Source organism: Prauserella endophytica, assembly GCF_005146945.1.
GTDB classification, from domain to species: domain Bacteria; phylum Actinomycetota; class Actinomycetes; order Mycobacteriales; family Pseudonocardiaceae; genus Prauserella_A; species Prauserella_A endophytica.
In genome coordinates, this window is the sequence record NZ_SWMS01000005.1 from 112876 (window position 1) to 226333 (window position 113458).

Consider the following 113458-nt stretch of genomic DNA (forward strand, 5'->3'; position numbering starts at 1 on the left):
GTCGGAGTACGGCGACGCCTTGTTCCGGCTCAAGGACCGCAAGGGCGCCGACTATCTCCTTGGTCCTACGCACGAGGAGCTGTTCGCGCTCACCGTGAAGGGCGAGTACAGCTCGTACAAGGACTACCCGGTCATCCTGTACCAGGTGCAGACGAAGTACCGGGACGAGGCGCGGCCCCGCGCCGGCATCCTGCGCGGCCGCGAGTTCGTGATGAAGGACTCCTACTCGTTCGACCTCGACGACGAGGGCCTCGCGCGCTCGTACCAGCTGCACCGCGACGCCTACATCCGGATCTTCGACCGGCTCGGCCTCGAGTACGTCATCGTCAAGGCCACGTCCGGCGCGATGGGCGGCTCGGCGTCGGAGGAGTTCCTCGCGGTCGCCGAGACGGGCGAGGACACCTACGTCCGCAGCACCGAGTCCGGCTACGCCGCCAACGTCGAGGCCGTGGTCACCCCGCCGCCCGCCGAGCAGCCCGTCGAGGGCAGGCCCGAGGCGCAGGTGCACTACACGCCCAACACGCCGACCATCGAGACACTGGTCGACTTCCTCAACAAGGCCGGCCTCGGCCGCACGTTCACCGCCGCGGACACGCTGAAGAACGTGCTCGTGAAGACCCGCCAGCCGGGGGAGAAGAACTGGGAGCTGCTGGCCGTCGGCGTCCCCGGCGACCGGGAAGTGGACCTGAAGCGGCTCGAGGCGTCGCTCGAGCCCGCCGAGGTCGCCCTGCTCGAGGAGACCGACTTCGCCGCCAACCCGTTCCTGGTGAAGGGCTACATCGGTCCAGGGGCGCTCCAGGCCAACGGGGTTCGGTACCTGGTGGACCCGCGCATCGTCCGCGGCACCGCGTGGGTCACCGGCGCGGACAAGGCCGACCACCACGTCGTCGACCTCCTCTGCGGCCGCGACTTCACCCCGGACGGCACGATCGAGGCCGCCGAGGTGCGAGAGGGCGACGCCTCGCCCGACGGGCACGGCACCCTGGTCGCCGCGCGCGGCATCGAGATCGGCCACATCTTCCAGCTCGGCCGCAAGTACACCGACGCGTTCGAGGTCGACGCGCTCGGACCGGACTCCAAGCCGGTGCGCATCACGATGGGTTCCTACGGCGTCGGCGTCTCGCGCCTCGTCGCCGTGCTCGCCGAGCAGCACCACGACGAGCTCGGGCTGGTGTGGCCGCGCGGGATCGGTCCCGCCGACGTGCACGTGGTCGTGGCAGGCAAGGACGAGGCCGTGGCCGAGGGCGGCGAGCGCATCGCGGCGCAGCTCTCCGAGCGCGGCGTACGGGTGCTGCTCGACGACCGCAAGGCCACACCGGGAGTGAAGTTCGCCGATGCCGAGCTGATCGGCGTGCCGACGATCCTCGTCGTCGGCCGCGGGCTGGCGAAGGGCGTCGTCGAGGTGAAGGACCGCGCGACCGGGGAGCGTTCCGAGATCGCCGTCGACGAGGTCGTCGAGCAGTTGGTGGCCCTCAGCGCCCGGTAGAGTCCTCGCCCATGGGGTGGTGGCGTCGTAAGCCGGACGATCTTTCGGCCCGGTACGGCTACGAGGACCGCGCGGCGCTCAAGGGGATCGGCGGGTACGAGCCCGCCGATTCCGCCGACGCGACACCGGACTTCGTCCGGAGAAGCCCGCAGGCGCCGCCTCCTCCCGAACCGCCGAAACCGCGCCCGAAGCGGACGAAGGCTCCGTTGGCGGTGGTGTTGCTGCTGACGCTCCTCGGCGGCGTCATCAGCCTGGCCAGGGGCATCGCCGGCAACCTCGAGGACGACGAAGCCTCCTCGTCCGCGCCGCCCGTCACCGAGGCGGCCCCGTACACCCCGGAACCCGACGTGATCGTGCCTGCCGTGGTCGAGGGCTGGCAGTCCGTCGCGGGTGGCGACGGCGTGTACGCCTACGACGTGCCACCGTCGTGGACGCCCGAACCGAGCGTCGTCCACGGCTGGGAGGCCGACGACGTCCGCCCCGGCATCACGCTCGCGGCCAGCGCGTTCACCGGCGGCGAGGTGTGTGACCACCGGGACCGTGGGGGCGCCGGGGTGACCCCGGTCGAGAGCGCGGACCCGGCGTCGGCCGCGAGGGAGACCGCCGAGAACCTCGCCGGCCACGCTTACACGGAGGAGGGCGGCCCCGCACCCACGCTCGACACCGGTGCTCCCGAGCAGGCGACCGTGTCGTTCGGCGGCGATGCCACGCAGCCCGCGAGCATCACTGTCGTCGAGGTGACCACGGAGGGCGGCGGCTGCCTGCCGGACCGCGCGCTGGTGGCGGCGATCGCGGTGGAACCCGCCGGTGGCTCGGGCCGCATCCCGGTGCTGGTCGCCTACGCCGACCAGGACTACGCGGGCGCGCCGACCCGCGACGAGCTGCTGCGCATTCTGCAGAGCCTGCGGTCGGTGCCTGAGGAGGACCGCACGACGGTCCCGGCCACGCCGACGTCCTGACCGTCCTAACGCAACAGTGCCGCCAGCACGGCGGCAGTGTCGGACAGGTCGCCGAACACGACGTGCGCGCCGCTGGCCCGCAGCTCGTCCTCTCCGTACCAGCCGGTGGCGACGCCGACCGCGATGGCGCCGTGGCGCAGCGCCGACTCGACGTCGTGCGGGGTGTCGCCGACCACCGCGACGGAGCCGGGGACGAACGTCGTGTCGTGCTTGGCCGAGGCCAGCGCGACGGCGCGCTCGACGAGGTCGGGGCGGTGCGCCGAGAGCGAGCCGTAGCCGCCGATCCCGAAGTCGATGTGGGTGTGCAGGCCGAACGCGCTCAGCTTGTGCTCGGCGATCTCCGGCAGGTTGCCCGTGACCAGCGACTGCACCACGCCGTGCCCGGCGAGCGCGGCGAGCGCGTCCTCGGCGCCGGGCAGTGCACGGCCCCGGCCGGTCAGCGTCGGCAGTGACCGCGTCGAGAGGGCCACCAGCTCCCGCCACACGCGCTTGACCAGTTTGTCGTGCGGCTCGATCCCGTGTGCCGTCAGCAGCTCGGTGGTGATGGCGAGTTCGGTGCGGCCCGCGAACCTGGGCATCGCCTCCAGGGCGATGCCTGCGACGGACGCGAGGGCCTCGGTGTACCAGCTGCCGCCGAGCCCGCGCAGGTCGACGAGGGTCAGGTCGATGTCCCAGAGCACGAGGCGGGTCGGCGAAGCGGTCACCCGGTTCACGCTACCGGCAGCCTTTTTCAACGGACGTTGACATCTGGGTCGCGGCGGTCGTACCTTGGTCGTTGAATTCAACGGACGAAGAATTGGGAGGGGATCAGCATGGCTGGTCCGACGTCACGCGGAGGTGGACGGCTCGCGGTGCTGACGGCGCTCGTGGGCGGCCTTGCCGTCGTGGTGCTGGGGTTCCTCACCTTCGGCGCACAGACCACGGCCGAGCCCAAGGACGTGCCGGTGGCGGTCGCGGCACCGGCGAGCGGGCCGCTGCACCAGGCGGCCCAGCGGGTCGCCGGGCAGGGCGGCGAGGTGCTCGACTGGCGCGTCACCACTCCCGCCGAGGGCAGGCAGCTGCTCGAGGACAAGGAGGTCTACGGGGTTCTCGAGCTCACCGCGGCACAGGGCGGCCCCTCGGCGAAGGTCGTGGTCTCCGGTGCGGTGAACCCCACCGGGACGCAGCTCGCGCAGCAGGCGCTGACCGGTGCGGGCCAGGCCGTGACGGCCGCGCTCGCCCAGGGTGGGACGGCGGCTCCCGTCGTGGTGGAGACAGTGCACGAAACCGGGGCGGCGGGCCGGTTCGCCCCGCTCGGCATCAGCGCGCTCGCGTGGGTCGGCGGGCTCGCGGCGGGTGCGGCGCTGACGCTGCTCTCGGAGCGCAGGGACGTGAAGCCGTCGCCGCTCGCCCGGTTCACGCAGGTGCTCGGCACCAGCGTGCTGGTGACCGGTGCGCTCGTCGGTTTCCTCGCGCTGTGGGACTCCTCGCTGCACCTCGGCTGGGAGACGGTCGGCTTCGTGTTCCTGACGGTGACGGCGTTCGCCTCACTGCAGGCCGGGCTGCTGCGTCTGCTCGGGGTGCGGGCGATGGCGATTCTCGGCCCGCTCTACCTGCTCGCCCCGTCGGTGGCGAGCCAGGTGCCGGAGATGCTCAACCCGGCGTACGCGAACCTGCTGTGGTCGTGGACGCCGTTCCGGTTCTCGACCGAGGGCCTGCGAAGCCTGCTCGTGGGCACGTCCGGCGCCCCCGATGTCGCCACGGGCGTCTGGGTGCTCGGCGGGATGCTCGTGGCCGGGCTGCTCGTGGTGCTCTGGCCGCGGCGCGGCTCAGCCGGCGAGGAAGCTGAATCGCAGGCGCCGCACGGAGTTGTCGATGTTGGTGTCGACCAGGCAGATCGACTGCCACGTGCCGAGGGCGAGCACGCCGCCGAGCACGGGCACACTCGCGTACGGCGGTAGGAACGCGGGCAGCACGTGGTCACGACCGTGGCCACGGCTGCCGTGCCGGTGCCGCCAGCGGTCGTCGCGGGGGAGCAGCTCGCCGATCGCGGTCAGCAGGTCGTCGTCGCTGCCGGCGCCGGTCTCCAGGATCGCCAGGCCCGCTGTCGCGTGCGGGACCCAGACGTGCAGGAGGCCGTCGCCCGCGTCGGCCTCGGCGAGAAACCGTTCCGCTTCCTTGGTCAGATCCTGTACCACGGCGTTTGCGCCGGTACGCAGCTCGATCTCGGTGGAGTACATACCACAACCGTATCGCTCACCATAGTGCATACTGTATGCGAAATTGTGGTGATTGCGACACTCGTCACGTGAGCTGGATAACGTTGTCGTCCAGTATGGTCACCACGCCGGACCGCAGGCCCGAGAGGACGCCAAGGTGACCGAGACTGAATCGCCGACTGGATCGACGTTGACGATCGGCGTGGTCAAGGAGACCAAGCCGGGTGAGCGCAGAGTCGCGCTGGTGCCGAAACTCATCGAACGACTGACCAAACGCGGGCTCCGGGTGGTCGTGGAGCAGGGCGCCGGAGCGGGCGCCCAACTCGCCGACGAGGTGTTCACGGAAGCGGGCGCCACCATGGGCGACGCGTGGAGCGCCGACATCGTGCTCACCGTGGTGCCGCCCAGCGTGGCCGACATCGAGCGGCTCAAGCCTGGGACCGTGCTGATCGGTTTCCTCGCCCCGCTCACCAACACCGACGAGGTGGCCGCCATGAAGAAGGCGGGCATCACCGCCTTCGCCGTCGAGTCCATTCCCCGCATCTCCCGGGCGCAGGCCATGGACGCGCTTTCGTCGCAGGCCAACGTCGCGGGGTACCGGGCGGTGCTGCTGGCGGCGCAGCGGCTGCCGAAGTTCTTCCCGATGCTCACCACCGCGGCGGGCACCGTGCCGCCGGCGAAGGCGCTCGTGCTCGGCGTCGGCGTCGCGGGGCTGCAGGCGCTGGCCACCGCGAAACGGCTCGGCGCGCAGGCGACCGGGTACGACGTGCGGCCCGAGGTCGCCGAGCAGGTGCGCTCGGTGGGTGCCCAGTGGCTGGACCTCGGCATCGAGGCCGCGGGAGAGGGCGGCTACGCGCGCGAGCTGACCGAGGAGGAGCGGGCGGAGCAACAACGGCGGCTCACGGAGGCGATCGGTGGCTTCGACGTCGTGATCACCACGGCGCTCGTGCCCGGCCGCAAGGCGCCGACGCTCGTCACCGCGGAGGCCGTGCGCGGTATGAAGGCGGGCAGCGTGATCGTCGACATGGCCGGGGAGACCGGCGGCAACTGCGAGCTCACCGAACCGGGCAAGGACATCGTCGCCCACGACGTGACGATCTGCTCCCCGCTCAACCTGCCCGCGGAGATGCCCGTGCACGCGAGCGAGCTGTACGCGCGCAACCTCACCGAGCTGCTGGAGCTGATCGTCGACACCGACGGCAAGCTCGCGATCGACTTCTCCGACGAGGTGGTGGCGGGCGCATGTGTCGCCGGCCGCGACGAGGAGGTGAACTGATGCTGGTCGAAAGCCTCGCCGTGCTGGTGCTCGCCGGGTTCGTCGGCTTCGCCGTGATCTCCAAGGTGCCCAACACACTCCACACACCACTGATGTCCGGCACCAACGCCATCCACGGCATCGTGCTGCTCGGTGGCCTGATCGTGCTCGGCATGGGCGCCGACGGGGTGCTCAACAAGATCCTGCTCGTGATCGCCATCGCCTTCGGCACGATCAACGTCGTCGGCGGCTTCCTGGTCACCGACCGCATGCTCGGGATGTTCAAGGAGAAACCCAAGGAGCAGCAGGACGCCGCTAAGGAGGCGAAGAAGTGACCACCTTCGTCTCGATTCTCTACATCATCGCGTTCGCGCTCTTCATCTACGGCCTCATGGGTCTCACCGGCCCGCGTACCGCGGTGCGCGGCAACTGGATCGCCGCGGTCGGCATGGCGATCGCCGTCATCGCGACGTTCTTGCTGCCCGGCATGGGCAACTGGTGGCTCATCGCACTCGGCATCGTGCTGGGCACCGTGGTCGGCGTTCCCGCCGCGCGCCAGGTGAAGATGACCGCGATGCCGCAGATGGTGGCGCTGTTCAACGGCGTCGGCGGCGGTGCGGTCGCGCTGATCGCGTGGGTCGAGTTCCGTACCACGGACGGCTTCGCGCACGAGCCCCTGTACGTCGCGATCGCCTCGCTCTTCGCCGCGGTGGTGGGGTCGGTGTCCTTCTGGGGCTCCAACATCGCGTTCGGCAAGCTGCAGGAGCTGATCTCCGGGCGACCCATCAGCATCGGCAGGCTCCAGCAGCCGCTCAACGTGCTCCTCGTGGTGGCCGCGCTCGCGTGTGCCGTCGTGATCGCGGCGGGCGGCGGCTCGGAATGGCTGATCATCGGGGTGCTCGTCGCGTCGGCGGTCCTCGGCGTGATGGTGGTGCTGCCCATCGGCGGCGCCGACATGCCCGTGGTGATCTCCCTGCTCAACGCGTTCACTGGGCTCTCGGCCGCGGCGATGGGTCTCGCGCTCGACAACACCGCGCTCATCGTGGCCGGCATGATCGTCGGCGCGTCCGGTTCGATCCTCACCAACCTCATGGCGAAGGCGATGAACCGGTCGATCCCGGCGATCGTGGCCGGCGGGTTCGGTGGCGGCACGGCGGTCGCGGCGGCGGGCGGCTCTGGTGAGCAGCGGCCGGTGCGCAGCACCAGCGCGGGCGACGCCGCGATCCAGATGGCCTACGCGAGCAAGGTCATGGTGGTGCCCGGCTACGGCATGGCGGTGGCCCAGGCACAGCACGCCGTGCGCGAGATGGCCGATCTGCTGGAGAGCAAGGGCATCGAGGTGCTCTACGCCATCCACCCGGTGGCGGGCCGGATGCCCGGCCACATGAACGTGCTCCTGGCCGAGGCGGACGTTCCGTACGAAAGCCTCAAGGAGATGGACGAGAGCAACTCGCAGTTCCCGCAGACCGACGTGGCGCTGGTGATCGGTGCGAACGACGTGACCAATCCGGCCGCGCAGTCCGATCCGAGCTCGCCGATCTACGGGATGCCGATTCTCAGTGTGAACTCGAGCCGTTCCGTGATCGTGCTGAAGCGGTCGATGAGCTCCGGGTTCGCGGGAATCGACAACGAGCTGTTCTACGACCCGAAGACGGCCATGCTCTTCGGCGACGCCAAATCGTCTGTGGGCGAGATCGTGGAGGAGCTCAAGGCGTTGTGACGCCGCGGCGGCTCACTGGGCCGCCGCCGAGAAGGTGACCTGCGGGACCTTGGCTGCGGCCGAGGTCCCGCGGGCGTTCCTGGCGCCGGTCTTCTTCGCGGCCGACGACTTCGGTGCGGCGGCCTTCGGAGCCTTCTTCGCGGTCACCGCTTTCGCGCTCGTCTTCTTGGCGCTCGTCTTCTTGGCGGTCGTGTTCTTCGCCGGAGCGCTCTTGGCGGTGGTGCGCTTGGCCGGGGCGGTTTTGGCCGTTGTCGCCTTCGCGGCGGTGGCCTTCGCCTTGGTGGTTTTCGCGGCCGCCGTTGTCGTGGTCTTCGCTGCCGCGCTCTTGGTGTTCTTGGCGGTGGTGCCGCGCGTGCTCTTCGCCGTGGTGGTCGAGGCCTTCGCGGTACGGCCGCGCGAGGCGGGCTTCGCGGTGGTGGGAGCCGCGGTCTTCCTCGGGGTGGCAGTCCTCTTCGCGGCGGTCTTGGGGGCGGACTTCGTGGTCGAGGCGGATTTCCTCGCGGTCGTGCCCTCGGTGCTCCGCGCGGTGGTGCTCCTGCGGGTGCCGCGCCGCTTCGCGGTGCCGATGATCCGGGGTGCGCGCTTGCGGCCGCCGGTGCGGCGCCCGCCACGCACGTAACGGTCCAGTGCCTCGCGAAGGCCTTCCGCGTTCTCACCGGAGAGGTCGATGTCGTACTCGACGCCGTCCAACGCGAACCGGACCGTCTCCTCGGCGGGTTCACCGTTGATGTCGTCGAGCAGCTCGACCGCTGTGCTCCTGGCCATGAATGACCTCCCCGTACTGAAACCGTGTGCGCGGCAAGGATAGCGGCAGCGTGCTTTCCCTTGTGGGGCGGCCAGGTTGCGGGACCAGCGCGAGTGGTGTGCGCTCGACGCATGGCTGAGCGGACTTTCGACGTGGTGGTGATCGGCGGCGGAGCGGTTGGCGAGAACGTCGCCGCGCGTGCGGTGCAGGGCGGGCTCACGGCCGCGCTGGTGGAACACGAGCGCTTCGGCGGGGAGTGCTCGTACTGGGCGTGCATGCCGAGCAAAGCTTTGCTGAGACCGGGAAATCTCCTCGCGGCGGTGCGCAGGATGCCGGGCGTCGCGGATGGCGCCCGGCTCGACCCGGCCGAGGTGTTCGCGCGCCGCGACGCGTTCGTGTCGAACTGGGACGACGGCAGTCAGGTGGACTGGGCGCGCGACGCGGACGTCGAGGCGGTGCGCGGTCGCGCCCGGATCACCGGTGAGCGAGAGGTCACGCTCGGCGATGGCTCGGTGCTGAGGGCCAAGCACGGAGTGGTCGTGTGCACGGGAAGTGTGCCCAAGAAGCCGCCGGTGGAAGGGCTCGACGACGTGCGCGTGTGGACCTCCCGCGAGGCGACGTCGGCCTCGGAGGTGCCGGGCACTCTCGCCGTGCTGGGCGCAGGCGTGGTCGGGGTGGAGATGGCACAGGCGTGGGCTCGCCTCGGCGCGCGGGTGGAGCTGATCGCGACGGGTCCACGCCCGTTGCCGCGCTACCCGGACTTTGCCGGCGACGCCGTCGCGGAAGGCCTTCGCGAGGACGGCGTGCGCCTGCACACCGAGACGCGCGCGGAGAGGGTGTCCACAGTGGACGGCAAAGTGCGCGTCGAGCTGTCCGGCGGCACCGCGCTGGACGCCGACGAGCTGCTCGTCGCGACGGGTCGCCGCCCGGCGACCGACGACCTCGGCCTCGACGCGATCGGCCTGAAACCCGGTGAGCCGCTCGAGGTCGACGATACCGGCCTGGTGTCGGGAGTGGACGGTGGGTGGCTGTACGCCGCCGGGGACGTCACCGGCCGGGCTTTGTTGACCCACCAGGGAAAGTACGCGGCCAGGGCAGTGGGCGACGTGCTGGCCGCGAAGGCCGCCGGGCAGCGCGTCGACACCACGCCGTGGAGCCGCTACACGGCGACCGCCGACCACCACGCGGTGCCACAGGTGATCTTCACCGACCCCGAGGTGGCGTCGGTCGGCCTGACCGAGGCGGGCGACGACCGGCACCGGTTGCTCGACCTCGACATCGCGGTGGCCGGTTCGGCGCTGCACGCCGACGGCTACGCGGGCAAGGCGCGCATCGTCGTCGACACCGGACGCGAGGTGCTGCTCGGGGTCACGTTCGTCGGCCAGGACGTGGCGGAGATGCTGCACGCGGCGACGATCGCGGTGGTGGGCGAGGTGCCGCTTCGGCGGCTTTGGCACGCGGTGCCCGCGTTCCCGACCATCAGCGAGGTCTGGCTGCGGTTGCTGGAGGAGTACGGCCTGTAGCCGCTCAGAGCGGCAGTTTCAGTGCCGCCTTGGCGGTGTCGGTGAGGCGGGGGTCGTCCGGCCGCGAGGCACCGTCGAGCAGGCACGTCAGCACGAACCGCACGGTGCTGCCGTCGAGCGCGCCCGCGTAGGCGGCGTTCGCGAACGCGGGGACGTCGCCGGGCCAGCGTTCCGTCTCCGTCGCGAGGTCGGTGATCGTCCCGCTGCCGGGGGTGTCGGCGAGTCGCAGGAACTCCTGCGCGCTCGCCTCGTCGGGGAACGCGAGCGCGGCGACGGACACCGCCACCGTCGCCCCGTCCACGGTGGTGTCGAAGCTGGCCCTGCGCACGCCGGTGCAGCCGGATTCCTCCAGTGCGACCTGGAGGTCGCCCGTCGCGTGTGGGGCGCAGTCGTCGTCGGCGCCCGCGGCGCGCTCGGTGAACTCCACCCCTCCCGCGGTCGTCACGGCCGCCGGTGTGCCCGCCGGAGCCTCGTCCTCGCCTCCCCGCGTGAGCACGATCGCGAGCACCGCGCCGATCACGGCGACGAAAGCCCCCGCCGCGGCGAGCGGCTGCCAGCGCGGGCGCCGGGGCCGCGGCGCGGGGACCGGTGGTGTGGCGGGAGCGGGGGCCGGTGCCGGGAGCGGGCTGGGCAGGGGAGCGGGCCGTGGAGGGCGAGGCCGTTCCGGGTTCACGGCGACGGTGACGGGAACGGGTGTGGCGGCCGGCTTGGTCGGATGCTCGATCGGCACCGTCTCGGGCGCGAGCGCGAGCGGGTTCTCCTCGGTGGTGAACCCCTCGGCCGCGAGCGTCTCGTCGTCCTGCTCCGGCGCCGTCGGCTCCATTGCCCGGACGAGTGCGCGGACCTGCTGCGCCGTGAACGGCCGCTCCGCCGAGGCGAGCGAGACGGCGGCCGCGAGCATGCTCGTCGGCGTCGGGTGGACGACGCGGACGGGGCCTGCGAGGTCGGCGGGCGGCTGCTCGACGGTCTCGACGAACGGGCCGACCGCGATCACCGTGCCCAGCGTGGCGTCCGGTTCGACGGCGCGGACGCGCTCGGCGACCGTGGCGGCGAGCGCGAGTGCCTCGATGCCGGGGTTCACCGCCTCGTCGGTGCTGACCAGCGGCCAGCCGTCGGTCCGCCACTGCCCGTCGAGTGGTGCGTCGAGCCGCATCGCGGGGTCGGGCAGGTCGACACCGACCACGACGAGCACGCCGCCCGGCACGATCAGCACTGCGTCGACCGCCCTGGGCGCGCCCGCGGGCCGCACCCCGGCGAGCGCGACGCCGCCGACGACGTTGCGGCCCCGGCCGAGCGACGCGAGCGCGGCGCGGATGTCCTCGGAGACACGGGTGGGTTGCCGAGGAAACCGGACGAGTCGCACGCGAACCTCCCCTGAAGCCGTGCCTCGCGCTCACACGCTAGCGCGACAAGGTACCTGACCGTGCGCGAGTGCCCGATACGGAAGGTAGTCATTGACAGCGATCACCGTCACCTAGTTGAGTACTTACTCGTTGGTAGGTCACTGTCGATCTCTCCGTTTTGGAGGACGAGATGCGTTCACGGTCCTCGACCCGCTCTCTCCGGCCACTGTGGATCGCCGCGTCCGCCGCGGTGCTCGCGTTGTCGGGTGTCACTCCGGCCCAGGCCGGGCAGCCGCTCGCGCCCGTGTCGGACACCCTTTCCGCACTGCTGTCCTCGGCCTCGGGCACAGCACCGGTGACCGCGCTCGTGCACGGAGCCGACCTCGCCTCGGCGGAGAGCGCGGTGCGCTCGGCCGGGCTCGCCAAGATCACGAGCTTCGAGCGCATCGGCGTGGTCGCCGCGTCCGGCACGGCCGACCAGGTGCGCGCCGTGCGCTCGGCGCAGGGCGTCACGTACGTCGAGAACAACGACCCGGTGCGCATGTACGCCAGCACGGGCACCACGGCGACCCGCGCACTGGAGGCCAGGGAGACGCTGACCGGAGCCGACGGCCGCCCGCTCGACGGCAGCGGCGTGAGCGTGGCGGTGATCGACACCGGCGTGGACCCGACGCATCCCGCGTTCCGGGGGCCCGACGGCGGGAGCCGGGTGGTCGCGAATCTAAAGAGCCTGTGCGTGCAGGGCACGGCGACCGGCTGCATCACGCGGCTGCCGAACACTGTGGACACGGACACGCTCTCACTCGGTGGCCACGGCACGCACGTCACCGGCATCGCGGCTGGTAATGACCTCACCCTGTCGGGTGGCACCCGAGTGGGTGGATCTGCGCCGGGTTCGAAGATCGTGTCGATCTCCACCGGCGCGGCGCTGGTGGTGCTCGGTGCCGACGCGGCACTGAACTGGGTGCTGGAGAACCACCGGGCGCCGTGCGGCGCGGGCGTGTCCGCGCAGGCGTGCCCGCCGATCAAGGTGATCAACAACTCCTACGGGCCCAGCGGCGGCGGGGAGTTCGACCCGCAGTCGGCGACGGTGAAGCTACAGCGGGCGCTGGCCGCCGAGGGCGTGGTGACGGTCTGGGCCAACGGCAACGACGGCGGCGACGGCAGCGAGAACCTGTCCAACCCGGCCGGTCAGGATCCGACGCCGGGCATCGTGTCGGTCGCGTCGTTCAACGACCAGGGCACGGGCACGCGTGACGGCACGGTGTCGGACTACTCGTCGCGGGGCGCGGCGGACGTGCGGCAGAGCTGGCCGGACATCTCGGCGCCGGGCGAGAACATCCTGTCCGCGTGCAGGCCCTACCTGGTCATCTGCTCCACGGGCCTGCAGGCCGTCAACGGCCCTGGCCCTCTCGACCTGGGCACGTACAACGTGATCAGCGGGACGTCGATGGCAGCGCCGCAGATCACGGGCATCGTGGCGCAACTCTTCCAGGCGAAGCCGGGCGCCACGCCGGGCGAGATCGAGCACGCGCTCAAGTCGACGGCGTACAAGTACCGGGACGGGGCTCCGTACCAGCAGGACGGGCCCTACACGTCCAGCTTCGACAAGGGCACCGGGCTCGTCGACGTGGTCGCCGCCGCGACCGCACTCGGCGCCGGACCCGCCTGATTCACCCACCGGTGTGGTCTCCGGGTGAGCAAGGGAGCTTTGCTCTCGTTTGACGGGAGTAAAGCTCCCTTGCTCCCTGAAAATGCTCACTGGCCGGTGTGATTTCTGGTGCTCATGTGGCCAAATGGGTGAGCTGCGTGCAGAATGGCCCATGAAGTGTCACAGCGCTTTCGGATCTTCGTGGTTCGCGAGGTCGTAGGGGAAGACGCCCCTCGTCGAGCAGCGGAGGTCAGCAGTGAGCACTCGTGGCGTGGTGTACGTCCACTCGTCGCCGTCTGCGGTTTGTCCGCACGTCGAGTGGGCGATCTCGGGCACTCTGGGTGTCCGCGTGGAGTTGCAGTGGACGGCGCAGCCTGCCGCCCCGGGACAGCTCCGCGCCGAGTGTGACTGGCGCGCGCCCGCAGGCATGGCAGGCAAACTCGCCGGGGCACTCAAGGCGTGGCCCATGATCCGGTTCGAGGTCACCGAGGAGCCCAGCCCCGGCGTTGACGGGCAGCGCATCTGTTACGCGCCCGGCCTCGGCCTCTGGCACGCGCGCACTAGCGCGAACGGCGACATCGTGGTGGGCGAGGACCAGCTGCGGAGCCTCGTGTCGCGCAGCAGGGCCGGCGAGCAGCTCGCGCACAAGCTCGACGAGTTGCTGGGCGCGAGCTGGGACGAGGCACTCGAGCCGTTCCGCCACGCGGGCGACGGCGCGCCCGTCACCTGGTTGCACCAGGTGGGCTGAACCACCTGGTTACCCTTGCGGCGTGCCCCCAGGTCCGCCTCGCCCGCGCTGGCTCGTGCCAGTGCTCATCGTGGTGGTGTCGCTGACGGTCGGTGGCGGTCTGCTGGCGCGTGAGATCTACCAGCCTCCCGACGACGAGGACGTGGCGGCGAGCCAGCCGACCACGCCATCGCTCGCTCCCGAGCAGCAGCCCGGGCCAGGGACTGTGCAACTCACCGCGGACGCCGCGGCGCACCCCGAGGCGGAGCCCGTGCGTCAGCTGCTGCAGGCCCACTTCGACGCCATCAACGGGGGCGACTACGACCTCTGGTCCACCACCGTGGTCGCCGAACGGGTGCAGGCGCAGCCGCGCCGGGAATGGCTGGCGAACTACCGCAGCACCAAGGACGGCAGCATCCGTGTGCACCGGATCGAGGTGGCGCCGGAGCAGCGGCTCACGGTCCTGGTGGGCTTCACGAGCACACAGGACGTGACCGACGCCCCGCCGGACCTGCCCGAGCCGTGCATCCGGTGGCGCCTCGCCTTCCCGCTGGCGCACGAGGACGGCGAGTGGAAGCTGGACACCGTCCCGGCCGGCACGATCCCCGAACGCGCCGCCTGCTGAGGGCGCCCCAAAGCCCCCCAAGGCCACCTTTGTTGCGTTCAACGCAACAAAGGTGGCCTTGGGGGCAGTCAGGAGGGCCTGCAGTCGTGGGGACTCAGGCGGCTGTGAACAGCAGGGCAGTGTTGTGGCCGCCGAAGCCGAAGGAGTTGCTGATCGCGGCGGTCAGCTCCACCTTGCGGGCCTCGCCGGAGACGACGTCGAGGTCGACCTTCGGGTCCAGGTTCTCCAGGTTCAGCGTGGCCGGCACGAGCCCGTGGTAGATCGACAGGATCGCGATGATGCCCTCCACCGCGCCCGCGCCGCCCACCAGGTGGCCGAGCGCGCTCTTCGGCGCGGTGACCACCGCGTGTTCGCCGATGGCCTTGCGGATGGCCGCCGCCTCTCCCACGTCGCCGACGACCGTGGAGGTCGCGTGCGCGTTGACGTGCCCGACATCGCTCGCCGTCAGTCCCGCCATCCGGATCGCGTGGTGCATCGCCGCGATCTGGCCGATGCCGTCCGGGTGGTTGCCCGTGATGTGGTGGGCGTCCGAGGTGATGCCGAAGCCGCTCAGCCGCGCGTACACCCGCGCGCCGCGGGCCGCGGCCCGGTCGGCGCGCTCCAGCACGACCGCACCGGCACCCTCGCCGAGCACGAAGCCGTCCCGGCCCGTGTCGAACGGGCGCGACGCGTGCGCGGGGTCGTCGTTGCGTGTCGAGACGGTCCGCGCCTGCGCGAAGCCGGCGATGGTGATCGGGGCGATGCAGGCTTCCGCACCGCCCGCGACCACGACGTCGGCCCGGCCGGACTGGATCATCTGGAACCCGGTCGCGATGCCTTCCGCACCGGAAGCACACGCCGAGGCGGGCGAGTGCACTCCAGCGCGGGCCTTGAGGTCGATCCCGACGTGCGCGGCAGGCCCGTTGGGCATCAGCATCGGCACGGTCAGCGGCGACACCTTGCGGATGCCGTGCTCCTCGAGCAGGTCGTCCTGGTCGAGCAGCGTGACCGGGCCGCCGATGCCGGAGCCGATGGACACGCCGAGCCGCTCCGGCTCCACGTCCGTGTGCTCGTCGGTCTGCTCGGCGAACCCGGCGTCCGCCCAGGCCTGCCGTGCCGCGATGAGCGCGACCTGCTCGCACCGGTCCAGCCTGCGAGCCTGAACGCGCGGGATGGTTTCCGTCGGCTCCTCGGCGAGACTCGCGCCGATCTTCACCGGGAGGTCGAAGCGTTCGACCCAGTCCGCCTCGATGGTGCGGACGCCACTGCGGCCCGCGATGAGGCCGTCCCAGGTGGACGTGACGTCCCCGCCGAGCGGCGTGGTGGCGCCGAGTCCGGTGATCACCACGTCGATGTTGCTCATTGCAGTCTCCCCGAGGTAGCCAACCGAGTTGTTACTTGGAGTTCGCCGCGACGTAGTCGACGGCGTCCCCGACGGTCTTGAGGTTCGCGAGCTCGTCGTCCGGGATCTTGACCCCGAACTTGTCCTCGGCCTGCACGGCGATCTCCACCATGGACAGCGAGTCGATGTCGAGGTCGTCCACGAACGACTTCTCCGTGCTCACGTCGTCCTGTGCCACACCGGCGACCTCCTCGACGATCTCGGCGAGGCCGGACAGGATCTCTTCTTTGTCTGCCACTTGGCGGTTTCCTTCCTAATCGAAGCGCTTGCGCTTGCGACGGACCTTAACGCGTCCGCCGCGGGCCGGGAGTATCACGGGCAGATGATGACCTGGCCCGCGTAGGAGAGGCCGGCGCCGAAGCCGACCAGCAGCACCACGTCGCCGGTCTTCACGGTGCCCGCCGCGCGCATGTGGTCCAGGGCGAGCGGGATCGAGGCCGACGAGGTGTTGCCGGAGTAGCGGATGTCGTCGGCGACCACCAGGTCCTCCCTGGCGCCCTTCGCCCGCAGCCGCTTGGCGATCGCCTCGACGATCCGCAGGTTCGCCTGGTGCGGGATGAGCACGTCCACATCGGACAGTTCCAGCCCCGCGAGCTCAACGGCGCGCATCGCGATCGGCGCGATCTGCGTGGTGGCCCAGCGGAAGACCGCCTGACCCTCCTGGTAGAGGTAGCGGTGCTCCCGCATGTAGATCATGTCGACGAGGTCGCCCGCGCTGCCCCACGCCACCGGGCCGATGCCCGGTTCGTCGGAGGGACCGACCAGCGCGGCACCGGCGCCGTCGGCGAAGATGATGGCCGTGGAGCGGTCCTGCGGGTCCACCACGTCGGTGAGCTTCTCGGCGCCGATCACCAGCACCTTGCCCGCAGAACCGGAGCGGATGAGATCGGAGGCCACGCCGAGGCCGTAGCAGAAGCCCGCGCACGCGGCGTTGAGGTCGAACGCGCCGGCCGCCTTGATCCCGATGCGCTCGGCCACCTGACCCGCGGCGTTCGGAATGGGCGAGGGCATCGTGCAGTTGGGCACGATCACGGTGTCTACTTCGGACGGATCGGTGCCCGCGTCGGCGAGCGCCTTCGCTCCTGCGGCGACGGCCATGTCGACCAGCAGCTCGTCCTTCTCGGCGAACCGGCGCTCGACGATGCCGACGCGCTCACGGATCCACTGGTCGTTGGTTTCCATGACCTGCGAGAGGTCGTCGTTGGTGACGATCTTGTCCGGCTGCGTGCTGCCCACGCCGAGAATGCGCGTCGCCGCAGGCCCCTGCCGGAGCTTCATGGCCGGTCGGCCACCCGTCATCGGACATCCTCCAGGTTCGCGGGGGTCTTGAGCGCGACGAGCGTGGTGACGGTGCCCTTGACCTCGCGCTTCACCAGGCCGGTCAGGGTGCCGGCGGGCGGCAGCTCCACGGTGCTCGTGACACCGAGAGCGGCGAGCTCACGCATCGTCAGGTCCCAGCGCACCGGCCGGGTCACCTGCTTCACCAGTCGCTCGAGGTACTCGCCGCCGCTGGTCACCACGGAGCCGTCGGCGTTCGACAGCAGCGGGCGCACCGGGTCGGAGGGGGTGATCTCCGCGGCGAGGGCCCGCAGCGCCTCCTCGGCGGGGGCCATGTACTTGGTGTGGAATGCGCCCGCCACCTTCAGGGGACGCACCTTGGTGCCCTCCAGCGGCTCGGCGACGATCTTCTCGATCTGCGCTGCCGATCCGGAGGCGACGATCTGGCCGGCGCCGTTCTGGTTGGCGGCCTCCAGCCCGTTCTCGTGCAGCCACGCGACCACCCGCTCGGGCTCTCCGAGCATCACCGCGGCCATGCTGGTGGGCTCGATCGCGCACGCCTTGGCCATCTCGGCGCCGCGGACGGCGGCCAGCGCGACGGCGTCGTCGGGCGAGAACACCCCGGCGATGGCGGCGGCGGCGAGCTCACCGACCGAGTGCCCGGCGACGGGGGCGTCCGAGGGCACGCTCTCGGGCAGGTGCTCGGCGGCCAGCAGGGACAGCGCCACGATCAGCGGCTGCGTGATGGCGGTGTCCTGGATCTCCTCGGCGTCGCCCTCGGTGCCGAGGCGCAGCAGGTCGAGGCCGGCGCGATCGGACCACTGCTGTACCCGCTCGCGGGCGCCGTCGAGCTCGAGCCAGGGGGTGAGCATTCCGGGAGCCTGCGACCCCTGTCCGGGGCAGAGAAGTGCCATCACCCCTTCAGGGAACACGTCCGGCCCGGTCGCGGGGGATGCCGACGGGTCACGAAGTCCGTCGCGTGACGTTGTGGGGAGCCTACAAACGCCAGGTGACGTGACCCCTCGCCGACGTGGCCCTATTGTCGGGTTCGAGCAGTTCATTTGTGACTGACGTCACCAAAGGCCGCGCGACCTGGCGAGCCTGCCGACCGTGAGCGCGGTGCGAAGCACGAGCGCGTCCCGCGGGTCGCCCGCGTTGCGGCCGGTGAGCTCGGCGGCCTTGCGCAGCCGGTAGCGCACCGTGTTCGGGTGGACGAAGAGCTGCCGCGCGCACGTCTCCAGCACACCGCCGCTCTCGAGGTAGGTCTCGATGGTCTCCAGCAGCGCGGGGCCCGCGTCCTCCAGCGGCCGCGCGATGCTCTCGATCAGCTGGCGTTCGGCCTCGGCGTCGCCCGCGAGCGCGCGCTCGGGCAGCAGGTCGACCGAGCGGGTCGGCCTCGGCGCCGAGGGCCAGCCGACCACCGCGCGCAACCCGGACAGGGCCTCCACGGCGCTGTGATGCGCCTCGGCGAGGCTGTCCACCGTGGGGCCCGCGACCACGGGTCCCTCGGCGAACGCCGTCGACAGCGTCGGCAGGATCGGGCGGTCCTTCGGGCCGCCGTCGGTCGGCCCGGCCACCACCACGACGAGCCGGGAGCCCTGCACGCCGAGCAGCACCGGACGGCCCGCCCGCGCGGCCCGGCTGCGGACCTCGAACACGACGGTCGGCGGGTCGTCCGACGGCGGGTTGCCCACGAGCACGGTGGCGGCGGCCGCCGGGTCCCAGCCCAGCGCCGCGGCCCTGGACAACACCGACTCCTCGGCGTCGCCACGCACGATGCCGTCCACCACGAGCGCCTCCAGGCGGGCGTCCCACGCGCCCCGTGCCTCGGCGGCCGCGGCGTAGGAGTTGGCCGCGGCGAAGGCGACCTCGCGGCCGTAGCGCAGGATGCCCTCGATGAGCGCGGCCCGCTCCTCCTCGCTGGCGGCGAACTCGGGCAGCTGCTCCTCGAAGACCTCGATGGCCAGCCGCACGAGGCCCACGGTCTGGCGCAGGCTGATCCAGCGCGACAGCTCGCGGGGCGCGGCGCGGAACGCCTCGGTGGTGAGCTTGAGCGCCTCCTTGGAGTCGCGCAGCCACCTGACGAACCCGGCCGCGCCGGTCTGGGTGATCAACAGGACACTGGCTCGCTGGTCCGCGGGCATCCGGCCGAACCACGGCAGACGTTCCTCCATGGCCGCGACGCTTGCCTTCGCAAGGCGGCCGGAGGCTCGTTCGAGTTCGCGCAGGGTCTTGGCGGACAGGCGCTGCCGCTTGGGGGGTGACATCGTGCCTGCGATACTACGTCTCTGGCAGGCCAGGCCCTAAATTACGAGACCGCCCGACGCGCTGCGGTTCTCGCTGCGTCGGGCGGTCTCGTCTCCCCGGTCCCCACCGGTGATTCCACTATGGACCTTGTGGATCACCGGACGGAAGGGTTCTCACCCTTTCGTGGTCCCCTTTCCCCGGGTCAGCGGAGTACGGCATGGCCGGTGTTCAGCGCCCCGACGGTGCGCACGCCCAGCAACTGCATGGTGCGCACGATCTCGCCGCGCAGGATGTCCACGGCCCGCTGCACGCCGCGCTCGCCGCCGGCCATGAGGCCGTACAGGTAGGCCCTGCCGACGAGGCAGAGATCGGCTCCCATCGCGAGCGCGGCGACGATGTCCCCGCCGGAGAGGATGCCCGTGTCGATCCACACCTCGGCGTCTCCGCCCACGGCGTCCAGTGCCGGGGGTAGCAGCTCCAGTGGTGTCGGCGCGCGGTCGAGCTGGCGCCCGCCGTGGTTGGAGAGCACCACGGCCTCCGCGCCCGCCTTCACCACGTCCTTCGCGTCGGCTGGATTCTGTATGCCCTTCACCACGAGCTTGCCGGGCCAGCTTTCCCGCACCCACACGAGATCGTCGTAGCCGAGCGTGGGGTCGAACATCTCGTCGATGAGCTCGGCGGCGGTGCCACCCCAGCTCGTCAGCGAGGCGAACAGCAGCGGCTCGGTGGTGAGCAGGTTGAACCACCACGCCGGGTGCATCGCGCCGTCGACGAAGGTCCGCAGTGTCAGCGCGGGCGGGATCGTGAGCCCGTTTCGCATGTCTCGCAGGCGGGCTCCGCCGACCGGGGTGTCGACGGTGAGCATCAGCGTGTCGTAGCCCGCGTCCCACGCCCTGCGCATGAGCTCGGCGCCGGCGCCGTGATCGCGCCACACGTAGAGCTGGAACCATTTCCGGGCCTCGGGCGCCACGGCGGCGACGTCCTCGATCGAGGTCGTGCCCATGGTCGACAGCGCGTACGGAACACCGTTGCGCTGGGCGACGCGCGCGACCGCGGACTCGCCCTCGTGGTGCATCATCCGCGTGAACCCGGTGGGGGCGAATGCGAACGGCAGCGCCGAGCGCGCGCCCAGCACCTCGACGCTGGTGTCCACATCGGACACGCCGCGCAGCACGTTCGGACGGAACTCGACGCCCCGGAACGCCTGCCGAGCGCGGCGCAGGCTGTCCTCCAGCTCCGCGGCCCCGTCGGTGTAGTCGAAAACGGCCCTCGGCGTGCGCCTGCGCGCGATCGTGCGCAGGTCGGCGATCGTGTGGGCGGCGGCGAGCCGCCGGTCGGTCGGATTGGCCACGAACGGCTTCGGCCGCAGGATCTCGGCGAGCTCGGCGGGCCTCGGCAGCCTGCGCCTGGTCACAATGGGCTCCTTTGCGTTCCACTGACGGGACGACCCGCCGCCGGGCGGGGCCGGCGGCGGGTCGTGAGGTGCCGATACTGACTCAGGCGACGCCCGAGTCCGACGTCTGCGGGCCCGCCGCGGCGACGTCGTGGATCCGGTACTTCTCTGTCGCCTCGACGACCTTCGCCTGGTCGAACTCGCCACGGCGGGCGAGCATCGTCAGCACGCCGACCGTGATCGACTCCGCGTCGACGAGGAAGTGCCGCCGCGCGGCGGGACGGGTGTCGGAGAAGCCGAACCCGTCGGTGCCCAGCGTGAGCATGTCGGTCGGCACCCACGGCCGGATGAGGTCCGGCACCGCGCGCATCCAGTCCGACACGGCCACGACGGGCCCGTTCGCGTCCTTGAGCGCGGAGGTGACGTAGGGCACGCGCGGGGTGTCGCCGGGGTACAGGAAGTTGTCCCGGTCGACCTCGACGGCCTCGCGGCGCAGCTCCGTCCACGACGTCGCCGACCACACCGCGGCACGGACGCCCCACTCCTCCCGGAGCATCTCCTGCGCCTTGAGCGCGTCCGGCATCGTGACGCCCGAGACGAGGATCTGGGCCTCGGGGCCGTCTCCCTCGGGTGCCTCCGCGTAGCGGTAGAGACCCTTGAGCAGGCCGTCGACGTCGAGGTTCTCCGGCTCGGCAGGCTGCTGGTACGGCTCGTTGTAGACGGTCAGGTAGTAGAAGACGTTCTCGCCGTTGCCGTCGGGCCCGGTCTCGCCGTACATGCGGCGCAGGCCGTCCCGCACGATGTGCGCGATCTCGAACGACCACGCCGGGTCGTACGTCACCGCGGCCGGATTGGTGGCCGACAGCAGGATCGAGTGCCCGTCCGCGTGCTGCAGGCCCTCGCCGGTCAGCGTCGTGCGGCCCGCCGTGGCGCCGAGGACGAAGCCGCGGGCCATCTGGTCGGCCGCCGCGTACAGGCCGTCGCCGGTGCGCTGGAACCCGAACATCGAGTAGAAGATGTAGATCGGGATCATCGGCTCGCCGTGCGTGGCGTAGGACGTGCCGACCGCCGTGAACGACGCCGTCGAGCCCGCCTCGTTGATGCCCTCGTGCAGCAGCTGGCCCTGCTCGGACTCCTTGTAGGCCAGCATCAGCTGCGCGTCGACCGAGGTGTAGGTCTGCCCGTGCGGGTTGTAGATCTTGGCCGTCGGGAACATCGAGTCGAGGCCGAACGTGCGCGCCTCGTCCGGGATGATCGGGACGATCCGGTTGCCGATCTCGGCGTCCTTGGCCAGCTCGCGGACCAGGCGGACGAACGCCATCGTGGTGGCGACCTCCTGCTTGCCCGAGCCCTTGCGGATGGCCTCGTACACCTTGTCGCCCGGCAGCACGAGCGGCTTGGCCTTCGTCGCGCGCCGCTCCGGCAGGTAACCGCCGAGCGCCTTGCGGCGGCCCAGCATGTACTGGATCTCCTCGGAGTCCTTGCCGGGGTGGTAGTACGGCGGCAGCTTCGGGTCCTGTTCCAGCTGCTCGTCGCTGACCGGGATGCGCTGGGCGTCGCGGAACAGCTTGAGGTCGTCCAGCGTGAGCTTCTTCATCTGGTGCGTGGCGTTGCGGCCCTCGAACGCCGGGCCGAGCCCGTAGCCCTTGATGGTGTGGGCAAGGATCACGGTCGGCTGGCCGTGGTGCTCCAGCGCGGCCTTGTAGGCGGCGTACACCTTGCGGTAGTCGTGGCCGCCGCGCTTGAGGTTCCAGATGTCCGCGTCGGAGAGGTCCTTGACGAGGTCCTTCGTGCGCGGGTCACGGCCGAAGAAGTGCTCGCGGACGTACGCGCCGTCGTTGGCCTTGTAGGTCTGGAAGTCGCCGTCGGGCGTGGTGTTCATCAGGTTGACCAGCGCGCCGTCGCGGTCCCCGTGCAGCAGCGCGTCCCACTCGCGGCCCCAGATGACCTTGATCACGTTCCAGCCCGCGCCCCTGAAGTAGGCCTCGAGCTCCTGGATGATCTTGCCGTTGCCGCGCACCGGCCCGTCGAGCCGCTGCAGGTTGCAGTTGATGACGAACGTGAGGTTGTCCAGGCCCTCGCCGGAGGCGACGTGGATCAGCCCTCGCGACTCCGGCTCGTCCATCTCGCCATCGCCGAGGAAGGCCCACACGTGCTGGTCGCTCGTGTCCTTGATGCCGCGGGCATGGAGGTACCGGTTGAACCGCGCCTGGTAGACGGCGTTCATCGGGCCGATGCCCATGGAGACCGTGGGGAACTCCCAGAAGTCCTGCATGAGCCTCGGGTGCGGGTACGACGGCAGCCCGCCGCCCTCGCCCGCGTGCGAGTACTCCTGGCGGAAGCCGTCCAGCTGATCAGCGCTGAGCCGTCCTTCCAGGAAGGCGCGCGCGTAGATGCCGGGGGAGGCGTGGCCCTGGATGAAGATCTGGTCGCCGCCGCCGGAGTGGTCCTTGCCGCGGAAGAAGTGGTTGAAGCCGACCTCGTACAGCGCGGCCGACGAGGCGTAGGTGGAGATGTGCCCTCCGACCCCGACGCCGGGACGCTGCGCGCGGTGCACCATGATCGCCGCGTTCCACCGGATGTAGGCGCGGTAGCGCCGCTCGATCTCCTCGTCACCGGGGAACCACGGCTCGTTCTCCGTGGGAATCGTGTTGACGTAGTCCGTCGCGGTGAGTGGCGGCACGCCCACGTTGCGTTCCCGGGCGCGTTCCAGCACCCGCAACATCAGGTACCTCGCGCGCTGCTGGCCACCCCTCGCCAGTGCCGCGTCGAAGGAGTCGAGCCATTCGGCCGTCTCCTCGGGGTCGATGTCCGGTAGGTGCGCCGCCAGTCCGTCACGGATGACGCGGACGCGCGCCGGGGCTCCCTGACCGGGTGCGCCGGTGGTGGCGCCTTGCCCGGCCTTGTCGTTCTGGGGGGCCAAGGGATCTCCTCGCCGTTTGTCGCTTCGTTGTGTGCTTCTTCCAGCCCATCGTCGTCGCATTCGCGGCTTACGTCACCATTACTGCGCGGTAACGTTCGGCATGCGCTCTGCGCGGTGTTTGGCCTGCTGAAGCCCCAGGTGGAGCTTCTCTCCCACCCTAGTTGAGTGCCCTCGGAAGGGGGACGCCGCGGCGGTCCGAACGACCCCGTTTCACCTCGCGTCCGGGCCGTCCTGCCCGTAGCCTGCGGGACACGAGTTGCCTGTGATCCGGTGTGGACGGTTGCGCCGTGCGCCGCGCCAGTGTTCGCTAAGCCCATCCGTGTACGAAGCGTGCGGGTCGTCGGCGAATCCGGGTGACGCCCCGCACCGAGTTGTAGTTGGAGGAGTGAGGTCGTGGTCGCCGCGGGAGACGCTGATCAGCACAGCGTCGCCGAGAGGCTTGGGATCAAGCCGGACATGGTGGTCCAGGAGGTCGGCTGGGACGAGGACGTCGACGAAGACGTCCGGGCGGCCATCGAGGAGCACACCGGTGCTGACCTGCTCGACGAGGACGCCGACGAGGTCATCGACGTGGTGCTGCTGTGGTGGCGCGACGGCGACGGTGACCTCGGCGACGCGCTCGTCGACGCCAGGGCACCGCTCGACGAGAACGGCGTCATCTGGGTCCTGACTCCGAAGACCGGCCAGCCCGGTCACGTGGAACCGAGCGAGATCGCGGAGGCCGTGCCGACCGTGGGGCTGTCGCAGACGTCGAACCTGAGCCTCGGCGAGGCCTGGGCGGCGACGCGCCTGGTGCCGAGGTCGAAATCACGCCGCTAGGCACGAGACTGGCCCATGTGGCGGCCCGTTGCCCGCGATAGGGTTGTCCGGCACACGCGGTTTTCATAGGCCGGACGACCTACGGGAGAGGAAATACTCGGTATGGCGGTCGAGGTCGGTTCGCAAGCCCCGGACTTCACGCTCAACGACTACAACAAGCAGGAAGTCACGCTGTCGTCGTTCCGGGGGGACAAGCCTGTGCTGCTTGTCTTCTACCCGTTCGCGTTCAGCGGTATCTGCCAGGGCGAGCTGTGCCAGCTCAGGGACGAGTTCGCCGAGTACGACAACGAGGGCGTCCAGGTCCTCGGTGTCTCGGTCGACACCCCGTTCTCGCTCAAGGCGTGGGCCGAGCAGCAGGGCTACCAGTTCCCGCTGCTGTCGGACTTCTGGCCGCACGGTGAGGTCGCCAAGGCATACGGCGTCTTCAACGACAAGGCCGGCCTGGCCGTGCGCGGCACCTTCCTGATCGACAAGGAGGGCGTCGTCCGCTTCGCCGAGGTCAACCAGCCCGGCGAGGCGCGCGACCAGCAGGCGTGGAAGAAGGCCGTCGCGGAGCTCGGCTGATCCACCCCGGCGGCACCGCAGGGTGCCGCCACCAGGGCGCATAGCTCAGCGGAAGAGCACCTGCCTTACAAGCAGGGGGTCGCAGGTTCGAACCCTGCTGCGCCCACCCTCAAAGGTTCACCGAGCCTTCGTCACGCGTTCCGCACGAATCGGGCTGAAGTGACGTATTCGCTGGTTAGCGTCCTCCCGTTCCCCAGGACGGGAGGAAATCCGTGACTGACACCGCCCCCACCGGTGGCCTCGACCGGCGAGGCTTCTTCCGCGCGGGCGTGGCCGCGACCGCCACGCTCGCCGCACTCGGTCCCCTCGAAGCGCTCAGTGCCCGCACCGCCGGTGCGGCTCCGCTCACCAAGCGTAACTCCAGTCCCGACTACGGCCCGCTGTCCCCGGTCAGGGACCAGACGACCGGGCTGCCGCTACTGGCCCTGCCCAGGGGCTTCGAGTACCTCAGCTACGGCTGGACCGGCGACGCCATGTCCGACGGCACACCGACGCCCGGCATGCACGACGGGATGGCGGCGTTCCACCGTCGCGACGGCAAGATCGCGCTGGTCCGCAACCACGAGCAGGGCGGCTACACCGGCGCGTTCACCGAACCCGCCTACAACCCCGCCGCCACCGGCGGCACCACCAACCTCGTGTTCGATCCCGAGAAGGGCGAGTTCACGGAGTCGTGGGCCAGCCTGTCCGGCACGATCCGCAACTGCGCGGGCGGCCCCACGCCGTGGGGCACCTGGCTGACGTGCGAGGAGACCACGGAGATCGCGCCGGACGGCACCCGGCACGGCTACGTCTTCGAGGTGCCCTTCGACGGCAAGGCCGACCCGTCCCCGCTGAAGGGCATGGGCCGGTTCAGCCATGAAGCCGTCGCGGTCGACCCCGGCACCGGCATCGTCTACCTCACCGAGGACGCCACCCCGTCGGGCTTCTACCGGTACCTGCCGCGCAAGCGGGGGAAGCTCGATGCGGGCGGCACGCTGCAGATGCTCGTCGTGGAGACCCCGGAGGGCGGCTCGTACTCGACCTACACCGACGGCACGGGCACGCGGTACCGGACGTCGTGGGTCACCGTGCCCAACCCGGACTACGCACCGGGCGAGACCCGGCCCGCCGAGCAGGGCGCCGCACTTGGCGCAGCGGTGTTCCGCAGGCTGGAGGGAGCGTGGTGGGGCAACGACCGCGTCTACATCGTCTCCACCAGCGGCGGGCCGAAGGGTCAGGGCCAGGTCTTCGAGTACGACCCGAGGACCGAGCGGATGCGCGTGCTGTTCGCCTCGCCCGACGCGACGGTGCTGAACAACCCCGACAACATCTGCGTCAGCCCGCGCGGCGGGATCGTGCTGTGCGAGGACGGCAGCGAGGGTGAGTACCTGCACGGTCTCACCACCGATGGCGAGATATTCCCGTTCGCCCTCAACCGCGTCGTGATCCCCGAGGGCGGGGTGCCGGGCAAGAAGGTGGCGCCCGGCGACTACTCGGGTTCGGAGTGGTGCGGCTCGACGTTCGAGCCGAAGCGAGGCAACTGGCTCTTCGTGAACGCGCAGACGCCGGGGATCACCTTCGCGATCACCGGGCCCTGGCGCCGCGGCTCCCTGTAGCGCCGCCGAAGGCGACCGAGATCACGTTACGACAACGTTCCGTGACCTTGGTCGCCTTCTCCGGCGATTATTCTCCTTCCAGGTTGTCGGATACCGAGCAGAGGTCTGTCGTGGGCGTTGCTGGTGACGATTCCGGGCGTCCCACCGAGGATCGCGCCGCACCGCGGCCCTTCATCGAGGACCTGCCGGCATCGATGTGGGACCACCCCGGGCCGGGGGAGGAGCTTCCGAGTGCTCGGCCGCCCCGGTGGCGGCGCCGGGCCCTGCCGGTGGCGGTGTGCGCGCTGCTCGCCGGGGTGCTCGTGTTCGTCATCGCCGGCCTGCACGGTGGCTCCGGCGGCACGGTGCGGGCGGCCGACCAGGCGCCCCGGGCTCCCCGCGACGGCGCCGCGGCCCCGGGGGTGCGCGACAACCCCCTGCTCACCTCCAGGACCGTGCTCGCGCCGGTCGCCTGCGACCTGCCCGTCTTCAGCGGCGACCTTCCGCGGCTGCGGGCGTACTACCACGCCGAGATCCGATGTCTCGCCGCCGCGTGGCGGCCCGTACTCGACAGCGTCGGCGCGAGGTTCTCCCCGGTCACGGTGTCGCTGGCCGACGACCCCGTGACCCGGTGCGGCGCGCTGCCGCCCGCCGCCGAGGCCACCGGCCTCTACTGCGACCTCGACCGGACGATCTACCTGCCGTACGGGCGGGTGCTCGACTCGCTCGGCGTCACCACCGAGGCGCACCTGGCGACGCTGGCACACGAGTACGGGCACCACATTCAGCAGCTGAGCGGCATCCTCGGCATGGCCAACCGCGAGCTCGACGCCTACGCGCCGGGCAGCCCACAGGACCACGAGCTGCACCGCAGGGTCGAGCTGCAGGCGAACTGCTTCGCCGGGCTGTTTCTCGCGAGCGCGGCGGGCCGGGGCTCGATCAGCGCCGCCGACGCCGAGGCGGCGGTCCAGGACTTCCGGAACTGGGTCGACAGCGAGACCCACGGCGACAGCGAGACGCAGCTGCGCTGGGCGCGGGCCGGGTTCGACGGCGGCACCGTCGCCACGTGCGACACGTGGAACGCGCCTCCGGCCGAGGTGCGTTAGACCCTCGCGCGGGGCGGTCCGGCCGAGGATCCTGGCCCCATGGACACGCAGCTCTCCGCCCTCAGCCTTCCCGGCAGGCTCGCCGGCGAGGGCGAACAGATCACGATGGACGAGCTCGCGCTCGCCGCGCGCAACCACGGGATGCCGCTGGAGGCGCTCCACCACGACCTCACCCCGCAGGGCCTGCACTACCTGCTGATCCACTTCGACATCCCGGTGATCGACGCGCGGACGTGGCGGCTGACCGTCAACGGGCATTCCGGCACGCCGCTGTCTCTGTCGCTGGCCGACCTGCGGGCCCGGCCGTCGCGAACGGTGCGGGTGACGATGGAGTGCGCGGGCAACGGCCGCGCTTCGCTGCGGCCACGGCCGATCAGCCAGCCATGGCTGGTCGAAGCCGTCGGCACCGCCGAGTGGACCGGGGTACCACTGCGCGATGTGCTCGCGGAGGCCGGGCTCGGCGAGGTCTCCGTCGACGTTGTCTTCACCGGCGCCGACCACGGGGTGGAGCGCGGTATCGAGCAGGACTACCGGCGCGGACTCGCGCTCGCGGACGCGCTCGGCGAGGACGTGCTGCTCGCCTACGAGATGAACGGGCTTCCCTTGCCGCCGCAGCACGGTTTCCCGCTGCGGCTCGTGGTGCCGGGGTGGTACGGGATGGCCCACGTGAAGTGGCTGACCTCGATCGACGTCACCGAGACACCGTTCACGGGCTACCAGAACACAGTGGCCTACCGCGTCAAGCACGCCGGCGGCGAGGACGGCGAGCCGGTGACGCGCATCGTGCCGAGGTCGCTGCTGGTGCCGCCCGGCTTCCCGGATTTCCAGACCCGGCACCGGATCGTGCGGCCCGGGCCGGTGGAGCTGACGGGCCGCGCGTGGTCGGGACTGGCGCCGTTGGCGCGCGTCGAGGTGAGCACCGACGGCGGCGCGTCGTGGTCGCCCGCGGAGCTGGAACCGCCGACGGGGCACCGGTGGGCGTGGCGGCGGTTCACCGCGACGTGGCACGCGGAGCCGGGCACGTACACGCTCGCGGTGCGGGCCACGGACGCCGACGGCAACACGCAGCCCCACCGGGAGCCGTGGAACCGCGGTGGCTACGCGAACAACGCCGTGCACCGCGTGCCGGTGACCTGTCTGACCTAGCCAGCCTCCGCAGTGAAGGCCACCTTCCCTGCGTTCAACGCAGGGAAGGTGGCCTTCACTGCGGGTGGGCGGGTCGGTGGGGTGGGCCGGTGCTGTCGCTCAGGGCACGTTCCGCAAGGGCCACAGCTCGCCCGTGGCGCTGTCGATCAGCGCGGCTCGCGTGGCGCGCACCGTCAGCGGCAGCACGTCGTAGACCGCCGAGGCGACCTGTGGCAGCCGCTCGGTCTGCGCCCGTGTCGCGAGTGACGAGTGCGGTAGCCACCGGCCGGTCTCGTAGTGCTTGTGCACGAGCGCGCCAGTGGCCCGCGTCGCCTGCACCACGGCCTGCTGGCGCGACACGAGGTCGGCGGGCACGGCCGGAACGAGCGAGACCCGGCCACGCCGGAACGTCGCGACCGCGTCGAAGGAGAGGTCGAACGGGCCGTGATCGGGCAGCGCCTCCACGGCCGCGCGCACGGCGCCGAGGTCCCACGCCAGCAGCACGACGTAGGAAAGGTGCGGGTGGTGGCTGCCGTGCGTGTGCGAGGCGAGGGTGGGGACGCCGAGCTCCTCGATCCGCAGCCAGAGCTTGCGCAGCGCGCGCTCGGACCGGCCGTCGAACAGCACGCACACCGCCAGAGCCACGCGCCCGACGGTAGCCCGAAAGGGGGAGCCCTGTCCGGTTTCGCCGTTCGTACTGGCGGGTACCCACCACGAAGCGTGACGTCCGTCACAGGAATCAGGGAGTCGATCATGGATCCTCGCGCGGATGCCCGGGTCGGGGTAGCCGGTGTCCAGCCGGCGCAGGTGCTGGCCGCGATCGTGGGCCTGGTGTACCTGGCGATCGGGATCATCGGGTTCGTGCTCACCGGCTTCGGCGGGTTCACCCACGCCGAGCACAGCACGCTGTGGTTGTTCTCGATCAACCCGCTGCACAACGTGGTCCACGTCGTCATCGGCGTGCTCGGCCTGCTGATGGCGCTCAACGCGGGGCTGGCGCGCACGTTCGGGTGGCTCTTGTTCATCGGCTACGGCGTGGTGTTCGTCTGGGGCCTCGCGATCACGGGTGTCTTCTCGAGCAACCCCGTGTCGGGCCTCGGCAACCCGCTCGCCCTCAACACCGCCGACAACTGGCTGCACCTCGGCAGCGCGCTGGTCGGTCTGCTGATCGCGATCATGCCCGCCCGCAAGAAGGTCGTGACGTCCGCGGAGCCCGTGGGCTCGCCCGCGGGTGGGCCGGCCGAGGGTGGGTCGACCGCGATGGGCGAGAACCCCGCCGCGACCACGCAGCCGCGGCACCGGCCGCGCCGCCGCCCCTGGCGCCGCGGCGCCCACACCTGACGGGAGCCGGCCGCCCCCGGGGAGCATCAGCAGTCGACGTAGGCCACGACGCACGTGATGTTGTCGGGGCCGCCGCCCTCGTTGGCGATGTCGATGAGCCTGCCGACGGCGTCCTCGGGGGTGGCGGCCGACGACAGCACCTCGTGGATCTCCTCCGGCGTCGTGACGTCGGTGAGCCCGTCCGAGCAGAGCAGGTACCGGTCACCGGGCTCCGCGGTGTGGGTGGAGAGGTCCGGCTCGGCAGGCGAGCCTGCCATGAGCGCCCTGATCAGCACCGAGCGGCCGGGGTGCCGGGCCGCGAGCTCTGGCGGCATCTTGCCCTCGTCGACGAGTGACTGGACCATCGTGTGGTCGCGCGTCAGCTGGCTCAGCTCGCCTGCCCTGAGCAGGTAGCCGCGTGAGTCGCCGATGTGGGCCAGCCCGAACGTGTCGCCGTCCCACAGCATCGCGGTCAGCGTGGTGCCCATGCCTTCCAGCTCGGGGTCGTCCGCCACGCGTTCGTTGAGCCGGGCTGAGGCGTCGGCGACCCCCTCGCCCAGCACCTCCAGGAGGTCGGCGGGCTCGTGCTCGGCCTCCGCCAGCCGGTTGTCGAGGTCGGCCATCGCCTCGATCGCGAGCGCGCTGGCCACCTCACCCGCGGCGTGGCCACCCATCCCGTCCGCGACGGCGAGCAGGCGTGGGGTCGCGTAGGCGGAGTCCTCGTTCGCGCTGCGCCGTTGGCCGACGTCCGAGCCGACGGCGTAGCTGAGCCCGAGCGCCTCGTCACGTGTCATGCGAGCAGTGAACCACTGGCCGCCTCAGTTGATGAAGTCCGATAGGTCGTAACCGGTGGTACCCGGCGCGGTGGTGGATCGCCGGGCTCGGGTCGGGCGACGGCGGGGTGACTCTTGTGGGCGGCCTCGTGGCCGCCGTGTGCGCTACGGTGACGTTGCTGAGCGCTTGCTCACCGGGGAGGGCGAGGAGATCCGGCGTGGACACTGACGACTTCGCGGCGATCCTTGGTGCGGTCAGGGATTTCGTGCGCAAGGAGGTCCTCCCGAGGGAGACCGAGATCGAGGAGCGCGACGAGATCCCCTCCGACCTCAGGGAGAAGGCGGCCGGGCTCGGCCTCTTCGGCTGGGCGCTGCCCGCGGAGTACGGCGGCCTCGGGCTGACGACGAGCGAGGACGTGCGGCTCGCGATCGAGCTCGGCTACACCACGCCCGCCTTCCGGTCGCTCTTCGGCACCAACAACGGCATCGCCGGGCAGGCCATCGTCAACCACGGCACGCCCGCCCAGCGCGCCGAGTGGTTGCCGAGGCTGGCGGCGGGGGAGGCGATCGCGTCGTTCGCGCTCACCGAGTCCGAGGCCGGCTCCGACCCCAGCGGCCTGCGGACCGTCGCCGTGCGCGACGGTGACCAGTACGTGCTCACGGGCACCAAGCGCTTCATCACCAATGCCCCGCTGGCCGACGCGTTCGTCGTGTTCGCCCGAACCGGACCTGAGCGGGAGGGGCGGCGGGGCATCTCGGCGCTGCTCGTGCCGGCCGGGCTGGCCGGACTCACGGTCGGGCAGCGCGACGCGAAGATGGGCCAGTCCGGGGCATGGACGGCGGAGGTCCACCTCGACGACGTGCGCGTGCCGGTCTCGGCCCTGATCGGCGAGGAGGGCCAGGGTTTCCGGATCGCGATGGCCTCGCTGTCCAGGGGCAGGCTGCACATCGCGGGCGTCAGCGTCGGCATGGCCGAGCGGGCGCTGGCGGAGGCGGTGGAGCACGCGCGCGCCACCCGCCAGGGCGGGACCCCGATCGGAGAGCACCAGCTCGTGCAGGCGCTGCTCGCCGAGTCGCACGCCGAGCTGGCCGCGGGCAGGGCGCTCGTGCTCGAAGCCGCCGCGCGCTTCGACACCGGCGAGGACCGCAGGCTCGGCCCGTCCAGCGCGAAGCTGTTCTGCACGGAGATGCTCGGCCGGGTCGCCGACAGAGCCGTACAGGTGCACGGTGGGCTCGGCTACATGAGAGGTGTGCCGGTGGAGCGCATCTACCGAGACGCCCGGCTCCTGCGCATCTACGAGGGCACCAGCGAGATCCAGAAGCTGGTCATCGGCAGGCAGCTGCTCGGGTAGCCACTCGCGAGAGCGTGGCGGTGCGGTCACGGTCGTTTCGCGGTGGAGGTGGCTCCGTCGCGCCCCCCTTTAACCCATGCGATCGGCTGCTCGCGCGGCACGCCTGCCCCGTTCTGTCGGGGGTGCGGTCTAGGGTGGAGCCCTGGAGTTCGCGGCGCGTCTGACGGTCTCGTCAAGGGGAGGTTTTCGCTGGTGTCGAACGATTCCTTCGTCCACCTGCATGTGCACACCGAGTATTCGATGCTCGATGGTGCGGCGAAGATCGCTCCGCTGTTCGCGGAGGCGTCCCGGTTGGAGATGCCGGCGGTGGGGATGACCGACCACGGCAACATGTACGGGGCGGATGAGTTCTACCAGCAGGCGAAGAAGGCCGGGATCAAGCCGATCATCGGGATCGAGGCGTACATCGCGCCGGAGTCGCGGTTTCACAAAAAGCCGGTGTTCTGGGGGCAGTCGAGCCAGCGGGGCGCGGACGAGTTCGGTGAGGGCGGCGACGTCTCCGGTGGTGGTGCGTACACGCACATGACGATGCTGGCGGCCAACGCCACGGGGCTGCGGAATCTGTTCAAGCTGTCGTCGCTGGCCTCGATCCAGGGCTACTACCGCAAGCCGCGGATGGACCGGGAGCTGATCGCGGAGAACGCGGAGGGGATCATCGCCACGACGGGGTGCCCGTCGGGCGAGGTGCAGACGCGGTTGCGGCTGGGGCAGAAGGCCGAGGCGCTGCAGGCGGCGTCGGATTACAAGGACATCTTCGGGGCGGAGAACTTCTTCCTGGAGTTGATGGATCACGGGTTGCCGATCGAGCGGTCGGTGCGGGAGGGGTTGCTGGAGATCGGCAGGCAGCTGAATCTGCGGCCGCTGGCGACCAACGACTCCCACTATGTGACCAAGGATCAGGCGGACTCGCATTCGGCGTTGCTGTGTGTGCAGTCGGGCAAGACGCTCAACGACCCGAACCGGTTCAAGTTCGACGGTGATGGTTACTACCTGAAGTCGGCGCAGGAGATGCGCGAGTACTGGGACAAGGAGGTCCCGGGGGCGGCGGATTCCACCTTGCTGATCGCCGAGCGGGTGGAGTCGTACGAGGACGTCTACACCCACAAGGACCGGATGCCGGTCTTCACGGTGCCCGAGGGCCATGACGAGGCGTCCTGGCTGCGGCACAAGGTCCAGGAGGGCCTGCACTGGCGCTTTCCGGACGGGATCCCCGACGGGTACGAGGAGCGCGCGAAGTACGAGCTCGACGTCATCGTGCAGAAGGGCTTCCCGGCCTACTTCCTGATCGTCGCCGACCTCATCCAGCACGCCCGCGACGTGGGCATCCTGGTGGGGCCCGGCCGGGGGTCGGCCGCGGGCGCGCTCGTGGCCTACGCGCTGGGTATCACCAACCTGGACCCGATCCCGCAGAAGCTGCTGTTCGAGCGGTTCCTCAACCCCGAGCGCACCTCGATGCCGGATATCGACATCGACTTCGACGACCGCCGTCGCGGCGAGATGATCCGCTACGCGACGGAGAAGTACGGCGCCGACAAGGTCGCCCAGGTGATCACCTTCGGCACCATCAAGACCAAGGCCGCCATCAAGGACTCGGCGCGAGTGCACTACGGCCAGCCGGGCTACTCGATCGCCGACAAGATCTCCAAGGCGCTCCCCCCGCCGATCATGGCCAAGGACATCCCGCTGTCCGGGATCGTCGACCCCGAGCACGAGCGCTACGGCGAGGCCGCCGAGGTCCGCACGCTGATCGAGACCGACGAAGAGGTCTCGACGATCTTCAACACCGCGCGCGGCCTGGAGGGCCTGATCCGCAACGCGGGCGTGCACGCCTGCGCGGTCATCATGTCCAGTGAGCCGCTGGCCAACGCGATCCCGTTGTGGCAGCGCGACGACGGCTCGATCATCACGGGCTGGGACTACCCGTCGTGTGAGGCCATCGGCCTGTTGAAGATGGACTTCCTCGGGCTGCGCAACCTCACCGTCATCGGCGACGCGCTCGACAACATCAAGTCCAACCGCGGCGAGGAGATCGACCTCGACCGCCTCGGTCTCGACGACGTCGAGGCGTACAAGCTGCTGGGCCGCGGTGACACGCTCGGCGTGTTCCAGCTCGACGGTGGCGCCATGCGCGACCTGCTGCGCCGCATGCAGCCCACCGGCTTCGAGGACATCGTCGCCGTCCTCGCGCTGTACCGCCCCGGCCCGATGGGCATGAACGCCCACAACGACTACGCCGACCGCAAGAACAACCGGCAGCAGATCAAGCCCATCCATCCGCAACTGGAAGAGCCCCTGAAGGAGATCCTGGCCGAGACCTACGGCCTGATCGTCTATCAGGAGCAGATCATGCAGATCGCGCAGAAGGTCGCCGGCTACTCCATGGGCCGCGCGGACGTGCTGCGCCGCGCGATGGGCAAGAAGAAGAAGGAAGTGCTCGAGAAGGAGTTCGAGGGCTTCCACGCCGGCATGAAGGCCAGCGAGATCGTGCCCGGCGGGTTCTCCGACGAGGCCATCCAGGCGCTGTGGGACACGATCCTCCCCTTCGCCGGTTACGCGTTCAACAAGAGTCACGCCGCCGCCTACGGCCTGATCGCGTACTGGACCGCGTACCTCAAGGCGAACTATCCGGCTGAGTACATGGCGGCGTTGCTGACGTCGGTGGGGGACAACAAGGACAAGTCGGCGGTGTATCTGTCGGAGTGCCGCCGGCTGGGGATCAAGGTGCTGCCGCCGGATGTGAACGAGTCGGGGATGCGGTTCGCCGCGGTCGGCGACGACATCCGGTTCGGTTTGGGCGCGGTGCGCAACGTGGGCGCCAACGTGGTGGAGTCGATCATCAAGACCCGCGAGGAGAAGGGCAAGTACTCCAGCTTCACCGACTTTCTGGACAAGTCGGAGCTGGTGGTGTGCAACAAGCGGGTGCTGGAGTCGCTGATCAAGGCGGGTGGGTTCGACTCGCTGGGCAACACCCGGTTGTCGATGGTGCAGTTGCACGAGGACGCGGTCGAGGCGGTGGTGCCGCTCAAGCGGCAGGAGGCGATGGGCCAGTTCGACCTGTTCGGGGGCGGGGACGACACGGCGCCGGTGGCGGCGTCCTCGCCGTTGGCGCATCTGAAGTTCGACGAGCAGGAGTACCCGCGCAAGCAGCTGCTGGGCTACGAGCGGGAGATGCTGGGCCTGTACGTGTCGGCGCATCCGCTGGACGGGGCGGAGCGGGTGCTGCGCAAGCACGCGAAGCGGCCGATCGCGGCGATACTGGCGGATCCTCCGAAGGAGGGGGAGATCGAGATCGCCGGGTTGATCACCTCGCTGGAGCGGCGGGTGAACAAGAAGGGCGAGCCGTGGGCGATCTGCACGGTGGAGGACATGGACGCCTCGCTGGAGGTGTTGTTCTTCCCGAAGTCCTACGCGCTGTTCGCCGCCGATCTGGTGGAGGACAACGCGGTGGTGGTCAAGGGCCGGGTCAACTGGCGCGAGGACAAGATGTCGGTCTTCGGCGGCGGGCTGATCCCGCTCGACCTCTCCGACATCGGCCCCGGTGACGACGAGCCGCCGCTGATGCTGCTGGCCTCGGCGGAGAAGCTCAACCAGAGCGTGGTCACCGAGCTCAAGCAGACGCTGCAGGCCCACCGCGGCGACACTCCCGTGCGGCTCAAGCTGATGGGCAAGCAGCGCGAGACCGTGTTCGCGCTCTACGACTACCCGGTGAAGGTCAGCTCGATGCTCATGGGCGAGCTCAAGGGCATCCCCGGCATCACGGCGAGCTCCTGACACCGCCTCCGGCTCCCGCGGCCGGGCCGGGGCAATGGTCATAACGTGGCCAGGATGAGTCCAGTCGACAGCCAAGAGCCCGATCCGCGCCGCTGGCGGGCGCTCGCCGTCACCCTCGCCGCGGGGTTCATGTCCCTGCTCGACGTCAGCATCGTCAACGTCGCGCTGCCGTCGATCCAGAGCGGGCTCGGTGCGTCGGTCGCGGGCGTGCAGTGGGTGGTGTCGGGCTACGCGCTCGCGTTCGGCCTGGTGCTCGTCACCGGCGGGCGGCTGGGCGACGCGTTCGGCAGGCGCCGGATGTTCCTCATCGCCCTCTCGGCGTTCATCGCCACGAGCGCGCTCGCGGGCGCGAGCGTCAACGAGGGGATGCTCGTGGTCGCACGGCTGCTACAGGGCGTCGCCGCCGGGATGCTCACGCCGCAGAACAGCGGCCTGATCCAGGAGCTTTTCCACGGCGCCGAGCGGGGCAGGGCGTTCGGCATGTTCGGCGCCACGGTGGGCATCTCGACCGCCGTGGGACCCGTGCTGGGCGGACTGATCATCGCCGCATTCGGGGCGGGGACGGGCTGGCGGTGGGTCTTCTACGTCAACGTGCCGATCGGGCTCGTCGCGCTCGTCCTCGCCGCCCGGTTGCTGCCGAAGGCGCCCCGCGGCGACACGCCCGTACGCTCCCGGCTCGACTTCACCGGCATGGTGCTGCTCGGTCTGGCCGTGCTGGGCGTCCTGCTTCCGCTCGTGCAGTCGGAACAGGGCGGCATCAGCCGCCTGTGGTGGCTGTTCCCGCTCGCCGTCGGGCTCGGGTACCTGTTCGTGCGGTGGGAGAAACGGTTGGTGCGCACGGACCGCGCGCCGCTGCTGGACCCGCGGCTCTACACCGAGACCCCCGGGTACGCGATCGGCGCGGCCATCGGCGCCACGTACTTCTGCGGCTTCGCCGGCATGTGGCTGGTGTTCGCGATGTTCTTCCAGCAGGGCCTCGGCTACTCGCCGCTGGAGTCCGGGCTGCTGGTGACGCCGTTCGCGCTCGGCTCCGCCGTCTCGGCCGCGATCGCGGGCAGGCTCGTGCAGAGGTGGGGCAGGCGCCTCACGGTCACCGGGCTGAGTCTGGTCGCGGCCGGCCTCGGCGTCGTCGCGGTGCTCGTCCCGCTCGTGCCGGAACAGGCGATCGGCTACGCGGTGGCCGCTCCACTGCTCGTCGCGGGCCTGGGCGGGGGCATGGTGATCTCGCCGAACACCACGCTAACGCTCGACCGCGTGCCGACCCGCATGGCGGGTGTCGCGGGCGGCGCGCTGCAGACCGGGCAGCGGCTCGGCACCGCACTCGGCGTCGCCGTGCTCGGTTCGGTCTTCCACACCGGCATCACCGGCGCGGGGGAGAACTACCCTGCCGCGCTCGGCTACGCGATGGCGTGCTCGGTGGCGTTCACGGCCGCCGCGCTCCTGCTCGCGATCGTGGATGCCCGGCGGCATCCTCACCGTCGTCTATCCGAAAAAGCACCCAGTGTGACGAACGCTGGTCCATTGGAGTGACGTTGGCGCGCGCGATCTGGTGTTACGGAGAGCAACCGGGTAGACGTTTACCTGTGCCTTCCGTGAGGGTTTCGGCTACCTAGCGTGGCAAATCGGTGGATGATCCGGGGATGGGACTGTAAACCGAGTAAGAACGCTGGGCCGTTCGAGAATGCGTGACTCGAACACCCAGAGTCACCCTCATCGACCAACGCTGACCGACGGCCGCGGGGGGCCGTTGGCGAGTACGAAGGCACCGCCCGGGTGGGCCCTGGATGGTAGGGGCCGGGCCCGCCCGGGACTGCGCTCGCGCCGTATGGCCAGACGTGCTGGGATGTGGCCGCCGGGATCGTGGCGGCGCTCGTCGCCGCGGTGGTGATCGCGACCCACGGCGAGCGCGAGCCGTCACACCAGGGCGGGTAGCACCTCGCCGAGCGGGCCGCGCAGCACCGCCGCCGCGTGGGCGTCGTAGGGCGTCTCCGAGGCGTTGCACACGATCACCGTCGCCCCCGCGCTCGCCGCGAGCCCGACGAGGCCAGCGGCGGGGTGCACGGTGAGCGACGTGCCCGCCGCGAGCATCAGGTCGCACGACACGGCCTCGACGCGGGCTCGCTCCAGCACGTCGGCGTCCAGCGCCTGACCGAACGAGATCGTGGCCGACTTCAGGATGCCGCCGCAGAGTTCGCACGGCGGATCGGTCTCGCCCGCGCGCACGCGCGCGAGCGTCTCCCGCATGTCACGCCGGTCCGAGCAGCCGAGGCACTCCGTCTCGAACATCGTCCCGTGCAGCTCGATGACCTTGCCGGGCGCGGAGCCCGCCTTCTGGTGCAGCCCGTCGATGTTCTGCGTGATGATCGCGGAAAGGCGTCCCTGGCGTTCGAGGTCGACGAACGCCAGGTGCGCCGCGTTCGGCTTCGCCTCCCAGCCCGGGTGCCGAGTGCGGGCCTGCCAGCTCTGCTCGCGAACCTCCTTGCTGCCCACGTACGACCGCAGGTTCGACAGCTTCTCGGCAGCGGGATCCTTCGTCCACACGCCGTTCGGCCCCCGGAAGTCGGGGATGCCGGAGTCGGTGGAGATGCCGGCGCCGGTCATGGCGACGATGCGGCCGGCGCTCGCCACCAGTTCCCGGGCATGGCGCAGCTCCTCGGCGGTGTCCATGCACCCCATGATGCCCTGAGGAGGGCCCGGTGCAGGGCGGGCCCGGGGTGACCGGGCTGGCGGCCTGCGGGCCTTCGCCGCCGATGGCCACGGTCGCGGGAGTCTGCCGGGGTTTCGGATCCGCTACCGATGAGTAACACTGGTCACATGTGATTGACAGACTCGCGCCGACCCACGAGGAGGGCCGATGGTCGACCAACCGAAGGTGACGGAGAAGGAAGCCAGGGCCGTTGCCGAGGAGGCGAGGGAGAGCGGCTGGCAGAAGCCGTCCTTCGCCAAGGAGCTGTACCTCGGGCGCTTCCGGCTCGACCTCGTGCATCCCCATCCGCGGCCCACCGCCGAGGACTCCGCGAAGGCCGAGAAGTTCCTGACCCGGCTGCGCGACTACTGCCGGACCCTCGACCCCGCCGTGATCGAACGCGAGGCGCGCATACCCGACGAGTACGTGAAGGGGCTGGCCGAGCTCGGCTGCTTCGGCATCAAGATCCCCGAGTCGTACGGCGGGCTCGGGCTCACGCAGGTCGCCTACAACCAGGCCCTCATGCTGGTCGGGTCCGTCCACTCCACACTCAGCGTGCTGCTCTCGGCCCACCAGTCCATCGGCGTGCCCGAACCGCTCAAGCTGGCAGGCACTTCCGAGCAGAAGGAGCGATTCCTGCCGAGGTGCGCGAAGGGCGCGGTGTCGGCGTTCCTGCTCACCGAGCCCGACGTCGGCTCCGACCCGGCGCGGCTGGCGACCTCGGCCGTGCCCACTGAGGACGGCGAGGCGTACCTGCTCGACGGCGTGAAGCTGTGGACCACCAACGGCGTCGTCGCCGAGCTGCTCGTCGTGATGGCGCGCGTGCCCAAGAGCGAGGGCCACCGCGGCGGGGTCACGGCGTTCGTCGTGGAGGCCGACTCGCCGGGCATCACGGTCGAGCGGCGCAACAGGTTCATGGGCCTGCGCGGCATCGAGAACGGCGTGACGCGTTTCCACCAGGTGCGCGTGCCGAAGGAGAACGTGATCGGCGGCGAGGGCAAGGGACTCAAGATCGCACTCGCCACGCTCAACACGGGCAGGCTGTCTGTGCCCGCGTCGTGTGCGGGCGCGGCGAAGTGGGCGCTCAAGATCGCGCGGGAGTGGTCGGCCGAGCGGGTCCAGTGGGGCAAGCCGGTCGGCGAGCACGAGGCGGTGGCCAACAAGATCTCGTTCGTGGCGGCCACGGCGTACGCACTGGAGGCCGTGGTGGAGCTGTCGGCGCACATGGCCGACGAGGGCCGCAACGACATCCGCATCGAGGCCGCGCTCGCGAAGCTGTGGGCCAGCGAGATGTCGTGCGTGGTCGCCGACGAGCTGATGCAGATCCGGGGCGGCCGCGGCTACGAGACGGCCGAGTCGCTCGCCGCGCGGGGCGAGCGGGCCGTGCCGGTGGAGCAGCTGGTCCGCGACCTGCGGATCAACCGCATCTTCGAGGGCTCCTCGGAGATCATGCGCCTGCTCATCGCGCGCGAGGCCGTCGACGCGCACCTGGCCGCGGCCGGTGACCTCGCCGACGCCGAGGCCGATCTCAAGAGCAAGGCGAGCGCCGCGGCGAAGGCGAGCGGCTTCTACGCGAAGTGGCTGCCGCAGCTCGTGACCGGCAAGGGCCAGGTGCCGACGTCGTTCACCGAGTTCGGCAGGCTGGCGGGGCACCTGCGGTTCGTGGAGCGCACGGCAAGGAAGCTGGCCCGATCGACGTTCTACGGCATGGCGCGCTGGCAGGCGGGGCTCGAGCAGCGGCAGGGCTTCCTGGCGCGGATCGTCGACATCGGGGCCGAGCTGTTCGCCATGGCGGCGACGTGCGTGCGTGCGGAGATGCAGCGCGCGGACGACGTCGAGCGGGGCGAGGCGGCCCACGCGCTGGCGGACGTTTTCTGCCGCCAGTCACGGCTGCGCATCGAGCGGCTGTTCCATGCGCTGTGGGCCAACACCGACGCGGCCGACCGGGTGCTGACGAGGTCGGTGCTCGCCGGCGGTTACACGTGGCTGGAAGAGGGCGTTCTCGACCCGAGCGAGGGCACCGGCCCGTGGATCTCCGACTGGCGAGCGGGCGCCTCGACCGCCGAGAACGTGGCCCGCCGCCATCTGCCACCCACGAAGTAGCCCGACCGCGAACGGAGCCCTCACCGCCTGTCCATCCGCCCCCAAGGCCACCTTTGTTGCGTTCAGCGCAACAAAGGTGGCCTTGGGGGACAGTCGGGTTACTTGTCTTCGGCGGGCTCCGGGGTCGCCGGGGCGAGGGCCTTCTTCTTCTTGTAGCGGATCAGGAAGAAGACGCCCACCACCGCGAGCACGCCGACCACGATCATGCCGCCCGTGCTCAGCATCCCCTCGACGCGCTTGGCCGCCTCACCGAGCGCGGCGCCGATGCCGATGTGCAGCGCCGACCAGCAGAGCGCGCCCGACGCCGCGGCTGGCGCGAACTTGCGGTACGGCAGACCCGACGTGCCCGCTGCCGCGGGCGTGAGGGTGCGCACCACCGGCAGGAACCGCGCGAAGAACACCGCCCAGGCGCCCCGCCGCTGGAGGATGCCGGTCGCCTTGTCCCACGCGTCGGTGCCGTAGCGCCGGATGAGCTTGGTGTCACGCAACCGTGGCCCGAACCGCCGCCCGATCGCGTAGCCGATCGAGTCGCCGATCGCCGCGCACACGGTGACCACCGCCCACAGGACCAGGAACCTCGGCACGGTGTTGGCCGTGGTGGCCGCGATCAGCAGCCCTGACTCGCCGGGGGCGATGAACCCGAGTCCGATGGTGCACTCGAGGAGCACGAGCAGGCCGGTCGCGCCCACGAGGGCGGGCTGCGGCAGGCTCTGCAGCCATTCGAGCAGGTCGGTAACCACGTGCGTTCCCCTTGTGTGTCGTCCCCGTCAACCCCTGAGACGACAGTAGCGTCTGTCCGGTCCACCCGGGGTCGGGGATCTCCCCGATTTCCAGGTGACTCAGGACTGGCGAGCGAGGACGCTGCTGGCTTCCTGCGCGGCCGGCTGGGCGGTGGCGAGGTGCTCCAGGTTCGCGGGCAGCTCCTCGCCGCGGTGGGCCTTGGTCTGCGCGTACAGCTTGCCCGCGCGGTACGACGAGCGCACCAGCGGACCGGCCATCACGCCGGCGAACCCGAGCGACTCGGCGACGGCGGTGTGCTCGACGAACTCCTCGGGCTTGACCCAGCGGTCCACCGGGTGGTGCCGGGGCGAGGGCCGCAGGTACTGGGTGATCGTGAGGATCTCGCAGCCCGCCTCGACGAGATCGCGCATCGCGTCCACGACCTCCTCCGGCGTCTCACCCATGCCGAGGATCAGGTTGGACTTGGTGACCAGCCCGGCCTCCCGCGCGCGGGTGATGACCTCCAGCGACCGCTCGTAGCGGAAGCCGGGACGGATGCGCTTGAAGATCCGCGGCACGGTCTCCAGGTTGTGCGCGAGCACCTCGGGCCGAGAGCCGAACACCTCGGCCAGCTGGCCGGGCTCGGCATTGAAGTCGGGAATCAGCAGCTCGACGCCGGTGCCGGGGTTGAGCGCGTGGATCTGACGGACGGTCTCGGCGTAGAGCCACGCGCCGCCGTCCTCGAGGTCGTCTCGGGCGACGCCGGTGACCGTGGAGTAGCGCAGGCCCATCGCCTGCACGCTCTCGGCGACCCTGCGCGGCTCGTCGCGGTCGAACTCGGCGGGCTTGCCGGTGTCGATCTGGCAGAAGTCACACCGCCGGGTGCACTGCTCGCCACCGATCAGGAACGTGGCCTCGCGGTCCTCCCAGCACTCGTAGATGTTGGGACAGCCGGCCTCCTCGCACACGGTGTGCAGGCCCTCGCGGCGGACCAGACCCTTCAGCTCGGTGAACTCCGGGCCCATGCGCGCACGGGTCTTGATCCACGACGGCTTCTTCTCGATCGGCGTCTGGCTGTTGCGAACCTCGAGCCGCAGCAGCTTCCGACCTTCCGGCACAACAGTCACGGCCCCCACACTACGCCCCGGAAACGGGCGATCAACCTAAGCCGGATCAGGGGTGACGCCCGTCAACTTCGCCGTGAGCTCCCACAGTCCCGTGCCCAATGCCGGGTCCAGCGCCGACCGCAGCGGCCGGACCCGCACGGGGTGGCCTCGCAGGCCGCCGGGGCCGCGCGGGCCGAAGTAGTCGCCGCCGTTCACGTCGGGCGCGGTGGCCGCCCGCAGCTGCGGCAGCGCGCCCATGCGCACGTCCTGCGCGATCAGCAGCTCGCCGAGCCGGATGCCGGTGCCGAGTACCCGCCTGACCACGGCGTTGCCCTGTGACCTGGCCATGGTGGAGCCGAGCTCGCTGCGGCTGTAGCCCGGGTGGGCGGCCACGCTCAGCACCGGTTCGCCCGCCGCCCGCAGGCGCCGGTCGAGCTCGAGCGCGAAGACCTGGTTGGCGAGCTTGGCCTGTGAGTAGGCCTTCGCCGGGTTGTAGCGGCGCCGTTCGAAGTTGGGGTCGGCGAGGTCGATCCCGCCGCCGGTGGCCGCGAGGCTCGACACGGTGACCACCCTGGCCGCGTCGGCGCCGCGCAGCGCCGGCATGAGCAGCCAGGTGAGCGCGGTGTGGCCGAGGTGGTTGGTGCCGAACTGGGTTTCGAAGCCGTCGCGCGTGAGCCCTCTGGGGGCGCCCATCAGGCCCGCGTTGTTCACGAGCACGTCGAGCGAGTCGCGGGTGAGCTCCCTGACCGTCGCCGCGGCGTCCCGCACGGAGGCGAGGTCGGCGAGGTCGAGCGAGACGAGCACGGGCTTCGTGGCCGACCGCGCGGCGACGTCCCGCAGCGCTTTCGCGCCACGTTCCGGCGACCGGCACGCCAGCAGCACCTTCGCGCCGTGCTCGGCCAGCACCTGCGCGGTCCGCAGCCCCAGGCCCGAGTTGGCCCCGGTGACCAGCACCGTGCGGCCGGTCTGGTCCCCGATGTCGGCCTCGCTCCACTGCCCAGCCTCGGTAGCCATGGCGACAGCTAACCACCCGTGCTGGCGCGCTGCCAACACGGCTACGCGGTGGGGGCCAGCTTGCGCAGCAGTTGTCCCATCGGGTTGGCGCGCCTGCCCGCCGTGAGGTGGTCGGTGCGCGCTCGCAGCAGCGAGACGAAGGCCTCGCCGACCCGCGTCACCTCGTCGCGCGGCTCGTGCGGCTCCGCCAGCGCGGCCGTGACCGCGAGCATGCGCAGCTCGGCCTCGTACGCCTTGCGCAGCGCCGGATAACGGTCGACGCCCGCGTCGAGCACGGCCCGCAGCGCGGCGTTCTCCCTGGCGGCGGTGCGCCACGCGCGAGCCACGGCGTCGACGTGGTCGGGCTCGCCGCCGGGGACGTCGTAGGCGTCCTCGGGGCCCGCGACCTCGGCGCGCAGCTTGCCCGTGAGCACCTGCGTCCATTTGTACTGCAGGGCGAGCAGCAGCTGTTCCTCGCTGCCGAACGCCTCCCGCGCGCCGGCGATCTCCGCGAACGGCAGCTCGGCCCGAGGGTTGCGCGCCGCCTGCTTCAGCACGGCGTCGATGATGTCGCGCCTGCGATAGAAGTCGTTCCAGCTCATGGCCTGTCCCCTCCCGTGACGCGGGTCATACGACGGTTTGCGGCATACTCCCGGTACGGACCTGACACGCACAACATACCACCGGTATGGGCGCTGGAAACGCGCGTAGAGTTGTGAGGGTGGTGACAACGAGGTCCAGGCGAGAAGACTATTCGGAGTCCACCCGCGGTGCCCTCGTCGACAGCGCCATCGAGCTGTTCACCAAGCGCGGCTACGCAGGCACCTCCCTCGACGAGATCGCCAGGCGGGCCAGGGTGACCAAGGGCGCGCTCTACCACCATTTCAGTGGTAAGCAGGCGGTGTTCGAGGCCGCGTTCGACGCGGTGGAGACCGAGGTGAAGGGCCGCCTGGAGAAGATCATGACCGGCCCGGAACGGCCCTGGGAGCGCGCGCTGAAGGGCCTGCGTGAGTTCATCGCCAGCTGCCTGGACCCCGCGTACCAGCGCATCGCCATCCACGAGGCTCCCGTCGTGATGGGCTGGCAGCGCTGGCGCGAGGCGGAGGACCGCTACAGCTTCGGGCTCATCCGGTCGGCGCTGCAGGACCTCATCGACGCGGGCGAGGTGGTCCAGGTGCCCGTGGAGATCACCTCCCGGCTGCTGTTCGGCGCGCTCTCCAGCGCCGCCACCGAGATCGCGAGCTCGCCGGAGCCCGAGAAGGTCGGCGCCGAAGTGGAACAGGTGATCGTGAGCTTGCTGGAGCAAGTACGCCGTTAGGCTCGTTGGCGTGGAACTGAGGATCTTCACCGAGCCCCAGCAGGGCGCTTCCTACGACGATTTGCTCCGGGTCGCCAAGGCGACCGAGGACGCTGGATTCGATGCCTTCTTCCGGTCCGACCACTACCTCAAGATGGGGTCGGTCTCCGGTCTGCCGGGCCCCACCGACGCGTGGGTCACGCTCGGCGGGCTGGCCAGGGAGACCAGCCGCATCCGGCTCGGCACGCTGGTCACCGCCGCGACCTTCCGGCACCCGTCGGCGCTGGCGATCTCCGTGGCGCAGGTCGACCAGATGTCGGGCGGCCGGGTCGAGTTCGGCCTCGGCTCCGGCTGGTTCGCCGACGAGCACACCGCCTACGGCTTCGAGCTGCCGGACATGAAGACGCGCTTCGACCGCTACGCCGAGCAGCTGGCGATCATCACCGGGCTGTGGGAGACGCCGGAGGGTGAGACGTTCTCCTTCCGCGGCGAGCACTACACCCTCGACGGCGCGCCCGCGCTGCCCAAGCCCGCACAGCGGCCAAGGCCGCCCGTGGTGCTCGGCGGCACCGGCAAGAAGCGCACGCCGGAGCTCGCCGCGCGCTACGCCGACGAGTTCAACATCCCGTTCAACAGCCCCGAGGTCGCGCTCGCCCAGTTCGACCGGGTGGAACAGGCCGCGGCGGCGGAGGGCCGCGATCCCAAGGAGATCGTGCGCTCGGCGGCGCTCGTGGTGGCCGTCGGCCGCGACGACGCCGAGGTGTCACGCCGCGCCGACGCCATCGGCCGCCGGGTTCCCGAGCTGCGCGAGAACGGCGTCGCGGGCACCCCGGCACAGGCCGTGGAGACCATTGGCGCCTGGCGGGAGAAGACCGGCATCACGCGCCTGTACCTGCAGGTTCTGGACCTCTCCGACCTGGACCACCTCGAGCTGATCGCGTCCGAGGTCGCGCGCCAGCTCGACTAGTTCCGCTAGTTCTGGAGCGCGAATGTGACTCCGGGGGCGCTGGGGGTCTGCGGGCGCGGCAGCCAGCGGTCGTCGCTGACGGCCAGCTCGCCCTCCAGCGCCGCGAGCACCGCCTCGCGGGCCAGCGGCAGCGCCTCGGCCACGGTCACGTCGCGGCCCAGCTCCGCCGACAGCGAGGTCGTGCCCGCGTCGCTGATGCCGCAGGGCACGATCTTGTCGAAGGCGCTCATGTCGGCGTTGCAGTTGAGCTCGAAGCCGTGCATGGTGACGCCGCGCTGCACGCGGATGCCGATCGCGGCGATCTTGCGCTCCGGGCCCCGGTCGTCGGCCGGCAGCCACACGCCGCTGCGGCCCTCGACCCGTCCGGTGTGGACACCGAGCCGCTCGCACACGTGGATGAGCGCCTCCTCCAGGCGGCGCACGTACTGCACCACGTCGATCGGGTCGGCGAGCTTGACGATGGGATAGCCGACGAGCTGGCCGGGCCCGTGCCAGGTGATCCGGCCGCCGCGGTCGACGTCGATCACGGGCGTGCCGTCCTTGGGCCGGTCCTCGGGCTGGGTTCGCTTGCCCGCCGTGTAGACCGAGGGGTGCTCCAGCAGCAGCATCGTGTCGGGGCCCTCGCCGTCCGCGCGGGCGTTGACGCACTCCCGCTGCAGGTCCCACGCCTTCAGGTAGTCGATCGTGCCGATCTCGCGGACGTCGACGGGGTCGGTGGTGGCGCGGCAGGACCTGATCGCATTCGCAGTCACGCTGACGAGGCTACGCCGCGCCTCACCGGCGGCAACAGCCGAAGTGCCACGGCCGACAGCAGGCCGACGCCGCTCACCGCGAGCACCGCGCCGACCGTGTCGGTCAGCCAGTGCACGTCCAGCACCACCCTGCTCGCGGCGCACAGCAGCGTCGACACCACCGCCACCCGGGTCACCACGGTGACCAGGTGGGCGGCCAGCAGCGTGCACAGCACCACGGCGGCCACGCCCGTGCTCGCCACCGACACGACGTGCCCGCTCGGGTAGCTGAAGTCGGGGTACACGCGGGGCCGTTCCCGCTCGAAGACCGGCTTCGCGAGCCAGCTCGTCGCCCGGCACAGCACGAGCAGCACCAGCACCCGCAGCACGGTCCCCGCGCTGTCCCTTTCGCCGCGCCGCCACAGCACGAGGGCTCCGATCGCGAGCGCCACCGCGAACAGCACGGGCAGCACCGGGCCGAGCACCGCGCTCACCGCCTCGGCGAGGACTCCCGCGGGCCCGCGCCACCGGTCGTGGAGCAGGTCGCCGAGCAGGGAGTCGAGCCCGCCGGGCGAGCCGCTCACGAACACGCCGAGCGCGACGAAGGCCGCCAGCAGCAGCACGCCGAGGACGAGGGAACGCCGGACCGTCACAGCACCGCCGCGAGCGCCTCGCCGAGGTCGGAGTGCCGGAAGCCGAAGCCCGCGTCGACGAGCTTGCGGGGCACCGCCCTCGGACCGGTCAGGATCATCTCCTCTGCCGCCTCACCGAGCGCGACGCGCAGCGCCGGGCCAGGCACCCACCACGGCGCGGGCCGGTTCACGGCGCGGCCGAGCGCCTTGGTGAACTCCGCGTTGGTCACCACCCCCGGCGCCGCCATGTTGACGGGACCGGCCACGTCGTCGTGCTCCAGCACGAAGCGGATCGCGGCGACCTGATCGGGCAGGGCGATCCACGGGAAGTACTGCCTGCCGTCGCCGAGCCGGGCGCCGAGGCCGAGCCGGAACAACGGCTTCAACGGGCCAAGCAGCCCGCCCTCGCCGGCGAGCACGGGCGCGTTGCGCAGCAGCACCACGCGGGCGCCGGCCTCGACGGCGGGCGCGGTCGCCGCCTCCCAGGCCACGCACAGCTCGGGCAGGAACCCTCGGCCCGCCGGGCGCGACTCGTCGGCCTCGCGCTCGCCGGTGTCGCCGTAGTAGTGGGCTCCTGATGAGTTCACCAGCAGCGGGATCCCGTGCTCGGCGACGGCCTCGGCGAGCACCTCGGTCGGCTCGACCCTGCTGTCGGTGAGCAGCTGCTTGCGGGCCCCGCTCCAGCGGCCGGAGATCAGCGGGGCTCCACACAGGTTCACCACGGCGTCCACGCCGTCGAACGTGCCGGGGTCGATGCGGCCCGCGGGCGGATCCCAGCTGCGCTCGTCGCCGGAGCGGGTGTCGCGGCGCACCAGCCGCAGCACGTCGTGCCCCGCCTCACGCAGGCGCGGCACGAGCGCGCTTCCGATCAGACCGCTGGAACCGGCGACGACGACTCGCATGAACCCACCTTAAAGACACAAAGTGAAGGGGCGCCCACCGAAAGGTGGACGCCCCTCACCTGGGACTCACGTGCTACAGGCCCAGCTCGTCCTCGAAGTTGCCCTCTTCGAGGCGCTGCTTGATCGTCGTGAGGAACCGGCCCGCGTCGGCGCCGTCGATCAGGCGGTGGTCGTAGGTGAGCGGCAGGTAGGCCATCGACCGGATGGCGATGGTGTCGTTGCCGTCCGCGTCGGTGACCACGACCGGGCGCCGCACGACCGCGCCGGTGCCGAGCATGCCGGACTGCGGCTGCACGATGATCGGCGTGTCGAACAGGGCGCCGTTGCTGCCGATGTTGGTGATCGTGAACGTGCCGCCGGTCAGCTCGTCGGGGGTGACCTTGTTGCTGCGCGCCCGCGCCGCCAGGTCGGCGATGCGGTGCGCGAGGCCTGCCAGGCTCAGCTCGCCCGCGTCGTGGATCACCACCGAGAGCAGGCCGCGCTCGGTGTCCACGGCGATCCCGAGGTTGATCGCGCCGTGGTAGGTGATCTCCTTCGTCTCCTCGTTGTAGGAGGCGTTGACGTTCGGGTGCTGCTTGAGCGCCTCGACGGTGGCCTTGGCGAAGAACGGCAGGAACGTGAGGTTCACGCCCTCGCGCTCGCGGAACGCCGCCTTGGCCCGCTGCCGCAGCTTGGCGATCTTGGTGACGTCGACCTCGTGCACCTGCGTGAGCTGCGCCGAGACCTGGAGCGACTCCCTGGTCTTGGTGGCCGTGATCTGCCGGATGCGGCTGGCCTTCTGCACGGTGCCGCGCAGTGCCGCCTTCTCCGAGTCCGACACCGGGGCGGCCGGCTTGGCCGGTGCCTGCGCGGCCGGGGCCGCGGCGGCGGGCTGCGCGGCGGCGGGAGCGGGAGCGGGCTGCTGCCGCTGCTTCTCCTCGACGGCGGCGAGCACGTCCTGCTTGCGGATGCGCCCACCGACGCCGGTGCCCGTGAGGCTGCCCAGGTCGATGTCGTGCTCTGCGGCCAGCTTGCGCACCAGCGGCGTGACGTACGGCGACGCGGCGCCGTCCCGGCTCGGAGCGGTCTCCTGCGCGGGCTGGGCCTGCGGTGCGGGCTGCGCGGCCGGTGCGGGCTGGGCTTGCTGAGCCGGAGCCGGGGTGGGTGCGGGCTGTGCCTGCTGAGCCGGGGCCGGGGTCTCCTGCTTCGGCGGCTCAGGGGCCGCCTGCGGCTCCGGCTGCTTCGGCTCGGCCGGGGCGGACGGGGCGGCGTTCGCGTCACCGATCACGGCGAGCTGACCGCCCACCTCGACGGTCTCGTCCTCGCTCACCGAGATCTCGAGCACGGTGCCCGCGACCGGCGACGGAACCTCGGTGTCGACCTTGTCGGTGGAGATCTCGAGCAGCGGCTCGTCCACCTCGACCGTGTCACCGACCTGCTTGAGCCACCGCGTGACCGTGCCCTCGGTGACGCTCTCGCCCAGCTCGGGCAGGGTCACCGGGGTGCCGGAGGCCGCGCCGCCCGACGAGGCGGGGGCGGACTGCGCGGGCTGGGCCTGCTCCTGGGCCGGCTCGGGCTGGGAAGGCTCCGGCTCGGCCTGTGCCTGCGGCTCCGCCTGTGCCTGCGGCTCGGGCTGCGCTGGCGCCTCCTCGGCCTGCGGCGCGGGCGCCGCGGCACCGCCGCCGGAACCGTCGTCGATCACCGCCAGCTCACCGCCGACCTCGACCGTCTCGTCCTCGCGGGCGACGATCTTCTGCACCGTGCCGGCGACGGGGGAGGGGACCTCGGTGTCGACCTTGTCGGTGGAGATCTCGAGCAGCGGCTCGTCCACCTCGACCGTGTCACCCTCCTGCTTCAACCACCGGGTGACGGTGCCCTCCGTGACGCTTTCACCCAGCTCCGGCAATGTGACGGAGTACGCCATCGTTCGCTGACTCCCTTGACTGTTTCTGGTGTGGTCTGGTTCTGAGGCGACTGACGTCAGCCGTGCGTGTGCAGCGGCTTGCCCGCGAGGGCGAGGTGCGCTTCGCCGAGTGCCTCGGTCTGGGTCGGGTGGGCGTGGATGAGCGGGGCGACGTCCTCGGGGAAAGCCTCCCAGTTGTAGATCAGCTGTGCCTCGCCGATCAGCTCGCCGACGCGGTCGCCGACCAGGTGCAGGCCCACGACGGGGCCGTCCGGGGCCTTGACCAGCTTCACAGCGCCGGAGGTCTTGAGGATCTGGCTCTTGCCGTTGCCGGCCAGGTCGTAGGTCAGCGTCGTGACGTCCGAGCCGTACTTCTCCTTGGCGGTGGCCTCGGTGAGGCCGACGGACGCGACCTCGGGGTGCGAGTAGGTGACGCGGGGGATGCCGGCCTCGTCGATGGGCTTCGGGTCCAGTCCCGCGATGTGCTCGGCGACGAGGATGCCCTGCTGGAAGCCGCGGTGGGCGAGCTGCAGGCCGGGCACGATGTCGCCGACGGCGTAGACGTTCGGCAGGTTGGTACGCAGCAGGTCGTCGGTGAGCACGAAGCCGCGGTCCATCTGGACGCCGGCCTCGTCGTAGCCGTGGCCCGCGGTGTTGGGGCCGCGGCCGACGGCGACCAGCAGCAGGTCCGCCTCCAGCGTCTCGCCGGACTCGAGCGACACGCTCACGCCGTTGTCGTCCTGCTTGGCGCCGGTGAACTTCACGCCGGTCTTGAAGGCGATCTTGCGGCGGCGGAACGCGCGCTCGAGCTGCTTGGAAGCGAACTCGTCCTCGTTCGGCACCAGCCGGGGCAGCGCCTCGACGATGGTCACCTCCGTGCCGAAGGACGCCCACACGCTGGCGAACTCGACGCCGATGACGCCGCCGCCCAGCACCACGGCCTTCTTGGGCACGTGGTCGAGCTTCAGCGCGTCCTCGCTGGCCATGATCCGGCCGCCGAGTTCGAGGCCGGGCAGCGACTTGGAGTACGAACCGGTGGCCAGCACCACGTTCTTGCCCGTGTAGCGGGTACCGTCGACGGTCACCGTGGTGCCGCCGGAGAAGGTGCCCGTGCCCTCCACGTAGTTGATCTTGTGCGCCTTGGCGAGGCCCTGAAGGCCCTTGTACAGGCGGGTGACGACCCCGTCCTTGTACTTGTGGACGCCGGCCATGTCGACGCCCTCGAAGACGGACTTGACACCGAACTGCTCGCCGTCGCGGGCCGAGTCGGCGACCTCGGCGGCGTGCAGCAGCGCCTTGGTCGGGATGCATCCGCGGTGCAGGCAGGTGCCGCCCAGCTTGTCCTTCTCGATCAACGTGACGGAAAGGCCCAGCTCGGCGGCGCGGAACGCCGCGGCGTAGCCACCCGATCCGCCACCCAGGATCACCAGGTCGGCTTCAGCGTCGGTCACTTCTCAAACTCCTCGGCAGGCAGTGTCGATGGGGTACACGGGCGCCGTGGTGCGCTCATCACACCTCATCTTGTCACCTCGCCTGACAGGCTTGCGAGCTAGTGCTGCCCATGCGGCGGACACGTCGTCCCCGTCCCCGGAATAATGATCGTTGGGGACACCGGAAGAGAGGTGGTCGATGTGGGGCTGTTCGACTCACTGCGGAGAAGGAACAAGGGGCCGTCGAAGCCGGGAACGTTGCGAAAGGCCAGCTCGGCCGACACCCGGCACCTGGAGGAATGGGCCGCGTCGCGGCGTGGAGTGGAGGCGTATGTCGAGCCCCGCACCACTGTCACCGACACCACTGTGGTGCTGGTCGCACATGACGGGGAGTGGACGCGGCGCCGGATCGGCAGCCTCGGCGCGGCCCAGGAGTTCGGCCGCAAGCGCTCGATCCCCGTCTACGAGGTCGCCCGCACGGGCTACCCGAAGCGCATGCGCGAGTACACCGAGCGGCAGAAGATCCTCGAGCGCCGCCGAGAGCAACCCTGACCTCGCCGACTGCAGTGAAGGCCACCTTCACTGCGTTCAACGCAGTGAAGGTGGCCTTCACTGCGGTTGAGCACGGTGGCTAGGCCGACGCTTCCAGCAGTCGTAGGTGCTCCTCGAGCAGGGCGCGGATCCCAGGGTGGACGGTGACGCCGAACACCGGGTCCCACTCGACGACCTCTCCGGTGTCCGGGCGCAGAGTGATCCCCTCGGGCTCGCTGATCGTGATCCCCTCGGCGGCCGGAGCCAGCTCGGCGACACCGAGCAGGCGGGGGAACACCACGTCGGCGCGCAGCCCGTCGCACGTCAGCAGGAACTCGCGGTAGCCGGCGGGCAGCGGGCGGCCGAGCCTGCGTTCCACGTCCGCGATCGCCGCCGGGCTCGCAGGCGGCGGCAACGCGCCCGGCTCGCCCCGCAGGCGCATGATCTCGGCGACCAGCTCCCGCCAGCCGCCGCGCTCGCGCTGCGGCCGGTAGCGGACGCCCAGCGCGGCGACGAGCGCCCCCGCGTAGTCCCGTGCCCACTCCTGCGGCACCGTCAGCACGCCGTCGACGAGCAACGGCGCGACGTCGCGGCACGCGGCGAGCGTGGCCACGTCCGGCCGCTTCGTCTCGCCGGCGCGTCCGGCCCACCTGCCCAGCGCCTCGGTGGCGGCCTCGACGTCTCCCCGCTCGGCGGCGGCCTGTGCCTCGGCGGCGAGCGCCCGCAGCGGGTCCCGGCTCTCCTTGGCGAGGTGGGCGCGGTGCGCCTCGGCCTCGGCGTCGAGGTCGAGCGGCGTCAGCTCGGCTGCCCAGTCCGGCGTCTCGCCGCGCGCGGCGAACAGCATCGCCCACGCACGCGCGGCCAGTGGCTCCGCCGCGAGCCTGCTCGCCTCACGGCCGGTCGCGGCCAGCCAGTGCCGCACCAGCCGGTCGGACTCGGCGCTCGCCCCGGCGCAAGCCAGCAGCAGGGCCGCGGTCGAGATCACCGCGTCGACGCCCTCGTCCGACGCCGTGAGCACCTTGCGCACGGCGTCGTCCGCGTAGCCGCCCGCCTCGGTCACCCGTTGTCGGCGATGTCCGCCAGCACCGCGGCGATCGTGCGCACCGGCACGCCCGTGCCACCCTTGCCGGTGTAGCCCCACGGGCCACCCGTGTTGAAGGCCGGGCCCGCGATGTCGATGTGTGCCCACGGCAGGCCCTCGGCGACGAACTCGCGCAGGAAGATCCCGGCGGCGAGCATGCCGCCCCAGCGGGAGCCGGTGACGTTGGCGAGGTCGGCGAGCTTGGAGTCGAGGTCGCCGCGCAGCTCCTCCGGCAGCGGCATCGGCCAGCCGTTCTCGCCCGTGGCCTGCGCGATCGCGGCCACGCGGTCGCGGAACTCGTCGGAGCCCATGATGCCGGGGGTGCGGTTGCCCAGCGCCACCATCTGCGCGCCCGTGAGCGTGGACGTCTCGATCAGGTAGTCCGGCTCGTCCTCGGCCGCCCGCACGATCGCGTCGGCCAGCACGAGCCTGCCCTCGGCGTCGGTGTTGAGCACCTCGACGGTCTTGCCGCCGTACATCGTCAGCACGTCACCGGGCCGGTACGACGTTCCCGACGGCATGTTCTCCGCGAGCGGCAGGTAACCGGTGACCTCGAGCGGGTACTTGAGCTTCGCGGCGAGCACCACGGACGCGAGCACCGCCGCGGCCCCGGACATGTCCGAGGTCATGTGGTCCATGTTCGCGGCGGGCTTGAGCGAGATGCCGCCGGTGTCGAACGTGATGCCCTTGCCGACCAGCGCGACCTTCTTCTTCGCCTTCGGGCCCTTGTAGGAGAGGCGGACCAGGCGCGGCGGGCGCGACGAGCCACCGCCGACGCCAAGGATGCCGCCGTAGCCCTTGCGCTTGAGCTGCTTCTCGTCGAGCACCTCGATGTCGAGGCCGGTCTGCTCGGCGAGCTTCTTCGCGCGGTCGGCGAACGAGCCGGGGAAGAGGTCGTTGGGCGGGGTGTTCACCAGATCGCGCGCGGTGAGCACCGACTCGGCGATGGCGGTTGCGGCCTTGAGCGTGGCGCGATGCTCGCGCGAGGAGCCCTCGGCGGGCGTCGCGACGTCCACCGTGGACACCGGGGCGTCACCGGGCTCGGACTTGTACTCGGTGAAGGTGTACGCGCCGAGGATCGTGCCCTCGACCGCGGCCTGCAGGTCCACAACGGACAGCGTGGTGAGCGCCCGCGCGGTGCCGGCCAGCGCGCGGCCGGAGGCCCCGGCGGCACGCCGCACCTGCTCCTGCGTCGGCTCCGGCCTGCCGAGGCCGACGGCGAGCACGACGCCCGCGGGCAGCTTGCCCAGCGTCGGCACCTTCACCACCTCCTCGGCCTTGCCCGTGGCGCCGAGCGTCCGCAGCACGTCGACGAGGGTGCCGCCGAGCGCGGCGTCCACGGCGTCGGCGCCGGGCGCCAGCTCCAGCCCGTTGGCTCCCTGCACGGTGCCGACCACGACGGCCTCGGCGCGGGTCTTGCCCAGCGCGGCCTCGGTGATCTCGGACAGGGCAAGCTTCGGCACGCTCACGTCAGGCTCCTCGTCGGGTCTCGAATCTTGTCCGCCATGCTATTGACGGCGTCCTGACCGGTGAGAGGTAGGTACGAGCGTGCAGGTCGGTGCTGGCATCCTCGGCGCGCTCGCGGTGGCCGCATCCGCTGCCGGATGGTGGCTGCTCGGCGGGGCCGTGCTCGCGGCGGCACTGGCCTTCTGTGCTCAGTGGACGGTGCCGGAGCCGGAGGGCCGCGGCGCCACGATCCACCGGGGACTGCGCTCGGGCGCCAGGATCGCGAGTGTCGCGTTCTACGCCTCGGTGTTCGCCGCCTATTCGGTGCCCGGCTCGGCATGGCTAGGGGCCTGCGTGTTCGTGCTGCTCGTCGCGGCCGCCGACGCCGCGGGCGTGGGCATCGGCGACTACTGGCGGCGCTGGATCGCCGGGCTGCTCGTGGTCGCCGGCGTCGCGTTCGTGGCGGTGAGCGTCGCGATCGCCCCGGCGGGACCCACCGGCGAGCCGTCGTGGCCCGGCGTGCCCGGGCTGCTGCTCGCCGGTGCCGTGCTGTTCCCGCTGCTCACCGGGCTCGACTCCAGGCGCCTCGCGACCGGCGCCGTGCTGGTCGTCGCGGTCGCCGCGGCGGCGCTCTACCAGCTGGGCCCCGTGCGCCTTGGCCTTTCGGTGAGCTCGCTGCGCGACGCGCTCGCCGCCGCCGACGCCGAGGCGCTGCAACCGCTGCTGGGCGGCGTCGTGGTACTGGCGATCATGCCGGCCGCGCTGCTCGCGCTCACCGAGGCGCGGCAGGACCTGCGGCCGCACCGGCGGCTCGTCGGGACCGCGGCCTGCGGGCTGGCCTCGGCGGTGCTCGCGGTGGTGCTGACGCCCGTGGGTGCCCTGTTCGTGGCCGCCGCGTTCGCGCTGGCGCAGGCGTTCGCGGCGGCGTTGCTCACCCGCGAGCGCACCGCGCCCGTCGTGGCGACCGCGGTGCTCGCCGTGGCCCTGTTCGCCGGGCTGGTGTTCGGCGCGTGACGCCGATGAGATGGGATCCAGGAGAGACGGCGGTGCTGACGTTCCTGCGGCCCGACGCGAGCATCGGTCAGCAGCACCCGCTGCGCGTGCTCTCCGACGACGGCACCCGGCTGCTCGGCTGGCTGCCCTCCGGCACCCGGATAGTCGGCAGCAGGCTCTCCGATGGCAGGCACCAGCGGGACGCGCCGCTGGCCGAGCGGTTCGTCGCCCCGCGCAGGCGCGTCCACGACAGGTGGCACGGCACGTCGACGCTGCGGCTCGTGTGCGAGGACGCGTGGTCGTCGGTGTGGTGGTTCTTCGACGAGGCCGGGGAGTTCACCGGCTGGTACGTCAACCTGGAGATCCCGCGCGGGCGGGACGCGCACGGGCCGAGGCGTATCGACGGCGTGCTCGACGTCGACGTGGCCCCTGACCTGAGCTGGGAGTGGAAGGACGAGGACGAGGCGGAGGCGGCACTGCGGGCAGGGCGGCTCACCGAGCGCGAGCTGGCGTTGCTGCGGGAGGAGGGGCTGCGCGTCGCCGCGCTGGCCGAGGCCGGGGCGTTCCCCTTCGACGGCACGTTCACCGACTTCCGGCCCGACCCGGAGTGGCCGGAGCCCGAGCTGCCGGACGAGCTGTTGCGCGACCTGTGAGCGTCAGGCCATCACGTAGGAGAGCCCGAACAGCGCCGCGGCCGTGACGAGCAGGCCGACCAGGGACTTCGCGGGCAGGTCGCGGGGGAAGACCTTGCCGTGCAGGTTCTTCCACCACACGACGCCGAACACGGCTCCGATGATGCCGAGGAAGCCACCGAAGCCGCCGGCCATGATGTAGCCGATCAGCACGATCATGCCCGCCGCGAAGGTGAGCAGCGCGGCGGCCGCGAGGGTCTTGGCGTCGGATGCGGCGCCCGCGGACACGCTGGTGCCACCATGGGGGCGCTGGGGCTGGATGCTCACGTCCGCCATCGTAGAGGTCGGCGAATCCTCTGACTTCCTACTAACGAGATATGCTCTTCGGCATGACTACGACGATCCCGTTCAGCCGTACCCTCAGCACGTCTCCCGCCTCGGCGGAGCGCGTAGCCGAGGTACTGGCCGCTCCGGGATTCGGCACCCACTTCACCGACCACATGGTGACGGTCGAGTGGGACACCGAGCGTGGCTGGCACGACCCGAGGGTGCGCCCGTACGAGGGGCTCTCGCTCGACCCGGCCACGGCCGTGCTGCACTACGGGCAGGCGATCTTCGAGGGGCTCAAGGCGTACCGGCAGCCGGACGGCACGATCAGCGCGTTCCGGCCCGAGCAGAACGCCGCCCGGTTCCGTCGCTCCGCCGCGCGGCTCGCGATGCCGGAGCTGCCCGACGAGCTGTTCGTCGGCTCGATCCACGAGCTGATCGCCGTCGACGAGCGGTGGGTGCCGACGCGGCAGGGCGACACGCTGTACCTGCGGCCGTTCATGATCGCCACCGAGGCGGGTCTCGGCGTCAACCGGCCGTCGGGCTCCTACCTCTACTCGCTCATCGCCTCGCCCGCGGGCTCCTACTTCGCCGGTGGCGTGAAGCCGGTGAGCGTGTGGCTGTCGACGGAGTACGTGCGGGCGGCCCCCGGCGGCACCGGGTTCGCCAAGTGCGCCGGTAACTACGCGGCGTCCTTCGTGGCGCAGGCGCAGGCCGTGGAGCAGGGCTGCGACCAGGTGGTGTGGCTCGACGCGGTCGAGCGGCGCTGGGTCGAGGAGATGGGCGGGATGAACCTGTTCTTCGTCTTCGGCTCCGGTGAGGACGCCCGGGTGGTGACACCCGAACTGAGCGGTTCGCTGCTGCCCGGCGTCACCCGCGACACCCTGCTGAAGCTGGCCTCCGACTTCGGCCACCGCGTCGAGGAGCGCAAGATCTCCACCGACGAGTGGGAGAAGGCGGCCGCCTCCGGCGAGCTGACCGAGGTGTTCGCGTGCGGCACGGCCGCCGTGATCACGCCGGTGGGCCGCGTCAAGCACGGCGGCGGCGAGTTCACCATCTCGGGCGGCAAGCCCGGTGAGCTGACCATGCGCCTGCGCGAGGAGCTGACCGGCATCCAGGAGGGCACCCGCCCCGACCCGCACGGCTGGATGCACAAGCTCGCCTGACGCCCCGCGAGTCCCCCGTTCCGGCCGGCGAGTCCCCCGTTCCGGCCGGCGAGTTGCCCGTTCCCGACGGCGAGTCGTGCGCTCGCGGCCTACTCGGCCTGCGGCACCTGGTCGAACGTCGCGATCTCCGTCAGCAGCCGCGCCGACGCCGTGAGCAGCGGTAGCACCGCTGTCGCGCCGACGCCGTTGCCGAGCCGGATCCCGAGGTCGACCACGGGCTCCAGGTCGAGGTGGTCGAGCGCGAGCCCCTGCGCGGGCTCGGTGGACCGGTGCGTGGCGAGCCACCACGAGCGCGAGCCGGGCGCGAGCTCCTCGGCGACCATTGCGGCGGCGGCCGACGCGAGTCCGTCGAGCAGCACGGGCGTGCGGCGCACGGCGGCCTGGGCGAGGAAGCCGGCCATCGCGGCGAGGTCCGCGCCACCGGCGGTGCGCAGCAGCTCCATCGGGTCGGACAGGGCGGGCCGGGCGCGCCGCAGGGCGTCGCGCACCGCGACGGCCTTGCGCATCCACCCGTTGTCGTCGATGCCCGAGCCCCTGCCGATCACGGCCACCGGCTCCGTCCCGGTGAGCGCCGCGACGAGCGTGGACGCCGGGGTGGTCACGCCGACGCCGAGGTCGGCGGGCACGAGCAGGTCGGCGCCCGCGTCCACCTCGGCGTCGGCGAGGCGCATGCCCGCCCGCACGGCCGCCTCGGCCTCATCGGCGGTGAGCGCGTCCTCGACGTCGATGGAGCCGGAACCCCTGCGGACCTTGAACTCGCCGTCCTCGGCCGAGTCCACGGCGATGTCCTCCACGCGCAGGCCGGCGCCCGCGACGTCGGCGAGGACGTTCAGCGCGCCGCCACCGGACCGGGCGGCGGCGAGCAGCTGCCGTGTCACCTCCGGTTTGTAGGCGGAGACGCCCTTGGCGGCGATCCCGTGGTCACCCGCCAACACGACGACCCGCGTGCGCTTGAGCGGTCGCGGCGGCGACTGACCCTGGCACGCGGCGATCCACGCGCCGAGGTCCTCGAGCCTGCCGAGCGAGCCCGCCGGTTTGAGCAGCAGGCCGTGACGCCGCAGGGCGTCGGCACGGGCGATCTCGTCGGGATGGGGGACGGTGGCGAACTCGATGGGCACGGGGCCAAGTTACCGCGCGTCGCGCGTGAGCAGGGCCCTGGCCAGGGAGCTGTCGCACACGAGCACGTCGAGCACGCCGGTGCGCAGCGCGCCGAGCACGCCGCCGGCCTTCTCGGGGCCCGCCGCCACGCCCGCGACCGTCGGGATCGCGGCGAGGTCGGCGAGCGACACGGCCAGCACGTGGTCGTCGGAGGGGCCTGCCAGCGGCGTGCCCTCCGCGTCGAAGAACCGGGCGCAGACGTCGCCCACGGGCCGGGCCGCGTCGAAGCGGGCCTGCTCCTCGGCGCTGAGGTTCATGGCCTTCACGAGCGCGGCCGAGGAGCCCTGCCCGACGCTGCCGATGCCGACGATCGCCACCTGAACCCGGCGCGCGGCGTCGAGGGTGGCCTGCACACTCGGCTCGGCGAGCAGCACGTCCCGGCCCGCCTTGGAAGTGAGCAGCGCGGGAGCGTGCAGCCGCTGGTACCGGCCACCGACCCGGCCCGCGAGGTCGCGCACGAGCTCCTCGCCGCTGATCGCCGAGTCCACTGCGGACAGTCCACCCACGAGCGGGAGCACCTCGACGTCGAGCCCGCCCTCGTCGGGGATGTGCTGCACGACGGACTGTAGCCCGTGTCCCCATGAGACGCCGATCTGCTGCCCGGCTTGCAGGTTCTCCAGCAGCCACCGGGCGCCGAGGTCGCCGACCCTCGACAGTGGACGGTCGCCGCTGTGGATCTCGGCGACCCGGCAGTCGCGGAGGCCGAACCGCGCGGTGAGCTCCGCCTCGAGATCCATGTCCCGGCCCGTGGGGTCGTTGATCTGGATCCGGACGATGCCTCGCTCGCGCGCAGCGGTGAGCATGCGCGAGACGCTCGAGCGGCTCACCTGCAGGGTGGTCGCGATCTCGTTCTGGGAACGGCCTTCCTCGTAGTAGAGGCGGGCCGCCTTGACGAGCAGTTGCTGGTCGCGCGGCGGTGGCATGGGTTCACGCGTCCAGATCGGTCACCAGCAGCCGGGACAGCTCGGTGAGCGCGGCGTCGGCGTTCTCGCCGTCGGTGCGCAGCACCACCTCCTCGCCGTGTCCGATCGCGAGGCTCAGCACCGAGAGCATGCTGCGCGCGTCCACGGGCTCCGTGCCGGGCCTGCCGATGAGGACCTCGCCGGAGTGCTTGGCGGCGGCCTTGACGAAAACGCTGGCGGGCCTGGCGTGCAGGCCGACGCTGGAGGCGATCTTCACGCGGATCTCCGGCATGCGTGCTCCTTCGCAATCGGGTCTTGTCGACGCTTGAGCGGCATGTTACACACATCACTGGCAAACGTGAAGAACGTACGCACATAAGTGCAAATGCCGGATTGTGGGGGCCGAGAAGGAGGCCAGGAATGCAAGTGCTTGCTGTAATGGCGCAGCAGCAGCCGGCACAGCCGGAGCCGGAGACGAGCGGCGGTGTGCTCGGCGTCTTCGAATGGCTGGGCACACATTTCATCGGGCTGTTCAACGAGTCGGGCGAGCAGTTCGTGGGGTTGGTGACCGGCATCCTGCCGACCCTGATCGTCCTGCTCACGTTCATGTACGCGCTGACGACCTTCATCGGCGAGCAGCGCGTGACCAGAGCGGTGCAGTGGTCGGCACGGTGGTGGATCACGCGGTACACGATCATGCCGATCATCGCGGTGCTGATGCTCACCAACCCGATGTGCTACTCGTTCGGCCGGTTCCTGCCCGAGCGGCACAAGCCGGCGTTCTACGACTCCGCGGTGTCCTTCGTGCACCCGGTGACCACGTTCTTCCCGTACGCCAACGCCGGTGAGCTGTTCGTCTGGCTCGGCATCGCAAACGGCATCACGCAGCTCGGCGAGTCGACGGTTCCGCTGGCACTGCGGTACTTCCTCGTCGGCATCGTGGTGATCTTCATCCGCGGCATCGTCACCGAGAAGCTCACCGCGTTCATGATCAAGCGGACCGGGCGCACCGAGGTCTTCGCCGACTTCGACCGCGAGTTCGAGGCCGCCAGGGCCGGAGGTGTGAAGGCATGAGCGAGATCGAGACCACCCACACCGCCCGTGCGGTGTTCGTGCGCGCTGGCGCGGGCGGCTGGGGGCCGGGTCTGCTGCTGCGCGCCGAAGGCAAGCGCAACAAGGTGCTCTCGGTGACCGGGGGCGGCATCCACGAGGTGGCCGCGAGGATCGCCGAGCTGACCGGGGCGGAGCCGGTGGACGGCTTCACCACCACCGTGCCCGACGACGAGGTGGTGGCCGCGGTCATCAACTGCGGCGGCACGGCGCGCATCGGGGTGTACCCGCGCAAGGGCATCCCGACCGTCGACGTCTATCCCGGCGCGCCCGGCGGGCCGCTCGCGAAGTTCATCACCGAGGAGCTGTTCGTCTCCGCGGTCGGCGTCGAGCAGGTCCAACCTTCCACAGTGGAGGGTTCGGAGGAGCCGGCAGAGCAACCCGCCGTGCCGCCGCGTTCGGAACGGCCCTCGTCGCGGGAGGTCGCCGCGACCGTGACCGGGGACGGGAAGTTCGGGCAGGCGTTCAACTCGGTCACGGGCGTGTTCGTCAGGTTCGGTTCCGGCGTCGGCTCGTTCGTCAACACGATGCTCGCCGCGGGCAGGCAGACGATCGAGCTGACGCTCAAGACCATCCTGCCGTTCATGGCCTACGTGAGCCTGCTGCTCGGCATCGTCATCTACACCGGTGTCGCGCAGTGGATGGGCCAGGTGCTCTCGCCGATCGCGAGCAACCCCATCGGGCTCGTGGCGATCAGCCTCGTCGTGGCGCTGCCGTTCCTGTCGCCGATTCTCGGGCCCGGTGCGGCGATCGCGCAGGTGATCGGCACGTTGATGGGCAGCCAGATCGCGATCGGCGCGCTGCCGGTGCAGTACGCGCTGCCGACGCTGTTCGCGATCAACGGCCAGGTGGGCTGCGATTTCGTGCCGGTGGGTCTCGCGCTGGGCGAGGCGAAGCCGGAGACCGTGGCGGTCGGGACGCCCGCGGTGCTGATCAGCCGCATGATCACCTCGCCGGTGGCCGTGCTGATCGCGTGGGCCGCGAGCTTCGGCCTGTAGGAGAGTGGAGGAATGAGCGTGTACTACGAGAGCACCGTCCTGCGGGCGGGCGACGAGGCCGGCGACATGGTCGAGGGCGGCGTCGTGATCCTGTACGCCGACCCGATCCCGGACGCGCTGGAGAGCGTGAGCGTCGTGCACGGCCCCGCGAAGGGCCCCGAGCGGGAGATCCGTCCCGGCGACGTGTTCCTGCTCGGTGACGAGCGCGTCGAGCTGGTCGCCGTGGGGGAGCGGGCGCACGAGAACCTGCGCACCCTCGGGCACATCGTCGTCTACCTCAACCCCGACGAGGGCACGTCGCTGTTGCCGGGTGCCGTGCACGGCAAGGGCAGCGTGACGCTGCCGAAGGCCGGCGCCCGGCTCGCACTGAGCGGGGGGACGACGTGACCTGGCAGGCGGTGCTCGTGCTGGTCGGCGGCTTCGTCGCCGCGGGGCTGCTGAGCTACCGCCAGCACCTCGGCTACCAGCGCGCCGTCAACGAACTCGCCACCGACGAGAACCGCAGCGGGATGCTGCTCGTCAGCGGGCGAGCGAAGGGGCGGCTGCGCGGCGCGATCGTGCTGCTGGTGATCGATCGTCGTCGAGGCGAGGTGACCAGGGCACAGGTGATGGAGGGCGTGTCGGTGTTCGCGAAGTTCACCGAACGCCCTGATCTGGCGGGGCCTGTGGAGGGCGCGGAGGAGCGCGCGGGCTCGAAGGCGCTCGCGAAGGCCGTCGCCGAGGCGCTGAAGATGGCGGCCCGCCTCAACGCCGGAACCGTGAGGTCCCAGGCCGCCTGACCCAACTGCAGTGAAGGCCACCATGCCTGCGTTCAACGCAGGCATGGTGGCCTTCACTGCGTTTGCACCTATGTGCAGAGCTGGTGGGCTTGTGTGCTTTTCCATCTGCGTGCTACCAAAGAAGCACCACGGTGCACACGATGTGCACATACGTGCAAATAAGGTGGAGGAGCCTCGGGATGAGTTATGTCGATCGGCTGCGAGTCCGCGAGCGGGAGCTGGGCCGTCCGGTGCGCGTCGGGCTCGTCGGCGCAGGGCAGATGGGCCTCGGCTTCGTGGTGCAGGCGAGCCGGATCGCGGGCATGGAGGTCGCGGCCATCGCCGACATCGCGCCGGAACGCGGGCGGCAGGCGTTCGCGCAGGCCGGTCACGACCGCGTGGTGGCACAGGGGTCCCGCGCCGAGCTGGCCGCCGCGATCGAGGCGGGCACGCCGGTGGTCACCGCGGACGCGACGGCGCTGCCCGGCCTTCCGCTCGACGTGCTCGTCGACGCCAGCGGCGTGCCCGAGGTCGGCGCCCGCATCGCGTTCGCCGGCCTGCTCGCGGGCAAGGACGTCGCCATGCTCAACGTCGAGTGCGACGTGACGGTCGGCCTCCTGCTCGCGCGCCTGGCCGCCGGGCTCGGCCGCGTCTACACCGTGTGCCGCGGCGACGAGCCCGTGGAGTGCAAGGCGCTGGTCGACTACGTGCGCGACATCGGCTTCGAGGTCGTGTGCGCGGGCAAAGGCAAGAACAACCCGCTCGATCCAACGGCGACGCCGGACTCGGTGGCCGACCAGGCCGCCGCGAAGGGTATGAACCCGCACATGCTCGCGAGCTTCGTCGACGGCTCCAAGACCATGATCGAGATGGCTGCCCTCGCCAACGGAGCCGACCTGCGCGTGCCCGCGCGCGGGATGAGCGGCCCGCACTGCACCGTCGAGGCGCTCGCGGAGACGTTCCGGCCCGCCGCCGACGGCGGGGTGCTGCCGGGGCCCGGCGTCGTGGACTACTGCACGGGGCCGGTGGCGCCCGGCGTGTTCGTGATCGGCCGCAGTGAGCACCCCGTGGTCGTCGAGGAGATGGCCTATCTGAGCATGGGCAAGGGCCCGTACTACGCGTTCTACCGGCCCTACCACCTCGCGAGCGTCGAGGCGCCGCTCTCGGTCGCGCAGGCCGTGCTGGACCGCACTCCGAGCCTCGCGCCCACGGCGTGGAACGCCGAGGTGCTCGCCGTCGCCAAGCGTGACCTGCACGAGGGGGAGACGCTCGACGGCATCGGCGGGGAGACCGTCTACGGCGTCACCGACAGCGCCGAGAACGCGCGTGCGGGCGACCATGTGCCGCTCGGTCTGGCGCAGGGCGCGCGGGTGCTGCGGGAGGTCGCCGCCGGGACCGCGCTGACCACCGCCGACGTCGCCGTCGACGAGACCACGACCATCGCCACGCTGCGCAGGCTGCAGGACCGGCTGGCCGACGGCGAGGAGGTGCTGGGCACATGGATCTGACCAAGGACGCCGCCGTGGCGCGGGAAACGCTGCGGACGATGTGGACGATCCGCCGGTTCGAGGAGGCCGTGGACGACCTCTTCGCACGCGGCCTCATGCACGGCACCATGCACCTGTCGATCGGGCAGGAGGCCGTGCCGGCCGGGGCGTGCCTCGCGCTGCGCGAGGGCGACTACATCACCTCCACCCACCGGGGCCACGGGCATTGCATCGCGAGGGGAGCCGAGCTCGACGCGATGATGGCCGAGCTGCTCGCCAAGGAGACCGGCTACTGCCGGGGCCGCGGCGGTTCGATGCACATCGCCGATGTCGCGACCGGGAACCTCGGCGCCAACGGCATCGTCGCGGGCGGCGTGCCGATCGCCGCGGGCGCCGGGCTCGCCGTCAAGCTCCGCCGGGGCGAGCAGGTGGTGGTGAGCTTCTTCGGCGACGGTGCGGTGAACGAGGGCGCGTGGCACGAGGGCGTCAACCTCGCCGCCATCTGGGACCTGCCGGTGGTGTTCGTGTGCGAGAACAACCACTACGGCATGTCGATGTCGGTGGGCAAGGCGTTCAAGGTCCAGCGGCTCGCCGAGCGCGCGGCCGCCTACGGCATCCCGGGCGTGACCGTGGACGGCAACGACCCGCAGGCCGTGCACGACGCCGTCTCCGACGCCGTGCACAGGGCGAGGGCGGGGCAGGGGCCGACGCTGGTCGAGGCCGTCACCTACCGCTGGAAGGGGCATTCGAAGAGCGACAAGAACCTCTACCGCACGCGCGAGGAGATCGAGAGCTGGCGCGAGCAGGACCCCATCGCGCGCTTCGAGCGCGCGGTGGCGGGCACTCTGTCCGAAGTGGACATCGCGGCCTGTCGCGACGAGGCGCGCGAACGCGTGCGCGAAGCCATCCGGACCGCGAATGCCGCACCCGACGCCAGTGCCGACTCACTGACCGACGCCGTCTACGCCAGGAGTGACCGATGACCGCTGTGCTGGACGCGACGAGCACCCGCACGCTGACCTACGCCGAGGCCGTGCGTGAGGCGCTCGGGCAGGCGATGGAGGACGACGAGCGCGTGTTCCTGCTGGGGGAGGACGTCGGCACCTACGGCGGTGCGTTCGGCGTCACCGGCGACCTGGTGCACCGCTTCGGTGAGGAGCGGGTGCGCGACACTCCGATCAGCGAGCTGGGCATAGTCGGCGCGGCGGTGGGGGCCGCGCTGGCCGGGATGCGGCCGATCGTGGAGATCCAGTTCTCCGACTTCACCGCGCAGGCGATGGATCAGATCGTCAACCAGGCCGCGAAGATCCACTTCATGCTGGGCGGCGCGGCGACCGTGCCGATGGTGCTGCGCGCGCCCGGCGGGTCGGGCACCGGTGCGGCCGCCCAGCACTCGCAGAGCCTGGAGGCGTGGTTCGCCCACGTGCCCGGACTCAAGGTCGTGATGCCTGCGACGCCCGCCGACGCGAAGGGGTTGCTGCTCGCGGCGATCGACGACCCGAACCCGGTGATCGTGCTGGAGCACAAGCTGCTCTACAAGCAGAGCGGGCCGGTGCCAGAGGTCCCCGAGCGGGTCCGGCTCGGGGAGACGGCGGTGCGCCGCACCGGTGGGGACCTGACGATCGTGGCCACCGGTGTGATGGTGTCGCGGGCGCTGGAGGCGGCGGAAACGCTGGCGGCGCAGGGCATCCAGGCGAGCGTGCTCGACCCGCGCACGCTCCGGCCGCTCGACGATCGGACCATTGTGGACAGCGTGACGGCGACGGGCCGGGCGTTGCTCGTGCAGGAGGCGCCCAAGACGGGCGGCTTCATGGGCGAGATCGCCGCGCGGATCGTGGAGTCGAGCGCGTTCGGCCACCTGCGTGCGCCGGTGGCGCGGCTGTGCGGGCTCGACGTGCCGATCCCGTATGCGCCCCAGCTGGAGCGGGCCGCCGTGCCGCAGGTGGAGGACATCGTCCGCGAGGCGAGTGAGCTGGTGAAACGGTGGTAGCCAAGGAAGTCGCGCTGGTCATGCCGAAGATGTCCATGACCATGACCGAGGGCGTGCTCGTCGGGTGGCGCAAGGCCGAGGGGGACCAGGTGCGCCAGGGCGAGGTCGTGTGCGAGGTGACCACCGACAAGGTGGACATGGAGGTGGAGTCGAACGTCGACGGCGTGCTCACGCGCCTGGTGGCCGAGCCGGAGGACGTGATCGGGGTCGGGGAGCCCATCGCCTTCGTCGCCTCGGAGGCGGACGACCTGCTGGAGGGCCTCTTCGACGGTCCGCCGGAACCGGCACCGGAGCCATCGCCGGAAGCCGAGCCCCCTGCGGCGGTGGCCGTGGAGACGCGGCCCCGCAACGGTGTCGCGGCGGTACCGGCCGCGCGCCGGCGCGCGGCCGACCTCGGCGTCGACCTCGCCACGGTGCCGCCAACGGGCCCCTGGCACACGATCCGCCTATCCGATGTCGAGCATTTCGGCAGGGAGCAAGGGAGCTTTACTACCGCGAAACGAGAGCAAAGCTCCCTTGCTCCCGTCTCGCGGCGGCGGAAGGGGGCGCGAACGGCGATCGCGCGACGGATGGCGGCGAGCGCTCAGGTGCCCCAGTTCGTGCTGTACCGCGACATCGATCTCCAGCGTGCCGGGGAGAACCGCAGGCATGGCTGGACGGCCGTGTTCACCCACGTACTCGCCGGCGCGCTGCGCGAGCACCCCGAGCTCAACGCGAGCTGGGTCGACGGCGAGGTGCGGGCACACGAGCACGTCGGCGTCGCGCTCGCGGTCGACACCGGGCGCGGGCTGCTCGCACCCGTGCTCACCGATCCGGACCAGCTGAGCCTCGACGCGCTCGCGGCGCGGATCACCGACGTCGTGGATCGGGCGAGGGCGGGCAGGCTCGGCCTCGCCGAGCTCTCCGCACCCGCCACCACCACGGTGTCCAACCTCGGCGGCCTCGGCGTGGGCGCGTTCCAGGCACTGCTCACCCCGCCGCAGGCGACGGCGCTCGCGCTGGGCGCGATCGAGCCGAAGGTGGTGCCCGTGCCCGGCGGCATCGGCGTGAGCCTCCGCTGCACGGTTGGCCTGAGCGTCGACCACCGCGTCGGCGACGGAGCCGACGGCGCCCGTCTGCTCACGACGGTGCAGCGGCTGCTGGACGGGGAGCTCGTATGATCCCGGCGTGGCGGAACGGAAGGCGCGGCGCGCGCGGCGGGTCAGGCGCGTGCCGTACGCGGCGGGCGTCGTGCTCGCCAGCGGCGCAGGCACCCGCGTCGGAGCCGCCATGAACAAGGTCTACCTCCCGCTCGCGGGCCGCCGCCTCGTGTCGTGGTCGCTCGGCGCGTTCGCCCGCGTCCCCGACATCGGCGCGCTGGTGCTGGTCGCCCGCCCACAGGACGGCGAGCTCGTGGACTGGGTGCTCGACCGCGAGGTCGACGGCGCCGAGGTGGAGGTCGTCTACGGCGGCGAGACCCGGCAGGAGTCCGAGCTGCGGGCCCTGCGGCACCTCGCGAGCCGGATCGACGACGGGACCGTCGACACCGTGCTGCTGCACGACGCGGCCCGCCCGCTCGTGAGCCCCGCGCTGATCGCGGGCGTGCTGCACTCGGCGAGGGAGCACGGCGGCGCGATCCCCGGGCTGCCTGCCGAGGACATCGTGGCGGTCGGCGACGACGGCGCCACGCTCGCCGAGCAGACACCCGGCGCGATCATCAGGGCGCAGACCCCGCAGGGCTTCCGCGCGGGCCCGCTGCTGGCCGCCTACGAGCAGGCCGCGCGGGAGGAGTTTCTCGGCACCGACACGGCGTCCTGCATGGAGCGCTTCTCCGGGCTGCCCGTGCACTGGGTGCGCGGAGAACAGCAGAACTTCAAGATCACCTACCCACACGATCTCGTGATCGCCGAGCAGGTACTCGCGGCGGCGGAGTACCAGACATGAGGGTGAGCATCATGGGGACGGTCGAGTACGCCACGCTGACCTGCCACGACTGTGGTCAGGACACCCGCCACGAGCTCGCGTACGCGGGCAGGCTGCTCGTCGTCACCACGTGCACCCGCTGCGGCAACCGCATCGAACGGGACGTGCGCGACCGATACCTCCGGGACCTGCGGCAGCGGATGGTGAGCAAGCCGAGCCGGATGCTGCGGAGGTTCCGCAGGCACCCGGTCGGCTTCGCCAGCTCGCTGCCGCGCACCACGGTGCTCAAGCCGTGGGAACTGCTGGAGGAGATCCGGCTGGTGTGGAGCGCCGCGGCCGACGCCCGGCGCGCCGAGCGCGACTGAGCCGCCGGGCTACGGGCTCTTGGTCAGGGTCGGGTCGGTCTCGACCACGCCCAGCAGCTCGGTGTCGATCGCCCGCAGCAGGTCCGCGTCGAGCTTCACGCCCGCGGCCTTGACGTTCTCGTGCACCTGCTCGGGACGGGAGGCGCCGATGATCGCCGAGGCCACGTTGCCGTTCTGCAGCACCCACGCCACCGCCAGCTGCGCGAGCGAGAGCCCCGCCTGGTCGGCCAGCGGGCGCAGCCGCTGGACCCGCTCCAGCACGTCGTCGTTGAGGAAGCGCTTGACGAAGTTCGCCCCGCCCTTCTCGTCGGTCGCGCGCGAGCCCTCGGGCGGGGCCTGGCCGGGCACGTACTTGCCGGTGAGCACGCCCTGCGCGATGGGCGACCACACGATCTGGCTCATGCCCTCCCGCTCGCAGGCCGGGACGACCTGCTCCTCGATCACGCGCCACAGCATGTTGTACTGCGGCTGGTTGGACACGAACGGCACCTTCAGCTCGCGGGCGAGCGCGGCGCCCCTGGTGATCTGCTCCGCGGTCCACTCCGAGACGCCGACGTAGAGCACCTTGCCCTGCCGCACCAGGTCGGCGAACGCGAGCATGGTCTCCTCGAGCGGGACGGTGCGGTCGAAGCGGTGCGCCTGGTAGACGTCGATGTAGTCGGTGCCGAGGCGCTTCAGCGACGCGTGGGCCGACTCCATGATGTGCTTGCGGCCGAGGCCCTTGTCGTTGGGCCCGCCGGGGCCGGTGGGCCAGAAGACCTTCGTCAGGATCTCCAGGCTCTCGCGGCGCTGGCCGGCGAGACCCCGGCCGAGCACCGACTCCGCGGCCGTGTTCGCGTAGACGTCGGCGGTGTCGAAGGTGGTGATGCCCGCGTCGAGGGCTGCCTTGATGCAGGCCTGTGCCTGCTCCTCCTCGACCTGGGAACCGTGGGTGAGCCAGTTCCCGTACGAGATCTCACTGACCGAAAGGCCGCTACGGCCGAGACGACGAAACTCCATGGCCCGAAGCCTAGCCACGAATGGTTCGCAATGCTAACGACCTGGAGCGGCTCCAGCTCGCCGCCGAGAGGGAGCAAGGGAGCTTTACTCCCGTTTTCCGGTAGTAAAGCTCCCTTGCTCCCGCGTTGTCCCGGATTACGGAATCGGGTCGCCCGGCTTGAGGCGGGGCTTGGGCATGCGCAGCTTGCGGATCTGGCTGGCCCTGACGAACGCGTACCAGCCGAGGGCGGCGCCCTTGACGGTCTCGTTGGGGAACCGCTGCCGCACCAGCTTCGCGATCTTGCGGCCGTTGAGGAAGCCCTCCAGCAGCATGCCCAGCAGCATCACCGTGGTGACCAGCGTCGCGTACTGCTGGATGGCGGGTACCGGTACGAGCAGCGACACGAACACGAGGATCGCCAGCGGCATGAACAACCCGAGCACGTTGCGGCGTGAGTCCACCAGGTCGCGCACGTAGGCCTTGACCGGCCCACGGTCGCGCGGCAGCAGGTACCGCTCGTCGCCGGCCAGCATGCGCTCGCGGCGCTCCTTGGCAGCGGCGCGCCGCTCCTCCTTGCTCACCGGGTTCTGCTTGCGCAGCTCCCGGTTCCGCCGGATCGCCTCGCGCGTGGTGCGCGGTGGCGGGGCCACCGGACCCCGCCGCTTGCCCTCGGCCTCTCGCCGCCTGGGCGTCGCCCGGCCCTTGCCCGGCGTGTAGCCCTTCGGGGCGTGAGATTCGCCGCCGGAGTCGACCTCGACGGCGTCGGCCTCGGCAGCGGCCTCTTCAGTACTGTTACGGCGCAGGAACCTCACCTCACCAGGGTATTGCAGTGCTCACCACGCATGTTCAGCCGGTCGAAAGATGTGTCACCATGGTCAGTGGGGAACAGAACGGGACCCGGGCTTGTTGCACCGGTAACCGCCCCTGCGAACAGACCTTGAGGGAGAGTCATGACGACCGCTGAGCAGAACACCGCCGCCGAGGCCGGCGAGACCACGCACGGCGTCATTCTGACCGACGCCGCGGCCGCCAAGGCGAAGGCGCTGCTCGATCAAGAGGGCCGCGACGACATGCACCTGCGGATCGCCGTCCAGCCTGGTGGCTGCGCCGGTCTGCGCTACCAGCTGTTCTTCGACGAGCGGACGCTGGACGGGGACCTGTTCCGCGACTTCAATGGCCTGCGCGTCGCCGTGGACCGCATGAGCGCGCCGTACGTGCAGGGTGCCGAGATCGACTTCGTCGACACCATCGAGAAGCAGGGCTTCACGATCGACAACCCCAACGCGGGTGGCTCCTGCGCCTGCGGCGACTCGTTCCACTGAGCCGCGTTTCGTGCGTTGGAGGGCGCTGGTCACGCATCGTCGTGACCAGCGCCTTCGTCGTTTCCGGGCCCGAACAGCACACAGGGGCCGCGATCGCCATTGATCGCGGCCCCTGTGCGTACCCGGGCCCGTGGGGACCGGGGGGTCAGACGTACTCGTCGAGGTCGGCGACCCGCGCGTGGCAGGCGTCGTCGACCTTCCACGGGGCGGCGGCGGCCACCTGTTCGTGCCTGGGCACCTCCGGCCTCGGGATCTCCGCGCAGTCTGCGATCAGCTCGGCCAGGGTCTCCGGTTCGGTGGCGGTGCTCACATGAGCAACGTAGGCGCTACGGCCCGTGCGCGACACCCTTACCTCTCGGTAGTCTCGCGTTTCGATCGAACCGTTACCCGACTGGAGGACCGGTGGCAGTGAAGGCGCGGATCGCCGTTTCGGGCAGCATCGCGACGGACCACCTCATGCACTTTCCGGGCCGGTTCGCCGAGCAGCTCGTGCCCGAGCAGCTGCACCGGATCTCGCTGAGCTTCCTCGCCGACGACCTCGTGGTCCGCCGCGGTGGCATCGGCGCCAACATCGCCTTCGGGCTCGGTGTCCTCGGCGTCGAGCCCGTGCTCGTTGGCGCCGTCGGCGACGACTTCGCCGACTACCGTGCGTGGCTGGAACGGCACGGCGTCGACACCTCCGGCGTGCACGTCTCCGAGATCGCCCACACCGCGCGCTTCGTCTGCACCACCGACGAGGACCTCTGCCAGATCGCCACGTTCTACGCGGGAGCGATGGCAGAGGCCCGCAACATCGAGCTGGCGCCCGTCGCCGAGCGCGCGGGCGGGCTGAGCCTGGTGCTGATCAGCCCCGACGACCCCGAGGGAATGCTCCGCCACGCCGCCGAGTGCAGGCAGCGCGGCTACACCTTCGCCGTCGACCCCTCGCAGCAGCTGGCCAGGATGGACGGTGCGCAGGTCCGCTCGTTCGTCGCGGGCGCGAGCTGCCTCTTCAGCAATGACTACGAATGGGAACTGCTGCTGCAGAAGACGGGCTGGACAGAGGAGGACGTGCTCTCCCGCGTCGGTATGCGCGTGACCACCCTCGGCGCGAAGGGCGTCGAGATCGTCGGCGCCGACGGCACGTCGCTGCAGGTGGGCGCCGTGCCCGAGACCGCGAAGGTCGACCCGACGGGCGTCGGCGACGCCTTCCGCGCCGGCTTCCTCGCAGGCAGGCACTTCGACCTCGGCCTCGAACGGTCCGCGCAGCTCGGCTCGCTGGTGGCCGTGCTCGTGCTGGAGACCATCGGCACCCAGGAGTGGCTGTTCGACCGCGAGACGGCGCTCGCCCGCCTCGCCGAAGCCTACGGCGCCGAGGCGGCCGACGAGATCGGCGCCGTGCTGCCCGCCTGACCCGTCCGGCCGGTTTCTTTCTCACCCCATGGGATGACAGTTGTTGTCCCGGTCACCTCCCGCTTAGTGTGCGCATCGCGTCGCGAATTTCGTGCCACATCGTGAGCGGTGTGCCGTGAGGAGGAACAGACAAACATGGGTGACGACGGAGTCGCCACCGCGATCGAGCTACGTGGCGTCACGATGGCCTACCGGGTCAAGGGCGCCGACTACACCGCGGTGTCCGACGTGGATCTCAGCGTCGGGAAGGGCCGCTTCGTCTCCGTGGTCGGACCCACCGGGTGCGGGAAATCCACGGTGCTCAACGCGGTCGCCGGGCTGCTGACCCCGGCGGCGGGCCAGGTGCTCGTTGACGGGGAGCCGCTGCGAGGGCTCAACCGCAAGGCCGGCTACATGTTCCAGCAGGACGGGCTCCTGCCGTGGAAGACCGTGCTGGACAACGTGGCCTTCGGACTCCAGCTGCGCGGCGTGAGCAAGAGCGAGCGCGCCGACCTCGCCAGGGACTGGATCACCAGGGTCGGGCTCGCCGGGTTCGAGGACGCCTACCCGCACCAGCTCTCCGGCGGCATGCGCAAGCGCACCGCCGTGGCGCAGAGCTGGATCGGCGACCCCGAGATGCTGCTGATGGACGAGCCGTTCGGCGCGCTCGACGTCCAGACCCGCCAGGTGATGGAGAACGAGCTGCTGACGCTGTGGACCGGCAGCGAGAAGACCGTCCTGTTCGTCACCCACGACCTCGACGAAGCGGTCTCGCTCTCCGACGAGGTCGTGCTGCTCTCCGCGGGACCCGCCAGCCGCGTCGTCGGCACCTACGCGGTGGACCTGCCGCGCCCGCGCAACCTGCTCGACATCAGGACCAGCCCCGAGTTCACCGAGATCTACCGGGCCATCTGGTCGGACCTGCGAGACGAGGTGATGAAGACCTATGAGCGCACCAGCGAAGGCGACGCCGTCGGCGCCGAGCGCTGACGCCCCGGCGAAGCGCAGACGCGGCCGCAAACGCAGGCCCGCGGTCCTGATCACCCAGATCGCGCTCGCCGTGGTGGTGGTGCTCGGCTGGGAACTGTGCTCCCGCAACGGGATCATCGACGAGTTCTTCTTCTCCAAGCCCAGCGACATCCTGTCCCGCGCTGTCGACTGGTTCGCCACCGGTTCGATCTGGGAGCACCTGCGGGTGACCCTCGTCGAGGCCGCGCTGGCACTGGTGATCGGCGGCGTGCTCGGCCTCGTGATCGGGTTCCTGCTCGCGAGGGTCGAGTTCATCGCGGCCGTGTTCGACCCCTACATCAAGATGCTCAACGCCCTGCCGAGGGTGGTGCTCGCGCCGATCTTCCTGCTGTGGTTCGGCCTCGGCATCTGGTCCAAAGTGGCCTTCGGCGTGACCTTGGTGTTCTTCATCGTCTTCTTCAACACCTACCAGGGCGTGCGCGAGGTCGACCGGGTCGTGGTCGACAACGCGCGGATGCTCGGCGCGAAGGAGGGCCAGCTGGTCCGCCACGTGCTCCTGCCGAGCGCGCTCACCTGGATCTTCTCCAGCCTGCACATCAGCGTCGGCTTCGCGATCGTCGGCGCCGTCGTCGGCGAGTACCTCGGCTCCTCCAAGGGCGTCGGCTACCTGATCTCGCAGGCGGAGGGAACGTTCGACACCACGGGTGTCTTCACCGGCATGGTCGTGCTCTCCGCGGTGGTGCTCGTGGTCGACGTCGCCGTCAACCGCGTCGAGCGCTACCTGCTGCGCTGGAAGCCGGTGCAGGCCAACCACATCGCTGGAGGTCAATGATGATCAAGCGGATCCTCGCCCCGGTGCTCGCGCTCGCGCTGGTGCTCAGCGCGTGCCAGGCCAAACCGGGGGAGCGGGCCGAGGGCGGGCAGGTCACCATCGGCGTCGGCGGCCAGCCGCTCCTGGTGTACCTGCCGACGACGCTGGCGCAGCGGCTCGGCTACTACGAGGCCGAGGGTCTGAAGGTCACCCTGGAGGACCTGCAGGGCGGGTCCAAGGCGCTGCAGGCACTGCAGGGCGGCAGCGTCGACGTGGTCAGCGGCTACTACGACCACACGATCCAGATGGCGGCCAAGGACCGCGAGGTGCGCTCGTTCGTCACGATGCTGCGCTACCCGTCGCTCGTGCTCGCGGTGTCACCGAAGGCGAGCAAGCCGATCAACTCGATCGCCGACCTCGCCGGCGCGAACGTCGGCGTGACCGCGCCCGGCTCGTCGACGGACTTCTTCCTCAAGTACCTGCTGAACAAGGAAGGGCTGCCGTCGGACGCGGCGACCGTGCAGGCGGTGGGTGGTGACTCCAGCGCCGTCGCGGCTATGGAGCAGGGCCGCGTCGACGCCGCGGTGATGCTCGACCCGGCGTTCTCCCTGCTGCAGCAGCGCGCGGGCGTCGACAAGGTCAAGATCCTCACCGACACGCGCACCGCCGAGGGCGTGCAGGAGGACTTCGGCGTCGCCACCTACCCGGCGGCGGTGCTGTACTCCACCGGGCAGTGGCTGGAGAACAACGGCGACAACGCGCGCAAGCTCGCCAAGGCCATCGTGCGCACGCTCGAGTGGATCGACCAGCACTCAGCCGAGGAGATCGCCGCCGAGATGCCCGAGGAGTACGCGCAGGGCAACCGCGAGGTCTACGTCGAGGCGATCGGCAAGGTCAAGGAGGCCTACTCGAAGGACGGCACGATCCAGCCCGACGGCGCCGAGGCCGTGCGCTCCGTGCTGGCCCAGTTCATCCCGGAGATCGAGCGGGCGAACGTCGACGTGTCCGGCACCTATTCCAACGACTACCTCCCGGAGAAGTCAGGCTGATTCTTTTCACCGCGCGTAACGGTCGGCAGGACGGCGCGACTGGCCTCTGATAGACGCTAGGAGGAAGTCATGACCGGTAACCTGCTCGAACCCGCGTCCGTGGACGACCTGCGGGCGCACTTCAGCGGCCGGGTGGTCACACCCAGTGACGGCGACTACGAGGATGTGCGGAGCATCTTCAACGCGATGATCGTCGCGCGGCCCCAGCTGATCGCCCGCTGTGCCGACGCCGACGACGTCAAGGCGGCCCTGGCGTTCGCGCGGAGCAACCGGCTCGATATCGCGGTGCGCAGCGGTGGGCACAGCGTCGCGGGCGCCTGCCTCGTCGACGGCGGGCTGGTGATCGACACGCGGCCGATGAACGACGTCACGGTGGACTCCGAGCGGGCCACCGTGACGGTCGGCGGCGGAACCAGCTGGGGCGAGTTCGACCGGGCGACCCAGCCGTACGGGCTCGCGACGACCGGAGGGCGCGTGTCCACCACCGGCGTCGCGGGCCTGACGCTGGGCGGCGGGTCCGGCTGGATCGAGCGCAAGTACGGCCTCGCCTGCGACAATCTGCTCTCGGTGGACCTCGTGACCGCCGACGGCCGAGAGGTGACCGCGAACGAGCGGGAGAACCCGGACCTGTTCTGGGCGCTGCACGGCGCGGGCGGCAACTTCGGCGTCGCGACGTCGCTGACCTTCCGGCTGCACCGGCTCCCCGAGTTCTCGATCGCGCTGCTGCTGTGGCCCGCAGACCAGGGTCGCTCGATCGCCGGGATCTACCGCGACCTCATGCACAACGCACCGGAGGAAGCAGGCGGAGGGCTGCTGTATCTCACCGGACCGCCTGAGGAGTTCGTGCCGCCGCATCTGGTCGGGCAGCTGTCGTGTGGCGTGCTCGTGACGTACTGCGGAGCCGAGCCCGCCCTGCGGGAGTTCGCCGCGCCACTGCTCGCCGCCGCGCCGCACGGTCAGGTGATCACCGACATCCCGTATGCCGACCTGCAGTGCATGCTCGACGACCCGCCGGGCTTCCGGAACTACTGGACCGACGAGCACCTGCGGGAGCTGCCCGACGAGGCGCTGGAGCGCTTCTGCGAGCGCGCGTACGACATGGTCGTGCCGTCCGCCTCGCAGTACGCGCTGCTGCCGTGGGGCGGCGCGGTGACGCACGGCCGGGACTGGCCGGGCTTCAACCGGGCCACTCCGTGGGCGGTGCACCCGCTTGGCCTGTGGGAGGACCCCGCCGACGACGACCGGGTGATCGCGTGGGCCCGCAACGTGCGCGCCGACATGCGGCCCTGGTCGAGCGGGGACGTCTACCTCAACTTCATCGGGGACGAGGGCGCCGACCGCGTCGTGGCCGGCTACGGCGAGGACAACTACCGGGAGCTCGCCCGCATCAAGGCCGACTTCGACCCGGAGAACGTCTTCAACCGCTGGCACAACGTCCACCCGGCGGCCCGCTGACCCGCGCGCTGAAAGGCCCCCAAGGCCACCTTTGTTGCGTTCAACGCAACAAAGGTGGCCTTGGGGGCCGATACGCGGAGCCTCAGAGCTTCACCGGGTACTGGGGTTCCGGGACCTCTGGCTTGATGCGGTTCTCGATGAAGATGCCGTGCCAGAGCATGAACACCAGTAGCGCCCACAGCCGCCTGCTGTGGTCGAGCGTGCCCGCCTTGTGCTCGTCGAGCATCGCCAGCACTGCGCGCTTGTCGAGCAGCTCGTCGGTCTGGGAGTCGGAGATCACGCCGCGGGCCCAGTCGTACATCTCGTCGCGCAGCCAGACGCGAATCGGCACCGGGAAACCGAGCTTGCGGCGGTTGAGCACGTGTGCGGGCACGATGCCGTCGAGCGCCCTGCGCAGGGCGAACTTCGTGGTCTCCCTGGTGATCTTCTGGTCGAGCGGGATCGACGACGCCACCCGGAACACCTCGGCGTCGAGAAACGGCACCCGCAGCTCCAGCGAGTTGGCCATCGTCACCTTGTCGGCCTTGACGAGGATGTCGCCGCGAAGCCACGTGAAGAGGTCGACGTGCTGCATGCGCGCCACCGGGTCCCAGCCGCGCGAGAGGTCGTACCAGGGCGCCGTGACGTCTCCGTGCCCGACGCCCTCCTGGAACGTCCTCAGCACGCCCCGCAGCTGGTCGTCGCGGAAGATCCGCGCGTTGCCGTAGTAGCGTTCCTCCAGCGTCAGCGCGCCGCGCCGCAGCAGGTCCTTGCCCCGCGTGCCCTCCGGGATCCGGGCCGAGACCTTGCCGAGCAGCTTGCGCACGCCGCCCGGGACCTTCTCGAACGGCGCCAGCGACAGCGGCTCGCGGTAGATCGTGTACCCGCCGAACAGCTCGTCGGAGCCCTCACCGGAGAGCACGACCTTCACGCGCTTGCGCGCCTCGCGCGCGATGAACCACAGCGGCACCAGCGCCGGGTCGGCCACCGGGTCGTCGAGGTACCAGACGATCAGCGGAAGTGTGTCCATCATCTCGTCGGCGGACACGGTCCTGACCACGTGCTCGACACCGATCGCCGCGGCGGACTCGGCCGCGACGTCGACCTCCGAGTAGCCCTCGCGCTCGAACCCGGTGGTGAACGTGATCAGGTCCGGGTTGTGCTCCTTGGCCAGGGCGGCGATCGCCGTGGAGTCGATCCCGCCGGAGAGGAAAGCTCCCACCGTGACGTCGGCACGCATGTGCTTGGCCACCGAGTCGCGCATGACCTCGGCGATCTCCTCGTGCAGCGCCGCGACCGGGGCCGCGCCCGACACCGGCTTGGCGATGAACTCGGGGGAGAAGTACCGCTCGGTCTTCAGCTCGCCGCCCGGCTCGACCGTGAACGACGTGCCCGACTCGATGCGGCGGATGCCGCTGTGCAGCGACTCCGGCTCCGGCACGTACTGCAACACGAGGTAGTGCTGCAGGGCCGTGCGGTCCAGCTCCTCGGCGACGCCGAGCGTGCCGGAGAGCTCCAGCAGGCTCTTCTTCTCGCTGGCGAACGCGACCCCACCGGGGCCCGCCGAGTAGTAGAGAGGCTTGATGCCGAACGGGTCACGGGCGCCGAAGACGACCTTGCGCTCGGAGTCCCAGATCAGAAACGCGAACATCCCGCGCAGCCGGCCCACCGCGGCGGGTCCGAGGTGGTGGTAGGCCGCGACGATGGCCTCCGTGTCGCCCTCTGTGGCGAACTTCGCACCGTGCTCGGCGGCGAGCTCCTCACGCAGCTCGAGGTAGTTGTAGATCTCACCGTTGAAGTTGATCGTGTACCGCTGCGGGTTCTCCGGAGGTCCCCAGGTCAGGGGCTGGTGGGAGTGCTCGACGTCGATGATGGCGAGCCGGTTGAAGCCGTAGACGACCTCGCCGTCGGCCCACGTGTCCGTCTCGTCGGGGCCGCGATGCCGCTGGCAACGCAGGGCCTGGCCGACCGACGGCCTGGCGTTCACCGCGTCGTTCTCGCTGGCACAAACCAGTCCAAGCAGGCCGCACACGTGTCTTCACACACCTTTTTGCTCGTCGCAGCGTTCGAAGTCGCCAGTATGCCGGGGGAGGCGCAGGCCACGGCCGGGCGGGTCGCGGACACCCCTTGGGCGGCGAGCTCGGCTATCTCGGCTAAAGTCCGGTGCGTCAGAGTGATCGGGCGAGGAGGCATCGCGGAGTGGGCGTTCCAGAGCGCACCCGGGGCAAACGACGGGGCAAGGTCGCCAAGGTTGCCGCGCTCGCCGGGCTTGTCGCCATCTTGGCGACCGGGTGTTCCGGCGAAGAGGTACTGCGGTTCGGGTGGCCGGAAGGCGTCACGCCTGAGGCCGACCGCATGCGCACCCTGTGGACGTGGTCCGTCATCGCGGCTCTCGCCGTCGGTGTGATCGTGTGGGGCCTGATCTTCTGGACCGTGGCCTTCCACCGGAAGAAGAAGGGCACCGTCGAGGCGCTGCCCCGGCAGTTCCAGTACAACGTGCCGCTCGAGCTGTTCTGCGTCGTCGTGCCCGTGGTCATGGTCTGCGTGCTGTTCTTCTTCACCGCCACCACCGAGAGCAAGGTGCTGGCGAAGGAGCCGGACCCCGACGTGACCGTCGACGTCATCGCGTTCCAGTGGAACTGGGAGTTCGCCTACCCGGAGGAGCCCGAGACCCAGAACGGCCAGCGCATCTCCACGGTCGGCAGCTCGACCGAGATCCCGCTGCTGGTGCTGCCGACGGACCGGACGATCCAGTACAACCTGCGGTCGACCGACGTCATCCACTCCTTCTGGGTTCCCGAGTTCAACTTCAAGCGGGACGTCATGCCGTACCCGGAGAAGAACAACCAGGACAACGTCTTCCAGAACACCATCGACCGAGAGGGTGCCTTCGTCGGCCGCTGCGCCGAGCTGTGCGGCACCTACCACGCGATGATGAACTTCGAGGTGCGGGCGCTGTCGCCGGACAAGTACGACCGCTACATCGAGCTGCGTACTCAGGTCAACGAGGAGTCCGGCCAGCCGAACACCGCTGCGGAGGCGCTCGCCGTCCTGCAGAGTGAGGGTTGCGGCGAGGTGTGCAGCCCGACCGCGACCACGACCAAGCCGTTCTCCACCGACCGCACGCTGCGGACCGCCACCGGCTGAGCCCGCGAGACGGCAGCAACTCCCGCGAAGTAGTCCCAGCGAACCAGTAAGGACACGGCAATGAAGGTCGAAGCCCGGATTTTCGACATCGTCACGGTCTTCGCTTTCCTCGTAGCGATCGTCTACGCGGTGATGACCGGCTACATGACCAACGACGGCGTGGAGCCGATCGGCACGGTCGCGCTGATCCTCACCGGCGCGCTGGCATTGCTCGTGGGCAGCTACTTCCGCTTCGTGTCGCGGCGCATCGAGCCGAGGCCCGAGGACCGCGAGGAGGCCGAGATCGCCGACGGCGCCGGTGAGCTGGGCTTCTTCAGCCCCGGCAGCTACTGGCCCGTGGCGCTCGCCGCCTGTGCGGCGCTCGGCGGCGTGGCGCTCGCGTTCTTCCAGATCTGGCTGCTGGTCCTGGCGATCATCGCCCTGCTGATCGCCGTCGGCGGCCTGGTCTTCGAGTACCACACCGGCCCGAGCCACCACTGAGGCTCCTCCCGCATTACTGCAGTGAAGGCCACCATGCCTGCGTTGAACGCAGGCATGGTGGCCTTCACTGCGCTTGCCTGTGGATTCAACGCTTCCTGGTGGGTGCCATCGCTGCCACGAGTACGGCCAGCATTCCGGCGCCCTCGGTGACGCTCACGCGGTGGTCGTAGGCGAGCACGTCCACGACCACGGCCACCACGGGGTAGACGTAGGACAGCAGGGCCACGGTCGTGGTCGGCAGCTTGCCGATGCTGCTGTACATCAGCACGTACATCACCGCCGTGTGCACGGCGCCGAGCAGCGCGAGCCACAGCAGGCCCCTCGGATCGGCCGGCAGGGGGGTGAACGCCAGTGCCGGGGCCAGCAGCACCGTGCCGACGCCCAGCTGGATCGCGGCGAGCAGGTGCGGCCGCACGTGGCTGAGCTGCTTGGCGATCAGCGACGCTCCGGCGTAGAGCACCGCGGCGCCCAGCGCGAGCGCGACCCCGCCCGCGTTCACCGGCCGCCCGTCCGTGCCCTGTGCGCCGAGTGAGATCAACACCACACCGCCGAACGCGACGGCGGCCCTCGCGAGGTGGCTGCGGGTGACCTTCTCGCGCAGCAGCACCGCGGCCAGCCCCACCAGCAGCAGTGGCTGGGTGTGGTAGACGACCGTGCTGACCGAGATCGACGACAGCGCGTACGAGGCGAACAGCAGCACCCAGTTGCCCACCAGCAGCACGCCGCCGAGCGCTGCCAGACCGAGGTCCCTTCTGCTCAACGCCGCGGGGCGCAGCCAGCCCCGCGCGGCGCACCAGATCGCGAGCAGCACGCCGCCGACGAGGCAGCGCGCGAAGGCCACCGCGGGCGCCTGCGCGCCGCTCTCCAGCACGACCGCGCCGATCGTGCCGGACAGGGCCATGGCCGTTGTCCACCGAAGCAGGGCCGCCCGGTCGAGGGCATCCGTCGCGGGGGCGGGGGTTGTCGTCGTTGTCATGCCCCCAGCCTCGACCGGCGGCGACGTCACGACGAGTGGCAGAGATGACATGGACCGCAAAACTTGTGACACTGCCTGGATGGGTGTGGAGAAGGTCGCGGTGGTGGTCGCGGGCGAGGTGTCGCCCTTCGAGCTCGGCGTGGCGTGTGAGGTGTTCGGCACCGACCGCTCGGCGTCGGGCATGCCGGGTTGGGACTTCGCGGTCTGCTCGCCTGGTGGCGAACCCGTGCGCAGCTGGTCGGGCTTCGAGCTCGGCGCGCTGTCTCCGCTGGAGCGCGCGGCCGACGCCGACCTGCTGGTGGTGCCCACGTGCGCGCCCCGCACGAGCCCGCCGCCGGACGCCGTGCTCGACGTCCTGCGCGCCGCACCCGAGCGGGGCGCCTGGGTGGCCGGGTTCTGCGCGGGCGTGTTCGCACTGGGCTACGCGGGCCTGCTCGACGACCGGGACTGCACCGTCCACTGGGTCTACGAGCGCGAGTTCACTGAGAGATTCCCCACGGCCAAGATCGACGCGACCGCGCTGTACGCCGAGGACCGGGGCGTGTTCACCAGCGCGGGCACCGTGGCGGCGGTGGACCTGTGCCTGCACCTCGTGCGCAAGGTGCGCGGGCTGGCCGCGGCGACCGCGCTGGCCCGCCGGATGGTCGCCTCGCCGCACCGCCCCGGCGGGCAGGCCCAGTTCGTCGAGGCGCCCGTGCCCGAGGCCAAGGCCTCCGACGACGCGGTGCTCGCCGAGGTGCTCGAATGGATCGAACGCAGGCTGGACCAGCCGGTGACGGTCGCCGAACTGGCCAGGCGCACCGGGCTCGGCCAGCGGTCGTTCCTGCGCCGGTTCGCCGCCGCGACCGGCACCACGCCGCATCGCTGGCTCACCGAGCGCAGGCTCGACCGGGCACAGGGACTGCTGGAGAACGGTGGGCTCTCGGTCGAGGAGATCGCCGTCGCCTGTGGCTACGCCTCGGCGGCGGCGCTGCGGCACCAGTTCACGCGCCTGCGGGGCACGTCGCCGAGCGCCTATCGCAGGGCGTTCAGGGCGCCTTCGACAACTCCACCCAGCGCGTGAGCAGGTTCGCCGCGGCGCCGGAGTCGATCGTCTCCGCGGCCCGGCCGAGGCCGGCCTTCAGATCGGCCGTCAGATCGCCGGATAGGCCCGCGAAAGCGGCGAGGGCGCCGGCCGCGTTGAGCAGCACCGCGTCCCGCACCGGGCCCTGCTTTCCGCCGACCAGCTCGCGTACGACCTCGGCGTTCACGGCCGCATCCCCGCCGCGCAGGTCCTCGGCCGTCGCCTTCGCGATCCCGAGCACGGCCGGGTCGATCGACTCCTGGCGGACGGCGCCCCCCGAGACCACCCACGCCGTGCTCGTGGTCGTGGTGGTGATCTCATCGAGACCATCGTCACCCCGCACCACCAGCACGCTGGCGCCCCGCCGGGCGAACACCTCGGCCAGCACGGGCGCCTTGTCCGCGTAGGCGCAGCCGATGAGCGCGGACGAGGGCTGAGCCGGGTTGGTCAGCGGGCCGAGCAGGTTGAAGATCGTCGGCACGCCCAGCTCCCTGCGCGGCCCGCCCGTGTGGCGGAACGCGGGGTGGAACGCGGGCGCGAAGCAGAACCCGATGCCGAGCGACTCGACCGAGCGCCGGACATCCCCCGGCGTGGACTCGATGCGCACGCCGAGCGCCTCCAGCACGTCGGCGGCCCCGGACTTCGAGGAGGCCGCGCGGTTGCCGTGCTTGACCACCGGCGCGCCGGCGGCCGCGACCACCAGCGAGGTCATGGTGGAGATGTTCACCGAGCCGGAGCGGTCACCGCCGGTGCCGACGATGTCCACCGCCCGGTCGGCCAGCTCGACGCGGTGGGCGTAGGACAGCATCGCGCGCGCCATGCCCGAGATCTCGGCGGCCGTCTCGCCCTTGGCGCGCAGCGCGACGGCGAAGCCGCCGATCTGCGCCGGAGTGGCGGCGCCGGACATGATCTGGTCCATGGCCCACTCGGTGTCGGCCTCGGAGAGGTCCGTCCCGTCGATGAGCCTGCCCAGCACGGAGGGCCAGGTGTGCGTCTCGCCCATGCGGATCAGCCGCGTACGACGGGAACCCGTCGCGAACGCAGCACGTCGGCGACGGTCTCGGCAGCGGTCAGCGGGTCGAGCGGATGCACGAGCACGGCGTCCGCCTGCGACCAGGTGGCGAGCCATCGGTCGTCCTTGCGCCGGACCGCGACCACGATGGGCGGGCAGTCGTCGATCTCGTTCTTGAGCTGGCGGGTCAGGCCGATGCCGCCGGTCGGCTGCGCCTCGCCGTCGAGGATGGCGAGGTCGATCTCGCCCGAGTCCATCTCGGTGAGCACGTCGGCGACGCCGGAGGCCTCCACGTAGCGGACCTTGGCGAGATCGGTGGCGGGCCTGCGGCCCACGGCGTTGATGATCGACTCCCGTACCTCGGGCCGGTGGCTGAAAACCAGGATCCTCAGTGGCTGCGCTGCCTGCTCGGCCATGGTCACGTCCTCCGCGCCTCGATGGTGGATCGGCCCTGATGCTATCGGTCCGGGCCCGTGTCAACCCAGAGGGCCGGAGAGTGTTCCACGACTCTCCGTAGGACCCGCTCTGCGGCGCCGGGCCACGGGGAGACATAATGCGACTCGTGACAACGGCAGCTCCCACCATCAGCCAGCGGGTGCACTCGCTGAACAGGCCGAACATGGTCAGCGTCGGCACCATCGTTTGGCTGTCCAGCGAGCTCATGTTCTTCGCTGGGCTGTTCGCGATGTTCTTCACGGTCAAGGCCCAGAACGACACAGGGCACTGGCCGCCACTCAATCCGGAGACCGGCGAGCCGATCCATCTGGACATCCCGTACGCGCTGCCGTTCACGATCATCCTCGTGGCGTCGTCGTTCACCTGCCAGCTCGGCGTGTTCGCCGCGGAGCGGGGTGACGTCTTCGGCCTGCGCCGCTGGTACCTGATCACGCTGATCATGGGCACGGTGTTCGTGGCAGGCCAGGCCGGTGAGTACGTCACGCTGATCAGCGAGGGCGTGACCATCCCGTCCGGCGCCTACGGCACCGTCTTCTACATGACCACCGGGTTCCACGGACTCCACGTCATCGGCGGTCTGATCGCGTTCGTCTACCTCCTGATCCGGACCCGGCTGAGCAAGTTCACGCCGGCGCAGGCGACCTCGGCGATCGTCGTCTCGTACTACTGGCACTTCGTCGACATCGTGTGGATCGGCCTGTTCGCGGTGATCTACATCATCCCCTGACCACCAGCACAATCGGCCGAACTGACAGCAAGGGTTGCCGCAGAAGATGACCACCAGCAAAGACTCCGCCACCGCCCCGAGGCGGCGTGCGGGGCGCCGCACGAAGTTCCGTCGGCGGATGGCCGGCCTGCTCGCGCTCGGTATCGCGCTGATCGGGGCGGGCGCCCTCTACGCCGTGTTCGCCCCGCAGCCGCAGACGGCGCAGGCGCAGGTCGACCCCGCGCTGCTGCGCAAGGGCGAGCAGATCTACAACAACACCTGCATCTCGTGCCACGGCGCGAACCTCGAGGGTGTCGAGGACAAGGGCCCGAGCCTCATCGGCATCGGCGACGCGGCCGTGTACTTCCAGACGTCCACCGGCCGGATGCCGATGGTCCGTCAGGAGGCGCAGGCCGCCCGCAAGCCCGCCAAGCTGACGCCGGAGGAGATCGACGCGCTCGGCGCCTACATCCAGGCGCACGGCGGCGGCCCCGAGCGGCCCGCGGAGACCGGCGAGGCGCTGCGCGGTTCCGATCCGGCTCGCGGTGGCGAGCTGTTCCGGCTCAACTGCGCGTCCTGCCACAACTTCACCGGCCAGGGCGGCGCGCTCTCGTCAGGCAAGTACGCACCGGAGCTCGCGCCTGCCAACGAGGACCAGATCTACACCGCGATGCTCACCGGTCCGCAGAACATGCCGAAGTTCTCCGACCGGCAGCTGTCGCCGGAGGAGAAGCAGGACATCGTCGCCTACGTCAAGTCGGTCAACGAGGGCAACAGCCCCGGCGGTAACGGCCTGGGCGGTTTCGGACCGGCTTCGGAAGGTGTCATCGCATGGGTCGTGGGCATTGGCGCGCTGATCGGCGCGACCCTGTGGATCGGATCGAGGGCATAGAAGCATGAGTAGCGGCAACGGGCCAGAACCCCGTCCCACCGACGAAGAGCTCTCGGCGATGAGCCGGGAGGAGCTCCTTCGCCTGGGCGGCAAGCTGGACGGCGTCGAGATCGTCAACTACCCGGACCCCTGGCCGGTCAAGGGCACCAAGGCGGAGAAGCGCGCCGAGCGCGCCGTCGCACTGTGGTTCCTGATCTCGGCGCTCGCGGGTGCGGGGTTCTTCGCGGCCCTCATCTGGTGGCCGTGGGAGTTCCAGCCGCCCGCGAACCAGGACGGGTACTTCTGGTACAGCCTGTACACCCCGGTGCTCGGCATCACGCTGGGCGTTTCGGTGCTCGCGCTCGCGATCGGCGTGCTGCTCTACAGCAAGAAGTTCATTCCCGCCGAGCTCGCCGTGCAGCAGCGCAGCGACAACATGGGCGAGGGCTCCGCCGAGATCGACCGCAAGACCTTCGTCGCCCACCTCTCGGACGCGGGGGACCGCAGCACCATCGCGCGGCGCTCGCTCATCAAGCGCAGCGCCGGCCTCGGCGCCGGTGTGCTGGGCCTCGGCACCGTGGCGCTGCCGCTCGCCGGGTTCGTCGAGAACCCGTGGAAGGACGCGAACGGCAAGGACTCGCTGGCCCACACCGGCTGGAAGCCCTCCTTCCCCGGCGAGGTCGTCTACCTGCGCCGCCACACCGGCGACTTCGGCGAGGTCTCCCTGGTGCGCCCGGAGGACCTCGACGCGGGCGCCATCGAGACGGTGTACCCGTTCCGGGAGTCCGAGCGGGACGACCACGACGCGCTCGTCCACGCGCTCAAGCGCGCGGACAACCCCGTGATGCTGATCCGCCTGCGCCCCGACGACGCCGCGAGGGTCGTCAAGCGCAAGGGCCAGGAGGACTTCAACTACGGCGACTACTACGCCTACACCAAGATCTGCAGCCACGTCGGATGCCCGACCTCGCTGTACGAGCAGCGGACCAACCGGATCCTCTGCCCGTGCCACCAGTCGCAGTTCGACGCACTGCAGTACGCCAAGCCCGTCTTCGGTCCGGCTACTCGCGCTCTGGCGCAACTGCCCATCACGGTGCACAGTGATGGGTACCTGATCGCGCGGCACGACTTCATCGAGCCGATCGGACCTGGTTACTGGGAGCGGAAGTCATGAGCTCACTCACCACGCCGACCAAGGGCTCCAGCGCTCTCCAGCGGCACGCCGCGGCCGCCGGCGACAACGCCGACCGGCGTTACGTGGCGGCCAAGGGCCTCCGGCACCAGATGAACAAGGTCTTCCCGACGCACTGGTCGTTCCTGCTCGGGGAGATCGCGCTCTACAGCTTCATCGTCCTGATCCTCTCCGGGGTGTACCTGACGCTGTTCTTCGACCCCTCGATGGAGGAGGTCGTCTACAACGGGCCGTACCAGAACCTGCAGGGCATCGAGATGTCCCGGGCGTTCGAGAGCACGCTCGAGATCTCGTTCGAGGTCAGGGGCGGCCTGTTCATCCGGCAGGTGCACCACTGGGCGGCGCTGATCTTCGTCGCGGCGATGATGGTGCACATGTTCCGGGTGTTCTTCACCGGAGCGTTCCGCCGTCCGCGCGAGGCCAACTGGGTCATCGGCGCGCTGCTGCTCATCCTGGGCATGTTCGAGGGCTTCTTCGGCTACTCGCTCCCGGACGACCTGCTCTCCGGTACCGGTATCCGCGCGACCCTCTCCGGCATCGTGCTCTCGGTTCCCGTCGCGGGGACATGGCTGCACTGGGCGTTGTTCGGCGGGGAGTTCCCCGGCACGGTGATCGTGCCGCGCATGTACGCGCTGCATATTCTGATCATCCCGGGCATCATGCTCGCACTGGTGGCGGTGCACCTCGCGCTGGTCTGGTACCAGAAGCACACGCAGTTCCCCGGTGTCCGCCGCAAGGAGACCAACGTCGTCGGCGTGCGCATCATGCCGGTGTTCGCCGTCAAGGCCGGTGCGTTCTTCGCGGTGGTCACGGGCTTCACCGCGCTCATGTCGGGTCTGTTCCAGATCAACGCCGTGTGGAACCTGGGGCCGTACAACCCGTCACAGGTGTCGGCGGGTTCACAACCCGACTGGTATCTCGCCTGGGCGGACGGCATCCTACGTATCTGGCCAGCGTGGGAGCTCTACATCGGCAACTACACGGTCCCGCCGGTGTTCTTCGCCGGTGCGATCGGTATGGGCATCCTGTTCACGGTGCTGATCGCGTACCCGTTCATCGAACGGAAGCTGTCCAAGGACACCGGTCACCACAACCTGCTGCAGCGTCCGCGTGACGCACCGGTGAGGACGAGCCTCGGCGTCATGGCGATCACGTTCTTCATGGTGCTCGAGATGTCCGGCTTCAACGACATCATCGCGTACACGTTCGACATCTCGCTGAACGCGACGACGTGGGCAGGCCGGATCGGGGTGCTGATCGCACCGCCGCTGGCGTACTACATCACCTACCGGATCTGTCTCGGCCTGCAGCGGTCCGACCGCGAGGTGCTGGAACACGGTGTGGAGACCGGCATCATCAAGCGGCTCCCGCACGGTGAGTTCATCGAGATCCACCAGCCGCTCGGCCCGGTGGACGGCCACGGTCACCCGGTGGAGCTGGAGTACCAGGGCGCGCCGGTGCCGAAGAAGATGAACAAGCTCGGCACCGCGGGTCAGCCGGTCGCGGGCGGCTGGCTCTCGCCGGACCCGGCGGAGGAGACCGCGGCCCTCGAGGCCGCAAGGGCCCACGGGAACGGCCAGACCAGCGACCGCGAGCTGGAGGCCCCGCAGCCCGAAGAGGCCGGCGCGGGCACCCGCGAGCACTAGGTTCGCCAACAGCCCCCAAGGCCACCTTTGTTGCGCTCAACGCAACAAAGGTGGCCTTGGGGGCTTTTTCGCGGGCTCGGGTCAGTCGGCTTCGATGCCGATGTCGAAGGCCGACTCGGTGTCGGCGCGCGAGTACGAGCGGAAGGCGATGTGGGTGTCGGTGTCGAGCACCCCGGAGACCTTGCTGATCTTGGTGGGGATCAGGTCGGCGAGGCCCTCGTGGGTGGGCACGCGGACGATGGCGATGAGGTCGACGTCGCCCGCGCACGAGTACACCTCCGCCACCCCCTCGATGTCCGCGATCGCCTGTGCGGTCTCGGGGATGCTGTCCGCGGCGGCGTGAATCAGGACGATCGCGGTGATCAACGGTGGCCTCCTCGCAAGGGCATGGGCTTCTCCGCCGTGATCGTAGCCCTGAGCGCGGTTCAGGACCTGGAGCGGCGCCGCAACGTCAGCGCGAGGGCCACGACGGTCGCGGCCAGGTACACCGCGGCGAGGACCGGGTGAACGCCGTCCAGGGAGAAGAGGACGTAACCCTCGCCGATGCCTGCCAGCGTGCCGACCACGACGAGCGTGACCAGAGCCCACCGGCTGCCGAGCCGGAACTGCCAGAGCACGCTGCACCACGTGGGCAGCAGGCAGAGGCACAGCGCGGTCGGCAGGGTGTCGTCGGCGTCAAGGGCGGCCCAGTCGGGCCACGTCAGGCCGCCGCTCGGCAGCAAGGCGGAGAACGCGACGAGCAGCTGGCCCGCCGCGGCCGCGATCGCCACGCCCCAGGCGACCACCGCCGAGCGCGAGGCCGCGGGGGCGGTACGCGGTGCCGCGCTGGCGAAGTGGGCGCTCGCTGAATCTGAGTACGACAGCACCGCGGCCGCAACGAGGAAGACGGCTCGCAGCGCCCCGGCCCAGACGAGGACCGTCAGCAGCGGATCGCCCTCGGGCAGCGAGCTCAGCACGATCACGTCGAACACCGTGCTCAGTACGAAGAACCCGGCGAGTCCGCTGAGCGCCGCCCTGGCGAGCGGCCTTCCTGCGGCGAACCGCAGCAGCGCCCAGACCACGAGTGCCAGCAGGATGAGGCTCCCCACCGGGTTCGAGTCGTCCTCGGGCGCACCGAGCCGGCTCAGCAGCACAACCGGCAACGTCAGGACCAGTCCGGTGACCCAGAGCCAGAACGCCACGCGGACCGAACGGGGCTCGCTCACCGGAGCCGCCTGCGGCTGCTGTGTCGTCGTCATGCCGGACAGCGTGGCCCCGGACGCCGACGGTGCTGCCGGCGTTGACCGGTTGCTGTCAACGCTCAGCCCACGTGCTCCAGCGCGTTGGCCGTGGCGGCGCGGTCGAGCCAGGGGCGCCAGCCACCGGCTCCGTGCGCGGGCTCGGCCCATGGTGTCGCCGTGCGCACCAGCCGAACCCCTGGCCGGGTGAGCCAGCGCAGCAGCACGCCCGCCTCCTCGGCCGCGGCGCCGCGGAGCGGTCCCGGCCCCGGCAGCACCGTCTCCGCCGATGCCACGAGCGCCTCGACCACGGGCATCGGCGGCACGCCCCGGCGCGCGACACCGGCCGAGGCGAGCCGCCCGTGCCGCAGCACCGCGAACTCCCAGCCGCCCGAGCCGTCCGGAGCCGCGCCGACCAGCTCGGGGATCGCCGCGAGCGCCGCGAGCCGGTGGCGTCGCTCGACGCCGCGCAGCAGGGTGACCAGCTCGTCGCGCCTGCGCGCAGCCTGTTCGAAGTGCTCGGCCTCGGCGAGCGCGTCGACGTGCTCGCGGGCCGCGTGCAGCGCCGTGTTGTCCGTGCCCTCCACGAGGTCGGTCACGAGCCGCACCGACGGCGCGTACTCGGCGACACTCTGCCTGCCCGCGCACGGAGCCCCGCAGCGGCCCAGTTCGGCCAGCACACACGGCTTGGCGCTCGCCCCGGTCGCGGGGATCCGCTGGGTGCACGTCCGCAGGCGCGTGGCGCTCGCGAGCGCGTCGGCGGCGACCTTCGCGCGCGCCTGCGAGCTGAACGGGCCGAGCGCGCCGTCCCGCACCTGCCGGACCACCGACAACCGGGGGAACGCCTCGTCGGTGAGCACCACCCACCAGGCGTTGCGCGGGTTCTTCGACCTCCGGTTGTAGGCGGGGCGGTGGGCGCCGAGCAGGCGCAGCTCCCGGACCTGCGCCTCCAGCGCGTGCGAGCACTCGATGCCCTCCACGCGCTCGGCGAGCCCGACCATCTCCCTGATCCGCCCCCTGCTGTCGGAGCCGGTGAAGTACTGCCGCACGCGGCGGCGCAGGTTGCCCGCGGTGCCGACGTACAGCACCTCGTCGCTGGGACCGCGGAAGAGGTACACCCCGGGTCGTTCGGGCAGATGTGCGGCCATGCCCCGCTTGCGGCGCTGCGCGGGAGTGACGTCCGGCAGGTAGTCGAGCAGTTCCTCCAGCGAGTGCACGCCGACCGAGCCGACCCGCTCCAGGAGCGCGTGCAGCACGTCAACCGTCGCCCGCGCGTCGTCGAGCGCGCGGTGGGTCGGTTTGGTCCGCGCGCCCACCAGCGTCGCGAGCGCGGAGAGCCGGTAGCTGCGCGTGTCCTGTGGGGAGAGGACCCTGCGCGCGAGCTTCAGCGTGCACACCACCGGCGGGCGCGGCCACGCGTAGCCGTGCCCCTGGCACGCCGCCTTCAGGAACCCGACGTCGAATCCCGAGTTGTGGGCCACGAGCACGGAGCCGGAGGCGAACTCGAGGAAGGCGGGCAGCACGCGTTCGATGCGCGGCGCCGCCTGCACCATCGCCGTGGTGATGCCGGTGAGCGCGACGATCTGCGGCGGGATGGGCGCCCTGGGGTCGACGAGCGTGGCGAACTCGCCGAGCACCTCGCCGCCGCGCACCTTGACGGCCCCGATCTCGGTGATCCCCTCCGGGCCCGGCGGCGCGCCCGTGGTCTCGAGGTCGACGACGACGAACGTGGTGTCTCGCAGGGGAGTTCCGAGCTCGTCGAACGTCAGCTGCATGATCGGCACCCTAGGAAGGACCACCGACAATCTTTCGTCTCCGGTTCACCGTCCCGTCGCCGGGCGTGCGCCCGCGCCCGCGAGGATCGCCCCGACTGACGCGTGGAGGCGAGAATGCGATTGCTGCGGGCATTGCGGCGGGCACTGACGATCGTGCTGGTGACGGGCATGCTGCTGGGGATGGTGAACGGCGCCGCCTCGGCGGGCGGGCAAGGGGCGCGGGTGCTCACCGTGCTCTCGTTCAACATCCACCACGCGCAGGGCACCGACGACGTGCTCGACCTCGAGCGCATCGCGCGGGTGATCAAGAACAGCCGGGCCGACGTCGTGGGCCTGCAGGAGGTCGACCGGCACTACTCGGAGCGCAGCGAGTGGGCAGACCAGGCGGGCGAGCTCGCGGAGCTGCTCGGGTACCACGTGGTCTTCGGTGCCAACATCGACCGTGACCCGCCCGCGGCGGGCCGGCCCCGGATCCAGTACGGCACGGCGATCCTGTCCCGGTACCCGATCACGGACTGGGAGAACACGTACCTCTCGCGCTCGCCGAACCAGGAGCAGCGCGGACTGCTGCACGCGGAGCTGGACGTCCGTGGGGTGCCCGTGCACGTGTACAACACCCACCTCGCCGCGAGTTCGCAGACCGACCGCGCCGCGCAGACCCGCGAGATCGTGGAACTGGCGGGCGGCACGCCGCGTTCGGTGCTGGTGGGCGACCTCAACGCGCTGCCCGGATCGCCGGAGATCCGCACGCTCGACGCTGCGTTCACCGACGCGTGGACGGTGTCCGGGCGCGGCGACGGCGCGACCTACCCTGCCGAGGACCCCGACCGGCGCATCGACTACGTCTACACCGGGGCCGACGTGCGGCCGGTGTGGACGAAGGTGCTGGCCACGGAGCCCGCGGCCTCGGACCACCTGCCGGTGGCGGCTCGCCTGGTGATCCCATAGGGCGCGGTCCGGCGGTCCGGAAATTAAGCTTGATGGATGCTGCCGTCGTCCGCGCACTCCGAACGGCCCGAGGGGGACCTCCCCGGGCCGGCCGCCGGCGTGCCCGGCGAGGCCCCCGTCAGCACTGACGACGAGGGCGAGGAGCTCGACTGGCTCGGCCTGCCCGAGGCCATCCGCGAGCGCATCGCCGAGCTCGCGGCCTCGGCGCTCGGCAGGCTGCCCGCCGACGACGTCCCTCGGCAGCTGCGGCCGGTCGCGCGGTTCGCCCCGGCCAAGCGGGCCAGGGTCGGTGGCACCGCGCTCCTGACCGGCCTGCGCGACTCGAGCCGGTTCCGCACCGCCGTGCTGGAGTGGCTGCGCGAGCACCGCTATGACGCGCTCGATCCGAACGCGGAGGACTCCGTCGCCGCCGCGGCGGCCGCCGTGCTGCTCGGCACGTCCAGTGCGACCTCGCGTATCCGCCTGGTCGCCAAGAACGCCGAGGAGACCGCGTTGCGGGCCGAACGCGACGCGGCACTGGCCAGGGCACGGCGCCTGGAGGCCGAGCTGGAGCGGGTGCGCGGCGAGCTGGAGCAGGCCCGCGCCGCGACCGAGGAGGCGAGGGGCGAGCGAGAGGCCGAGCTGGAGAAGCTGCGCGGCAGGCTCCGTGAACAGGGCGTGGCGCTGCGGCAGGCCAAGGACGCCGCCGAGCTGGCGAGAGCCGAGGCCGAGCGGGCGGGCTCCGGCCGCAGCGCCGAGATCGAGAGCCTCACGGCCCAGCTGGAACGGGAACGGCAGCGCGTCGCGACGGAGCGGGCGCGGGCGGAACGGGCGCTCGCCGAGGCAGAAACCGCGCGGCAGTCGGCGCGCGAGGCGAGGGACGCCGACGAGGTGCGCCTTTCGCTGCTGCTCGACACGCTCGGCGGCGCCGTCGACGGCCTGCGCCGTGAGCTGTCCGTCGGTGAGACCCGCCGCAGGCCGGCCGACACCGTGCGCGGAGCCGGCAGCGGGCGGCGCGACGGCGACCGCGTGCACGACCCCGTGATCCTCGACCGCCTGCTGAGCCTGCCCAAGGTCCACGTGATCGTGGACGGCTACAACGTCACCAAGACCGGCTACCCCGATCTGACACTGGCCGAGCAGCGCAACCGCCTGATCGGCCAGCTCTCCGCGCTGGCGGCCCGCACCGGCGCCGAGCTGACGGTGGTGTTCGACGGCGCCGGGGTGACCTCGATCCCCGCCACCACACCGCGTGGCGTGCGGGTGTTGTTCTCCGATCCCGGCGTGCTCGCCGACGACGTGATCCGCTCGCTCGTCTCCACCGAGCCGAGTGGCAGGCCGATGATCGTCGTGACGTCCGACCAGGCCGTCGTCACGTCGGTGCGCGGGGACGGCGCCCACGCCGTCCCCTCTGCGGTCTTCCTCACCCGGCTCGGCCGCGTCTAGCTCAGCCTCGCGCACGGGCGCGTGACGATCTTGTGCACGGATCGTTGTCACTGCTGAGTCGGTGCGTGCGGAGGTCGCGGAAATGCGGGTGGGTGGGCTGCTGGTCACGATGGTGCTGGCCGGGTCGATGCTGCTCCCGGTACCGGCGGCGGCGCAGGAACCGCCACACCCGCCGACCGATCCCGGTGACCTGCGGGTCGAGGCCGGGATCGCGCCGGGCTCCCCGGTGCCCGACCCGAGGCCGGGGGAGGCCTTCGCCGATCCGGTGGTGGCCGACCTGCAGCGTGCCGCGAGCCAGGTGCAGCGCGAGCTCGGGCAGCTCTCCGGCCAGATCCAGGGTGCACAGCAGAAGGTCGACCAGGCGGCCTCGAGGCTCGCGACGGCCAGGGCGCAACGCGAGCGGGCCGAGGCGGCGCTGGCCGCGCAGCAGCAGGAGATCGACCAGTTCTCGCGCTCGGTGTTCACGGCGATGGGCAGGGCCGACGAGTTCCGGCTGCTCGTGACCGCGGCCAGCCCCGAGGAGCTGCTCGGCGGCACGTCACTGCTGAACCGGCTGAGGGTCGAGCAGGATCAGCGGCTGGTCGGCGCGCTCACGCGGCAGCGTGAGGCCGTCGCCGCCGAGCGGGCCGCCGAGGCCGACGAACGGGCCGCCGCCGAGAGCGTGGCGGAGCTGGAGCGCCGCAGCGGCGACGCGACCAACCGTGCCGACGCCGTCTCGGCCGAGCTGCGTGACCCGATCGACGCGGCGAACGCGGCCGTCGTCGCGCAGCAGCGGGCGCAGCAGCAGCGCAACAGCGAGACCGCGGCGAGCTGGCGCGCCTACCTCGGCAGGCTCGACGCCGCGGGCATCGAGCCGCCACCCGCCGCGACGCTGCGTGACCCGGCGCTGCTGCCGGCCGGGCTGCGGGCGTTGCCGGGCAAGGACGGCAAGCCGCAGGCCGGGGTCGCTCAGATCGGCGTGAACGGCCAGCGGCTGCTCGTCCTGCCCCGGGAGACGATCAACGCCGTTTCGGCCGCCGTGGAGGCACTGGGCAGGCCGTACGTGCCGAGGGAGGGCGGCGAGGGTCCGGTGGCCTACTCGTGCGACGGGCTGGTGCGCTCCGTCTTCACGAAGGCGGGCCTCGCGCTTCCGCCCGCGGCCGCCGAGCAGTTCGCCAGGGGACGGCCGGTGCCCGCCGCCGACGCGCAGCCCGGCGACCTCGTCTTCGTCGGTCCCGCGCGCTACGGCGTGCAGTCGGTGGGCATCGTGCTCGACGAGCGGACCATGCTCGTCGCCGACGCGCGCCTCGCCGGTGTCGTCGTGGCCGACCGGCCGGCCGGAGAAAGCCTGCTGGGCGTGGTGCGGCCCGCGCTCGGGCAGCGCTCGGCCGGGGCCGTCCCCCAACGCGCGGACGGTGAGCTGACCTGGCGCTGCGGTGGCGTGGAGCTGCCGCCGAGGCGGACCGGCGCCGCCGGAGCCGACGAGGCCGCGGGCGCGTGGGGCGGCTACCCCAACGGGCTCATCCCCGGTGCGGCGATGTGTCCCATCGGCGTGGGCTCGCACGTGCTGCGCTGCGACGCCGCGCAGTCGTTCCAGGCGATGTCGCGGGCGTACGCGGCCACGTTCGGCGAGACACTGTGCCTCACCGACTCCTACCGGACGTTCTCCGCGCAGGTGGATCTGTACCGCCGCAAACCGTCGCTCGCGGCCGTTCCCGGGACGAGCAACCACGGCTGGGGCCTCGCTGTCGACCTGTGTGGCGGCGCCGAGTCGTTCGGCACGCCGCAGTACGGCTGGCTCGCGGTGAACGCCCGCGCGTTCGGCTGGGTCAACCCGGGCTGGGCGCGGCAGGGCGGCGGCCGGGAGGAGCCGTGGCACTGGGAGTTCGTCGGCACGCCGTAGCGTGCGGTCCGGAAATTGTCGGTGGTGGTCCCTACCTTCAGCGGCATGGACTACTTCGACGAGAACACGCTGGTCATCGACTGTGACCGTTGCCAGGTCCGTGGGGACGCCTGCTCCGACTGCGTGGTGAGCGTGCTGCTGGGCGCGCCGCCGTCGGTCGAGTGGGACACCGAGGAACAGCGCGCGGTGGACGCGCTCGCGGAGGCCGGGATGGTGCCCCGCCTGCGGCTCGTGCCCGAGGGACCGAGGGGTCACAAGCGACACCGCCGGGCGGGCTGATTACTGGCGCAAACCCGATGCGCTGAGCGGTCCATCCGATCAGGTGAACGGTCGAGGCGAATACAGCGGCGCGTTTGTTGCATCTGTCACACCGAGCGACTAAGCGCTGGTCCGATGGGGGCTGGGCCTCCGGTTGGCGATTTTCGGTACCTCGCCGGTGGACGCGAGCACCGACCTTTCGTAACCTAGCCGAGATCTCGCGCCAGGCAGCCGTTCCACCAGGGTCGGCGACGCGAGGTCGCCGCCGAAGCAGCTTGCAGTCGGGGAAGCTGTGCCGGACCACTGCGCGACATCAGGTGAATGGCGGTACCCGCGGGTACCGCTGTGCCCGATGCGCCGGAGAACGCTGGAGCGTGACGAGGGCCCCCGACCTCACGCGGTCCAGTGCGCCCGGCAGGCGGCCGAGAGCAAAGGAGACACACGCGACGTGCAGTCGCATCCCGTGAAGCGCGTGGTCTCGGGCGCGCTGGCGGCCTCCGCCGTGATCGCGGTCGTCACCTTCACCCAGTCCCCGGCCACCGCAGCCCCAACCCCCGCCCCCCAGAATCCCCCCGTCCTGCAGCAGCCTTCGGGCTCCGACGCGCTCGACAAGTACCGTGAGCTGGCCGCACAGGCCGAGAAGCTCAACGAGGAGTACCTGTCGGCCGAGGAGGACCTCAAGGCCAAGGAAGGCGAGCTCCACCAGGCCAACAAGGAGCTGGAGAACGCCAGGCAGGCTCAGCGTCAGGCCATGGCGGACATCGACCGCTACCGGGTCGACGTCGACAAGTTCGCCGGTGTGTCCTTCACCAGTGGTGCCCAGCTGAACAAGCTGTCCGCGCTGCTGACCGGTGACTCCGCGCAGGACTTCCTCGACCGCTCCTCGGCGCTCGACATCCTCGCCACCGACAAGAACAAGGCGCTCAGCAAGCTGCAGGGTGCCGTCGACGCGGCGAGCTCGGCCGAGAAGCAGGCCGCGGACGCGCAGCGCCGGGCGCAGCAGGCCAAGGACGCCGCCGCCCGCCTCACCGCGGACCTGGAGTCCCGCAAGGAGCGTCTCGACCAGCAGGTCGAGGACCTCGCCGAGCAGGCGGGCCTGCTCAGCGACTCGGACGTGGCCGCGCAACAGGACACCGGCCCCGACGTCGGCCCGATCTCCGCGCCCGGCGCGGCCGCCCAGGCCGCGGTCGACGCCGCGATGAGCGTGCGGGGCAGCCCGTACGGCTGGGGCGACACCGGTCCGAACTCGTTCGACTGCTCGGGCCTCACGCAGTGGGCCTACTCGCAGGCGGGCATCAGCATCCCGCGCACGAGCAGCTCGCAGTCGACGTACGGCCAGGCCGTGTCGCGTGACCAGCTGCAGCCGGGCGACCTGGTGTTCTTCTACTCGCCCGTCTCGCACGTCGGGATGTACATCGGCAACGGCATGATGGTGCACGCGCCCACCGAGGGCGACGTCGTCAAGGTCTCGCCGCTGCAGGACGAGTACAGCGGAGCGCGCAGGGTCGCGTGACGGCTTCCACCGCCGGGGCGGGATAGTCTCCAGCCATGCGCCGCACGCTCTTGGTGACGAACGACTTCCCGCCCCGGCCGGGTGGAATCCAGTCCTATCTGCACGCACTGGCCACCCGGCTGCCCGCCGACGACCTGGTGGTCTACGCGCCGTCGTGGGAGCGCGGTTCCGGCTCGCACCGGGCGTTCGACGCCGAGGCTCCGTTCGAAGTCGTCCGGCATCCCACCTCTCTCATGCTGCCTACGCCGGATGTGTTGCGGCGAGCCAGGAAAACCCTCCGCGCCCGAGGCTGTGAGGCCGTGTGGTTCGGTGCGGCGGCCCCGCTCGCGCTACTCGGTAGTCCACTGAGGACAGCCGGAGCGCAGCGCGTGGTGGCCTGCACTCACGGCCACGAGGTCGGCTGGTCAATGCTTCCGGCCGCACGCCAGGCGTTGCGGCGCATCGGCGACACCGCCGACGTGGTGACCTACGTCAGCGACTACACGCGCCGCCGGTTCGCTGCGGCCTTCGGCCCGCTCGCCGGCCTCGAGCACCTGCCCTCCGGCGTCGACCCCGACCGGTTCCGGCCCGACGACGCGGCGCGCGAGGAGATTCGCAAACGTCACGACCTCGGCGACCGGCCCGTCATGGTGTGCGTGTCCCGGCTCGTGCCCCGCAAGGGGCAGGACATGCTCGTGCGCGCACTGCCCGAGCTGCGCAGGCGGGTTCCGGACGCGGCGCTGCTGCTCGTCGGCGGGGGCCCCTACCGCAAGCGGCTCACCGAGCTGGCCCGCGAGAACGGCGTCGAGCAGCACGTGGTGCTCACGGGCTCGGTGCCGTGGGAGGAGCTGCCCGCGCACTACGCGGCGGGTGACGTCTTCGCGATGCCGGCGAGGACGCGGGGCAAGGGGCTCGACGTGGAGGGCCTCGGCATCGTCTACCTGGAGGCGTCGGCGACGGGGCTGCCCGTGGTGGCGGGCAACTCGGGCGGTGCGCCGGAGACCGTGCTCGACGAGGTGACCGGGCACGTCGTTGACGGGCGCAGGCTTGATCAGCTCGTGGACACCGTCGCCCCGCTGCTCGCGGATCCGGTGCGCGCGCGGCGCATGGGCGAGGCAGGCCGCGCTTGGGTCAGCGAGCACTGGCGGTGGGACATCCTGGCGAGCCGGCTCGCGGCGATGCTCGACGGAACCCCGGTCACGCAGGCGGGCTGATCCGCATCGCCGGGTTGCGCGGATGGTCCATCCGCACCACGACGTCCGCCGTCTCGTCGGGCCGCACCTCCCGGTCGTAGCGCGTGTACGCGGGCAGTGCCCATGCCTCGTCGCGGGGCAGCGTCCGCTCGCGTGCGGCGGGGGAGAGCCACAGGTGGACGGCGAGTTCGACCGCGAGGCCCCGGCCCAGCAGCAGCTCGCCGTCGAGCAGCAGCACGGCCCCGTTCGGCAGCCGCGTGCGGCGCAGGCGGTGGGCGCGGTCGCGGTCGCGGTCCCACAGCGCGGGCAGCACCTCGCCGCTGCCGTCCGGCGCGAGCGGGTCGAGCACCTCGCGCCGCAGCGCGGAGACGTCGAGCCAGTCCTCGTAGCGGACGTCCGGGTCGTGACGGCCCCGTTCGAGCCGCAGTGACGCCGGGCGCAGGAAGTCCCACGCCGACACACGCAGCACCTCGCGGCCGAGCACGCGCAGCGGGTCGACGAGTGCGTCGGCCAGCCGAGCCGGTTCCGGGCCCGCTCCGTCGACGACGACCCTGGTCCACGGACGCGCGGGCAGGTCCGCGATGCGGTCGGTGAGCTCGTCGACGAGCCGTTCCGGCGAGATGGGCCGGTAGCTCACGGTGTCACCCCCGTGAGCACCGTGTCGACCAGCTCGCGCACGGCCGCCTTGCGCGGGCTCTCGCCCCGGCCCAGCACGCGCAGCCAGAGCGCCCCGGCGAGCAGATCCATGATCAGCTTCGGGTCGGCGTCGGCGCGCAGCTCGCCGCGTTCGACGGCGCGCTCGAACACCACCCGCTCCCTGCGCAGCCGGTCGGCGAAGAATGCGCGGGCGAACGCGGCGAGCTCGGGCCGGTGGGTCGCGGCGCCCAGCACCGCGGTGACCACGGCCCCCGTCGCCCTGCCCGTGAGCAGCCGCAGGATCTGCTCGACCAGCGCGCACAGGTCCTCGCGGAGGGTCCCGGTGTCGGGCACGTTCAGCTCGAGCAGATTCGCGTCGGTGAGCGCCGCGCCCAGCAGTGCGTCCTTCGACGGCCACCAGCGGTAGATCGTCGTCTTGTTCACGCCCGAACGGGCCGCGACGCCCTCGATGGTGAGGCCGTCGTAGCCGCGTTCGGTGAGGAGCGCGAGCGTGGCGGCGTACACGTCCTCCGCTCGGCGCGGTCCGCTGGCCGGCATCGGCCTATACTACAACGCAACGGTGCGTTGCGTTGTGAGGAGTCGTGCGATGGCAGGAAAAGACGTGGTGCCGAAGTCGGTCACGTGGGGGCTGTTCGTCGCCTGGGCGGTGCACGACGCCGAGGAGCTGGTGACGATGCCAGGCTGGGTGGGCCGGTCCCGGCAGCGACTGACCACACGGCTGCCGTGGGTGCCCGCACGGGTGTGGGACCGGCTCGACGTGTCGCGAACGCACGCCACGGTCGCGATCGGGCTCATGGGCGGGGTGCTGGCCGCCGCGTCGTTCGCCGGGGCCCGCACGGGCGGCCGCAGCGGTCTCTACCAGGCGGTGCTGACCGGCTTCGGCTGGCACTCGCTGACCCACGTCGCGCAGGCCGTCGCCACCGGTGGGTATGCGCCGGGCGTGGTGACCGCGCCGACGGTGGTGGCGCCCTTTTCGTTGTGGGCCCGGCGAAAGCTGCGTGCGGCCGGGATCGACCGCGACGGCGGCGCGTGGTCGCTCGTCCTGCTGCCCGTGGTGCTCGCCGCCGTGCACGGCGCCGCGAGCCGGATAGAGGGGCACTCGCGCGCGGGCTGAACCGTTGAACGGGTGCGGACGAACCGAAGCGGGGAGGCAGGCGTGGACTTCGGGACCAGGCTCGGTGACGACTTCGTGCAGGACCCGCACCGGATCGGGCGGCTGCTGCGGGAGGAGGGGCCGGTGCGCCAGGTGACTCTGCGCCGCGGCCTGCCCGCGTGGCTCGTCACCTCCTACGCCGAGGCCAGGTCGCTGCTCGCGGACCCGAGGCTCGCGAAGGACGCGAGCAAACGCCCGCAGCTGTTCCCGCGCGCGGCGACCGGGGATGAGCCCTCGCCGTTCTCCCGCATGATCGCGGCGCACCTGCTCAACAGCGACCCGCCCGACCACACTCGCCTGCGCAGGCTCGTCGCCAAGGCGTTCACCGGCAGGACCGTCGCGCGCCTGCGCCCGCGCATCGAGCAGATCGCCGACGAGCTGCTCGACGACCTCGCCGGCTCGGCAGAGGTGGACCTGGTGGAGTCCTATGCGTTTCCCTTGCCCATCACGGTGATCTGCGAGCTGCTCGGCGTGCCGAGCGAGGACCGGGATCGCTTCCGCGCGTGGTCGGCGACGCTGATCTCGCCTGCCGACGCGGACGAGCTCGGCCGCGCCTCCCACGAGCTGGCCGCCTACCTGATCACGTTGCTTGACCGCAAACGCGAGGCACCGGCGGACGACCTGCTGTCGGACCTCGTGCACACCTCCGACGAGGGCGACCAGCTGTCGCAGGCCGAGCTGGTGTCCATGGCCTTCCTGTTGCTGGTGGCCGGCCACGAGACGACCGTGAGCCTGATCGCGAACGGGGTGCTCGCGCTGCTGCGCGAGCCGGATCAGCTCGCGGCCCTGCGGGCCGATCCGTCGCTGTTGCCCGGCGCCGTCGAGGAGTTCCTCCGCTTCGACGGGCCCATCAATCTCGCGACGCTGCGCTACACCACCGAGCCGGTGCGCGTCGGTGACGTGGAGCTACCCGAGAACGCGTTCGTGCTGGTCTCGCTGCTGGCCGCCAACCGCGACGAGGCGCGGTTTCCCGATCCGGACCGGCTCGACATCACGCGGTCCGCGAACGGGCATCTCGCGTTCGGTCACGGTATCCACTACTGCGTCGGCGCGCCGCTGGCGCGGCTGGAAGGCGAGATCGCGATCGGCAGGCTGCTCCACCGGTTCGGTGACCTACGGCTCGCCGGGGCCGAGGACGGCCTGCGCTGGCGCGACAGCACGCTCGTGCACGCGCTGGAGTCGCTTCGCGTGCGGCTGAGCTGAGGCGGGGCGGCGCACATCACGTCCTCGCACCGGCGGCCGCGCCTACAGTGCTGCCATGCGTCAGGACGAGCTGCTCGCACTCGATGCCGAGCACGTGTGGCACCCGTACGGCCCGATGCCGGCGACGGTGCCTCCGCTGCTGGTCAGCGAGGCCGAGGGCGTTCGGATCCGCCTCGCCGACGGGCGCGAGCTGATCGACGGCATGTCGTCGTGGTGGGCCGCGATCCACGGCTACCGGCACCCGGTCCTCGACGCGGCACTCACCGAACAGGCGGGGCGCATGAGCCACGTGATGTTCGGCGGGCTGACCCACGAGCCCGCGATCCGGCTCGCCACCACGCTCGTCGACCTCGCGCCCGACGGCCTGCGGCACGTCTTCCTGTGCGACTCGGGATCGGTCTCGGTGGAGGTCGCCGTCAAGATGTGCCTGCAGTACCAGCGCTCCCTGGGCAGGCCGGGCAAGCGCAGGCTGCTGACCTGGCGCGGCGGCTACCACGGGGACACGTTCCACCCGATGAGCGTGTGCGACCCCGAGGGCGGCATGCACGCGCTGTGGCGTGGGGTGCTGCCGGAGCAGGTGTTCGTGCCCGCGCCGCCCCCTGGCTTCGCGGCCGGACTCGATCAGTCCTATGTGGACGAGCTGGTCCGTGCGGTAGAGCGGAACGCGGACGAGCTGGCCGCTGTGATCGTCGAACCGGTCGTCCAGGGCGCGGGCGGGATGCGGTTCCACAGCCCGGAGTACCTGCGCGTGCTGCGCGAGGTCACCGAGGCGAACGACGTGCTGCTGGTGTTCGACGAGATCGCCACGGGCTTCGGGCGCACCGGCCGGATGTTCGCCGCCGAGCACGCCGGCGTGACGCCGGACGTGCTGTGTGTCGGCAAGGCGCTGACCGGCGGCTACCTCACCATGGCCGCCGCGCTGTGCACGCCGGAGCTGGCCGCCGGGATCTCGCGTGGCGAGCTGCCCGTGCTCGCGCACGGCCCGACGTTCATGGGGAATCCGCTGTCCTGCGCCGTCGCGAACGCGTCTCTCGGCCTGCTCGCCAAGGGCACGTGGCGCGACGACGTTCGCCGCATCGAAAGCCTGCTGCGTGCCGGACTGGCCCCGGCGGCCGACGTGCCCGGGGTGGTGGACGTCCGCGTGCTCGGAGCGATCGGCGTGGTGCAGCTCGACCGCCAGGTGGATCTGGCGAGGGCGACGGCGGCCCTCGTCGAGCGGGGCGTCTGGCTGCGCCCGTTCCGCGATCTCCTCTACACCATGCCGCCGTACGTCGCAGCTGACGACGACGTTGCGCGGGTTGCTGACGCCATGGTCCAGACCGCGCGAGCGGTGTGATTGCTTCAAGATCACCTTTTCGGGTCGAGCCGCGCGGAAGGCCTGATCGTCGATCACTTCCTGCTGCCTGATTTCCGTGTGCTGTCAATGGATCGAGTGAGATCTAGACCACTTCTCGTGGGTGTTGTTCACAGGCAGGTGTCCTCTTTGTAGTGACGCACTGGTGAGGAGAACATGAGAGGGTCTTTCGATAGCGGACAAATCGCACACTCTTCGGTTATCTAGTGGTGAGTCCATCGAGCGCGCACCGCGCTTCGCGGTCGCCGGGGACCGCGGACGACTTCACCGAATGCGAAGCCCCTTCGCAACCGCTACCTAGGAGAGTGATGCATGACGCGGAACGTTGATCACGACAACAAGGGGAGTGAGGCCGAACGCGCCCGCCCCCGGCTGCCGCTGAGCACCGTCCTGCGCCACGACGTCCCGGCTTCCCTCGTCGTCTTCCTGGTGGCGGTGCCGCTGTCACTGGGCATCGCGCTCGCCTCCGGAGCGCCGATCGTGGCCGGACTGATCGCCGCCATCGTCGGCGGTGTCGTCGCGGGCGCGCTCGGCGGCGCGCCACTGCAGGTGAGCGGGCCCGCCGCGGGGCTGACGGTGGTCATGGCCGAGACGATCAACCAGTTCGGCTGGGTCGTCACGTGCGCCATCACCGTCGCCGCCGGTGCTCTCCAGGTCCTTTTCGGACTGAGTCGCGTCGCGCGTGCGGCGCTCGCCATCTCCCCTGCCATCGTGCACGGCATGCTCGCCGGCATCGGCGTGACGATCGTGCTGGGGCAGCTGCACATCGTGCTCGGCGGCGAGGCGCAGAGCTCCGCCATCGACAACGTGCTCGAGCTGCCGGGCCAGATCATCGACCTCCACGACACGGCCGCGCTGCTGGGCCTGCTGACCATCGCCCTGCTGCTGTTGTGGAGCAGGCTGCCCGCGGTCGTGCGGAAGGTGCCCGCGCCGCTGGCCGCCATCACGCTGGTCACCGTCCTCGCGATGGTCACGGGCGCGTCGGCCGAGCGCGTCGACCTGCCCAGCGAGGTGATGGAGCTCAGCTTCGTGCCGATCTTCCCGGACGGCGGCTGGTTCGACTTCGGTGTCGCGGTGCTGACGATCGCGCTCATCGCGAGCGTGGAGACGCTGCTCTCCGCCGTGGCCGTGGACAAGATGCACACGGGGCCGAGGGCGAACCTGAACCGGGAGCTCGTGGGTCAGGGCTTCGGCAACATGGCCTCCGGTTCGCTCGGCGGCCTGCCGATCGCCGGCGTCATCGTGCGCAGCTCCACCAACGTCGCCGCGGGCGCGCGCACGCGGCTCTCGACCATCCTGCACGGGCTGTGGATCGTGCTGTTCGTCGTCGCGCTCGCCGGGGTGGTCGAGAGCATCCCGCTGGCCGCGCTCGCCGGACTGCTGGTGCACGTCGGGGCGAAGCTCGTGAACATGGCTCACATCCGGCAGGTGCTCAAGCACGGCGACCTGCCCCTGTACCTCGTGACGCTGCTCGGCGTCGTGGTGATCGACCTGCTCACCGGTGTTCTCATCGGAATCGCGTTCTCACTGCTGCTGATGCTGCGCCGCACGATGTGGTCGGGCATCCACGCCGAAGGCAAGGGCAACCACCGGCGGATCGTCGTCGAGGGCGTGCTCACCTTCCTCTCCGTGCCCCGGCTGTCCACTGTGCTCAACTCGATCCCCGAGGGCAGCCACGTCACGCTGGAGCTCGTGGTCGACTACCTCGATCACGCGTCGTTCGAGTGCCTTTCCAACTGGCTGGACGCCCACGAGCGCGCCGGCGGCACCGTGGTGGTCGACGAGATCGGGCACCCGTGGTTCGCCAACGGCAAGTCCGACTCCCCCACCGTGCGCAGGGACGCCGTCGAGCCGTCGGCACCGCGCTGGCTGGCCCCGTGGTCGGAGTGGATGGCCAAGGACGCCGACGTGGAGATCCCCGACCAGCGCACCGAGCCGCTGCGCAGGGGCACGTCGGAGTTCCAGGCCCGCACAGCGCCGCTCGTGCAGGAGACGCTGAGCAGGCTGGCGAGCGGACAGCAGCCGCACACGCTGTTCATCACGTGTGCCGACGCCCGGATCGTGCCGAACGTGATCACCACGAGCGGCCCCGGTGACCTGTTCACCGTGCGCAACGTGGGCAACTTCGTGCCGGAGCCCGGCGACGAGACCGCGGCCGACGACGCGTCGGTGGGCGCCTCCATCGAGTACGCCGTGAGCGTGCTGAGGGTCCGCGAGATCGTGGTGTGCGGGCACTCCTCGTGCGGCGCCATGAAGGCGCTCGTCGGGGATGTTCCCGACGGCATGCCGTCACTGGAGCGCTGGCTCCGGCACGGCGAGCCGAGCAGACGGCGGTACGCCACGGCCGGCACGGTGACACTCGACGGGCAGGTGCCGGACCTCCCCGGCGACCGGCTCGCGCTGCACAACGTGCTCCAGCAGCTCGACCACCTGCGCCGGTACCCGATCATCGCCGAGGCCGAGAGCAGGGGCGAGCTGCGGCTCACCGGCATGTACTTCGACGTCGGAAACGCGCAGGTCCACCTGCTCGACGCCGACTCGTCGGGGTTCGAGCCCGCCGGGACGGAGCGCCCGGTACGGACCGGCTGATCGAGTCCGTACCACTCGGTATTAGTGTCGTGAGCCGTGACCGTGCTGGTGATCTCTGGAACGGGGACCGGCGTCGGCAAGACCGTGGTGACCGCGGCGATCGCCGCGCTCGCCAGGGACCGCGGCGACGGCGTGGCCGTGCTCAAGCCCGCGCAGACCGGCGTGGCCCCGGACCAACCGGGTGACCTCGCCGATGTGCGGCGTCTGGCTGGCGACGTCGAGACCCGGGAACTGCGCCGTTATCCGGACGCGCTGTCCCCGGAAGCCGCGGCGAGGCGTAGCGGCCTGCAGCCGGTCACCCCGGCGCAGGCCGCTCGTGCCGCGGGTGAGCTGCACGAGCGGCACGACCTGGTCCTCGTGGAGGGTGCGGGCGGGCTGCTCGTGCGGTTCGACCCGGTCGGCGGGACGCTCGCCGACGTCGCGTGGTCGGTGGGCGCCGCCGTGCTGATCGTGGCCGAGGCCGGGCTCGGCACGCTCAACGCCACCGCGCTCACGGCCGAGGTCGCCACGCGAAGGGGGCTCGACGTGGCCGGCGTGATCATCGGTTCCTGGCCCTCGGTTCCGGATCTGGCGGCGCGCAGCAACGTCGCCGACCTGCCCGTCGCGGCCGGTGCGCCACTGCTCGGCGTCCTCCCCGAGGGGCTCGGCTCCGCCACCAGGGAGGAGTTTCTCGAGGAGGCGCGCCGCGGGCTGTCGCCGTGGTTCGGCGGCGAGTTCGACCCTGACTGCTTCGCCGGAAGCGTCTCCGCCCAGACGTGACGCAGGTCGCTCCGCCGGCGGGGCCGGGCTGCGGGACACTCTGCTCGCACGTGACCTCGCCCGCGAAGGAGCTGCCGTGACGGCCGCGACAACCACGCCGCGCATCCTCTCGATCGCCCGTGAGCAGGTGCTCGAAGGAGGCAGGGGACTCTCCCAGCCGCAGCTGCTCGAGGTGCTGCGCCTGCCCGACGAGCATCTGTCCGGTCTGCTCGCGCTCGCGCACGAGGTGCGGATGCGGTGGTGTGGTCCCGAGGTGGAGGTCGAGGGAATCGTCAGCCTCAAGACCGGGGGCTGTCCCGAGGACTGCCACTTCTGCTCGCAGTCGGGCCGCTTCCCGACGCCGGTGCGCTCGGCGTGGCTCGACATCCCCGGCCTCGTCAAGGCGGCGGAGGAGACGGCGGCCACCGGGGCCACCGAGTTCTGCATCGTCGCCGCCGTCCGCGGCCCGGACGCGCGGCTGCTCGCCCAGGTGCGCGACGGGATCCGGGCGATCCGGGAGTCCGGCAACGACATCCAGATCGCGTGTTCGCTGGGAATGCTGACGCAGGAGCAGGTGGACGAGCTCGTCGCCATGGGCGTGCACCGGTACAACCACAACCTCGAGACCGCGCGCTCGCATTTCCCCGAGGTGGTCACCACGCACACGTGGGAGGAGCGCTGGGAGACCCTGCGGATGGTCCGCGACGCGGGCATGGAGGTGTGCAGCGGCGGCATCATCGGCATGGGGGAGAGCGACGAGCAGCGTGCTGAGTTCGCGGCGCAGCTCGCCGAGCTCGAACCCGACGAGGTGCCGATGAACTTCCTCATCCCGCAGCCCGGCACGCCGTACGAGGCCTACCCGGTGGTCGAGGGCAGGGACGCGCTGCGCGTCGTCGCGGCGTTCCGGCTCGCGATGCCGCGCACGATGCTGCGCTTCGCGGGCGGACGGGAGCTCACGCTGGGCGACCTCGGCGCCGAGCGGGGCATGCTCGGCGGCATCAACGCGATCATCGTCGGCAACTACCTGACCAACCTCGGCAGGCCCGCGCAGCAGGACCTCGACATGCTGAGCGAGCTGAGAATGCCGATCAAGGCGCTCAGCGAAACCCTGTGAACGAGTTCTGCGTGCACTGCGGGCAACCCGAGAGCAGGGACCACACGGCCTGCCGCACACCCCGCGCCTCGCTCGAACCGCCGCGCTACTGCGGGCGGTGTGCCCGAAGGATGATCGTGCAGGTGACGCCGTCGGGTTGGTCGGCGCGGTGCAGCAGGCACGGCGACACCACGTCGGCGACGGCGACCGGTTAGGGTGAGTCACCCCGAGTAAGGATCCGTCGTGGCGCGCGAAGGAGGCCGCGAGTGCCCGAGCAGCAGGCCCAGGCCACCTGGTTCGCGCAAGCGTTCGCCGGGGTGCGGCAGGAGCCGCCGAAGGTGATCGTCAAGGCGGACCTGCTGCCCGCCGTCAGCGTGCTGTCGATGGTGGGCCTGCTGGGCATCCCGCTCGGCTGGATCTGGTCACTGCTGGCGCCGCCGCTGCGCATGCGGGTGCTGAGCGCCGACGCCGATCCGGTGCCCCTGCAGCTGGAGAGCTGGCACCGGTTCGACGACCTGGCGATCTTCGTGCTGATGGGCCTGGTCACCGGGCTGATCGTGGGCGTGGCGGTGTGGTTCCTGCGGGAGCGCAGGGGGCCGGTGGTGCTCTTCGCCGCGGTGGCGGGGTCGTTGCTCGCCGCGTGGCTTGGCGCGCGCATGGGCGTCGCCTTCGCCGAGGGCCGCTACGCGCTGCCGAACCCGCCCGCGGTCGGCGACATCATCGAGAAGGCGCCCGTGCTCGAGAGCGGCTGGACGCTGCTCGCGCAGCCGTTGACCACGGCCTTGGCCTACGGCCTGCTCGCGACGTGGAACAGCCGGGACGACCTCGGCCGTCGCCTGGCGTAGGGACGGGTGCGGGCTAGTTCAGGCTTGGTTTCGAGGCGTTGTCGACTTCCGTGAACGGGGCGGGCACCGCGCGCAGCTCCGACAGGAACCCGGCCTCCCTGGTGAGCAGCTTGCACACCGTGCGCAGCCTGCGCAGCGGGTTGCGCTCCTCCAGCAGTGCCTGCCGGTCGGCCAGCGGCAGCAGGCAGTCGGACGCGAGCAGGTAGGCCAGCTCCTCCGGGCTCGTTTCCGGCGGGGGAGCATCCCAGCCGTCACGCTCCCAGGCCGACGCGCAGTAGCGGTGGTGGGCCGCCCTGGCCAGGTCGCCGAGCCGCGCGGCCACCTCCTCACTGCCGGAGGGCAGCGGGTGGTCGTCGACCCATTCGACGGTGCCGACGAGGTAGGGCGCGGAGCGCGCGTCCATGTCCACCAGCCGGAACCGTCGCGCGCCGGTGGTGACGATGTCGAACCGTCCGTCGGGCAGGCGCTTGGCCTGCCGCAGCCGGGCCGCGCAGCCGACCACGTGCACGTGCTCGAGCTCCTCGACCTCCCTCACCAGCGCGGTCTTGATCGCGACGATGCCGAAGAGGCGGTCGGGAACGGTCTCGGTGACGAGGTCGATGGTCAGCTGACGGTAGCGCGGCTCGAAGATGTGCAACGGCAGATGCGCCCCCGGGAGCAACACGGTCTGCAACGGGAACAGGGGCAGCGTCGTAGTCGTCGTCGGTCTGCCTTCCGGTCTCGAGTCGGCCACGCGTTCACGTTACGGCGTCGGAGCGGGCCGCGCGCGTTCGAGAACGCTTGTCCGGCTTGGGAGATGGCGGTTTGAAGACCGCGAACGGGTCGGTGACCTGCATGTCGTCGTGCGCGAACGAGTACAGCGCCGCGGGCCTGCCACCGGCCTTTCCGGACGGGGCGGTGCAACCGGTCGGGACGAGCAGCCCGCGTCGCGACAGCACGCGCTGGAGGTTGGTCGCCGACACCCGGTAGCCGAGCGCGGCCGAGTACAACCCGCTGAGCGCGGAGATCGTGAACTCCTTGGGCGCCAGCGCGAACCCGAGGTTGGTGTAGCTCAGCTTCGCGCGCAGCCGGTCGCGGGCCCGCAGCACGATCGCCTGGTGGTCGAAGGCGGTGCGGGGCAGCGAGTCCACGGGGTGCCACGCGGTGTCCTCGGGCACCTCGGGGTCTACGCCCCACGGCACGAGGCCGAGGAACGCCGTCGCGACCACGCGCGGTCCCGGAACGCGGTACGGGTCGCTGAACACCGCCAGCTGCTCGACGTGCGTCAGCTGTTGGATGTCGACCTTCTCCGCGAGCTGGCGGCGGATCGAGGCCTCCACGTCCTCGTCCGGCCGGAGCCTGCCGCCCGGCAGCGACCAGCGCCCGACGTGCGGATCGAGCGCGCGCCGCCACAGCAGCACCCGCAGTGTGTCGTAACGCACTTGCAATACCGCCGCAAGAACCTCGTGTGCCAGGGGGTTGTTGCTGTTAATATGAGACCGCACGGTTTTCGATTATAAGGCGAAAACTACGGCAGGCAACCGGAGGATCGACATGACGGTTCAGGCGGAGGCGTTCGTTCCCTACGGGGGTGTGGAGGCCGATGCGGCCTGGGTCGACGAGGTGCGCAGGCTCGCGAAAGAGCGCGACGCGGTGCTGCTCGCGCACAATTACCAGCTTCCCGAGATCCAGGAGATCGCCGATCACACGGGGGACTCCCTCGCGCTGAGCAGGATCGCGGCGGCCAGCGACGCCTCGACCATCGTTTTCTGCGGCGTGCACTTCATGGCGGAGACCGCGAAGATCCTGGCCCCGGAGAAGACGGTGCTGATCCCGGACGCGCGGGCGGGCTGCTCGCTCGCCGACTCGATCACCGGGGAGCAGCTGCGCGCCTGGAAGGCGGAGCACCCCGGCGCCGTAGTGGTCTCGTACGTGAACACCACCGCCGAGGTCAAGGCCGAGACCGACATCTGCTGCACGTCGTCCAACGCCGTCGACGTCGTCGCCTCGATTCCCGAGGACCGCGAGGTGCTGTTCTGCCCCGACCAGTTCCTGGGCGCGCACGTCAAGCGCGTGACGGGGCGGGAGAACCTGCACATCTGGGCGGGCGAATGCCACGTGCACGCGGGCATCAACGGCCCCGAGCTGGCCGAGCGTGCCGCGGCGTCGCCGGAGGCCGATCTGTTCATCCACCCCGAGTGCGGGTGCGCCACCTCGGCGCTCTATCTCGCGGGTGAGGGCGCCGTGGCGCCCGACCGCGTCAAGATCCTCTCCACCGGCGACATGCTGCACGCCGCGCGCGAGACGAACGCGTCGTCGGTGCTCGTCGCCACCGAGGTCGGCATGCTGCACCAGCTGCGCAAGGCCGCGCCCGAGATCGACTTCCGCGCGGTGAACGACCGCGCGTCGTGCCGCTACATGAAGATGATCACCCCCGCCGCGCTGCTGCGTTCGCTGCGCGAGGGTGCCGACGAGGTGCACGTCGACCCGGAGACGGCCGCGAGGGCCAGCGCCTCGGTCCAGCGGATGATCGAGATCGGCAAGCCTGGCGGCGGGGAATGAGCGACCCGGTTATCGACGCGGAAGCGAAAACCGGACAGAACCTCCAGTGGGAGGCGGCCGCCGACCTGGTGGTGCTCGGCAGCGGTGTGGCCGGCCTGACCGCCGCGCTGCGGGCCAGGGAGCTCGGCCTGCGGGTGCTGGTGGTCACCAAGGCGGCCGTCGCCGACGGCAACACCCGCTGGGCGCAGGGCGGCGTGGCCGTGGTCCTCGACGGCGAGCACGGTGAACCCGACCAGGGCGACACGGTGGCCGCGCACGCGGCCGACACCGTCACCGCGGGCGCGGGGCTGTGCGACGACGACGCCGTCGGCACGATCATCGGCGCGGGCCCCGCCGCGGTCGCGCGACTGCGGGGCAGGGGCGCCGAGTTCGACGCCGGTTCCTCCGGCCTCGCCAGGACCAGGGAGGGCGGCCACAGCGCGTTCCGCGTGATCCACGCCGGGGGCGACGCGACCGGCGCCGAGGTGGAGCGCGCGCTCGTCGCCGCGGCGGGCGAGCACGGGATCCCCGTGCTGGAGCGGCACCTCGCGGTCGACGCGCTGCGCACGGCGGCGGGCGCGGTGGCGGGGGTGACGGTGCTCGACCCGGCAGGCGTGCCCGGCGTGCTGCGCGCGCCCGCCGTGCTGCTGGCCACGGGCGGCTTCGGCCAGCTCTACCAGGCCACGTCCAACCCGGAGATCGCGACCGGCGACGGCCTCGCGCTCGCGCTGCGGGCCGGTGCGCTCATCGCCGACATCGAGTTCGTGCAGTTCCACCCGACCGTGCTCTACACGCCGGGCGCGCGGGGCCGCTGCCCGCTCGTCACCGAGGCGGTGCGCGGCGAAGGCGCGGTGCTGCTCGACGGAGCGGGCGAGCGCGTGATGACCGGCGTGCACCCGCTGGCCGACCTCGCACCGCGCGACGTCGTCTCGGCGGCGATCACGCGCCGGATGGCGCAGGCCCCCGGCGGGGTCGACGACCACGTCTTTCTCGACGCCACGGGCATCTCCGGCTTCGCGCGGCGGTTCCCGACCGTCCACGCGGCGTGCCTCGCCGCGGGCACCGACCCGCTGCGTGAGCCGATCCCGGTGACGCCGGCCGCGCACTTCGCGTGCGGCGGCGTGGTGACCGGAACCGATGGCCGCACGGGCGTGACCGGGCTGTACGCGGCGGGCGAGGTGGCCCGCACCGGGCTGCACGGCGCCAACCGGCTCGCCTCCAACAGCCTGCTCGAAGGGCTCGTCGTGGGGGAGCGGGCGGCCGAGGCCGTGGCCGCCGACCTGGCGGCGGGCGTGCTGGCCAAGCCGCGGCACGGGCTGACTCCCGGGGCCGCGTGCGTGCCGGTGGCCGACCGCGACGCGGTGCAGCGCGTGATGAGCCGCTACGCGGCGATCGGGCGCGACGCCGACGGTCTCGCCGCCGCGGGCTCGGTGCTCGACCTGTCGGCCGTGGACTGTCCGCTGTGGACACACGAGGCAGTGGAGGACGCGGCGCTCACGATGCTGGCGCAGGCGTTGCTGGCGGCCGCGGCGCGGCGCACCGAGTCGCGCGGCTGCCACGTGCGCACGGACGCCCCGGAGCGAGACGACGCGACGTGGCGGCGCAGCCAGCTGATCAGGCTCAGCCCGTCCGGCCAGCCCGTGCTGGCGGACCCGGTACTGGAGGGAGCGGCGTGAGGCCACCCGACCTCGACGACCTGCGGCGCGTGGTCGCCACCGCGCTGGAGGAGGACCTGCGCTACGGCCCCGACGCCACCACGGCCGCGACCGTGCCCGAGACGGCCGTGGCCACCGCGGAGCTGACCCCGCGCGTGCCCGGTGTGCTTTCGGGGGTGCCCGCCGCGCTCGCGGTGTTCGACGCCGTGCTCGGCGACGGCTACGAGGTGCTCGCCAAGCGTGAGGACGGCGGTCGCCTCGTCGCGGGGGAGCCCGCGCTCGTGGTGCGGGGGCCCGTGCGCGGCCTGCTTACCGCCGAGCGCACGGCGCTCAACCTGCTGTGCCATCTCTCGGGCATCGCGACCGCGACGGCGGGGTGGGTGTCGGCGGTGGAGGGCACCGGCTGCGCGATCCGCGACTCGCGCAAGACGTTGCCGGGCCTGCGGTTGCTGGAGAAGTACGCCGTGCGCTGCGGCGGCGGCGTGAACCACCGGCTGGGCCTCGGCGACGCCGTGCTGATCAAGGACAACCACGTGGTGGCGGCGGGCTCCGTCGCCGAGGCGCTGCGGCTGGCCCGTGAGCACGCGGCTGGGCTGGCGTGCGAGGTGGAGGTGGACGACCTCGCCCAGCTCGCCGAGGCGCTCGACGCGGGCGCCGACGAGGTGTTGCTCGACAACTTCACGCCCGAGGACTGCGCGAGGGCGGTTCGCCTGCGCGACGAGACGTCGCCGAAGACGCGGCTCGAGTCCTCCGGCGGGCTGCGGCTGGAGAACGCGCGCGCCTATGCCGAGTCCGGTGTGGACTACCTCGCTGTCGGCGCCCTCACCCATTCGGCGCAGGCGCTCGACCTCGGTATGGACCTGAAGTAGAGCGCGGGCCGCCGTCACGGATGCGGCGGCGCGCGCGATTTCCTGTTGGCAGCGCACGGGGTCCGATACCCTGCTCGGGCGCGCGAGGGTGGGGGTGATGCACATGGCGGAACCCGTCGTGGTCGGCGTGATCGAGGATCACCCGCTGTACCGGGAGGCGCTGGCGCGGGTGCTGTACGAGGCCGACGGCGTGGAGCTGGGGGCCGTGGCCGAGTCGGTCGGGCATTTCGCGGCGCACGAGCAGGCTCCTGGCACCGTGGTGGTGCTGGACCTCAAGCTGCGCGGTCTCGCCGACGCGGCGGCGGTGCGGCAGGTGGTGGCCATGGGCTACCACGTGCTCGTGATCTCGGCCCACGCCGGCCAGACCGAGGTGCTCGGCGCCATCTCGGCCGGTGCGCGCGGCTACCTCACCAAGGAGGCGGAAGGCGAGGAGATCCTCGACGCCGTGCGCCAGATCGGTGCGGGCGGCTCCTACGTCTCGCCCGTTCTCGCCTCGTTCGTGCTCGACGCCCAGCGGCAGGTCGGGGCCCGCTCGGAACTGTCGGAGCGGGAACGGCAGGTCCTCGCGCTCGTCGCCGCGGGCGAGCGCGACCAGGACATCGCCGACGCGATGGAGATCAGCGTGCGCACCGTGCGGTCCTACCTCGACCGGATCCGCGACAAGACCGGCCGGCGGCGCAGGCCCGAGCTCACCCGGCTGGCGATCGAGGAAGGCATCACCGCGTCGGGCGAGCCCCGGCACTAGACCCGGCCGCAGTGAAGGCCACCTTGCCTGCGTTCAACGCAGGCAAGGTGGCCTTCACTGCAGGCGGCCGGCCGTGACGGCGAGCCCGTCGAGGTAGTGACCGAGGGCCAGCTCGAACGCCTCGTCCAGCCCGCTGAGGCCGAACGTGCCGGGCTCGGGGTCGCCGAGTTCGGCAAGGCGGGGAAAGTCGCCGCTACGGAGCAACTC

The 113458-nt window shown here is 71.2% G+C and carries 110 protein-coding genes, 1 tRNA gene and 1 pseudogene (2 of these 112 running past the window's edge); 68 read left to right on the plus strand and 44 right to left on the minus strand.

Annotated features, from left to right (window positions below; all coding sequences use genetic code 11):
* Together FCN18_RS11560 and FCN18_RS11565 are read left to right on the plus strand one after the other, a co-directional pair.
* Positions 1-1486: the 3' portion of a proline--tRNA ligase gene (locus FCN18_RS11560; RefSeq protein ID WP_113642511.1), read on the plus strand. Its footprint begins 251 nt before the window's first position; only the last 1486 of its 1737 coding nucleotides appear in the window; the start codon falls outside the window, past its left edge; the stop codon is at positions 1484-1486.
* 11 nt (positions 1487-1497) lie between these two features.
* On the plus strand, positions 1498-2445 hold the full coding sequence (locus FCN18_RS11565) for a hypothetical protein (protein WP_112274925.1): 948 nt from the start codon (positions 1498-1500) through the stop codon (positions 2443-2445).
* A gap of 5 nt (positions 2446-2450) precedes the next feature.
* Here FCN18_RS11565 and FCN18_RS11570 read toward each other — a convergent pair whose 3' ends face one another.
* On the minus strand, positions 2451-3149 hold the full coding sequence (locus FCN18_RS11570) for an HAD family hydrolase (protein ID WP_228713882.1): 699 nt from the start codon (positions 3147-3149) through the stop codon (positions 2451-2453).
* Between the two features lie 108 nt (positions 3150-3257).
* Here FCN18_RS11570 and FCN18_RS11575 point away from each other — a divergent pair.
* Positions 3258-4310, plus strand: a pseudogene (locus FCN18_RS11575) (ABC transporter permease); the annotation flags it as partial.
* On the opposite strand, the gene FCN18_RS11580 reads toward FCN18_RS11575, so the two are convergent.
* Positions 4254-4664 (minus strand): YjbQ family protein, encoded by a 411-nt coding sequence (locus FCN18_RS11580; protein WP_137094896.1) that lies wholly within the window; start codon positions 4662-4664, stop codon positions 4254-4256. The pseudogene FCN18_RS11575 and the gene FCN18_RS11580 overlap by 57 nt on opposite strands.
* 136 nt (positions 4665-4800) lie before the next feature.
* Here FCN18_RS11580 and FCN18_RS11585 point away from each other — a divergent pair, with 136 nt between their 5' ends.
* Genes FCN18_RS11585 through FCN18_RS11595 form a run of 3 tightly spaced genes read left to right on the plus strand, consistent with a single transcriptional unit; the run spans position 4801 to position 7618 of the window.
* On the plus strand, positions 4801-5919 hold the full coding sequence (locus FCN18_RS11585; RefSeq protein ID WP_137094899.1) for a Re/Si-specific NAD(P)(+) transhydrogenase subunit alpha: 1119 nt from the start codon (positions 4801-4803) through the stop codon (positions 5917-5919).
* The gene (locus FCN18_RS11590) at positions 5919-6233 is read left to right on the plus strand and encodes an NAD(P) transhydrogenase subunit alpha (RefSeq protein WP_110342386.1); all 315 of its coding nucleotides are present in this window, start codon (positions 5919-5921) and stop codon (positions 6231-6233) included. The genes FCN18_RS11585 and FCN18_RS11590 overlap by 1 nt, the downstream gene beginning before the upstream one ends.
* Positions 6230-7618 (plus strand): NAD(P)(+) transhydrogenase (Re/Si-specific) subunit beta, encoded by a 1389-nt coding sequence (locus FCN18_RS11595; protein ID WP_112274933.1) that lies wholly within the window; start codon positions 6230-6232, stop codon positions 7616-7618. The genes FCN18_RS11590 and FCN18_RS11595 overlap by 4 nt, the downstream gene beginning before the upstream one ends.
* Before the next feature lie 12 nt (positions 7619-7630).
* Here the strand turns inward: FCN18_RS11595 and FCN18_RS11600 are convergent, their stop codons facing one another.
* Positions 7631-8383, minus strand: a complete 753-nt coding sequence (locus FCN18_RS11600) for an Lsr2 dimerization domain-containing protein (RefSeq protein WP_137094901.1) — start codon at positions 8381-8383, stop codon at positions 7631-7633.
* 111 nt (positions 8384-8494) lie between these two features.
* Between FCN18_RS11600 and FCN18_RS11605 the strand changes: the two genes are divergently transcribed.
* The gene (locus FCN18_RS11605) at positions 8495-9886 is read left to right on the plus strand and encodes a dihydrolipoyl dehydrogenase family protein (RefSeq protein ID WP_137094904.1); all 1392 of its coding nucleotides are present in this window, start codon (positions 8495-8497) and stop codon (positions 9884-9886) included.
* Between the two features lie 4 nt (positions 9887-9890).
* Here FCN18_RS11605 and FCN18_RS11610 read toward each other — a convergent pair whose 3' ends face one another.
* A complete protein-coding gene (locus tag FCN18_RS11610) occupies positions 9891-11249 on the minus strand; it encodes a sensor domain-containing protein (protein WP_137094906.1) in 1359 nt (452 codons plus the stop codon).
* 170 nt (positions 11250-11419) lie between these two features.
* Between FCN18_RS11610 and FCN18_RS11615 the strand changes: the two genes are divergently transcribed.
* The 3 genes from FCN18_RS11615 (at position 11420) to FCN18_RS11625 (ending at position 14232) form a co-directional block, all read left to right on the plus strand.
* Complete coding sequence (locus FCN18_RS11615; protein WP_137094908.1) at positions 11420-12901, plus strand: S8 family peptidase; 1482 nt, start codon at positions 11420-11422, stop codon at positions 12899-12901.
* A gap of 235 nt (positions 12902-13136) precedes the next feature.
* Positions 13137-13628 (plus strand): DUF3145 domain-containing protein, encoded by a 492-nt coding sequence (locus tag FCN18_RS11620; RefSeq protein ID WP_110342392.1) that lies wholly within the window; start codon positions 13137-13139, stop codon positions 13626-13628.
* Positions 13629-13650: 22 nt separating this feature from the next.
* On the plus strand, positions 13651-14232 hold the full coding sequence (locus tag FCN18_RS11625; protein WP_228713886.1) for a hypothetical protein: 582 nt from the start codon (positions 13651-13653) through the stop codon (positions 14230-14232).
* A gap of 94 nt (positions 14233-14326) precedes the next feature.
* Here the strand turns inward: FCN18_RS11625 and FCN18_RS11630 are convergent, their stop codons facing one another.
* From FCN18_RS11630 to aceE, 7 genes are all read right to left on the minus strand, one after another.
* A complete protein-coding gene (locus FCN18_RS11630; RefSeq protein ID WP_137094911.1) occupies positions 14327-15574 on the minus strand; it encodes a beta-ketoacyl-[acyl-carrier-protein] synthase family protein in 1248 nt (415 codons plus the stop codon).
* Positions 15575-15605: 31 nt separating this feature from the next.
* Complete coding sequence (locus FCN18_RS11635) at positions 15606-15851, minus strand: acyl carrier protein (protein ID WP_110342395.1); 246 nt, start codon at positions 15849-15851, stop codon at positions 15606-15608.
* Positions 15852-15925: 74 nt separating this feature from the next.
* Entirely contained in the window at positions 15926-16912 is a 987-nt protein-coding gene (locus FCN18_RS11640; RefSeq protein ID WP_112274945.1) for a beta-ketoacyl-ACP synthase III, read from the minus strand.
* Positions 16909-17823, minus strand: coding sequence for an ACP S-malonyltransferase (locus FCN18_RS11645; protein ID WP_323808353.1), 915 nt, complete (start codon positions 17821-17823; stop codon positions 16909-16911). Before FCN18_RS11645 ends, FCN18_RS11640 begins: the two co-directional genes overlap by 4 nt.
* 141 nt (positions 17824-17964) lie before the next feature.
* Positions 17965-19158, minus strand: a complete 1194-nt coding sequence (locus FCN18_RS11650) for a PucR family transcriptional regulator (protein WP_112274949.1) — start codon at positions 19156-19158, stop codon at positions 17965-17967.
* A 182-nt stretch (positions 19159-19340) separates the two neighbouring features.
* A complete protein-coding gene (locus FCN18_RS11655; RefSeq protein WP_112274951.1) occupies positions 19341-20552 on the minus strand; it encodes an alpha-hydroxy acid oxidase in 1212 nt (403 codons plus the stop codon).
* Between the two features lie 82 nt (positions 20553-20634).
* Positions 20635-23454, minus strand: coding sequence for a pyruvate dehydrogenase (acetyl-transferring), homodimeric type (gene aceE, locus FCN18_RS11660; protein ID WP_112274952.1), 2820 nt, complete (start codon positions 23452-23454; stop codon positions 20635-20637).
* Between the two features lie 393 nt (positions 23455-23847).
* Here aceE and FCN18_RS11665 point away from each other — a divergent pair, with 393 nt between their 5' ends.
* From FCN18_RS11665 to FCN18_RS11690, 6 genes are all read left to right on the plus strand, one after another.
* Positions 23848-24273 carry a DUF3052 domain-containing protein gene (locus FCN18_RS11665; RefSeq protein WP_110342401.1) on the plus strand — a complete coding sequence of 142 codons (426 nt, stop codon included), beginning with the start codon at positions 23848-23850 and terminating at the stop codon, positions 24271-24273.
* A gap of 102 nt (positions 24274-24375) precedes the next feature.
* Positions 24376-24837 carry a peroxiredoxin gene (locus tag FCN18_RS11670; RefSeq protein ID WP_112274954.1) on the plus strand — a complete coding sequence of 154 codons (462 nt, stop codon included), beginning with the start codon at positions 24376-24378 and terminating at the stop codon, positions 24835-24837.
* 34 nt (positions 24838-24871) lie between these two features.
* Positions 24872-24943 (plus strand) — tRNA-Val (locus FCN18_RS11675).
* A gap of 106 nt (positions 24944-25049) precedes the next feature.
* Positions 25050-26435: an alkaline phosphatase PhoX gene (locus FCN18_RS11680; RefSeq protein WP_112274956.1), complete on the plus strand. Its 1386-nt coding sequence runs from the start codon at positions 25050-25052 to the stop codon at positions 26433-26435.
* A 194-nt stretch (positions 26436-26629) separates the two neighbouring features.
* On the plus strand, positions 26630-27520 hold the full coding sequence (locus tag FCN18_RS11685) for a neutral zinc metallopeptidase (RefSeq protein ID WP_137094915.1): 891 nt from the start codon (positions 26630-26632) through the stop codon (positions 27518-27520).
* 39 nt (positions 27521-27559) lie between these two features.
* Entirely contained in the window at positions 27560-28666 is a 1107-nt protein-coding gene (locus tag FCN18_RS11690) for a sulfite oxidase (protein ID WP_137094917.1), read from the plus strand.
* Between the two features lie 99 nt (positions 28667-28765).
* Here FCN18_RS11690 and FCN18_RS11695 read toward each other — a convergent pair whose 3' ends face one another.
* On the minus strand, positions 28766-29290 hold the full coding sequence (locus FCN18_RS11695) for a 2'-5' RNA ligase family protein (RefSeq protein WP_112274960.1): 525 nt from the start codon (positions 29288-29290) through the stop codon (positions 28766-28768).
* A 108-nt stretch (positions 29291-29398) separates the two neighbouring features.
* Here FCN18_RS11695 and FCN18_RS11700 point away from each other — a divergent pair, with 108 nt between their 5' ends.
* Positions 29399-29986, plus strand: a complete 588-nt coding sequence (locus FCN18_RS11700; protein WP_112274962.1) for a DUF4383 domain-containing protein — start codon at positions 29399-29401, stop codon at positions 29984-29986.
* A gap of 26 nt (positions 29987-30012) precedes the next feature.
* On the opposite strand, the gene FCN18_RS11705 is transcribed toward FCN18_RS11700, so the two are convergent.
* Entirely contained in the window at positions 30013-30759 is a 747-nt protein-coding gene (locus tag FCN18_RS11705; protein WP_112274964.1) for a PP2C family protein-serine/threonine phosphatase, read from the minus strand.
* Between the two features lie 197 nt (positions 30760-30956).
* On the opposite strand from FCN18_RS11705, the gene FCN18_RS11710 reads away from it, so the two are divergent.
* From FCN18_RS11710 to FCN18_RS11720, 3 genes are all read left to right on the plus strand, one after another.
* Entirely contained in the window at positions 30957-32090 is a 1134-nt protein-coding gene (locus FCN18_RS11710) for an acyl-CoA dehydrogenase family protein (RefSeq protein WP_137094919.1), read from the plus strand.
* A gap of 192 nt (positions 32091-32282) precedes the next feature.
* A complete protein-coding gene (gene dnaE, locus FCN18_RS11715) occupies positions 32283-35861 on the plus strand; it encodes a DNA polymerase III subunit alpha (protein WP_112274966.1) in 3579 nt (1192 codons plus the stop codon).
* A gap of 54 nt (positions 35862-35915) precedes the next feature.
* Positions 35916-37391: an MFS transporter gene (locus FCN18_RS11720; protein WP_137094921.1), complete on the plus strand. Its 1476-nt coding sequence runs from the start codon at positions 35916-35918 to the stop codon at positions 37389-37391.
* 384 nt (positions 37392-37775) lie between these two features.
* Here FCN18_RS11720 and FCN18_RS11725 read toward each other — a convergent pair whose 3' ends face one another.
* Complete coding sequence (locus FCN18_RS11725; protein ID WP_113642432.1) at positions 37776-38528, minus strand: SIR2 family NAD-dependent protein deacylase; 753 nt, start codon at positions 38526-38528, stop codon at positions 37776-37778.
* Positions 38529-38715: 187 nt separating this feature from the next.
* On the opposite strand from FCN18_RS11725, the gene FCN18_RS11730 reads away from it, so the two are divergent.
* A complete protein-coding gene (locus FCN18_RS11730) occupies positions 38716-40650 on the plus strand; it encodes an acyl-CoA dehydrogenase family protein (RefSeq protein WP_112274974.1) in 1935 nt (644 codons plus the stop codon).
* Between the two features lie 98 nt (positions 40651-40748).
* Here FCN18_RS11730 and FCN18_RS11735 read toward each other — a convergent pair whose 3' ends face one another.
* From FCN18_RS11735 to FCN18_RS11750, 4 genes are all read right to left on the minus strand, one after another.
* Positions 40749-41390 carry a DedA family protein gene (locus FCN18_RS11735; protein WP_112274976.1) on the minus strand — a complete coding sequence of 214 codons (642 nt, stop codon included), beginning with the start codon at positions 41388-41390 and terminating at the stop codon, positions 40749-40751.
* Between the two features lie 99 nt (positions 41391-41489).
* A complete protein-coding gene (lipA, locus tag FCN18_RS11740; RefSeq protein ID WP_112274978.1) occupies positions 41490-42497 on the minus strand; it encodes a lipoyl synthase in 1008 nt (335 codons plus the stop codon).
* Between the two features lie 36 nt (positions 42498-42533).
* On the minus strand, positions 42534-43490 hold the full coding sequence (locus FCN18_RS11745; protein ID WP_137094923.1) for an oxidoreductase: 957 nt from the start codon (positions 43488-43490) through the stop codon (positions 42534-42536).
* A gap of 41 nt (positions 43491-43531) precedes the next feature.
* Positions 43532-44071, minus strand: a complete 540-nt coding sequence (locus FCN18_RS11750; protein ID WP_112274982.1) for a hypothetical protein — start codon at positions 44069-44071, stop codon at positions 43532-43534.
* Between the two features lie 86 nt (positions 44072-44157).
* On the opposite strand from FCN18_RS11750, the gene FCN18_RS11755 reads away from it, so the two are divergent.
* Both FCN18_RS11755 and FCN18_RS11760 read left to right on the plus strand, forming a co-directional pair.
* On the plus strand, positions 44158-44787 hold the full coding sequence (locus FCN18_RS11755; RefSeq protein WP_112274984.1) for a TetR/AcrR family transcriptional regulator: 630 nt from the start codon (positions 44158-44160) through the stop codon (positions 44785-44787).
* Between the two features lie 10 nt (positions 44788-44797).
* On the plus strand, positions 44798-45733 hold the full coding sequence (locus FCN18_RS11760; protein ID WP_137094925.1) for an LLM class F420-dependent oxidoreductase: 936 nt from the start codon (positions 44798-44800) through the stop codon (positions 45731-45733).
* A 5-nt stretch (positions 45734-45738) separates the two neighbouring features.
* On the opposite strand, the gene lipB is transcribed toward FCN18_RS11760, so the two are convergent.
* The 5 genes from lipB to lpdA all read right to left on the minus strand — a co-directional run bounded on the left by lipB (position 45739) and on the right by lpdA (position 51331).
* Positions 45739-46485, minus strand: coding sequence for a lipoyl(octanoyl) transferase LipB (gene lipB, locus FCN18_RS11765; RefSeq protein WP_112274988.1), 747 nt, complete (start codon positions 46483-46485; stop codon positions 45739-45741).
* Positions 46482-47117: a phosphatase PAP2 family protein gene (locus tag FCN18_RS11770; RefSeq protein WP_112274990.1), complete on the minus strand. Its 636-nt coding sequence runs from the start codon at positions 47115-47117 to the stop codon at positions 46482-46484. Before FCN18_RS11770 ends, lipB begins: the two co-directional genes overlap by 4 nt.
* Positions 47114-47998 (minus strand): TIGR01777 family oxidoreductase, encoded by an 885-nt coding sequence (locus FCN18_RS11775; protein WP_113642434.1) that lies wholly within the window; start codon positions 47996-47998, stop codon positions 47114-47116. The genes FCN18_RS11770 and FCN18_RS11775 overlap by 4 nt, the downstream gene beginning before the upstream one ends.
* Positions 47999-48071: 73 nt before the next feature.
* Positions 48072-49901, minus strand: coding sequence for a 2-oxoglutarate dehydrogenase, E2 component, dihydrolipoamide succinyltransferase (gene sucB / locus FCN18_RS11780; protein ID WP_137094927.1), 1830 nt, complete (start codon positions 49899-49901; stop codon positions 48072-48074).
* 56 nt (positions 49902-49957) lie between these two features.
* Positions 49958-51331: a dihydrolipoyl dehydrogenase gene (gene lpdA, locus FCN18_RS11785; protein WP_137094930.1), complete on the minus strand. Its 1374-nt coding sequence runs from the start codon at positions 51329-51331 to the stop codon at positions 49958-49960.
* Positions 51332-51502: 171 nt separating this feature from the next.
* Here lpdA and FCN18_RS11790 point away from each other — a divergent pair, with 171 nt between their 5' ends.
* Positions 51503-51862 (plus strand): oxidoreductase, encoded by a 360-nt coding sequence (locus tag FCN18_RS11790; RefSeq protein WP_170200540.1) that lies wholly within the window; start codon positions 51503-51505, stop codon positions 51860-51862.
* 79 nt (positions 51863-51941) lie between these two features.
* Here FCN18_RS11790 and FCN18_RS11795 read toward each other — a convergent pair whose 3' ends face one another.
* Complete coding sequence (locus tag FCN18_RS11795; RefSeq protein ID WP_137094932.1) at positions 51942-52901, minus strand: SMI1/KNR4 family protein; 960 nt, start codon at positions 52899-52901, stop codon at positions 51942-51944.
* On the minus strand, positions 52898-54391 hold the full coding sequence (locus FCN18_RS11800) for a leucyl aminopeptidase (RefSeq protein WP_112274998.1): 1494 nt from the start codon (positions 54389-54391) through the stop codon (positions 52898-52900). Before FCN18_RS11800 ends, FCN18_RS11795 begins: the two co-directional genes overlap by 4 nt.
* Before the next feature lie 79 nt (positions 54392-54470).
* Between FCN18_RS11800 and FCN18_RS11805 the strand changes: the two genes are divergently transcribed.
* Both FCN18_RS11805 and FCN18_RS11810 read left to right on the plus strand, forming a co-directional pair.
* Positions 54471-55382, plus strand: a complete 912-nt coding sequence (locus FCN18_RS11805; RefSeq protein ID WP_137094934.1) for a hypothetical protein — start codon at positions 54471-54473, stop codon at positions 55380-55382.
* 5 nt (positions 55383-55387) lie between these two features.
* On the plus strand, positions 55388-56014 hold the full coding sequence (locus FCN18_RS11810; RefSeq protein ID WP_137094936.1) for a DUF402 domain-containing protein: 627 nt from the start codon (positions 55388-55390) through the stop codon (positions 56012-56014).
* A 3-nt stretch (positions 56015-56017) separates the two neighbouring features.
* Here FCN18_RS11810 and FCN18_RS11815 read toward each other — a convergent pair whose 3' ends face one another.
* Entirely contained in the window at positions 56018-56329 is a 312-nt protein-coding gene (locus tag FCN18_RS11815; protein ID WP_113642442.1) for a hypothetical protein, read from the minus strand.
* 53 nt (positions 56330-56382) lie between these two features.
* On the opposite strand from FCN18_RS11815, the gene FCN18_RS11820 reads away from it, so the two are divergent.
* A complete protein-coding gene (locus FCN18_RS11820; protein ID WP_137094939.1) occupies positions 56383-57486 on the plus strand; it encodes a branched-chain amino acid aminotransferase in 1104 nt (367 codons plus the stop codon).
* A gap of 89 nt (positions 57487-57575) precedes the next feature.
* Here the strand turns inward: FCN18_RS11820 and cobT are convergent, their stop codons facing one another.
* The 3 genes from cobT to FCN18_RS11835 are packed head-to-tail and all read right to left on the minus strand — an operon-like array spanning position 57576 to position 59838.
* Entirely contained in the window at positions 57576-58604 is a 1029-nt protein-coding gene (gene cobT / locus FCN18_RS11825) for a nicotinate-nucleotide--dimethylbenzimidazole phosphoribosyltransferase (RefSeq protein WP_137094941.1), read from the minus strand.
* A 9-nt stretch (positions 58605-58613) separates the two neighbouring features.
* The gene (locus tag FCN18_RS11830; RefSeq protein WP_112275006.1) at positions 58614-59567 is read right to left on the minus strand and encodes a sugar-binding transcriptional regulator; all 954 of its coding nucleotides are present in this window, start codon (positions 59565-59567) and stop codon (positions 58614-58616) included.
* Positions 59568-59571: 4 nt separating this feature from the next.
* Positions 59572-59838 carry an HPr family phosphocarrier protein gene (locus FCN18_RS11835; RefSeq protein ID WP_112275008.1) on the minus strand — a complete coding sequence of 89 codons (267 nt, stop codon included), beginning with the start codon at positions 59836-59838 and terminating at the stop codon, positions 59572-59574.
* 128 nt (positions 59839-59966) lie between these two features.
* Between FCN18_RS11835 and srlA the strand changes: the two genes are divergently transcribed.
* From srlA to FCN18_RS11885, 10 genes are all read left to right on the plus strand, one after another.
* Positions 59967-60620, plus strand: a complete 654-nt coding sequence (gene srlA / locus FCN18_RS11840) for a PTS glucitol/sorbitol transporter subunit IIC (protein ID WP_228713888.1) — start codon at positions 59967-59969, stop codon at positions 60618-60620.
* A complete protein-coding gene (gene srlE, locus FCN18_RS11845) occupies positions 60617-61654 on the plus strand; it encodes a PTS glucitol/sorbitol transporter subunit IIB (RefSeq protein WP_199542797.1) in 1038 nt (345 codons plus the stop codon). The genes srlA and srlE overlap by 4 nt, the downstream gene beginning before the upstream one ends.
* 12 nt (positions 61655-61666) lie before the next feature.
* The gene (locus FCN18_RS11850; RefSeq protein ID WP_112275010.1) at positions 61667-62041 is read left to right on the plus strand and encodes a PTS glucitol/sorbitol transporter subunit IIA; all 375 of its coding nucleotides are present in this window, start codon (positions 61667-61669) and stop codon (positions 62039-62041) included.
* Positions 62038-62433, plus strand: a complete 396-nt coding sequence (locus FCN18_RS11855) for a transcriptional regulator GutM (RefSeq protein ID WP_113642447.1) — start codon at positions 62038-62040, stop codon at positions 62431-62433. The genes FCN18_RS11850 and FCN18_RS11855 overlap by 4 nt, the downstream gene beginning before the upstream one ends.
* 179 nt (positions 62434-62612) lie before the next feature.
* Entirely contained in the window at positions 62613-63920 is a 1308-nt protein-coding gene (locus FCN18_RS11860; RefSeq protein WP_137094943.1) for an NAD(P)H-dependent oxidoreductase, read from the plus strand.
* Positions 63911-64882 carry a thiamine pyrophosphate-dependent dehydrogenase E1 component subunit alpha gene (locus tag FCN18_RS11865; RefSeq protein WP_137094945.1) on the plus strand — a complete coding sequence of 324 codons (972 nt, stop codon included), beginning with the start codon at positions 63911-63913 and terminating at the stop codon, positions 64880-64882. The genes FCN18_RS11860 and FCN18_RS11865 overlap by 10 nt, the downstream gene beginning before the upstream one ends.
* A complete protein-coding gene (locus tag FCN18_RS11870; RefSeq protein ID WP_137094947.1) occupies positions 64879-65889 on the plus strand; it encodes an alpha-ketoacid dehydrogenase subunit beta in 1011 nt (336 codons plus the stop codon). The genes FCN18_RS11865 and FCN18_RS11870 overlap by 4 nt, the downstream gene beginning before the upstream one ends.
* Positions 65883-67049 carry a dihydrolipoamide acetyltransferase family protein gene (locus FCN18_RS11875; protein ID WP_137094949.1) on the plus strand — a complete coding sequence of 389 codons (1167 nt, stop codon included), beginning with the start codon at positions 65883-65885 and terminating at the stop codon, positions 67047-67049. Before FCN18_RS11870 ends, FCN18_RS11875 begins: the two co-directional genes overlap by 7 nt.
* 7 nt (positions 67050-67056) lie before the next feature.
* Positions 67057-67812, plus strand: coding sequence for an IspD/TarI family cytidylyltransferase (locus tag FCN18_RS11880; protein WP_112275021.1), 756 nt, complete (start codon positions 67057-67059; stop codon positions 67810-67812).
* The gene (locus FCN18_RS11885) at positions 67809-68156 is read left to right on the plus strand and encodes a hypothetical protein (RefSeq protein ID WP_228713890.1); all 348 of its coding nucleotides are present in this window, start codon (positions 67809-67811) and stop codon (positions 68154-68156) included. Before FCN18_RS11880 ends, FCN18_RS11885 begins: the two co-directional genes overlap by 4 nt.
* 9 nt (positions 68157-68165) lie before the next feature.
* Here FCN18_RS11885 and FCN18_RS11890 read toward each other — a convergent pair whose 3' ends face one another.
* On the minus strand, positions 68166-69155 hold the full coding sequence (locus FCN18_RS11890; protein WP_112275023.1) for an aldo/keto reductase family protein: 990 nt from the start codon (positions 69153-69155) through the stop codon (positions 68166-68168).
* A 135-nt stretch (positions 69156-69290) separates the two neighbouring features.
* A complete protein-coding gene (locus tag FCN18_RS11895) occupies positions 69291-69947 on the minus strand; it encodes a DUF3043 domain-containing protein (RefSeq protein WP_112275025.1) in 657 nt (218 codons plus the stop codon).
* Between the two features lie 138 nt (positions 69948-70085).
* Between FCN18_RS11895 and FCN18_RS11900 the strand changes: the two genes are divergently transcribed.
* The gene (locus FCN18_RS11900; protein WP_110342446.1) at positions 70086-70457 is read left to right on the plus strand and encodes a HesB/IscA family protein; all 372 of its coding nucleotides are present in this window, start codon (positions 70086-70088) and stop codon (positions 70455-70457) included.
* Between the two features lie 145 nt (positions 70458-70602).
* Here the strand turns inward: FCN18_RS11900 and FCN18_RS39485 are convergent, their stop codons facing one another.
* Positions 70603-70767, minus strand: a complete 165-nt coding sequence (locus FCN18_RS39485) for a hypothetical protein (protein ID WP_170200541.1) — start codon at positions 70765-70767, stop codon at positions 70603-70605.
* 92 nt (positions 70768-70859) lie between these two features.
* Here FCN18_RS39485 and FCN18_RS11905 point away from each other — a divergent pair, with 92 nt between their 5' ends.
* The 5 genes from FCN18_RS11905 to FCN18_RS11925 all read left to right on the plus strand — a co-directional run bounded on the left by FCN18_RS11905 (position 70860) and on the right by FCN18_RS11925 (position 76112).
* On the plus strand, positions 70860-71849 hold the full coding sequence (locus FCN18_RS11905) for a carbohydrate kinase family protein (RefSeq protein WP_112275027.1): 990 nt from the start codon (positions 70860-70862) through the stop codon (positions 71847-71849).
* A 135-nt stretch (positions 71850-71984) separates the two neighbouring features.
* Complete coding sequence (locus FCN18_RS11910) at positions 71985-72818, plus strand: ABC transporter ATP-binding protein (RefSeq protein WP_137094951.1); 834 nt, start codon at positions 71985-71987, stop codon at positions 72816-72818.
* A complete protein-coding gene (locus FCN18_RS11915; protein ID WP_112275031.1) occupies positions 72775-73629 on the plus strand; it encodes an ABC transporter permease in 855 nt (284 codons plus the stop codon). Before FCN18_RS11910 ends, FCN18_RS11915 begins: the two co-directional genes overlap by 44 nt.
* Positions 73626-74657, plus strand: coding sequence for an ABC transporter substrate-binding protein (locus FCN18_RS11920; protein WP_112275033.1), 1032 nt, complete (start codon positions 73626-73628; stop codon positions 74655-74657). Before FCN18_RS11915 ends, FCN18_RS11920 begins: the two co-directional genes overlap by 4 nt.
* 69 nt (positions 74658-74726) lie before the next feature.
* Positions 74727-76112, plus strand: a complete 1386-nt coding sequence (locus FCN18_RS11925; protein ID WP_137094954.1) for an FAD-binding oxidoreductase — start codon at positions 74727-74729, stop codon at positions 76110-76112.
* Between the two features lie 82 nt (positions 76113-76194).
* Here the strand turns inward: FCN18_RS11925 and asnB are convergent, their stop codons facing one another.
* Positions 76195-78123, minus strand: a complete 1929-nt coding sequence (asnB, locus tag FCN18_RS11930; protein ID WP_112275037.1) for an asparagine synthase (glutamine-hydrolyzing) — start codon at positions 78121-78123, stop codon at positions 76195-76197.
* A gap of 167 nt (positions 78124-78290) precedes the next feature.
* Here asnB and ctaC point away from each other — a divergent pair, with 167 nt between their 5' ends.
* Together ctaC and FCN18_RS11940 are read left to right on the plus strand one after the other, a co-directional pair.
* Complete coding sequence (gene ctaC / locus FCN18_RS11935) at positions 78291-79238, plus strand: aa3-type cytochrome oxidase subunit II (RefSeq protein WP_112275039.1); 948 nt, start codon at positions 78291-78293, stop codon at positions 79236-79238.
* 60 nt (positions 79239-79298) lie between these two features.
* The gene (locus FCN18_RS11940) at positions 79299-79718 is read left to right on the plus strand and encodes a cytochrome c oxidase subunit 4 (protein ID WP_112275041.1); all 420 of its coding nucleotides are present in this window, start codon (positions 79299-79301) and stop codon (positions 79716-79718) included.
* Between the two features lie 85 nt (positions 79719-79803).
* On the opposite strand, the gene FCN18_RS11945 is transcribed toward FCN18_RS11940, so the two are convergent.
* Positions 79804-80694 (minus strand): DMT family transporter, encoded by an 891-nt coding sequence (locus FCN18_RS11945; RefSeq protein WP_228713891.1) that lies wholly within the window; start codon positions 80692-80694, stop codon positions 79804-79806.
* Positions 80695-80773: 79 nt separating this feature from the next.
* Here FCN18_RS11945 and FCN18_RS11950 point away from each other — a divergent pair, with 79 nt between their 5' ends.
* On the plus strand, positions 80774-81757 hold the full coding sequence (locus FCN18_RS11950) for a GlxA family transcriptional regulator (protein WP_112275045.1): 984 nt from the start codon (positions 80774-80776) through the stop codon (positions 81755-81757).
* Here the strand turns inward: FCN18_RS11950 and trpD are convergent.
* Together trpD and FCN18_RS11960 are read right to left on the minus strand one after the other, a co-directional pair.
* On the minus strand, positions 81723-82760 hold the full coding sequence (gene trpD, locus FCN18_RS11955; protein ID WP_112275047.1) for an anthranilate phosphoribosyltransferase: 1038 nt from the start codon (positions 82758-82760) through the stop codon (positions 81723-81725). The genes FCN18_RS11950 and trpD overlap by 35 nt on opposite strands.
* 5 nt (positions 82761-82765) lie before the next feature.
* Positions 82766-83185 carry a hypothetical protein gene (locus FCN18_RS11960; RefSeq protein ID WP_112275049.1) on the minus strand — a complete coding sequence of 140 codons (420 nt, stop codon included), beginning with the start codon at positions 83183-83185 and terminating at the stop codon, positions 82766-82768.
* A 137-nt stretch (positions 83186-83322) separates the two neighbouring features.
* Here FCN18_RS11960 and ctaE point away from each other — a divergent pair, with 137 nt between their 5' ends.
* The 4 genes from ctaE to qcrB are packed head-to-tail and all read left to right on the plus strand — an operon-like array spanning position 83323 to position 87640.
* Entirely contained in the window at positions 83323-83952 is a 630-nt protein-coding gene (gene ctaE / locus FCN18_RS11965) for an aa3-type cytochrome oxidase subunit III (RefSeq protein ID WP_112275050.1), read from the plus strand.
* Between the two features lie 46 nt (positions 83953-83998).
* Positions 83999-84823, plus strand: a complete 825-nt coding sequence (qcrC, locus tag FCN18_RS11970) for a cytochrome bc1 complex diheme cytochrome c subunit (RefSeq protein ID WP_112275051.1) — start codon at positions 83999-84001, stop codon at positions 84821-84823.
* A 4-nt stretch (positions 84824-84827) separates the two neighbouring features.
* Positions 84828-85976: a cytochrome bc1 complex Rieske iron-sulfur subunit gene (qcrA, locus tag FCN18_RS11975; RefSeq protein WP_113642463.1), complete on the plus strand. Its 1149-nt coding sequence runs from the start codon at positions 84828-84830 to the stop codon at positions 85974-85976.
* The gene (gene qcrB, locus FCN18_RS39735) at positions 85973-87640 is read left to right on the plus strand and encodes a cytochrome bc1 complex cytochrome b subunit (protein ID WP_137094956.1); all 1668 of its coding nucleotides are present in this window, start codon (positions 85973-85975) and stop codon (positions 87638-87640) included. Before qcrA ends, qcrB begins: the two co-directional genes overlap by 4 nt.
* 81 nt (positions 87641-87721) lie before the next feature.
* Here qcrB and FCN18_RS11985 read toward each other — a convergent pair whose 3' ends face one another.
* From FCN18_RS11985 to FCN18_RS11995, 3 genes are all read right to left on the minus strand, one after another.
* Positions 87722-88006 carry an Lrp/AsnC family transcriptional regulator gene (locus FCN18_RS11985; protein WP_110342461.1) on the minus strand — a complete coding sequence of 95 codons (285 nt, stop codon included), beginning with the start codon at positions 88004-88006 and terminating at the stop codon, positions 87722-87724.
* A 59-nt stretch (positions 88007-88065) separates the two neighbouring features.
* Positions 88066-88878 (minus strand): hypothetical protein, encoded by an 813-nt coding sequence (locus tag FCN18_RS11990; protein ID WP_137094958.1) that lies wholly within the window; start codon positions 88876-88878, stop codon positions 88066-88068.
* 62 nt (positions 88879-88940) lie between these two features.
* Positions 88941-90632 carry a DEDD exonuclease domain-containing protein gene (locus tag FCN18_RS11995; RefSeq protein ID WP_137094960.1) on the minus strand — a complete coding sequence of 564 codons (1692 nt, stop codon included), beginning with the start codon at positions 90630-90632 and terminating at the stop codon, positions 88941-88943.
* 114 nt (positions 90633-90746) lie between these two features.
* Here FCN18_RS11995 and FCN18_RS12000 point away from each other — a divergent pair, with 114 nt between their 5' ends.
* From FCN18_RS12000 to FCN18_RS12025, 6 genes are all read left to right on the plus strand, one after another.
* Entirely contained in the window at positions 90747-91580 is an 834-nt protein-coding gene (locus FCN18_RS12000; RefSeq protein ID WP_113642467.1) for an endonuclease/exonuclease/phosphatase family protein, read from the plus strand.
* Between the two features lie 36 nt (positions 91581-91616).
* A complete protein-coding gene (locus tag FCN18_RS12005; RefSeq protein WP_112275056.1) occupies positions 91617-93005 on the plus strand; it encodes an NYN domain-containing protein in 1389 nt (462 codons plus the stop codon).
* Between the two features lie 82 nt (positions 93006-93087).
* Entirely contained in the window at positions 93088-94887 is a 1800-nt protein-coding gene (locus tag FCN18_RS12010) for a D-alanyl-D-alanine carboxypeptidase family protein (protein WP_113642468.1), read from the plus strand.
* 45 nt (positions 94888-94932) lie between these two features.
* A complete protein-coding gene (locus FCN18_RS12015) occupies positions 94933-95166 on the plus strand; it encodes a hypothetical protein (RefSeq protein ID WP_112275059.1) in 234 nt (77 codons plus the stop codon).
* Between the two features lie 427 nt (positions 95167-95593).
* A complete protein-coding gene (locus tag FCN18_RS12020; protein WP_199542801.1) occupies positions 95594-96658 on the plus strand; it encodes a C40 family peptidase in 1065 nt (354 codons plus the stop codon).
* Positions 96659-96693: 35 nt separating this feature from the next.
* Entirely contained in the window at positions 96694-97851 is a 1158-nt protein-coding gene (locus tag FCN18_RS12025) for a glycosyltransferase family 4 protein (RefSeq protein WP_112275063.1), read from the plus strand.
* On the opposite strand, the gene FCN18_RS12030 is transcribed toward FCN18_RS12025, so the two are convergent.
* The gene (locus FCN18_RS12030; protein ID WP_112275065.1) at positions 97835-98467 is read right to left on the minus strand and encodes a nucleoside/nucleotide kinase family protein; all 633 of its coding nucleotides are present in this window, start codon (positions 98465-98467) and stop codon (positions 97835-97837) included. The genes FCN18_RS12025 and FCN18_RS12030 overlap by 17 nt on opposite strands.
* A complete protein-coding gene (locus FCN18_RS12035; RefSeq protein ID WP_113642471.1) occupies positions 98464-99024 on the minus strand; it encodes a TetR/AcrR family transcriptional regulator in 561 nt (186 codons plus the stop codon). Before FCN18_RS12035 ends, FCN18_RS12030 begins: the two co-directional genes overlap by 4 nt.
* 49 nt (positions 99025-99073) lie before the next feature.
* Here FCN18_RS12035 and FCN18_RS12040 point away from each other — a divergent pair, with 49 nt between their 5' ends.
* From FCN18_RS12040 to FCN18_RS12075, 8 genes are all read left to right on the plus strand, one after another.
* Entirely contained in the window at positions 99074-99601 is a 528-nt protein-coding gene (locus FCN18_RS12040) for an HXXEE domain-containing protein (RefSeq protein ID WP_112275069.1), read from the plus strand.
* A gap of 42 nt (positions 99602-99643) precedes the next feature.
* On the plus strand, positions 99644-100843 hold the full coding sequence (locus FCN18_RS12045) for a cytochrome P450 family protein (protein ID WP_113642473.1): 1200 nt from the start codon (positions 99644-99646) through the stop codon (positions 100841-100843).
* A gap of 55 nt (positions 100844-100898) precedes the next feature.
* Positions 100899-102179, plus strand: a complete 1281-nt coding sequence (locus tag FCN18_RS12050) for an adenosylmethionine--8-amino-7-oxononanoate transaminase (protein WP_137094963.1) — start codon at positions 100899-100901, stop codon at positions 102177-102179.
* A gap of 330 nt (positions 102180-102509) precedes the next feature.
* Complete coding sequence (locus FCN18_RS12055; protein ID WP_137094964.1) at positions 102510-104786, plus strand: SulP family inorganic anion transporter; 2277 nt, start codon at positions 102510-102512, stop codon at positions 104784-104786.
* A 36-nt stretch (positions 104787-104822) separates the two neighbouring features.
* Positions 104823-105545 (plus strand): dethiobiotin synthase, encoded by a 723-nt coding sequence (gene bioD, locus FCN18_RS12060; protein ID WP_112275077.1) that lies wholly within the window; start codon positions 104823-104825, stop codon positions 105543-105545.
* A 76-nt stretch (positions 105546-105621) separates the two neighbouring features.
* Positions 105622-106638, plus strand: a complete 1017-nt coding sequence (bioB, locus tag FCN18_RS12065; RefSeq protein WP_112275079.1) for a biotin synthase BioB — start codon at positions 105622-105624, stop codon at positions 106636-106638.
* Positions 106635-106832: a biotin synthase auxiliary protein BsaP gene (gene bsaP, locus FCN18_RS40110; protein ID WP_112275081.1), complete on the plus strand. Its 198-nt coding sequence runs from the start codon at positions 106635-106637 to the stop codon at positions 106830-106832. The genes bioB and bsaP overlap by 4 nt, the downstream gene beginning before the upstream one ends.
* 51 nt (positions 106833-106883) lie before the next feature.
* A complete protein-coding gene (locus FCN18_RS12075; RefSeq protein WP_369973581.1) occupies positions 106884-107462 on the plus strand; it encodes a DUF2567 domain-containing protein in 579 nt (192 codons plus the stop codon).
* A 13-nt stretch (positions 107463-107475) separates the two neighbouring features.
* Here FCN18_RS12075 and FCN18_RS12080 read toward each other — a convergent pair whose 3' ends face one another.
* Together FCN18_RS12080 and FCN18_RS12085 are read right to left on the minus strand one after the other, a co-directional pair.
* Complete coding sequence (locus FCN18_RS12080) at positions 107476-108195, minus strand: LON peptidase substrate-binding domain-containing protein (protein ID WP_112275083.1); 720 nt, start codon at positions 108193-108195, stop codon at positions 107476-107478.
* 4 nt (positions 108196-108199) lie between these two features.
* Complete coding sequence (locus FCN18_RS12085) at positions 108200-108883, minus strand: NUDIX hydrolase (protein ID WP_112275085.1); 684 nt, start codon at positions 108881-108883, stop codon at positions 108200-108202.
* Positions 108884-108995: 112 nt separating this feature from the next.
* On the opposite strand from FCN18_RS12085, the gene nadA reads away from it, so the two are divergent.
* The 4 genes from nadA to FCN18_RS12105 all read left to right on the plus strand — a co-directional run bounded on the left by nadA (position 108996) and on the right by FCN18_RS12105 (position 113251).
* Positions 108996-110003, plus strand: coding sequence for a quinolinate synthase NadA (gene nadA, locus FCN18_RS12090; RefSeq protein WP_112275087.1), 1008 nt, complete (start codon positions 108996-108998; stop codon positions 110001-110003).
* Entirely contained in the window at positions 110000-111658 is a 1659-nt protein-coding gene (locus FCN18_RS12095; protein WP_137094967.1) for an L-aspartate oxidase, read from the plus strand. The genes nadA and FCN18_RS12095 overlap by 4 nt, the downstream gene beginning before the upstream one ends.
* Complete coding sequence (nadC, locus tag FCN18_RS12100) at positions 111655-112506, plus strand: carboxylating nicotinate-nucleotide diphosphorylase (protein WP_137094969.1); 852 nt, start codon at positions 111655-111657, stop codon at positions 112504-112506. Before FCN18_RS12095 ends, nadC begins: the two co-directional genes overlap by 4 nt.
* A gap of 103 nt (positions 112507-112609) precedes the next feature.
* The gene (locus FCN18_RS12105) at positions 112610-113251 is read left to right on the plus strand and encodes a LuxR C-terminal-related transcriptional regulator (RefSeq protein ID WP_369973582.1); all 642 of its coding nucleotides are present in this window, start codon (positions 112610-112612) and stop codon (positions 113249-113251) included.
* Between the two features lie 54 nt (positions 113252-113305).
* On the opposite strand, the gene FCN18_RS12110 is transcribed toward FCN18_RS12105, so the two are convergent.
* A protein-coding gene (locus FCN18_RS12110) for a GntR family transcriptional regulator (RefSeq protein ID WP_113642476.1) crosses the window boundary here: on the minus strand, positions 113306-113458 show its 3' portion. The gene runs 756 nt beyond the window's last position; 153 of the gene's 909 nt are visible here — the last part of the coding sequence; its start codon lies off the right edge, out of view; its stop codon occupies positions 113306-113308.

Bases quoted from the DNA above. Each gene is read 5' to 3' on its own strand.
- FCN18_RS11580 (WP_137094896.1), bottom strand. From the start codon at position 4,664: ATGTACTCCACCGAGATCGAGCTGCGTACCGGCGCAAACGCCGTGGTA.
- FCN18_RS11605 (WP_137094904.1), top strand. From the start codon at position 8,495: ATGGCTGAGCGGACTTTCGACGTGGTGGTGATCGGCGGCGGAGCGGTT.
- FCN18_RS11725 (WP_113642432.1), bottom strand. From the start codon at position 38,528: ATGGACACCGCCGAGGAGCTGCGCCATGCCCGGGAACTGGTGGCGAGC.
- FCN18_RS11630 (WP_137094911.1), bottom strand. From the start codon at position 15,574: ATGAGCAACATCGACGTGGTGATCACCGGACTCGGCGCCACCACGCCG.
- FCN18_RS12040 (WP_112275069.1), top strand. From the start codon at position 99,074: ATGGCAGGAAAAGACGTGGTGCCGAAGTCGGTCACGTGGGGGCTGTTC.
- FCN18_RS11865 (WP_137094945.1), top strand. From the start codon at position 63,911: ATGGATCTGACCAAGGACGCCGCCGTGGCGCGGGAAACGCTGCGGACG.
- FCN18_RS12095 (WP_137094967.1), top strand. From the start codon at position 110,000: ATGAGCGACCCGGTTATCGACGCGGAAGCGAAAACCGGACAGAACCTC.
- FCN18_RS11915 (WP_112275031.1), top strand. From the start codon at position 72,775: ATGAGCGCACCAGCGAAGGCGACGCCGTCGGCGCCGAGCGCTGACGCC.
- FCN18_RS11860 (WP_137094943.1), top strand. From the start codon at position 62,613: ATGAGTTATGTCGATCGGCTGCGAGTCCGCGAGCGGGAGCTGGGCCGT.
- nadA (WP_112275087.1), top strand. From the start codon at position 108,996: ATGACGGTTCAGGCGGAGGCGTTCGTTCCCTACGGGGGTGTGGAGGCC.
- FCN18_RS11615 (WP_137094908.1), top strand. From the start codon at position 11,420: ATGCGTTCACGGTCCTCGACCCGCTCTCTCCGGCCACTGTGGATCGCC.
- ctaE (WP_112275050.1), top strand. From the start codon at position 83,323: ATGCGACTCGTGACAACGGCAGCTCCCACCATCAGCCAGCGGGTGCAC.
- qcrC (WP_112275051.1), top strand. From the start codon at position 83,999: ATGACCACCAGCAAAGACTCCGCCACCGCCCCGAGGCGGCGTGCGGGG.
- FCN18_RS12005 (WP_112275056.1), top strand. From the start codon at position 91,617: ATGCTGCCGTCGTCCGCGCACTCCGAACGGCCCGAGGGGGACCTCCCC.
- FCN18_RS11565 (WP_112274925.1), top strand. From the start codon at position 1,498: ATGGGGTGGTGGCGTCGTAAGCCGGACGATCTTTCGGCCCGGTACGGC.
- FCN18_RS11730 (WP_112274974.1), top strand. From the start codon at position 38,716: ATGGTCGACCAACCGAAGGTGACGGAGAAGGAAGCCAGGGCCGTTGCC.
- FCN18_RS11685 (WP_137094915.1), top strand. From the start codon at position 26,630: ATGTGGGACCACCCCGGGCCGGGGGAGGAGCTTCCGAGTGCTCGGCCG.
- FCN18_RS11640 (WP_112274945.1), bottom strand. From the start codon at position 16,912: ATGACGGGTGGCCGACCGGCCATGAAGCTCCGGCAGGGGCCTGCGGCG.
- FCN18_RS11925 (WP_137094954.1), top strand. From the start codon at position 74,727: ATGACCGGTAACCTGCTCGAACCCGCGTCCGTGGACGACCTGCGGGCG.
- FCN18_RS11650 (WP_112274949.1), bottom strand. From the start codon at position 19,158: ATGTCACCCCCCAAGCGGCAGCGCCTGTCCGCCAAGACCCTGCGCGAA.
- FCN18_RS11755 (WP_112274984.1), top strand. From the start codon at position 44,158: ATGGGCGCTGGAAACGCGCGTAGAGTTGTGAGGGTGGTGACAACGAGG.
- FCN18_RS11815 (WP_113642442.1), bottom strand. From the start codon at position 56,329: ATGGCGGACGTGAGCATCCAGCCCCAGCGCCCCCATGGTGGCACCAGC.
- FCN18_RS11750 (WP_112274982.1), bottom strand. From the start codon at position 44,071: ATGAGCTGGAACGACTTCTATCGCAGGCGCGACATCATCGACGCCGTG.
- FCN18_RS12010 (WP_113642468.1), top strand. From the start codon at position 93,088: ATGCGGGTGGGTGGGCTGCTGGTCACGATGGTGCTGGCCGGGTCGATG.
- FCN18_RS11900 (WP_110342446.1), top strand. From the start codon at position 70,086: ATGACGACCGCTGAGCAGAACACCGCCGCCGAGGCCGGCGAGACCACG.
- FCN18_RS11810 (WP_137094936.1), top strand. From the start codon at position 55,388: ATGAGATGGGATCCAGGAGAGACGGCGGTGCTGACGTTCCTGCGGCCC.
- FCN18_RS11745 (WP_137094923.1), bottom strand. From the start codon at position 43,490: ATGGCTACCGAGGCTGGGCAGTGGAGCGAGGCCGACATCGGGGACCAG.
- FCN18_RS11690 (WP_137094917.1), top strand. From the start codon at position 27,560: ATGGACACGCAGCTCTCCGCCCTCAGCCTTCCCGGCAGGCTCGCCGGC.
- qcrA (WP_113642463.1), top strand. From the start codon at position 84,828: ATGAGTAGCGGCAACGGGCCAGAACCCCGTCCCACCGACGAAGAGCTC.
- FCN18_RS11830 (WP_112275006.1), bottom strand. From the start codon at position 59,567: ATGCCACCGCCGCGCGACCAGCAACTGCTCGTCAAGGCGGCCCGCCTC.
- srlE (WP_199542797.1), top strand. From the start codon at position 60,617: ATGAGCGAGATCGAGACCACCCACACCGCCCGTGCGGTGTTCGTGCGC.
- FCN18_RS11950 (WP_112275045.1), top strand. From the start codon at position 80,774: ATGGGTGTGGAGAAGGTCGCGGTGGTGGTCGCGGGCGAGGTGTCGCCC.
- FCN18_RS11600 (WP_137094901.1), bottom strand. From the start codon at position 8,383: ATGGCCAGGAGCACAGCGGTCGAGCTGCTCGACGACATCAACGGTGAA.
- FCN18_RS12050 (WP_137094963.1), top strand. From the start codon at position 100,899: ATGCGTCAGGACGAGCTGCTCGCACTCGATGCCGAGCACGTGTGGCAC.
- FCN18_RS11720 (WP_137094921.1), top strand. From the start codon at position 35,916: ATGAGTCCAGTCGACAGCCAAGAGCCCGATCCGCGCCGCTGGCGGGCG.
- FCN18_RS11995 (WP_137094960.1), bottom strand. From the start codon at position 90,632: ATGCAGCTGACGTTCGACGAGCTCGGAACTCCCCTGCGAGACACCACG.
- FCN18_RS11705 (WP_112274964.1), bottom strand. From the start codon at position 30,759: ATGACACGTGACGAGGCGCTCGGGCTCAGCTACGCCGTCGGCTCGGAC.
- FCN18_RS11775 (WP_113642434.1), bottom strand. From the start codon at position 47,998: ATGCGAGTCGTCGTCGCCGGTTCCAGCGGTCTGATCGGAAGCGCGCTC.
- FCN18_RS11885 (WP_228713890.1), top strand. From the start codon at position 67,809: ATGAGGGTGAGCATCATGGGGACGGTCGAGTACGCCACGCTGACCTGC.
- FCN18_RS11990 (WP_137094958.1), bottom strand. From the start codon at position 88,878: ATGACGACGACACAGCAGCCGCAGGCGGCTCCGGTGAGCGAGCCCCGT.
- FCN18_RS12055 (WP_137094964.1), top strand. From the start codon at position 102,510: ATGACGCGGAACGTTGATCACGACAACAAGGGGAGTGAGGCCGAACGC.
- srlA (WP_228713888.1), top strand. From the start codon at position 59,967: ATGCAAGTGCTTGCTGTAATGGCGCAGCAGCAGCCGGCACAGCCGGAG.
- FCN18_RS11960 (WP_112275049.1), bottom strand. From the start codon at position 83,185: ATGGCCGAGCAGGCAGCGCAGCCACTGAGGATCCTGGTTTTCAGCCAC.
- FCN18_RS12035 (WP_113642471.1), bottom strand. From the start codon at position 99,024: ATGCCGGCCAGCGGACCGCGCCGAGCGGAGGACGTGTACGCCGCCACG.
- FCN18_RS12000 (WP_113642467.1), top strand. From the start codon at position 90,747: ATGCGATTGCTGCGGGCATTGCGGCGGGCACTGACGATCGTGCTGGTG.
- FCN18_RS11700 (WP_112274962.1), top strand. From the start codon at position 29,399: ATGGATCCTCGCGCGGATGCCCGGGTCGGGGTAGCCGGTGTCCAGCCG.
- FCN18_RS11870 (WP_137094947.1), top strand. From the start codon at position 64,879: ATGACCGCTGTGCTGGACGCGACGAGCACCCGCACGCTGACCTACGCC.
- FCN18_RS12105 (WP_369973582.1), top strand. From the start codon at position 112,610: ATGGCGGAACCCGTCGTGGTCGGCGTGATCGAGGATCACCCGCTGTAC.
- FCN18_RS11820 (WP_137094939.1), top strand. From the start codon at position 56,383: ATGACTACGACGATCCCGTTCAGCCGTACCCTCAGCACGTCTCCCGCC.
- FCN18_RS11890 (WP_112275023.1), bottom strand. From the start codon at position 69,155: ATGGAGTTTCGTCGTCTCGGCCGTAGCGGCCTTTCGGTCAGTGAGATC.
- FCN18_RS11670 (WP_112274954.1), top strand. From the start codon at position 24,376: ATGGCGGTCGAGGTCGGTTCGCAAGCCCCGGACTTCACGCTCAACGAC.
- FCN18_RS11940 (WP_112275041.1), top strand. From the start codon at position 79,299: ATGAAGGTCGAAGCCCGGATTTTCGACATCGTCACGGTCTTCGCTTTC.
- FCN18_RS11835 (WP_112275008.1), bottom strand. From the start codon at position 59,838: ATGCCGGAGATCCGCGTGAAGATCGCCTCCAGCGTCGGCCTGCACGCC.
- qcrB (WP_137094956.1), top strand. From the start codon at position 85,973: ATGAGCTCACTCACCACGCCGACCAAGGGCTCCAGCGCTCTCCAGCGG.
- FCN18_RS11910 (WP_137094951.1), top strand. From the start codon at position 71,985: ATGGGTGACGACGGAGTCGCCACCGCGATCGAGCTACGTGGCGTCACG.
- FCN18_RS11590 (WP_110342386.1), top strand. From the start codon at position 5,919: ATGCTGGTCGAAAGCCTCGCCGTGCTGGTGCTCGCCGGGTTCGTCGGC.
- FCN18_RS12025 (WP_112275063.1), top strand. From the start codon at position 96,694: ATGCGCCGCACGCTCTTGGTGACGAACGACTTCCCGCCCCGGCCGGGT.
- FCN18_RS11920 (WP_112275033.1), top strand. From the start codon at position 73,626: ATGATGATCAAGCGGATCCTCGCCCCGGTGCTCGCGCTCGCGCTGGTG.
- FCN18_RS11850 (WP_112275010.1), top strand. From the start codon at position 61,667: ATGAGCGTGTACTACGAGAGCACCGTCCTGCGGGCGGGCGACGAGGCC.
- trpD (WP_112275047.1), bottom strand. From the start codon at position 82,760: ATGGGCGAGACGCACACCTGGCCCTCCGTGCTGGGCAGGCTCATCGAC.
- FCN18_RS12015 (WP_112275059.1), top strand. From the start codon at position 94,933: ATGGACTACTTCGACGAGAACACGCTGGTCATCGACTGTGACCGTTGC.
- sucB (WP_137094927.1), bottom strand. From the start codon at position 49,901: ATGGCGTACTCCGTCACATTGCCGGAGCTGGGTGAAAGCGTCACGGAG.
- FCN18_RS11945 (WP_228713891.1), bottom strand. From the start codon at position 80,694: ATGACAACGACGACAACCCCCGCCCCCGCGACGGATGCCCTCGACCGG.